Genomic DNA, 114,570 nt, shown 5'->3' with positions numbered 1-114,570 from the left:
CAATACACAGTGGCTCGTATGCTTGAGCGCGATGATTTTACAAAACGCTATAAGGCGGGCATTCCAATTGCGATTCACGAATTCTTGTATCCATTGACTCAGGGTTATGACTCTGTGGCTTTGCATGCAGACGTTGAGTTGGGTGGTACGGATCAAAAGTTTAACTTGCTCGTCGGTCGCGATATGCAAGCGGCTTACGGTCAAGAAGCTCAGTGCGTTTTGACGATGCCAATCCTTGAGGGCATTGATGGCGTGAACAAGATGTCCAAATCTTTGGATAACTATATTTCCGTTGTCGATACTCCAAAAGATATGTTCGGTAAAACGATGCGCATTTCAGATGATTTGATGTATCGCTGGTACGAACTTTTGACGGACGTTTCGGCTAGTGGCCTAGCGCAACTTAAAACTGACGTTCAAGAAAAACGCAAACATCCACGCCAAGTGAAAGTGGATCTTGCGAAATTCCTCATTAAGCGTTTCCATTCTGAGGCAGCGGCGATTGCTGCCGAAGATGAATTCAATCGTATCTTTGTCGACAAAGGTTTGCCGGATGAAGTTCCTGAATTCAAAACCGCTCCTGAATCGTTGTCTTTGGCAGCGTTGATGGTGAAAGCGGGACTTGTCGCTTCCAATGGAGAGGGCTCGCGCTTGATCCAAGGTGGTGGCGTACAAATCAACAGCGAAAAGGTTTCAGATCCAAAATTGAAATTGGATTTGAAAGCGGGTGAGAGTTTCATCCTGCGCGCTGGTAAGAAAAAGTTTGTGAAAATTGTTGTCGCGTAGTTTTAGTTTTTAAAACATGAGCGACGGGTAAAGGATCTCTCGTATGAAAATTAAATTTCTTCCTCAAGGTATTGAAGTTGAAGGAACTCCGAATAAGAGTCTCTTGCAAATCGCTACTGAGAATAAGTTGGAGATCCGCTCGATCTGTAAAGGTGTGCCGTCGTGTGCAGAATGCCGCGTGCGCATCACCGAAGGAGAGAGCAACACGCTTCCTCCAACAAAAGCAGAGTTAAACCTGATCGGTTCAAGCCACTTCATTGATGGCCGCCGCCTAAGCTGCCAAGTCCGCTGCTTCGGCGACATCACAGTCGACCTCACAGAACAAGTCGAGCGAGCGGAACACCAAACCAAAAAAATCCGCGGCTTCCGCTCTCAAAAACAAATCGAAAGCCACGCCGTCAACGACACCTTCTTGCTAACAGAAAAGCCAGAAGACCAAAAACAACAACACCCAAAAGACAAAAAGACCTAAGTCCAGGCACCCAAAAGGTGCCTGCTTCTTTTTGGGTCTACACCGCGTAACAAATAAGTAACAGGCACCTTTTTGGATTGGTCCAGTTTATTGCTTGTGGTTTATGTCCGATATGTACTTGAATGACGAAAATCGGATTCCGCGAACGCGGACAAGGCTCTATATTGATTCTGCTCCATGGTTATGGGGGCGGGGTTCAGCATTGGGAGCATGTTGCGCAGAATCTGATGACTGACTATCGTGTCGTCATTCCCAATCTCAGCCATCTTTATCTCAGCACAACCCATAAACTGACGTTCTCGGAACAAGTTCAGATCTTTGCTGAATTTATTCGCGAGCATTTTCCGGATCAAAAAGTTTCAATTGCGGGATTTAGTTTTGGTGGCGCGATTGCGTGGGGACTTGCGAGCACTCATCCGGAGCTTGTGAAGGATTTAGTACTCATCAATCCGATGATTGTTGAACCAATCAAACACTTTGAACCGCTGGAGTTAAGATTCTTCTTTAACGTTCCATTGAACTTAAAATCGATTTATTTGATGCTGACAACGCCAATGGGTCGCGCGTTTTTAAGAAGAGCAGCGCAAATTTTCCGTGATGAACGAACGGAAGGTGTGACGGCAATCGATAAGCTTCACGGCCGTAAATTGCAGTTCGTAGCTCACTTGATTCATCACTTTGCTTGGATTCTGCGAACAGAAAAATGGCAGGGGTGGAGTCAAAAACTCGTCAACTATCGCGGCGAAGTCCGACTTATCTTTGACACAGAGGATTTACTTTTCAGCCGCGAAACCTATCGTAAGTTCGCTCAACAAATTGGCTGTGAAGATATCGTTTCATTAACAGGTGGCGGACATTTGGTGATTAAAACACGCCCTGAACATATCGCAAAGTTCATCCGCGAATTCCTCGAAGGCAAAGTCGCAGCCTAGTTCCACTTTGGCATTCGGAATTCTTGTGACCTCGATAAAAAATTCTTTCTTGTAAGACCTAGGGTGCTCTTCTAACGTAAGAGCATGCTTTCAATCACAGCAAAACAACTCTCTAAAACGTATCCAAAACGCCAAAAAACTGGCGAAACCTTCTATGCCGTTCGCGATCTGAACTTTGAGATCCAAGAAGGCGAGGTCGTGGCGTTCCTAGGTTCCAACGGGGCTGGGAAAAGCACGACAATCAAAATGCTCTGCGGGATTTTGACTCCGACAGATGGGGCGGCTCATGTGATGGGGTTGTCAGCAGGGAGCCGTGACGCTAACAAACTTTTAGGATTGGTATTTGGAACTCGCAGTCAGCTCTTCATGCATATGACAGTTTACGAAAGCTTGGATCTGATCTCAGAGATCTATTTCGTCACGGGTGCGGAAAAGAAAAAACGCATTCAACACTTGGCTGACCTTTTCCAGATTGAACAACATCTGCGGTCGCGTGTGCGCACACTTTCGTTAGGCGAGCGTATGCGCTGTGAATTGGTTGCAGCCCTTATTCATCGCCCGAGAGTTCTTTTGGCCGATGAGCCGACAATTGGTTTAGATGTCGTCGCAAAAAATAAACTGCGTGAATTGATTCGTGTTTGGCAGCAAGAAGAAAAAACGACGTTGCTTCTGACGAGTCATGATTTATCAGACGTTGAAGCCCTTTGCCATCGTTGCATTTTGGTCGATCACGGGCAAAAGCAATACGATGGCCCTCTAGCAGGATTGAAAGGTGACTTAAGTGGCGTTCGTCGTTTGCAAATCACAGTGGCAGAAAGCAGCACGCGTGCTTTTGAAGGTGACGCACGCATTCGTTCTCTTTCAAGTGGAAAAGAATTTATTCATAAATACGAGATGCACACTTCGCAGATCCCAATGACAGAGACGATTTCTCGATTGTCACAACACTATGGAGAGGCGCTCCAAGATTTACAAATTCTCGAGGTAAGTCTTGAGGAAGTCTTAGGGGCAAGATTTGCACAAAGGGGAGCCCGATGAGTGCTCTCGGTTTTCACATTAGAAACGCGACTTTTGCGTTTCGAGAATCATGGACGAACTTGGCCAACGGACTTTTGGGATTTTTATTATTCCCAGTGTTCATGTTCATCCTGGCGCACATGTGGCAAAAATTTAACGGCCACTTAGGAAATTATACTTATAAAGAAATGCTCGCATACATCGGTGTGACGGAAGTCCTTTATATGACCTTCCTGAGAAGTGGCAATGTCATGCAGGCGAGCGGCGACTTTTCAATAAGTCTTGCGCGTCCGCGTTCGTGGCTTGTGACCCAAGGTTCTGCCTTGTACGGAAAAACTTTGGGATCGCGTCTGGTAATGACGACACTGCTTTTCATTCTGATGCTATTATTTGGAATAAGTCTTCAAGACACATTTCCGGTCATCATCCGCTTGTTATCGTTACTTATTCCCTTGGGCTTTCTGCAAGTTTTGTATTCGTTATTGTTTTCATCCGCGCAAGTACGTTGGGAAGTAACGAATTACTTAGTCTTGCCATTCGGGAAGTTGTTTTTAGTTTTCGGTGGAGTCTTCGCGCCGGTTTCAGATTTTTCAGAACCAGCAAAATCAATCTTGCTACAACTTCCTCCGTCGGATTTGTTTTTTCAACCGGCCTACTTTGCAATCAAAGGAGTCTTCTATCAGATGACGCCGACTGAATGGATCGTGCGCATTTTGCTGCAAGCAGGAGTTTTAGTTTTATTAAATCACTGGTTCTTCAAAAACTCCCGTCGTCATCACCAGAGTTTTGGAGGTTAAATGACAGTACTATTGTTAAAAGCCTTTAAACACAATTGGAGCGCACAAGCTTCCAACAAAGTAAACCTGTGGGCTGCAATGATCACGATGATCGTCAATAACGTCTTTTTCCTCTACGGAATGTGGCTGATGCTTTTTGACGGGAAAGCCCAAAACAAACCGCTTTTTCCATATTATCTAACGATGACGGCACTTGCGTATGTCGCTTGGGGAAGTCTGAACTTCTTCTTAGGCGGACTTCGCGAAATGGGCGAAATGATCGACTCTGGAAAACTAGAACCGATGATGGGCACACCCAGATCGCCGTTGTTGCTAGTTGCGATCAGCCAATCTAGCGCCACGGCCTTGGGAGATTTGCTTCAAGGGGTCGTCACCTTGATCGCACTTTTCTGGCTTTGTGATATCGAGTGGGTTTTGCGCGCCATTTTCGCAAGTGTCGTGGTTGTCATCGGTTTTGCCGCCATCTTTATTGCAGCAGGCACGCTTGCGTTCTTTGTGAATCGCGGGGCTCAGCTGAGTTTTTTTATCATTGAAAGCACGTTGTCCTTCACAATGTATCCAGTGACAAAGATCCTCGATGGACCATCACGCATGCTTTTGTATGTGATTCCGGCTGCGATCACCGCGACATTGCCAATGACGTGGATAGAAGAAACAGGCTGGATTCATTTTGCGGAAATGATGATCTGCACATCACTCGTGTTTCTTTTGAGTATAGTATTTTTTAACACAGGATTGAAAAGATACCGGGCTGCAAGTTTCGTTTCAACTCGCTAAAAAGAAAAAGGCCGTCGGGGGACGGCCTTTTGAGAAGTGCTTGTTAATTTTATTATGCGGTGTAGACCCAAAAAAGAAGCAGGCACCTTTTATTATCTGCAGTTTTGGCGGTAAGTCCAGAGAAGCTCATTTACGTAGTAGCGGATGGAGCCCATCTCGTCTTGTACGCGGTAAGCTTGAGAGTAACCACTCAAAGTTTGTTCTGCCAAATCAAGTTGTGATTCGAGGTAGAACAGGTCACTCAAAGAGTCATTCCAGTCATAGCGGCTGTTCACAGAGTCATTGAAGTTATCAGCAGCATCAATCAAACCAACCAATACTCGGCGCAAGCGCATACCGTATTCGTTGTAAAGAGCTACGCGATCCATTGTTTCATAAACATCACGGCTGATGTATTCAAGATTGTCAGCGATGTTTTCAAGTTGGTTGTATCTCCATGCGCCTGGTGCAGGCATTGGACGATTCCAACGGATACGAGCAGAAGGTGAGAAGTAAGAAGGGCGGCGAGAGTCGCGGTACCAACGGTCGTAACGAGGACGCCAGTTGTTCATATCGCGGTAGCCAGAATGACGTGAAGGACGTTCGATACGGAAACGATTGTTCCAAGCTTCACGCTCGCGACGGCGGCCATCTCTGTCCCAGTGACCAGGGCCACGACCACGGTCTTCATACCCCGGGCCTGGACGGCGATCGTCTCTACGGTCGTCACGCCAATCTCCACGGCGGTCATCGCGACCCCAGCGTTCATCACGACGGTCGTCTCTACGATCTCCACCACGACCCCAACGATCATCATCACGACGATCATGACGGCTGCCTGGGCCTGTTTTGATAACTTGAACTTCAGCCAACGCACTGGAAAGTGTGAAAGTGGCAAGAGTAAGAGCAAGAGCGATTTTTACTGACTTCACCGAAATCTCCGATCTCAAGGTTTAAGAATCGAAGACCCTTGATGCAAATCCATGGCCAACCCAATCGGTGTAAGATTGGCTCCATTTTCAGTGCCGAAACGAATTTAAACGGGGTTTGAGGAACATAACAGCTTGTTAAGGAGTCAGTATCAAGACAAGTAGAAAAAATTTTCATCGCCCGTAATTGCTACGGGCGGAAGTGGCAAAAATACTAAACGTTGAATGAGGAACCGCAGCCGCAGCTCTTCGTCGCATTTGGATTATTGAAGACGAAACCTTTGCCATTCAATCCACCAGAATATTCCAAGGTCATGCCTAAAATATAAAGCAAGCTGTTGTTGTCGATTGCGATTTTTTCGCCGTTTGATTCAAAAACTTTATCGCCAGCTTGGGGCTCGTTCACGAAATCCATCTTATAAGACAAACCTGAGCAGCCACCTTTTTTAACTTCTACACGCAAAAGTGCAGAGGCGTCTTTGCCGTCATCTTGTTTGAGGGAAGCAAGTTTTTTAACTGCTTCTGGAGAGATCGTGATCATAGGAAACTCCTTCAGAGAGAAAGGCCATCATAGCACAAACAGTGCAGAGAAGGGAACCTCCGGGGGAGGTTTCTCAACTCAGAGTTAAAATTATGAAAATACTACGTATTTAAGCCTGCTACAGCGGTTTTAAGGGCTTCGAGGGCTTGATGGAGCTCCTCTTCCGTCGTCCAGCGGCCAATACTAATGCGAAGCGTACAAGCCGCTTGTTCTGGTGTCAGACCAATTCCCTTAAGCACATGGCTCATGCTCATTGAACCCGAACTGCATGCGGATCCGGTGCTGATGCCGACCTTTTTTAAGCGCGGAATCAGTTCTTCGGAACGACAGCCTGGGAGAGTCACATTTAAATTGATCGGGGATCGTTCGCTCGGATGACCGTTCAAGCGAATATCCGAAAACGTAAACTGCAAACGATTCCAGAACGCCTCACGCATTTCTGTCAGGCGTGCGTTTTCAGTTTCAAGATGTTTCACTCCATATTCACAGCAAGCACCAAGGCCGACGATCGCTGGAACATTCAAAGTTCCAGAGCGAAGTCCTTTTTCTTGGCCGCCGCCGTAGATCAACGGATTGATTTCAACTTTCGGATTAGCAGAGCGAATGTAAAGTGCACCAACGCCTTTAGGTCCGTAAATTTTATGACCAGAGAAAGACATCAAATCAATTCCCATGTTCGTTGCATGCACAGGAATTTTGCCGACAGCTTGTGTGGCATCAGTATGGAAATAAATATTTTTTTCTTTCGCAAGTTTGGCAAGTTCAGGAATCGGGTTGATCGAACCGATCTCATTATTCACCCAAATAAAACTCATCAAGCGAGTGTGAGGCTTTATCGCGCGAGCGACATGCTCCACTTCGATTTGTCCCAAAGAATTCACGGGAAGAAAATCAACTTCAACACCCATTTTTTGCGCCGCCATCATGGCTTTCATAATCGAAGAGTGTTCAACGTTGCTCGTGATAAAATGCAATGGTTCTTGCGGATTGGTTTCGCGCAGTTTTGTGATCAAACCAAAAATCGCCCAGTTGTTCGCTTCAGTCGCGCCACTAGTAAAAGTGATTTCGCTGGCTTTGGAACCGATAAAGCCTGCGACCTGCATACGCGCTTTTTGAACTGCGTTCTCTGCATTCCAACCCCATTGATGGCTCGCGCTGGATGGATTGCCGAAGTATTCTTTGAAGTAAGGTTCCATCAAACGATAAACTTCCGGATCAAGCGGAGTTGTCGCGTTGTAGTCCAAATACACAGCAGCAGCAGCTTTGATGCTTTTTTCAGCAGAGAGTTGTAAATCCATGGGACCCAGCTAATCGTGAATGTGAAAAGGGGTCAAGAAGAAAGCTTTTGTATTACACAGCTTTTTTGGGAGGATTTTGCTGCTTTTCAAAGTCGTCGATGGTCTCGTTGAGATAGGTCTCTGCGCGGTAGATATTCAGATCTTTCATTTCCGCTTTGAGCACATGCAAATGCGATATTCCTTGACTCGAAAGGCGATCTTTTTGAATGCCATAAAAGATGCCGCCACGGGGAGTATAGAGAACGTATTTATTGTTCTTAGGCAGGTGCACATACAGATTAAAATTCACCGGTGTGTTGCCTGTAAATTCACTGATTTGAATCGCGGCCATTTCTTCATCAGGTGACACGCCGAACTTCGCGTGAATTTCATTGCGAGGAAAAAAGGCCATCGCCACTTCCTCGCCTAGATGCGTGGACTTGCGCATAAATTCAGCTTTTTCAATAGCCCAAGGCATGAACGGAACTTGTTTTAGTTTCAAATTAAGCGACTCACCATTGGCGACTTTTTCGCCGTGTTCTTTCAAAAAATTATATAAGCGCGTTTGGATTTTATTTATAAAGCCAGCATCGATGACTTTGTTTTTACCCATCGCTGTGATCAGGTAACCTGAAAAGCGGGGGGACTCGACGATGATGCATGCCATGTTTGTCGTCAGTTCAATTTCAGCGGGCTTCGTCGTTGCTAACTGAATGCAAGATTTGTCCAAAGCATTTGTGGTGCCTCGCTCTATCAAAGAATCTTTTTCGCGTGTGGTCTCGTCATCATGAGTTTCAGGGCCTGGTTTTTCTTTTTTCTTACTGGAGCGATCTTCGACCGGCGCCCAGGAAGGTCCGTCATTTTTTTTACTGCGATTAAAGTGATTTGAGAGGGCAGAGTCTCTTCCATTTTCTTCATACGCACTCAGAGAGTTGCCGGCACCATGGCCGTGAGCAGACATTGCTGATGTTCCTTGTGCGGGACCGGATTCTCTTTCGGGAGCAAGGACGTCGCCCGCACCGAGACCGTGAGGGTGAACTCCCGAGTTTTTACTGTCTGTAGAATGAGAGGGGACGTATCCCGGTGTCGTCGACGGAATTATTCCTGGAGCCTGTTCGTTGGGGCGATACGCAGGGCTGTGCTGTCCGGAAGACATATTTGCAGAATCTTTTTCCGACAAGCTGCCTGACGCAAATCCAGAGTTGGCACTAGAGTCTGCATTGGAGCCGACAGCAAGATCGGGTCCGTCTCCAGCCATCATTTGGGCTAAAATATTTTTCGCATTTTCCGCAGAAAATCCAGTGCTGCCTTTGATACTGATCATTCCTGATTCATCTTTTTCACCCTCAGCAAGCGTTCTTTGGGCACCAGCGGTGGCGCTCTTTGTTTGCTGGTCTTTGTAGTACTTATTCACAGTTCGTTCGATCGCGGGACCTGTGATGGGTGGATAAATCAAATATTCTGTCGCGGAGGCACTGAGATTTTTATAGGAGGCCGTCGAAGATTCTTCGGCGAAGGCAATCACACAAACCGGGAAGGCTTGAGTTAGAACTTTAGGAAGGTTGCGGACTTTCTTGTTTGGATGATCCACGCTGACCATCACAAAGGCAGGTTGTTCTTGAACAAGATAGACTAAGGCTTCTTTAAGATTGGATGTCGCTTTGACTTTCCAGTCACGGTTTCGCAAAAAGCCCTCAGCAGGGCCTAAGCCCGTCGGGCTGCCCTTGATGATGAGTAAGGACTTCTTTTGCTCTTGCTCCATCTGTTTTAACCTCAAACGCGAGTTCATTTGTTATTTCTTCGGGATAGGTAAAGAAACAAACAAGGGCTCGTAATGAATTGCAATGGAGCTTGCGGGGTTTTAACTTTACGCGAGACCAAGGACCTAGACTCTGTAGTTCATGTGTTCGATGGGCGTCGTGGACAAAGCTTGCCTCGAGAGAAAAGACCCCTACAATATGTCTATGACAAAAACAGCACTTCAAGCCACGTCCTTTTTTGTTCCTGCAGGAAAAGATCCCGAGAAAATGATCACTTGGAAAAAAGTCGATTGTGAAATTCGCAATCGCAAAGGCGATGTTATTTTCTCTATGAATAATGTCGAAGCGCCGGAAGCTTGGTCGCAACTTGCAATTGATATTGCGGCAAGCAAATACCTGCGTAAAAGTGGTGTGAATGGGAACAAAGGTGAAACTTCAATTCGTGCCTTGGTCAATCGTGTGGTGAATGCGATTGAGGCTTCGTCGTTGAAACAAAAAAATTATTTCGCATCGAAAAAAGATGCGGCGATTTTTGCTAAGGAATTAAAATATATTTTACTCACGCAGCGAGGTGCTTTTAACAGCCCTGTTTGGTTTAATGCAGGGTTGTGGGAAGCCTATGGAATCGTTTCTCCAAGTGAACACTTTGCTTGGGATGAGAAAAAGAAAGCTATTGTTCCAACTCAAAATGCCTATGAACGTCCGCAATGTTCGGCGTGTTTTATTCAAAGTGTGGATGATTCGATTGAAGGAATTTTTGAACTCGCAAAAACAGAAGCGAAGTTATTTAAATATGGCTCTGGTACGGGAAGTAATTTTTCAAAATTGCGCAGCAAATATGAAGCTCTGAATTCTGGCGGATATAGCTCGGGTTTGATTTCATTCTTGGAAGTTTTGGACCGAGGTGCGGGAGCTATTAAATCTGGCGGCACCACTCGCAGAGCGGCAAAAATGGTGGTCGTCGATATCGATCACCCAGAAGTTTTAGATTTTATCGAATGGAAAATGAAGGAAGAACAAAAAGCCCATATGCTGATTGCCGCAGGCTTAAGTTCAGACTTTGAAGGTGAAGCGTATCGCACTGTTGCGGGACAAAATGCCAATAACTCGGTTCGCGTGACGGATGCTTTTATGAAATCAGTCCTTGATCAAAAGGATTGGAACCTGCGTGCACGTGTGACAAAAAAATCTTTGCAAACTTTGCCTTCAGCGGCAGTCTGGAAAAAAATCACACATGCCGCTTGGATGTGCGCGGATCCGGGAATTCAATTCCACGACACGATTAACAAGTGGCACACGTGTCCTGAAACTGATTCGATTCATTCAAGTAATCCGTGCTCGGAGTATATGTTCTTGGATGATTCCGCATGTAACTTGGCTTCGATTAACTTGGTAAAGTTCCTTGAGGAAGACGGTCGATTCAATTTTGAAGCTTTCATCCACACTGCTCGGACATTGTTTGTTGCTCAAGAAATTTTAGTCGATTATGCAAGTTATCCGACGCTGGAAATTGCGCGAAACTCTCATGCGTTCCGACCGTTGGGATTGGGCTTTGCAAACTTGGGAAGTCTTTTGATGCGCAAGGGACTTGCCTACGATAGCGAAGAAGGACGTGCTTGGGCGGGGGCGATCACAGCGCTTATGACCGGAGTTGCCTATCTGACAAGTTCAGAAGCGGCTCGTGCAAAAGGCCCCTTCGATGGTTTTAGAAAAAATAAAACTGCTATGATGAAGGTCATGACAATGCATCAGAAAGCTGTGAGTAAAATCCAGTGGCATTTTCTTCCGGATGGATTGGATCAAGCGGTCGCAAACCTTTGGAAGGGTGTTGTTTACAACGGAAACAAGCACGGCCTTCGCAATGCTCAAGCCACTGTGATTGCGCCGACCGGAACAATCGGTTTGCTGATGGATTGTGATACGACGGGGATTGAACCCGATTTTTCTCTGATTAAATTTAAAAAATTAGTTGGCGGTGGTGAGATTCAAATCGTCAACCAATCGGTGGTTCCAGCACTTGAAACTTTGAAGTATTCTCCGGAAGATATCGAAGTCATCGTGAACTATATTCGCGAGCACAACACTGTTGAAGGTTGTGAAAAAGTTCGTCCTGAAGATGTCGCGACTTTTGATTGCGCGACGGCAGCCCCTGGACAGCGTGTTCTTTCGCCGGAAAGTCACGTGCACATGATGGCAGCCGTACAGCCCTTCATTAGCGGCGCCATTTCAAAAACGGTGAATCTCCCAGCCGATGCGAGTGAAAGAGATATCAGCGACATTTACTTCCTCGCATGGAGACTGGGAATTAAAGCTATTGCCGTCTACCGCGATGGCAGCAAACTCAGCCAACCGCTCAACGCCAAAAAGAAAGTCGGCGAAGACACCACCATCGAACGCCCCACTATGAAATGCCCCGAATGCGGCAACGACACAGTCCTCACCAGCGGCTGCTACCGCTGCCCAAACTGCGGCACCACAGTAGGCTGCGCCTAAAACGGCGCCCAAAAGGGTGCCCGGTGACATATTTGCAACTCGCTGCATAATATATCCCAATTTCGGCCAGAGGGGCGGATCCACGGATCTTAAAAACAAACAGTGAAGGGGAGAGGCAAACTCTCCCTTTCTTTTTGAATTGCTACCCAGGAGCGCCTTTGATTTTTCGAATTTGACGCTTGGCGGTTGTTGGAAAAATCACCGGGCACCTTTTGGGGTTTTCTAGTATGCTCGGTGTTCCTTTTTGTGGAGTGGATTTTATGTCGAAAAAAGATATTTTTGGTGATGATGTTCCTGAAGAAAAAAACATGCAAAGTTTTGAAGAGCTTTTTGCTGCGTCTGAAGGAAATTTGAACCGACGCCTTCGTGTGGGCGATGAAGTTAAGGGTGAGATCCTGACAATTGGTAAGGAAGAGTCTTTCGTTTCGACGGGCACTCCAACTGATGGTTTGATTCTGACTAAAGAACTTTTAGATGAAAACAAACAAGTAAAATACAAAGTTGGCGACGTTTTGGATCTTGTTGTCACAGCGATTCGCGACGGCGAAATTCGTTTGGCAAAACGTGGTTCAATGTCGGCTACGACAGACTCATTGGAAGATGCTTTTGATATGGAGCTTCCAGTGGAAGGTCGTGTGACTGAATTGGTCAACGGTGGCTTGCGCGTGAACGTGCAAGGCAAAACAGCTTTCTGCCCAATCAGCCAAATCGATTCTAAATTTGTTCAAGACGCCTCTGAGTACGTGGGTAAAAAATTTGAATTCATGATCACTCAGTTCGATAAAAAAGGTCGCAACATCGTGGTTTCTCGTCGCAAACTTTTGGAACTGCAAAAAGCAGAATTCGAAGGTGCCTTCATGCAAAAGCATGAACCAGGTGCGATCTTGAACGGAAAAATCACTCGTATCGAGCGCTTTGGTGCTTTCGTTGAACTTGAAGGTGGTATTGAGGGTTTGATCCACGTTTCTGAGCTTGGTTGGTCACGTATCAGTGATCCACACGAAGTTGTATCTACAGGCCAAAACGTGACTGTGAAGCTTCTTAAAACTGAAGAAGTTGAAGGTCGCCTGAAAATCTCTTTGTCTCTTAAACAAGCTGACGGCGAAGGCAATCCTTGGATGTCGGTTCCAACAAAATTCCCAGTGGGAACTGTTGTAAAAGGCAAAGTTGAGAAAAAAGAAGTTTACGGTCTTTTCGTAAATCTGACTCCAGGTGTGACGGGTCTTTTGCCAAAATCAAAATGGCGCGATTCTGTAGATGCTGCTTCTTATGAAAATAAGAAAAAAGGCGATGAGATCACTGTTCAAGTAGATCAAATTCTTTTCGAAGAAAAGAAAATCAGCCTTGGTATCCCAGGTGAAGCTGAAGACATGAGCTGGAAGTCCCACACGACAACTTCAAGCGGTCTGGGTGCACTCGCTGCGGCCTTCAAAGACATTCAAATTAAACCGAAAAAATAGTTTTAAAGGCAACAGAAGTGGAACTCAAAGATCTGTTTGCCTCAGCTACCTCGTCCCGCTTTAAGCGGGGCGACGTCATCTATCACGTAGGTGATGAACCCCAGAATATTTATTTTGTTGAGTCGGGTCTTGTCGGTCTCGCCCTGTGGGGAGAGTCGGGCAAAGATCATCTCGTGCGTCTTTTTCATCAAGGCGATATCTTTGGTCATCGCACTCTTTTTGCGCGTGAGAAATACCATGCGACAGCGACTGTCATTGATGCTTCAACAGTTCGAGTTTTATCGAAAGATCAAATGCGCTCACTGATGAAGGGTAACTGCGATTTGGCTGAAAAACTTCTGGAGCTGCTTGCGAAAGAGTTACGGCAAGCAGAACTCAGGCAGATGACTTTGAGTGAAAAAGAAGCTCCGCAAAGAATTGCGGAAGCCGTTGTTTATCTCAAAGAGCTTCACCCTTCCTACGACTGGACTCGCCAAGAGATAGCGGACTTCTGTGGAACGACCACGGCGACAGTGATCCGAACTCTAGCCCGATTTGTCGACGAGGGACTTATTCAACAAGAGGGACGAGAAATTCGGATTCTCAATCGCGAAGCTTTGTTATCGCAAGGGTAGTTTGAGATAGCGAATGCCGTTTTGCTCCGGCGGTGGCAAATGACCTGCTCGGATATTGACCTGCAAACTCGGCAGCAGCAATTTTGGTGCGGCTAATGTGGCGTCTCTCTTTTGTCGAAAACTAATGAAATCTTCTTTCGCAGTCGTTCCGCGCAACTGAATATTTTGCTCTTTCTCTTCTTGTACCGTTGACTGAAACCGCAATTCGCGGGAACTAGGTTGATAATCATGTCCCACAAAAACGCGTGTGGTCGGCGGTAATGAATAGATTTTTTGCGTGACCGACTCATAAAGGTCCTCGGCACTACCTTGAGGAAAGTCACAACGTCCAGTTCCTGAATCAGGCATAAAGAGCGCATCACCTGTAAAAATAGCATCTTCAATTAAATACGAAGAACAAGCGGGAGTATGCCCAGGCGTGAACAGGGTTTTGATCTTAAGAGACCCAGCAATAAGAACTTCGCCATCATTTAAAAGTTTATCAAAATCAGCACCACCAATCTTCACATCGTCGATATGGAAGAGCTTTTTAAATGTATCCTGAACTAAGGTGATGTTTTTGCCAATTGCTACCTTGATATTCGGAAAATAGTTTTTAAAGAGCTGTGAGCTAGAAAGGTGATCGGCATGTGCGTGGGTCTCCATCACGTAGTGGGGATTTAGGTGATTTTCTTGTATGTACCGAACAACAAGCTCCATCGAACCCGTACTCATTTTTCCTGAGGCAGCATCATAGTCCCACACGGGATCAATCACGATTGCATCCCGTGTGGCAGGATCGAATACGACGTATGTCAGAGTGGAAGTTTGTGGATCGAAGAAATGTTGAATTACGAGTTTCATAATTCCTCCTAAAGGTCATTCGCAACTTGAGATCATATTAACCGATTTATTTTTAGAAGCATTATGACCGCCAACATAACACCTAGACGTCGGTTCGAACTAACCTGAAGGCGAATACAGGAGGCGGTTATGCGCGAAATAACGTGTGAGGAACTCCGAAAGAGTCTGTCTCAATATGAATTGGTAGATGTCAGAACCCCAGAAGAATATGTCGGAGAATTGGGGCACATCGAGAAAGCTCGCTTGGTCACTTTGGGCCCTGACTTAGTTGATTACCTAAAAAACATTCCGAAGGACACAAGAATTGCATTCATCTGTCGAAGCGGTGCTCGTTCGGGACAAAGCACTTTGTTAAGTGAAGAAATGGGTTTTACTGAGAGCTTTAATTTAGTTGGTGGTATGATTCGGTGGAATGAGCTTCAATATGAAGTGCAACGAGGAGTTTCATTATGACGGAAAATTTTTTGATGTCACTTATAGGTGGGGCAATCATAGGGTTGGCGACTGCGGTCTTTCTCGTATTTAATGGCCGAGTCACCGGGATCAGCGGAATCATCAATGGATTTTTGGGATTTGTAAAAGAAGAGCGTTTGTGGAGGGGGGCTTTTCTATTGGGATTGGTGTTAGGTGGCTTCTTGTTGAGCACCTCCATGCCAGAGTTCTTTGTGAATACATCGGATAGGCCGCTTTGGCTCGTCGCAGTTGCAGGGCTCATCGTAGGTTATGGAACTTTGATGGGGAGTGGATGTACCAGTGGTCATGGAGTCTGCGGTATTGCTCGATTTTCAATTCGCAGTTTAATCGCGACAGTTGTTTTTATGACAATGGGAATGCTTATTGCCACAGCATTGGGGGCGCTATGAAACGTAATCAGATCTTACAAATCGTTGTCGCATTTGTCGTCGGTCTTCTATTTGCCGTGGGACTCGCGGTTTCGGGAATGACTCAGCCGCAGAAAGTTTTGGGATTCTTGCGATTGGGAGCAGGTTGGGATCCATCGTTGATGTTTGTGATGTTGGGAGCGATTCCTATTCATGCTTTGGCTTATCGTTTGTTCATCCGTCGTCCAAGTCCGTTATTGGACGTGCAATGGCATGTTCCGACGAGTAAAGAAATCACCAAACCATTGATTGTAGGAAGCTTGTTGTTTGGTTTGGGGTGGGGCTTAGGTGGCTATTGCCCGGGACCGGGATTGACTTCGATGGGAGCAGGGAGCGGATCCGCTGCTGTGTTCGTCGCCTTCATGTTAATCGGAATGTTTTTATATAGGAAGGTCCCATGGAAATTTTAGGCTATATTGGGGCCATGATCGTCGGTGTGAGCCTAGGCCTCTTAGGTGGTGGAGGCTCAATTTTAGCTGTGCCGTTATTTGTGTATTTGTTCCAGGTGCCTGCAACTGAAGCGACCACTTATTCACTGTTCGTCGTTGGCTTTGCAAGTCTGATTGGTTTTTTGCAAGCCTTTAGAGCCGATCGTGTGGATTTGAAAGCAGGCTTCGCATTCGCTGTTCCGTCGATTATAGGAATGACGGTGGTTCGACGATTTATTTTGCCTTTGATCCCTGGGGAGTGGATATGGGGAGAATTTCAGTTTTCTAAAGATGGATTGATTTTAGTTTCGTTCGCCGTCGTCATGGTTGCGGCTGCCACTGCGATGTTGCGATCCAAGACAGAAACTTTCCACGTTTTATCAAAAAATCGTCTGGCCTTAATCATCAAAGCATTTGGCGTTGGAAGCGTGACGGGATTCGTGGGTGCTGGGGGAGGATTTTTGATCGTCCCGACTCTAGTGAGTATTTTTGGATTGAACATGCGCCGTGCGACTGGGACTTCATTAGGCGTGATTGCAATCACATCTTTTTCAGGATTTTTCGGCGACGTCCTGGTCGGGCGTCCATTGGATTTCTTTTTATTGGGAAGTGTGACGGCATTATCCGTGATTGGAATTTTAATTGGAATTGTCTTGGGCAAGCAAGTAACGGATCAGAAACTGAAGCCCGCTTTTGGAGTTTTTGTTTTGATCGCAGGAGCGGCCATCATTTTTAAACAAGTGATGCTGTGACCGCTCCCTTGATAAGGGCAAGCGGTCACAAAGACTACCTCAGCATTCGCACCCAATTCACCATGGCCATCTCCGCGAAATATTGCAGTCGACGTTCTGCCATGTTGGCTGTTTTATATGGCGAAGGAATGATATCCCAGTGAATTTGCTGACCTTTGACTGTCTCAATTTTCACATGATGCTCATCAACGGGTAGGATGCGTAGGACAACCTCAGATTCGTCTTCATAGTCTGCAATATTTGAAAAACTCCAAGCTGTGTTATTCAAGATTTCTCGAAATGTCGGGAGCACTCGATTGATCAGGAAAGATCCTGTCACTTCATCTTGTATACTGATGGAAGAGGTTTCAGATAAAATCTCAGCTAACATTTCCGGAACGGTTTCAGCGTCGCGAGTGACTAGACAAAACTGCAAGGCCTCGGTGATTTTCTCTACATAGGGCTCGAAGTCGTCTTCTTCTGACGCAAGGAAACTCATTTTCACTTCAACGTAGGGAAGATGTACGCGATAGCCTTTTTCAACGTCCACATCTTTTAAAACATCTTCAACGATGGTGGCGATATCAGACTCGCCAACTCCCATCGTATCCCAACTGCGAGTGATACGCGGATCCAAATCGGCTGTGTTTTCAACCAACCAAGCCTCGATATCAGAATTCCAAACAGCCTCGATTTCGCGAGGAGGTCCGGGAAGAACAAAAACTTTTTTGCCCTTAGCTTCCAGATAAAACGCATTGGCTGTGCCTTGTGAATTAAATAAAACTCGCGAACCACGTGGGAAATAGCACTGCTGTCTTTGAATTTCTTTAACGGTATAGCCACGCGAAGTGAGGCGCGTGTTCACATGCTGCCAAGAAGCTTCATGCCACTCGAGCGGCAAATCCGCCCATTCCGAAATTAAGTCGCGAGTAAAATCATCAGATGTCGGCCCCAAACCGCCGGTAACAAATAAGACGTCACATTTCCCCGCGCAAAAGTCGAGGGCCTCGCGAATCAAGAGACGATCGTCGGGAACAACCAAGTGATGAGTCGTCAAAACGCCGTATTCTTTAAGGTGCGAAGAAAGCCATGCGGCGTTCTTATTAATGATCTGACCATCGGTGAGTTCGGTGCCAATACCAAGAATTGCTGTTTTCATAGCGCTCACGATAATCCTAGCTCTCGAAATTGCCAATAACGCATGGTATAAATTTACCTATTGCTTGCCCACATTGCAGTCTAAAAATAGAGTTGCCGCCCTAGGCAATGTCTTTAGTTCAAGGAGTTCCCATGTCTTTCAATTGGAAAGAATTTGATCTTTACAATCCGACACCTGAGCACGCGATGCTTCGTGAAACTGTTAAAGCTTTTACAGAAGCAGAAATCGAACCCCAAGCGCATGAGTTCGATCGCAAAGAACAATTCAATCTTCCGCTTTTCCGCAAAGTCGGAGAGTTAGGACTTCTTGGTATTACAGTTCCAGAGCAATTCGGGGGCGCGGGTATGGATGCAACAGCTGCAGCCATCGTGCATGAAGAAATGTCTGCTTCAGATCCGGGCTTTACATTGGCTTATCTTGCTCACTCGATGTTGTGTGTGAACAACATCGCAGTCAACGGCAACGACGAACAACGTATGCGTGTATTGCCAAAACTTTGTTCTGGCGAATGGATCGGTGCCATGGCGATGTCAGAGCCAGCAGTTGGAACTGACGTTTTGGGAATGCAAACAACGGCAGTTAAAAAAGGCGACGGTTGGGTGATCAACGGTCGCAAAATGTGGATTACAAACGGCACGATCGATGAAAACGGCACTGGCTGTGATGTTGTATTGGTTTACGCTCGCACCGGTGAAAAACATGGCCGTGCTTTGGTTTCAACTTTCTTAGTTGAAAAATCACACGGTGGTTTCACTGTTGGTCAAAAAATCAAAGACAAATTGGGAATGCGTGGATCGAACACAGCTGAACTTGTGTTCCAAGATTGCCACGTTCCTGCGTCAGCACTTGTAGGTCACGAAGGTGATTCTATGCTGCACATGATGCGTAACCTTGAGATCGAGCGCCTCACGTTGGCCGCGCAATCACTTGGTATCGCTCGTCGTTCTATTGAAATCATGAACCGCTACGCTGTTGATCGCGAAGCTTTCGGAAAATCTTTGAACCACTTCGGTCAAATTCAACGTTACATTGCTGACTCTTACGCTGAATACAAAGCAGCGCGCGCTTACGTTTACGAAACAGCTCGTCGCATGGATTTGAATAAAGAAGGCAATCGTCTTGATTCAGACGGTGTAAAACTTGTTGCGACAACAATGGGTAAAAACGTCGCCGATCGTGCGATCCAAGTTTTGGGTGGTTACGGTTACGTTGGTGAGTACGTCGTTGAGCGTTTGTGGAGAGATGCAAAACTGCTTGAAATCGGCGGTGGTACTCTTGAAGCACATCAAAAAAATATCACTCGCGATTTGGCGAAATCTCCAGAATCTCTTTACCGCTAATTGGAGTTATCATGTTTCCATACGGGCCCGAGCTTGAAATCAATACGCATCTGAAGGTGAACTACCAACTGGTGCTAGAAAAAATCGGGCCTCTGTTGACAGCCGACCGTCGTCAAAAAATTGAACGTGTGGTTGCAGATCGTAACTTCGATACGGCCGTTGTCTTGGAAGGCATCTATGACCGCGGAAATATTTCGGCGGTTATGAGGAGTGCAGAAGGCTTGGGCTTTGGAAATTTCCATGTGATTGAAACACAGGAAAAATTCAAAGAAGCCAATCGCGTCACTCAAGGTGCCGACAAATGGGTAGAAGTTAAAAAGTGGAAGCAAACTGCTGACTGCGTAAAAAACCTAAAAGCTCAAGGTTACAAAATTTGCGTCACTCATCTTGATGCCAAAGCTAAACCTCTGCATGAAATTGATTTCTCTGGAAAAGTGGCCCTTGTGCTTGGCAACGAGCGTGACGGCGTTTCGCAAGAAATGATCGCAGCAGCGGATGAAAGCATCATCATTCCTATGACCGGCTTCGTGCAGAGTTTTAACATCTCTGTAGCGGGTGCTTTGAGTCTTTACCATATTTCTCAAGATCGCAGACAGCGTCGTGGAACGAATGCTTCACTCACTGAAGAAGAGCAGGGGATTTTACGCGCGCATTACTACATGCGCACGCAGGATTCAGCAGTTCAGTACTTGCAAGAGCTTTTCTCTCGCGGGACTTTGCAGAGTTAGTTTTTATTGACCGCGATCGAGATCAACGACAAGAACTTGGCAGTTTAATTTCGAATACGACGGGAATTGTGTTCTCATTGGGAAGTTTTGTCCCACTTTCGCGGATAAAACGTCTTTGGAAATGCTAAAAGCTCTTTGGCCATCCTCAAGGAAGATCAAGTTCCGATCGTTCTCGATCCAACCGTCAGCAGAGCTCTCAAAACCTCTTTCCAATTTATACTGAATCCAATGTGTCGAACCGTCGCCGTAGTTGGCGCTGTGGGGATAAATGCTGGCATGCAAGTTTTTGCCTGATTTCGTGTCAACACAGTCGATGCTGATTTTAGCAGTCGCCGTGAGAGATGTTAAAAGTGCCGCAACGAAAAGAGACAATGCTTTCATATTATTCTCCAAATAAGTTTCGAGCCATTTTAATAAGTTCTTTGTTTGAATATTCGGTTTCACCAAGTGAAGCTGTTTTTTCCATCACTCGATAGTTTTGTTTTTTGATTTCAGCTAGGACGTAGTCGTGTGCGCATTCGATAGTGTCATTCAGAGATGCGATGGGGCGGCCTTTAAAAATTTCTGTGCTGTCAGGTCCTACTGAGAAACTGATAATATATCGACGTGCCTGAACCAACCAGCTAAGCGAAACGATGTCAGCGCAGTCTCCGCCTTGTGAAGCATCAAGAAGCAAACCAGCAAGGGCTGTGCTGCGAACGGGAACTGTGAGATGCTCGTATGGATTGGGGCCCGACATTTTCAATTTATGACGAATGTTTGCAAATGGATCCGTCGATTCAAAGGATCTTGCATAAAGATCAATGATGCGTTGTCGGTGAGAATCCGGGCTAAAAAAACCTGGCTTCGTTTCATTCACGATCACCGCGATGTCTAATAGAACTGAATTCATCAAAAGATGACGGAGCAGTTGATGCATAGGCGCGCCAAGAAGGCTCGTGACTTCACCGTTGTTGACGTTTGCGCGTAGTTGTTCAAAGTGAACTTGCGAGCTGATGAGGAACTGGCGAAGCTGTTGAGCAAGGGCGCGAACATTGGGAGATAATGTTTTTTCTGACTTTAAGGACTCAGCCGCAGCCTTCGTTCCTTTTTGTTGAACTAAGGCAGTCCATACCTGGGCCGACTGCTCGTTCAGCTCACGAAAGCTAACAGAATCAAAACTATTTGATTGCGCCAGGCCCAACGAATAAGACAGCAGAACGGCAAGAATGATTAAAGCCTTTTTCATGGTCGCTCTCCAAAAATTGAATGCGCTATATCCAGAAGTTGTTCAGCAGTATATCCGCGAGGACCATTGCATTGGTTTTTTGGATTCGGTGGAAAGATTCCCTTTTTTGCATTTACGTTAATAGCTGCAATTTCAGCGTCAAGGCAGCATTTTCCAATATCTGCGGTGGGAATGATAAAGCTATCCTGGAAAAGGCGAAGGTGAGAAGGACCCACTCCGACCTCCCAGGCCTTTTGCATCATATTTGCTGCCCATATAGAATCAAGGTGCTCTGTGCAGGCCTGTGAAGAGTCGTTGGTATTTAGTAAAAGTAAACCACCTAGCACCGACATGCGCACGCGAGCTTGGAGACTTTGCCAGCTGCTTGAGTTGTTCTTATTTGGTGAGTTTGAAACGGGCCAAATCGATTGGAAACTTTCAGTATAGAGGTCAATAAGAATGAAGCGGTGAGGAGTCGAAGTAAAGACTCCGGGTTTTGTTTCATTCACGATGTCGAGTGAGTCCATGAAAATTGATGTGATTAGCAAATGACGTAAAAGTGGATGCAAACTTTCTCCGAGAATATCATTCATGTGAATTCTTTGAGCTTGAGTTCGCAAGTCGACGTATTCCGCCTGAGATGTTGCAAGGTACTGACGCACGTTTTGGGCGAGTGCTCGAATCTGTGGAGGTAGAGTTTTTTTGTTCTGCATTGCAAGTACCGCAGTGCTTTTGTTATGACCGTAAGCTTGGAGGACTTGGTTCCAAGTTTGTTTGGACTGCTGATTCAACTCGCGAAGACTGACATCATCAAATTTCTTGGATCCTTCCGCATGTGACTCGAGAGAAGCTAGAACCAGAAGTGTCAAAAGAATAGACAAGAGCCCCGCCTTGCCAGTCACAATTGCGCGAAAGCTGCTTAAAACGAAGTTTAGGTTCAATTCTCTCATCGGCTCCTCCAAATTGCGAAAAAGATGCCATGGGTACAGCCTAAGTTAGCAAAGTCCTTCACAAAAAGTTCAAAGATAGTCTTACAGGCTTGAGCCTTTAGGGGTGCAGTTGAGAGGTCTCAAAGAGTGTAAATCTTACGATTTTCCCTCTGAAAATGACGAAAAATGCAGTCTTGTGGAAATTCCAGAATGGCGTAAAATGGTCCCGTTTTTAGGGGTGTTCAATGAAAGCCTTTTTATTATTAATTCTTAGTTCTCTCGTACTCAGTGCATGTGCCACTGTCGATGAAAGACCTTTGACTTTGGATAACGAACCCGGGGTGGCAAGTTACCCGGTCAAAAAATCGTCTTCTAGTTACCGAGTTAATAAAACAAATCTCAAAGCGACAGAAGTAGAACAAGTCAGCGCCAATAATTCAACGTCGGCAATTCAAGTCGGTGCGGAAGATTTGGCGATTGCCAATCGTATGATGACGGCAATGGACGCTTATGTTTTTAAGAATGATAAAATGGATTTTACGAAACTCTGCAAAGACAAACGTTTTGATTGCCAGGTCAACGATAGGAAATATCCGGCAGGCAAAAAAACTGTGAAGCGAAAAGTTCCACCGTACATGAGCGGTTCAAAAATGGGCTTGCAAGCGGAAGAACGCGTGCAAGTTCGTTACGATTTCTATCCTTAAAAGATTCGAAAGTTGTTTACGGTGGCCGGAGCCCGGATGAATTACGCGGCTGGTTGCGAAAAAGTCACCGGGCACCTTTTTGGGTTACTTCTGTAAGAGTTTGATGAGTTCTTCTTTGTTGGCCATTCCGTCTTTGTAGCCGATGTCGATCAAGTCAGAACAGAACTCTCCGTCGAACAACAAATAGCTGATAATTTCACTGGCATCTTGGAGCGAGCCTAGGCCCTTCATCATAAAGCGCACTATGCGTGGGAGTTTGTTGGCCTTCTGGACCGCCATTTCTCCGATATCAGCAGATGGTGCAATAAACAGATGATCCAGTGGGCGAAGAGCAATCTTGTGATGATGTTCAGCTGGCAGCATAGAAGCAACATCATTCAAACGGCGAAGACGTTCCACATCTTGTTCAACGGCGTCTAAGAGGGCGCCATTTAAAATGGTATTCACCACACGTGCGACACTCGGAGCAGTCGTATTTGAGGTGGCACGTTGTTCATATGCTGTTGACGACTGACGGCGAACACCAATAACCAACAATTTTTCTGCACCTAGATAAATCACCGGGCTGCACGGTGCATGGTTACGAACGGCACCGTCACCAAAATAACGGTCATCCACTTTCACCGGTGGGAACAGCAAGGGAATGGCAGATGACGCCATGATGTGATCCGTAGAGATCGTTGTGTGCTCGGAACGTTTGCGACCCTTGTCCCAAGAAGGAAGGTTTGCTTTACCTTGGATAAAGGTTGTCGTCGCTGATTTTGCGTAGTCGATCGAGGTGACAGCAAGTGCGGAAAGATGACCGTTCTCGATGTTCTGTTCGACCTTCGCGTAATCCATGTTGTCGTGGATCAGATTTCTCAGCGGAGAGGTATCCATCAAAGACCGGCCGGGAGTCGTTCCCGTCAACGCACCTAACGACAGTTCGCGCATCCACTGCAAACCGATTTTTCCCATCGTGAGCGAGTCTGTCGAGAAGACTTTCTCAAAGCTTACTTCAGTCCAAAGCTTAGCAAGTGATGAACAGGCGTGTTTCAGATTGTCAGCGTTAGAGGCAAGGGAACTGGCGTTGATGGCGCCGGCACTCACTCCAGAGAGGTAATCGTAGCGGAGGGGGACTCCGGAGCTCTCACTGATTTCTTGAATTGCAATCAACACACCTGCTTGATAAGCACCGCGTGCTCCACCACCGGAGAGAACCAGTCCTAGTTTTTTATTCATCTCACACCCGTATACCGGCCCATCATGGGCTCTTAGTTTTTACGTAGAATAATCGCTTTCATTAAAGGTTCCTCACCAGGCAGCTCAAAATCTAAACCTTGAGCGGGTGCTGGAAGGATTTTAAATGAAAATTCGCGTTTCAAAGCGTTGAGCTTCAGGTGCAAGTCACCTGTCGTCCATTTCTCGTAGTTCGTTGAAAAGAGCAAAAGACCGTTTTTCTCGAGGCAGTACATGCAATTGACCATCAATGCGTGAAAGTCTTTGCTGATAGAGAAAACAGAATTTTTAGAACGACCAAAAGAAGGAGGGTCACAAATAATCAAACCAAATTTGCGCTTCATGCGGATCGTGCCTTTAAGGAACAGCATCACATCTTGAACCCAGAATTCGTATTTATCGTCTTCAGGATCAAGGCCATTGATTTCAAAATTGCGTTTTGACCAATTGATAAAATTTGAAGACACATCGACGGTGCACACTTCAGAAGCACCGGCAAGAGCTGCCACGGCACTAAAGCCACTCGTGTAGGAGAAAAGGTTCATCACACGCTTGTCTTCGGCATGATTTTGCACCCACAGACGGTTTTCACGCTGATCTAAAAAAAGGCCCGGCGACAATCCTGTGTCGCTGCGAAGTTCATATTGAATCCCATTTTCTAAAGCGGTCCAACGCGGAGAGGTATTCCCGATATTCCATAAAATTTGCGCGTTCGGGTCTTCACCGCGATTGAGCATCTTACGAATAAAGATTTTCTTGTGTGTGCGTTTAGAGAGCTTTTCAAAGCGTAACAGATCTTGAACTGTCGGATCTGATTCTTTGTACCAATATACCCACAGATACTCACCGTATTGATCGATACGGTAGGTATCAAGTTCACGATGACTGACGCGTAAAGATTCATGAGTCAGTGTGCTTGCATGAAACAAACGCTCGCGGCGTTCGAAAGCTTCCGCTAGAATCAACTCTTGCTCGTCCGCATAATCCCGTGTCAGTGCCCAGCTTGGGAACTCAGTTTTGAAAGTGATAAGCTCTTCACCCATTAAAAAACTGAGTGAGAGGGAGTGTAGGCACAGACGGAAAAATTCGCTTCCGCCGTGTTCTTTATCGCCGAGGATGGCAATACCATTATCAGATGCGTGTAAACGAATTTGATGAGGCTTTCCGGAGTGGGGAGTTGCCTCCCAAAGAGAGTAGGGGCCGACATCTTGCAGATGCTTAAATGTCGTTTTGGAATTGGCGTCTTTATTTTGGGAGCTAACGAAGACGTTCTTTTCTTTTTCGATATGCGACTGATAAGTGAATTCTTTTTTATCTGTTTTCTTATCTGTAAGGAAAAGATACTTTTTTTCGACGAGGTGCTGCTCAAAAAGTCGACTGATTTCGGCTGCGCGTTCCGGGCTTGTTGCAAACATAAGGGCGCCAGAAGTCGCTTTGTCCAAACGATGAACCACGTAGAGCTTTCGATTAAGCTCCTCTTCATAAATTTCGACACAGCCACGTTGCCCATGCTCAGGGGAGTGGGTGTTCAGGCCTGCAATCTTGTCAATAAAGATGCAGCCCGCTATCTCGGTGTATCGAAGCTTAATTGTCCGTGTCATTCAACCACTATAGTCGGGTTTTCGTTGAGGGTCACTGAGAGTTTAGATACCTTGGACCTGCTTTTAAAAGGAGATTTCAAATGAATCGTATTGTAATGGCTTTGTTGATGGTGTTCGTTATGCCGGCACTAGTAGGTTGTGGGATTCAATCTCTGCCGCAAGGTAAGAATGCGACTGAAGCGGCTCTAGCAGAGGTAAATAACCAATACAAACGTCGTGCGGATTTGATTCCAAATCTTGTCAACGTAGTTAAAGGCTACGCAAAACATGAGCAAGAGACACTTACAGCTGTGACCGAAGCACGTGCGAAAGCAACGGCGACAACAATTGACCCGACGAAAGTCACACCCGAGCAGTTGGCGAAATTCCAACAAGCACAAACGGGCTTGTCGCAAGCTTTGGGTCGATTGATGGTTGTGACCGAAAAATATCCGGATTTGAAAGCGGATCAAAACTTCCGTGATCTTCAGGCGCAACTTGAAGGCACAGAAAACCGCATCACAATTGCACGTCAACGTTATATCGAAACGATCAAAGAATTTAACAATCTTGTGACGGTTCCGCCAACAAGCTGGACAAACTCTATGATGTACCATTTCGAAAAAATGCCTCAGTGGGATATGACTGCTGATGAAAAAGCAGCTGCTGAAAAAGCTCCAGAAGTGAAATTCTAATTTCATGACAGGAGTTTTGCGTATCTTCTTTTTTCTTACAGTCTTTCTTGGATTGACTGTGGCACAAGCGGAGTTTAAAACTCCGCCGCTCTCGGGTCCTGTGATCGACGAGGTGGGTTTTCTCACTCGTGGAGATCAACAGGAGCTGACTCAACTTCTTTATGATTTCAATCGCCGCGGTAAGGCTCAAGTTCAAGTTCTTATTGTCGAGAACCTACAGGGTCTACCAATTGAACAAGCGTCGATTGAAATCACTGACAAGTGGCAATTGGGTGATAAGAAAAAAGATAACGGTGTTCTGTTTCTGATTTCTGCTCAAGACCGCGCGATGCGCATTGAAGTGGGCCAGGGACTAGAAGGGGCCATTCCCGACATCACGGCAAAACGAATTATTTCAGATCAAGTCATTCCACTTTTCCGTGCGAAAAGATACTCAGCTGGGATTGTTGTCGGCGTTCATGAAATTTTAAGGCTCGCGGACAAAGAATTTGCCGATGAAAACAATCTACAAGAGCAAGACTCTCGGGGTGGTGCGGGCATTCCTATTTGGGTGATTATCATTCTCTTCATTATCATCTCGATCTTGGGTCGCTTCGGCGGCGGTCGTGGTCGTTACTATCGCGGAGGCGGTGGTTATGGCGGTTATGGTGGGGGAGGATTTGGTGGATTCGGCGGCTCTGGTGGCGGCGGCGGATGGTCAGGCGGAGGCGGCGGCTTTAGTGGCGGCGGCGCTTCGGGAAACTGGTAGGCAATATGGGTTGGATCAACAAATATTTATCCGATACAGAAATCAAGCAGATCGAAGCCAGCATTGATCGCATGGAAGAACTCACGCATGGTGAGATCTTACCTGTTATCGTCAGGCGTTCCTCGGCTGTTGGCCATGTTCCTTTGACACTCACTCTTCTTTTGACCTTGTTAATTGCTGTTGCGGAAATTCCGTATAGCGAATGGCTTTGGGTCACACCGTGGGTATGGGTATGGCCATTTTTGATCGTTGCGATCTACGCGTTATCGCATGTCTTGGCCAAAAGTGTATGGATTCAAAAAATCTTTGTTCCAGAACGTGATGAAGTGGATCAAGTTCATCAGCGTGCGCATTTGGAATTTTATTTGAATCGTGTTCACCGCACAGAAAAAGGCGCAGGAGTTTTGATCTTTGTTTCTGTGATGGAGAAGAAAGCTGTGATTCTGGCGGATGAAACCCTTGCTCAAAAAGTTCCGCGTGAGACCTGGGATGAAATGCTAAGTGCTTTAAGTCACAAACTTCACCAAGACAAGTGGGCGGAAGGTTTTGTGGATGCCATTCACACGTGTGGTCGTCATCTTCAGACTCACTTTCCGATTCAGGGCGCTCGTGTGAACGAGCTTAAAAATCACCTCGTCATTAAATAGTGTCAGCGAGTTTCTCAAAGTTTTTTTTGAGACGACGGCTGATCTTTATGAATCAATTGTATCAAGTAGTGGATGAATCCAATGAGGATATACCTTTGGTAAATATTCGGAACCGACGATTTTGTGGGGTTCATTCGCGCCTGTGAATTTTATTTCCGCTAGTCCCAGTTTGCTTGTCCATGTGGAGTAGTAATTTTCTTTGCTGGGATGAAAAGGAGTAACCGCATTGATGATCTGAGGCGGTTGCGCAAGCTCAGCAACGACGCAAATAATTTGAATCAGATCTTGCCTGTGAACAAGATTAATCGGCGAGTTCGCAGCGACAGGAAGATGCGATTGCGAGAGCTGAAAAACGGGGTGGCGATGTCCCCCGATCAGTCCTCCGGGGCGGATGATCGTGACTCGTTCCTTAAATTTCTGAACTAAGAGTTGTTCTACGGCGTAAAGCCAGCGGCCTCGCTCTGTATGAGGCGTGGGAAGAGTGCTTTCCTTGATGTCTCCTTCTTGATTTCCATAAACTGAGATCGAACTGACAAAAAGAATCCGTTGATCTGAGTTGGAGGGAATTTTGTCGACAAATGCTTGCGGCAACATCGTTAGCAGAGGTGGAGTATTGAGAAATAAAATATCGAATGCGGTTTGAGGAAATTCGTCGGTCTTCCAATCGAATTGATCACGATGAGTCCCCCAGCTTTTAACACCATGACTGTTCAGTGTTTCGGAAAGAGCCTGCCCCAGCCAACCCAATCCAATGATGCCCCAAATATTTTTCTGATCCATATCGGAAGACTCTACCTTAAATTCCATCAGAAAAAGTGAAGAAGTGGTGCAGTCGGCAGGACTCGAACCTGCAACCCCTTGGTTCGAAGCCAAGTGCTCTATCCATTGAACTACGACTGCTCTGGATTTCTTCTAAACTAACAAGCAAGAACACAAACTGGCAAGAGTCACGGTCGTATAGACAGTTATTCCGCCCTGATTAACGCCCGAAGTCACTTCAAAGACGGTATTCAAAGAAGATATTTTTCAATGCTGTAATAGCATTAATGTTGGCCTCAATCCCTTCGCATCATCATAAAGGCGTCGGTGTTTCGACTGCGGTACAGTTGAATGCGCTCCTGGAGGAAGGCCGGGCATTGATCTTCCGGGATAACCTTAAAGCCAATAAGTCCGTAGAACTTTCCCAAGTGATCATAGGGAATGCAGTAGGTGGGACGGAAATTATTCTCATCCAAATACTGGGCGAAGCTTTCTAGAATCTTCGCACCGATTCTCCGTGAACGAAGGGGAGCGTGAACGACCATACTTCGTAAAAGCGGTCAACGGAATGAATAAAAAACCCACGCTGTTTCTAGCGTGGGTCTTTCGATTACGGAATTTGAACGAAATTATTTCGGCATTTTAACCGTAGAAGTCGAGCGCTCAGAGGTCGCTTTATCGTTGAAGAAACGGCTGTTTCTTCTCGAGATCGTGTAAAGGATGTCTGATTTGTGTTTTTTAGGAACGGAAACGCGAATGACGGTGCGAGACTCTTTGATCGGTGCACTTGCCATCGCCTGTTTATTCCAACCTGGCCCACAGAATCCGGTCCAACCGTATTCGCAAGTGCGAACGAAATAGTCGACAACGAGTTGAGCATTTGGATCATCAGAACCGGGGATGTAAGCAGGATCCACATCTAATACAAACGTCGGTTCGTCACTTACTAATTGATAAGAGTCTTGGCGAAGAACGTTGTTTGAAAGATCGCGCAAGATACGAGAATCTGATTTGATTTGCAAATTGATATTTTTGCCGTCAGTGGATTGATTCACGAGTGAATAACGATTGTACCCTTGAGTGTCGATATCGATCAAACGTCCATTCTCATCGATTTTCAGCGTAATAGTGTCTGATTCAGTTGCCATCAAAACTGCATCTGTGAATGTTACGTTCACTTCAAAACGCTTTACGTTTTCAATGCGGCGACGTTCAACTTGACGTGAATTTGTGAAAGGAACTTGAACGAGTTGAGAGATGTAAGTGTCACATGAAGTTGTGATCTCACGGCAGGAGCCTGCGTTATAGCCAAGGTTTGCAATGTTTGCGTACTTGTATTGACCCAAAACATTTGTCGCAACACTTTTCTTAATAACATCTGCATTTGCTGCGCGATTGATTTCAGCAGAAAACTCAGACCAAGTTTTAGGTTTGCTTCTGAAATAGCCACGTTTCACTAAAGCTTCTGCTGAGGCATCGCCAATACCTTGAATGGCATTTGAAAGAGCTCGTGCTTTAATATTACCCGGAGCTGAGAAATAAGAATCCCACAGTGAACTTTGGGCTTTTCCACCTGATGTACATTGAAAATCAGAGCAATAGCCAGGAACTACAACTTCGCGATATTCATTGCGATAATCTTGAAAGTATTCTGTGTCCATCCATACCATTTCTTGATTTACATCGACAGTTGCTTTGCCACTGCCGCTTGCAGAACTCAACGTGAAGCTTGCTTTACCAGGGCGCCAAAGCAATTGCGGTGCAGATGCCGGCTCACGGTCTCCTTTTTTTAAGTAAGAGAAGCTGCTATAGGATGGCGTTAAAGCGGGAGCTTCATTCTTCGGTGAATGAGAGCAACCCAGAGCCAAAGTCACGACTAATACAGATCCAAAAAATCTCACAAACGTCTCCTTGTTGAATGACATAAACAATTAATTATAGGAGTCGAATTGTGAGGAAGAGAAGCTCGGCAGGGTCGAGGCCGTAAGTTGCAATCTTCTAGATAATAGTCGAGCATTGCCAATCTTTCAGACGAATCGAAAAGTACGCTGTCTCAGTACGAGGCAGAGTCTTGTTTTTCCCAAACAAACTCAACATCGAGCCTAGTTTCGCAATATCATAGAAATATGAGAACTCTTGTAGGACTTCTTTTTCTATTTATCGTGCTGCCGATGCCGTCCTTTGCGCAAAAAAGCGTAAAGAGCGCTGGTACTATGGTCGCGGATAAAGTCTGGGTAGGCCAAGAGCTCAAGCGTATGGGACTGTCGCGCGGCTTTATTGAGGAATCTCTGCAATACTACGAACCTGAAAGTTTTAAGCAGACGGTGACCCTGAACCTATTGGGATTTTTAACTCCACCAGGTCAGCACATGAATCACGTTACCGACAAAGCAACAAATGAAGCATCAAAGTTTATCAAAGCCAATCAAGCTGCTTTCGATCTCGCGGAAAAGAAGTACAAGGTTTCACAAGGAGTGATCTCATCGCTTCTTTGGATTGAAACCCGTCATGGCGATGACATGGGACGTTTTCATATTGTGAGTGTGTACTTGCACTTGTTACAAGCGGATCTCAAAGCCAACCGTAAAGCTTTGGAACTGTTAGCTGTGCAAAAGAATAACAACCAAAGAAGTTTTAATGGTCGAACAATTCGTACAATTATTGCGGAACGCACAAAGAGAAAATCAGATTGGGCGCGGGAGCAGATTTTAGCTTTGGCTCGGATTCGCAAACAACAGCATTTGGATATAAAAACTCTGCGCGGATCTTATGCCGGTGCCTTTGGTCTTCCCCAGTTTATTCCGTCGAGTTATCGCAGCTTTGCCAAGTCCTTTAAGGTCAAGGCCACTCCGAACTTACGCCAAGCCCAAGATGCAATTATGAGCGTGGCAAATTATCTTGCAAAGAGTGGTTGGGATCCTCATCAAGAGGACGCGCAAGTGGCAGCTCTTATGAAGTACAATAACAGTCGCGATTATGCTGATAGCATCTTGGCTATCGCGAAGAATTTAAAAATTCGTGAAAAGCCTGCAGATGATCAACGCGTTTCTTCCAGTGAGAAAGAGGGCGATATCTAAGTCGCCGACTATTCAGCTAACGCCATTAAAAACTGCTTCTGTTTTTTATAAGTCTTAAAGAGTTCCCAATACTGCTTCAGCTTTCTTTCCTTTAAACTTTCTACCGGCTCTTCGTGGGCTTCGTTCCAGAGAAATTTCAACTCACGGTCCATTTCATCAAATAACTGAGTTGTTTCTACATTTTTAATATTCGCATTTTGATTCGTGTTCATAAATCTCTCCTTGTGAGGTTTTGATACAAACTAAGAGAGCGAAAAGCAGGCCAAGTTGTAACCCCTCAAAATCACGCAAATTTCAAAATGAAACGACCACATCGGTTGGCAATTTTATTAAGCGAGTAGCCTACCGAAGTTGGCAGTAGGCACCGATACGTTTGATATGTCAAAAGCACACGATCTCTTAAAGTTTATTGGAAGCTCTTCACAGGTCTTTTTTGAACGTCACGAAGGCTCAACGCTTATCGAGCGTATCTTGGACCTTTGTATTCAAACCACGCATGCTGATCGCGGTACGATTTTTTTTGATCCGCAATTTAAGATCGATCAACATCTCAAATATCTCAATAGTTACATCGCCACGGGCGTTCGCAATCAAAAGATCGTGATCAATACGGATCAGGGGATTGCTGGTAAAGTTTTCCGCAGTCAAAAAAGTCATTACAGTAACAATGTCCAATCTGACAGTGACTTTCACGACGAGATTGACGCCCATACGGGTTATCGCACTGAAAAGGTATTAGCGGTACCGCTTCATTGGCAAGATGGAAAGGTTATTGGGGTTCTTGAGGTTTTGAATAAAACCAATGGCGATTTTGATGAAAACGATCAATATGCACTTGAAGCTCTTTCAATGATGACGACGATTGCTTTTGAAAATTATGAGATGCACCAGAAAAGCGAAGATTCAGAATCTGCAATTGAGCATCGTAAAAATATCTGGCGTAAGAGCATTTCGTCGGTCAGTCTTCGTTCGAAGTCTCCGGAGCTGCAAAAAATCTACGACCATATTGAGGACTTTGGTAAGTCCGATTCTAATATCTTGATCACAGGGGAGAGTGGTTGCGGTAAAGAGGTGATTGCACGTTTAGCGCATCACCACTCCGCTCGTAAAGAGGGTCCTTTCATCGCCATTAACTGTGCTGCAATCCCAGAGTCGCTTTTCGAAGCAGAACTTTTTGGTGTTGTAAAAGGGGCTGCGACCGGGACAATGCCAAGACAAGGGCAAATTGAGCTTGCTCACCGAGGAACTTTATTCCTAGATGAGTTAGGAGAGATGCCTATTGAAATGCAGGCAAAACTTCTGCGCGTCTTGCAAGAAAGAAAAGTACAAAGGCTGGGTTCTAATGAACCTCCAAAGTCCGTCGACTTCCGCTTGATTTGTGCGACAAATAAAAATATCGAACAACAAATTCAGAATGAAAAATTCCGCGAAGATTTGTTTTATCGTATCAATGTCGTCAATCTGGTTATTCCCCCTCTTCGCGAGCGAAAAGGGGATATTCCGGAGCTTGCCTACGTGATCATGGAACAGCTTTATCAAAAACGCGGATGGAAACTTCGCACGATCAGTGATGAGGCTATGAGTGCCTTGATCGAATATAATTGGCCAGGCAACATTCGTGAGCTGGAAAATAAAATCGAGAGTGCATGTTTGTCGGCCCGTGATCGTGCCGTTCTTGAACCTGATGATTTTCAATTCCGTTCGAAACCAGCTTTGTCTTTGGTTCCAAAAGAATCCGAAGATCCATTTAAGCGATTTGAGAACATGAGCCTCAAAGAAGCGCGAGAAGCTTTTGAGGCGGAGATGATTTCAAGAGTGCTGCAAGGCTCTCTTGGAAATAAATCCGAAGCGGCAAGACGCTTAGGCGTTTCACGCGAGGGTTTAAGAAAAATCTTAAGCAAGCGAGCTGCTTAAAATGCAAAAAAGGCGACAAAGTGTCGCCCTTCGAGATAGGCAAAGGGGCACTTGAAAGTGCCTCCGATTTTCCAAAACGAAAAAATTTTTATTTTAAATGAGCATCAAACCACGAAAAGATCTCGTGAAGAACGTGCGCAATACTTTCTATTGACGAATAACCATGGCTTTCTTCGGGCAGCATCACTAAACGAGCATTGGCTCCTTGGCCTTTTAAAGCGTCAAAATAACGCTCCGTCTGCATCGTCAAGGTGCCGGCATTATTATCTGCCATCCCGTGCATCAACAAAATGGGCTTCTTCATTTTATCCACATCCATGAACGGTGACATGCGCATGTAAGTGTCCTTGGCTTTCCAGAACGGACGACGTTCACCTTGGAAACCAAATGGGGTAAGAGAACGGTTGTAAGCACCCGATTTGGCAATTCCCGTCGCAAACAAATCACTGTGGGTGAGGAGGTGCGACACCATGAAAGCTCCATAGCTATGACCAATCACACCTACTTTATTGCGATCAATCAGCCCTCTGGCATCAAGTGTGTCGACAGCCGCTTTTGCTCCGGCAACCAATTGCTCAATAAATGTATCGTTTTTAGTTTCAGGATGACCAATGATCGGCATCTGAGCATTTGAAAGGACTACGTATCCGCGAAGCGCATTGTAAACGATGTCCTCCTTGTACGGAGTTGAGAAGTGATGTTGCGATCCACGCACCTGCCCAGCGGTGGAGGCATCTGTGTACTCCAGCGGATAAGCGTGCACAATAGCAGGGTACTTCTTTCCCTTTTTATAGTTCAGTGGATAGTATAAAACACCCGATAACAAAACACCGTCATCACGTTTATAAGTGATCACTTCTTTTTTGATCTTACCTAAAATTTCATAAGGGTTTGGATCCGCAAAAAGAAGTTTTTTATGACTTGGTTTTTTTAAATCACGAATGAAAAAGCGCGGGCTTTCTGTCTGTGATTCATACGCGGTAATAAAAGATTTAAACTCTTCGTCGGCTAAGCCCACACAGCGTTCATAGGAGTCGGCGCTGGATCTAAAGATTTCTTGGACTTCAAAAGTTCCAAGATTCATTTTTCTTAAAAATGGGCGATCCCCCTCGGGGCTGGCGCCAGAGCCGGAAAGATAAATAAATTTCTCGCTGCCGACACGTTCAATCGCAATCACGCGATCGCCATTTTTATTTCTTTTGCTAAGAGGTTCACCTGGATTGTTATAGTCGTCTTCGGTACTGAGACTGAACATTTCACGGGTTTTATAACCGTTGGCGCGATCCACCAGCAGTGTCGTCAACCATTGGCGATCTCTTTCATAGTCATGGATGAGCATCAAAGAATCGTCATCAAAGAAAGCAGTTCCGGCATAGCGGTTTTTTGTTTTCAAAATACTGTGCGGTTTGGGTTTACCCTTTGATGGAATAGGAAGTAAGAAAATCTCATCTCGGAAGTCGACCTTCACGGCCCAGTCACCTTTGTCAAGAGCTTCGACGTACATCAAAGTTTGCGGCTCGGTTTTAACCCATTGATAGCTACGTGGGCCCGTGACCACACCTTGGATTGGCAGGTGCTCGGCGGCTCCACGTTCAGAAAGTTTATGCGCGACTTTGCCGTCTAAAGTCCATAGTTCCATTTTGCGAGCGAACATTGAAAAAGGAACCACCGTTGAAAAGGGACGAACCAATGTTTCAACTAAAAGATATTTTCCATTTGGAGAAAGATCCACGCGGTGAAGTAAAGAGGGCTTGCCAACTTTTTCAGCCTTCTTCTTTTTTGTATTATAGATGTAAAGCTGGGTTTCAATAGCCGCTGCAAAAAGTTTCTCATCATGCGGTGTGCGAATGAGATCAGCAAAAGTTCTATTCTGAGAAACGACACCCAGGCTTTGTTGAATGATCGGTCCTTGCGGCGCGGAGCTATCGACCGATAGAGCTCCTTTTTGTTTTTCGGTCCGAGCCCCAATAAGAAGCTCATCTTCATTCATCCACTCCACAATTCGCTGCAAAACGCCATTCAAGGCAAGTTTGGGAATGCGCTCTTTTTTCAATGAAGGGATTTGCACCAACCAAAGTTCTTGTTCAGTTTGTTGTTCTAAAGAGATAAGGACCTGTTTTCCATTCGGGGCCCAAGAGACTTCACGGATGATACTGCCTTTAGGGAAAGGAATGTTTTTTTCTTTTCCAGTCTTGATATCAAAATAAACCAGGCGATTGATATAGAGATTGGAAATTGCGGTGTAGTTTTTAGGACTAAAGCGCACGCCACCGACTTTGATTTGCGGGCGCGCCACATATTCAATTGAAGGCATTTGTTGAATGTAGGCCTTAATGAGGGCGGTCTTTTGCCAGTTAAACACCGGCTGAGGAAAACCACCAGCTCTGATAAGGTCGTCGATCATTTTTTCGGGCTTTTGATATGTAGAATGAAGTGCTGTGCTCATACTTTATTACAACGAGCTTCTGCTGCTTCGGCAAGATGAATTCTATCAGAATAACTCACGGCACATGCGGAAGTGGCTTCGGTATTCCCAAAGGGCTTTCAACGGATCCTCTGTTGCCGAGAGTAGACTGGCCCTTAAGAAATGCTCGGAAAACGAAATAATTTTCCGGCGTTCTTGCAGCCATTCCTTGTAAGTAGGAGCGTCATATCCGTCATGTTCCTTAAGGCGACCGAACTGGGGTTGAAAATTATAGGTCTTCTCGATCCAATAGAGGTTGCGCTCCTGTCCGGGAACAGAAAACTTGGACGAATCATCGATTAAAACAACATATTGTAGGTTCGCATTGATTTTGCGAAGATCCTTCATCCATTTGTCGGTGAACGAAGCGTCGTCTTTTGCTCCCGGCCGCAAGGTCAGGTCATCAAAATTTAAAACTTTATAGAATTGAAACGAGGCTTCACCGCGAGCCGCTATTTGCTCTAAAAGATAACTCGCCAAAGCATGATTGCGAGATTTCGTTCCTCCGCTAAAAAGACTGATTCGATGACCCTTGCGGTGGATAGCAATAAGCGTATCCACCACTCCGTCGGCCATGCGGAAATAGCCTTCCGGCAGCGAAACTGTTTTGTCGTCCATCGGGTTCTGAACCGGGTAAAAAAGAGTCCAATCAATATCGAACACGACATCAAATACAGGGGCTGACTTCGCGGCAAACGAAGCCCAAGGAAGATAAAGGCAAAATAAGAGCGCGAGAAGTCTGTGCATCCGGCATGGAGCCAAGCAACTTTCGGTCCCAGTAAAGAATGATTTCATTGGAGGTGAGCGCACCGAGTTGTCAAATGATTAGACATCCTGACGGCGAGTGGTAGACTTGGTGCCGATGAAAGCCTTTGTCTTTTTACCTGGAACTTTATGCGATGAAAGGCTCTGGCAGTATCAGTTGCCCGAGTTTTCGAAATCCATTGTTGTAAATTTACGCACTCAAAATACGCTCGAAAAAATGCTCGATTCTGTGTATGAGGTCTCCTTCGACTCATTTGTCTTAGTTGGCTTTTCAATGGGCGGCTATGTCGCACAAGAGTTCGCTCTTCGATATTCAGAGCGAGTAGAGCATTTGGTAGTGATGGGTTCATCCACGCAGGGCTACCCACCGAAAGAACAGGAAGTCATCACACAAGCCTTGCCTGTGATTCGTGGCGGATTGTTTAAAGGTATTACAGACCGCAGACTTCGCGAGTTTTTACATCCCAAATCTTATGCAAAACCAGAACTGCGTGAGTTGATTCACTCTATGGCAGGCCCAGATGCAGCACAGGTCTATTTGCGCCAATTGGAAGCGACATTGGGCCGCCGGGATCTGAGTTCAGAAATTGGCAATATCGTCTGTCCGCTGACTGCAATCGGTGGGCACGATGATCACATTGTGTCTGCCGAGAGCATTTTGGCGTTTAATAAACTTGTTCCCAACGCACAGGTGCAGATTTTGGAAGAGTGCGGGCATTTCGTTCCTTTGGAACAGCCTGCAGTCGTAAATGAAATTCTTCACGGCATCTATCAGCTCCCATAGTCATTTCTGTCTTGTATCAAAATATATAGTTCCTATAAAATGCATATAGAAAAGGCATATATATGAACTTACTCCATCTCGAATATTTTTATACGGTCGCCAAAGAAGGCGGCTTTTTAAGGGCTTCCGAACGTTTGCGCATTCAACAACCGGCGATCAGTCGTATGGTGGCTCAGCTCGAAGATTATTTTGGTTTTCCTCTTTTTGAAAAAGTGGGTCGCAACGTGCGATTAACCGCTCAAGGGCAAGAAGTCTTTGAAAACTGTAAAAAAATTTTTGGCGAAGTGGAAGAACTCAAACTTTCTATCGGAAAAATCAGCGGGGAGTGCAAAGGTCCTCTTTTGCTGGCAGCGGCAGAACCCATTGCCAGTCATTTTCTGCCAGGGAAACTCACGTCGATGCTGAAAGCTCACCCCAAAGTTTATCCCAATATTTATTCGGGTCCGGCCTCAATGCTTCTTAAAAAAATCGAAAGCGGCGAGATTGAGCTGGGATTGTTCTTTCATATTCCAGATCTGTCAGAAAAGTTGCAGTTCGAAGTTCAGATCCCCACACCATTTAGATTGGTGGTTCATCGCAATCACAAAAAAGACGCTGACGTTCTGAGTACCTTTATCGGTTCCAGAGAAATCGACGACATTTCCACCCGCAGATTTCCGACTCTGGAAAAACTCAAAGCCAAATATCCAAAGGCGGCGATTAAGATTTCAAGTAACAACCTTAACGCCCATAAAGAGTTTGTTTTACAAGGTGCCGGTGTCGCCGTTTTGCCAGAGTTCTTAATTCAAAGAGAACTTAAAGAAAGAACTCTCGTTGATGTTTTGCCCAGCGAAGAATTCGTTTTCCAAATGAAGATCGTGAAAAGAAAAAACGCTATTTTGTCCCTTTCAGCAAGTAAGTTGATGGAGCATTTATGAAAAAGCACTCTTGGGTGAATATCTCTGTTATCGTTGTGGCGCTGGGCTATTTCGTGGACATTTTTGATCTGACTCTATTCAATATGGTGCGTGTTGCCTCACTGGAAAGTTTGGGAATTCCCAAGGATCAACTGGTCGACAAGGGTGTTTTGCTTTTAAACTCGCAAATGGCGGGGATGCTTTTGGGCGGGCTTTTTTGGGGTGTGCTCGGTGATCGCAAGGGGAGACTGGGCGTTCTTTTCGGCTCGATTATTCTATATTCCGTCGCCAATATTTTAAATGCGTTTGTTCAAGACATTCCTCAATACATGATACTCCGATTTATTTCAGGGATTGGTTTGGCTGGCGAACTTGGTGCCGGTATCACCCTCATTGCTGAGATTTTACCTAAAGAAGTGCGCGGAATGGGAACGGCTTTGGTGGCAACCATCGGTGTTTTCGGAGCAGTCTTTGGTGGACTTGTTGTCGAGTTGTTACCGTGGCGGGTGGCCTACGTTGTCGGCGGCGTTTTAGGCTTACTGCTTTTGCTTTTGCGTGTGAAAGTAATTGATTCCAGTCTTTTCCACGAGAAAAAGAAAGCACACGAGACCGCCCGATGGGGAAGTTTGCGATATTTATTCAGCGATGCGGATCGTGTAAAAAGATTTTTTTATTGCGTGGGTATTGGTGTGCCAATCTGGTTTGTCGCGGGACTTCTGATGGCTTTTTCGCCGGAACTTGCGGCGTCGATTGGTGTTACGGATCCCATTCTTGCGTCGAGAACTATTGCTATCAGTTATTTAGGTTTGGGGTTTGGCGATTTGTTCAGCGGCTTTATTTCTCAAATTCTAAAAAGCCGAAAAAAGGCGATTCTATATTTTAAACTCGCAAGTTTCTTAATCGCGGGCCTGATTCTCTTTACGACAGCCGCAAAAAGTTCGCTTTACTATTATACTCTTTGCTTCCTCATAGGCGTGGCAGCAGGATACTGGGCTATCTTTGTGACAACGGCCGCTGAACAATTTGGAACAAACTTGCGAGCTACAGTCGCCACCAGCGTTCCAAATTTTGTGCGTGGTTCTGTCATTCCTATGACATTGTTATTTAAATATCTCAAAGACGGGCAGGGAATATTAGGTGCCATGGTCATTGTGGGTGTGATTGCATTTGCGATTGGGACAATCTCGAGCATCCTGATACCAGAGAGTTTCCACAAGGATCTTGATTACGTTGAGTAAACATTAGATAGTAGAGCGAGAGATTTCTAGAGGAGAAAATATGCGCTTTGGTTTTGTTATGTCCACTTTGTTATTAGCAACACTTTCTCATGCTCAAACCACAGAGCCGGCTGCCGCTCCAAGTGAAACGCCGGCCGAAAGCATCGGCCGCATTCAAGAGCGCAATATGGTTGATTTAGGCTATTTGCTACCGCAAGGGAGACTGGCTTTAAATGCCTACGCAAACGTTTATACAGAAGCCTATGAAATCAAACAAAACTCGACACCAGATTCTAAAGTGGCATCAATCGGAAATCGAGTGGGGATTGAATTGAGCTATGGTATTTTTGATAGTTTAAATATCGCAGCCGGGGTCAGCTATGTGCCAATGAGAAAAACGGAAGAGCAAATCACGGACCTCTCCGCAGAATCACGTGGCTGGGAAGAACCAACGGTGGGATTGCAATACCGCGTGCTGACTCAGTCAGAGTCTGCTCCATTTGATATCGTGTTGGGGTTGAATTACTCACCTAAAACAGAAGACTTGAAGTATGCGACATTCACTTCTGATGGCACACCCGCACGCGGTGGAGATAAAACAAGCTTTGACCTTGGATTTTACCGCCGCACTAGCACTGGCGAACTTGCCCTGGTTCTCAATCATGTGTCCTTGGGCAAAACAGAAGGTAAATCTGCCTCTGGCCTGACGGAGATCACGGGTAAGGCAACGGGTACAACTTCAGTGATGGGAACTGGACAGTTTCCATTTAATGACAAAGTTTTTGTTCGCGGCGGATTGGGTGCAACACACAATCAAGAAACGGAGACGACATCTGCCACCGTCAGCTCAATTGAATCATATGGCACTCTTGATTTCCTAGCAGGTATGCGCATTGTGGTTATTCCAGATCGTGCAATGGTAGATTTGGCGATCAGTGCTCAAGCTCCTGTGAAAACGGATATCGAAGTTAACGAAGGCGGAACGATCAAAGAAATGACAAGTGCTGCCCGCGCCAACTTCTTGGCTGGAGTTAAGTTCCTTTATTAAGAAGTAAAGTTTTCATCTCCGATTCGGAACTGTCTAAAATCTATGCGCCAGTTTCGGCCTCTAAAGCACCACGAGAGAGTTCGAACTATGGCAAGGCATTTGCTGTAGGCCGAGACATTCAAGTTCTTAATAAAGGAAAATCGGGGATGAAAAAATTATTGGGTGCTACTTTGGGTGTGTTAGTTGCCGTCATGGCGGGTTGTTCAAAGTCTGAAGATGCAAAGGGACCTGGGGTTTGTGTTCCTGCAAGTCAGCTCAATGGAATTATCAGCGGCTATAAAGTGAGCTCACAAGATGAGTTGGCTAAAAAAGTCGTGATGCTCTTGATGGAGGGCGAAAAAAGTTCGATCTGTACGGGAACGCCGATCACTAAAGATGTGATTCTGACGGCAGCTCACTGTGTGAAGGGTGCGACAAGAGTTCGCGCTATTTTCCACACCGACATCACGTGTGAATCCGGTTTTAATATCAACGATCATGCTATTGAATCTTCAAGCTTTTTTTACCATGATAAATATTCTGGCAAGACGGATGCGACTAATGACGTCGCACTTGTTAAACTTAAATCTGCCATTCCTTCTGATTATGACATCAGCAAAGTATATGACGGTTATAGTTCCTTGAGTTCTGATACTGTGACATTTGCTGGTTACGGTGTGACTCGTGAAGCGACAGAAGAAGGCGTTCCTTCAGGTGAAGGCTTCTTGAGAATGACGACAAAGAGCTACAGATCAGAAGTTCGTAAAGACGGAATGAATTTGGTTATCGATCAACCGTACACGGGCGTCTGCTCGGGGGACTCCGGTGGTCCGATCTTTGTGGAAGTTCGCGGCGAAAAACAAATCATCGGTGTAAACTCTGTCGTGTCAGGTCCAACTCAGTCCCGTGTTTGCCATGGTAAAGCTGTCGCTATGTACGCACCTCACTTTACAGACTGGATCCGTACGGCTCTGTATTACTTGTATTAAAGCAAAGACCTCAAAGGCCTTTGGCTTCGCGCATTGAGCGCTTTAAGCTAAAGGCCATGAAAGCACCAAATTCAGATCTCACGCGAATTATCACGGCTTCATTTTTTATTATTGCTTTAGCCGCGGGGAGCGCGTGGATCTTGTCTCCCTTTCTCGCAGCCCTGATCTGGGCCACCACAGTCGTCGTCGCGACTTGGAATCTGATGACTCGATTGGAAAAGAAAATTGGCAATCGTCGCAAGACGGCGGCAACGATTATGTCGTTAGCAATTGCTGCGATTATTTTGATTCCGCTGGGTCTTGCTGTTGGTGCTATTTTTGATTCCGGTGCGGAGCTTGTCGAAAAATCAAAAAACCTTGAACAATACAAAGTTCCACCGCCACCAACGTGGGTTGCGAAACTGCCCGTGCGAGGAGCGGAACTCTCTGCCGATTGGCAGCGCGCTTCAAGCGAAGGTCTGCAAACACTGGCACCAAAAATTCAACCATTCATGAAAAAAGCGCGCGCCTGGGTGATCGCTGGTGTGGGTAGTGTCGGTATGTTTGTGGTGCATCTGATTTTGACTTTGGTACTAGCAGGTTTGCTGTATGCGCGAGGAGAAATGGTCGTGCGAGGAATCACCATGTTTGCGCGTAGACTAGCTGGTCAACGTGGTGAAGATGCCGTGCTTCTGGCCGGTAAAGCGATCAAGTCCGTAGCTCTTGGTATTATCGTGACAGCCCTGGTGCAGACGGTTCTAGCAGGTGCGGGATTGTGGCTGGCTGGCGTTCCTTTCCTTGGAATTTTGACGGCAGCGGTGTTGATACTTTGTGTGGCGCAACTGGGTCCTCTTATTCCGTTGCTCGCGGGTGTTGCTTGGCTTTACTACAAAGGTGAAAACACGACGGCGTCGATACTCTTGGTGTGGAGTTTATTCGTAGGAACTTTTGATAACGTTTTAAGGCCCATATTAATTAAGCGAGGTGCGAATTTACCTTTTATTTTAATTCTTGCCGGAGTCATCGGCGGACTTTTGGGTTTTGGAGTGATGGGACTCTTTATCGGTCCAGTTATATTGGCCGTGACCTACACGCTGCTAAAAGCATGGGTGACCGAACCATCAGAGGCGGAAGAAGCTGATTGGCCGGCACCCACTCCGTCGTATCGAACCGATCGTACAATGGAAGAACAATACCCAACTGAAATGGGATAAAAAAAAGGCCGCTGCCCAAAGGCAACGGCCTTTAAAATTCAATAAGAATTAAGCCACAGCGTTTTCAAGCAAGATCAAGATAATACCAACAATTGAACCGCCTGCGATCACGCCAGCAGCCATAGTTTCTTGATTCTCTACGAATGCGCGGTAACCGAAGCTTGATTTTTCTTTAAAGCCTTTACGAGCCAACCAGAAAATCAAAGTACCGAGTGCCATCGACCAAGCATCTGTGAAACGAAGAACAAAACCAAGGCCCAAACCAACACCTGATAGTGGGAAGCGGCCTTTAGTTTTCTTATTCAAGATTTCAATCACGATACCAAGGACAGCACCAACGCCAGCTGCGATTTGAGCTGTGACGTGAAGGTTGCTAAGACCTTTTGTCAAAACTTCAGCGACACCTTTCCAGATAGAAGCGCCAGGAAGTGGTAAAGCGTCTGAAGTGAAAAGGCTGATGTCATTATGGAACAAAGAATAGAACACCGGAACGGCAACCAAACCACCGGCAAAAATACCAAGGATGTGACCGACAGCTTGGTGACGAGGTTTACCACCGAGCATGTAAGCAGGTTTGATGTCCATCAAAAGATTTGAAGCATTCAATGAAACTTCAGATGTGATACCCGCTGTCATCAAGTTCGTCGTCACGTTACCTGGAGCAACCATACCGTAAGTGATTTGAGTCAATTTACCCAAAGCACCCCCCGGAGTGATACCTGTCAAACCTGTTGAAGTCACCGCGATCAATGTGAACACGAAAACCAACGGGATCGCCAAAAGACCCAACCAGTAGTGAATACCGAACCAAGCGTGGCCCAAGTAAACCGTCAATGCGCCAAAGATTGGAATGCCTACAGCGAAGATCCACATCGGAAGTTCGATTTTATCCAAAGCGTGAGATTTCTTTTCACGTTTTGCAAAGCTCTTCTTAAACGTCTCAAGGATCACCTGTGGTTTAGAGAAGAATGAGTAAAGCGAAGACGTCGTCATGATCGCAGCGCCACCCCAAAGAGCCCACATTGCGATAGCTTTGAATTTTGCTTCAGGAATAACGCCGGCATTAATCAAAATTGGTGCGCACAAGAAGTAGTTCAACGCGCCACCGATCAAAAGTGACATCGCTGTTTTCATGCTCATCAAACCACCAGTACCCATCATCACAATGGATGTATCCCATTGGATTGAAAGATCCTTAAGCGGGCTGCCGAGGATTTTTGGAGTTGCGAATTTGTAGATGAAATCATCCCAATAGTGGGGAAGTGCCAAGAACTTCAATTTCATCGCTTCAAGAATAGCATCTGCACGTAAGAACTCGATCAAAGCAGAAAGTCCTGCGCCACCCATTAAGAGTTTTGCCTTGAACATGCCATCTTTGCCGTCTTCGTCATGAAGACTGTCCAAAACCACACCGGCTGCGTAACCTTCAGGGAAGGGCATTTGCTCTTCGTTGATGAAACGACGCTTTAACGGGAACGCGAAAAGCACACCCAAGATCGCCAAGACAACGATCCACCAGAATGTTTGCCACATGGGAATCACTTCGTTTGTCACCATCATGTAGGCAGGAATTGATGCCATCATAGGAGCTGTCATGTAACCCGCGCTTGTCGCGATACTCTGCATGGCATTGTTTTCAAGAATCGTCATGTGACTGCCGAGCTTGATTTTGGCCATGAATTTAAAGAATGCATAAGAAAGGATCACAGAAGAGATACCGACACCCAGTGTCCAGCCTGTTTTAATCCCGATATAAAGGTTCGTGAGGCTCAAAATACCGCCCAAAATCATACCCGTAAGGGCCGAGCGGATCGTCAATTGCGGCATATCGCCTTTATAAACGTTCTTAAGCCACCAATCATCCTTCTCATCGAGAGTCATCGTGTGGACTTGTTCTTCTGTCAGTTCCTTAATCATAGTGGTTCCTTCATCGTGTAAAAAACAATTCCCTTATGCTACAAACTGAGGCTCATGAACAGAAGTGATTTCTATGCTAACGCAGAAAAATTCTTAAATTTCCTGTCACCGAAGTCCATTTTAGAGCCTCCAAAAAACGAAACCGTTTACGGCGCAAAATGCGCGGGACTGTCTAACCAGTAGCCAGTCAGAAACCCATAGATTTAATTTGGTTAGTAAATGGTTATGGAACCGTTTGTGCAAAGTCAGGACTCCATGAAGACACTCCTTATTTTAGCCTTATTAGCCGTATCGACAATAACTCATGCAATGCCAAGCAAGATCATCCTTGTTCGCCATGGTGAAGAGCCATTGGGTGATGAGGGAAGAGAGCTTTCCCAAGTGGGGTGGCAGCGTGCGGAAGGCTTGCCTCGTCTTTTTCAGAATGAAGGGATTACGAGATTGATTGCGCTAAAACCGCATAAGAAAAAAGGCTCGATCCGTTCAATTCAAACTTTGCAACCAATATCGCAAGCCTTGGGTTTAGAAGTTCAAACTCCGTACACGCGCACTGAAGTTTCAAGTTTAGTTGAACTTTTGGCGACTAGCGGTGAGTACGACAATCAAGTTGTTTTGATCGCTTGGCAGCACGAAACCCTCGCCGATATCGCCCATGAACTGGGTGCGAGAAATGCTCCTGAAGAGTGGGGTAAAGCCTTTGACCGCTATTGGGTTTTAGAATTTAAAAACGGAACAGTAGATTCGTTTAAAGATCTTCCGCAACGAATTCTTTCAGGCGATAGTTTAAAGTAAAATCGTCAAGAAATTGGCGCCTCTCACAGAGGCGCGTTCCATAGTTGAAAGTAAGTTTTCTTATTCGCAAGAAGCTCTTGGTGATTTCCTTTTTCCACCACTTTCCCTTGCGCCAAGACATAAATATTATCAGCTGAGGTGACAGTCGAAAGACGGTGAGCAATCACGATCGTCGTGCGACCTTTAGTAGCTTCAGCCAAAGACTCTTGAATGACGGCTTCAGTTTCGTTATCGACGGCAGAAGTTGCTTCATCCAAAATCAGCACTGGCGGATTTTTTAGAATCACGCGGGCAATTGAAATACGTTGTCTTTGGCCGCCAGAGAGTTTCTGACCGCGTTCACCAATAAGCGTATCAATTCCTTGTGGGAGCTTTTCGATAAATTCCCACGCATGGGCTTTTTTCGCGGCTTCGATGACTGATTCTCGAGTCGCACCTGGCATTCCGTAAGCAATATTGTCATAGATGCTTCCGTGAAAAAGGAAGACGTCTTGGCTGACGAGTCCGATTTGAGAACGCAAATCTTGTGGATCAGCATCACCAACAGACTGACCCCCAATACGGATTTCTCCGGCCTTGGCTTGATAGAACAACAGCAATAATTTCGTCAGTGTGCTTTTGCCGGAACCCGTTGGTCCCACAATCGCGACAGTTTTCCCAGCAGGGACTTCAACGCTGACATCGTTCAAGATCGGCAAACCATTGCTATAGCTGAAAGACACATTCTTAAACTCAATGCCTTTGCTGTGATCAAAGTTCAATTTCGCTTTTGATTTTTCCAAATTTACTGGAGCTTTGATCAAATCCAAAACGCGATCAGCGGAAGCCATCGCACGTTCAAACAAATCCACAGTTTCTGCCAAGCCAACAAGCGGCCACAACAAACGTTGAGTCAAGAAAACCAAAACGCCGTAGAAACCGACATTTAGTTCACCTGCCAAGGCCATCTTACCACCCATAATAAACGTCGCAAGGAAGCCCGACAAAACGCCCATACGAATCAAAGGATTAAAAGCAGAAGAAACGCGAATGGCATTTCCGTTGGCTTTTAAGTAATTCAAACTGTCTTGAGAGACCTTTTGTGATTCCGAGGCTTCAGAAGTAAAGCTGCGAATCGTCGTCATGCCTGCAATATTGTTAGCAAGGCGAGACCCAATCAAAGCAGCCTTTTCACGCACTTCTAAATACAAAGGAGCTGCACGCTTTTGGAAATAAAATGCACCGGCCAAGATCACAGGAATTGGCAAGAACGCATAAACCGCAATTGTTGGCGCAAGGTAAAAGAACACGCCGCCAATTAATAGCACCGCCGTGAAAACTTGAATCAAGCTGTTGATACCAACATTCAAGAATCTTTCCAGCTGATTGATGTCGTCATTTAATATCGAAACCAAGCCACCGGTGCTGCGATCTTCAAAGTAAGACATATCGAGTTTTTGCAAGTGACTGTAAGCTTCGGTGCGAAACTCATGTTGCAAAGACTGCGCAAGACCACGCCATTTAATAAGTAATAAATATTCAAACAAAGACTCAAAAGCCCAGATCGCCAAAGTCAAAACAGAAAGAATCACCAGCTGTTCCGTCGGAAACTCATAACCAAACTTCGCCAGGAAGGACTTCTCTTGATTGGCAACCACATCGATCGCTATACCGATCAAAATCTCCGGCGCGATATCAAAGGTCTTATTCAAGAATGAAAACAAGCTTCCAAGATAAAAATCCTTGCGATGCTTTTTGGTGTAAGAAAATAAACGGGAAAACGACTGAAAGGAGCTTTTAGACTGCGACATAAAGGGGTTCTACACCTGAAAACGCCCATGCGTCCATCTTTTACGCTGGGGTGCTCGACTGGTTTTCATCTAAGATGCCGTGGTTCAAAGGGTGAGGGCTTGACCCAGATAAAGAATCTTATATTTAATAAACCCTCAAGGAGTGAAACACACAAATGGCTGCTCTTCGTGAAATAGCTTTTGAATTTGCAAAGATCGGCCTGTTTGCGTTCGGCGGCCCCGCTGCGCATATTGCGATGATGGAACAACAGCTCGTCGTTCGCAAGGGTTGGATCTCGCGCGAAGAATTTCTCGATATGATGGGGGCGACGAACCTCATTCCGGGGCCTAATTCGACAGAGCTTGCAATTCACATCGGTTATCGCAAGCGTGGCATTGCCGGTTTGTTAGTCGCGGGTGTTAGCTTTATCCTGCCGGCGTTTTTGATGGTGTGGTGTCTTGCTTGGACCTATGTGACTTATGGGTCCTTACCCGAAGTTCAAAAACTATTTCTCGCAGTGACACCTGTGATTCTGGCAGTAATTGTGCAAGCCATCTGGGGTCTTGGTAAAAGTGCCGTCAAAGATCAACTGCTCTTGGTGCTTTCGATCGTGTCACTGCTTGCGTATTTCTTGTTGAAGCAGGAAATTTTGATTCTCTTCATCGTGGCGTTTTTAAATTATGTCATTCGCAAAAAATGGACACCATCAAAGCTGAAAGTGGGTTTGTTTTTTATGGCGGTGTTCACTTCTGCCAGAGCCTTCGCGCAACAAGTTTTAGAAAAAACACCAGCTCCTGAAGAAATTCTCTTATTTTTTTCGAAGATCGGCTCCATTCTTTTTGGCAGTGGATATGTACTAATCGCATTTTTGCAGAGCGACCTTGTAGAGAGATACCATTGGCTCACACAGCAACAGCTTATTGACGCAATCACCGTTGGACAGGTGACTCCTGGCCCCGTCTTCACGACGGCTACGTTTATTGGTTATGTTTTAGGCGGTCATTTAGGGGCGGTGAGTGCAACGGTAGGCATCTTTTTGCCAGCCTTTGTATTTGTGGCTTTAAGTGCACCGTTTATTCCGCGTATGCGCAAGTCTGTCGGGTTTGCTCAGTTCTTGGATGGTTTAAACGTCTCATCTCTCAGTTTGATGGTGGGTGCTGCAGTCATCTTAGGAGGAACGTCGTTGGCATCCATTTACGGCGTGTTGGTTTTTCTATTCAGTCTCTTGCTGTTATTAAGATTCAAAATGAATTCTGTGTGGCTGGTTTTATTCTTTGGCCTTTTAAGTTTTATTATCTAAAAAGGCAAAAAAAAAAGGGGCTTTAAAAGCCCCTTTTTTCATTAGAACATAGCATTGTTTGGAGTTCGAGGGAATGGAATCACATCACGGATATTTCCCATACCCGTTACGTACATCAACATACGCTCAAAGCCCAAACCATAACCCGCGTGCGGGAAGCTGCCGTATTTGCGCAAGTCTAAATAGAATTGATAATCTTCAGGAACAAGGCCGACTTCTTTCATGCGCGTTTCAAGCGTTGCAAGATCGTCTTCACGCTGAGAACCACCGATGATTTCACCGATACCAGGAGCTAGCAAGTCCATCGCGCGTACTGTCTTTCCGTCTGAATTCATCTTCATATAGAAAGCTTTGATCTCTTTTGGATAGTCCGTCACGAATACAGGTTTTTTGAAGTGTTCTTCAGCCAAATAGCGTTCATGTTCAGATTGAAGGTCGATACCCCACTTCACTGCGTATTCGAATTTCTTGCCAGATTTTTGCAAGATCTCAACAGCTTCTGTGTAAGTCACACGACCAAATTGGTTGTTCAAAACATTATTCAGCTTATCGAACAAACCTTTTTCGATAAAGCCGTTAAAGAACTCCATCTCCTCAGGGCAATGTTCCATCGTGTAACGGATGATGTACTTGATCATGTCTTCAGCGAGTTCCATGTTCGCACCCAAATCCGCAAATGCAATTTCAGGTTCGATCATCCAGAACTCAGCGGCGTGACGAGACGTATTTGAATTCTCCGCACGGAACGTAGGACCGAAAGTGTAGATATTACGGAAAGCCGCACAGAATGTCTCACCGTTCAACTGACCCGATACCGTCAAGTTTGTCTCTTTACCGAAGAAGTCTTTAGAGTTGTCGATAGAGCCGTCTTCTTTACGAGGTGGCTTGTCCAACTTCAAAGTTGTGACACGGAACATCTCACCCGCACCTTCCGCATCAGAACCTGTGATGATTGGCGTGTTCACATAAACGAAGCCGTTGTCTTGGAAAAACTTATGGATGGCATAAGCAAGAACTGAACGAACGCGGAAAACTGCTGAGAATGTGTTAGTACGAGGACGCAAGTGAGCGATCTCGCGCAAAAACTCAAAGCTGTGGCGTTTGTTTTGAAGTGGGTATTCCACGTCAGCGGCTTGATAGATTTCAATCTTATCAGCCATCACTTCAAAACTTTGACCCGCACCTTGGGATTTTACCAAGCGGCCGTGAACTTTGATTGAAGAGCTGATTGGCAATTTTGCCACTTGCTCAAAATTTCCCAGCTTGGTGTCAAAAACGACCTGAACGCCTTTAAAGAATGTTCCGTCATTCAATTCAATGAAGCCAAAATTCTTTTGATCACGGATTTTACGAACCCATCCGGTCAATTCAATCTCCTGATCCAGGAATTTTTCGGTTTCACGATATAACGACTTAACGACTGCTTTTTTCATTTGAAAAGGCCCCTTTTGACTAAAGGATAAAGTACCCCTTTTTCGGGCGCTTTATGAAGTCTTGCCGCTCCGCGCACGGGGAGGGTGACTGAAAAAAAATCCCGGCGCCACTTTGTCTCCAACCTGGGCTGGCATTTTGTTTGCTTTAGGGTCTTTCCGGAATATCCAAGGGGAGGATAAAATGAAAAAAACCATCATCGTTCTGTTTCTAAGTCTCTTTGCTCTTAATGCTCAAGCCGGCTTCTGGGATGTTATCGGTGCCATCGCCGACGCCGCGACAAGCTCTGGCAGTAGCTCGAGTCGCCCCGACCGTTATGATGATCGCCATGACCGTTACCGCCCGCGTGTATCCTGTACCGTCCGAGACCGTGGCCATGAAGAACACTATGGTGGACACCGCTCCTGTGGAGAATGTGAAAGAAAACACGGACACTGCGTAGAGACATGCAGTGCAGACTACTACTCTTGTAAAGCGGAAGGCCGCGACTACCGTGGTTACACGATGACTATCGAAGCAAAAGGCGAAACTCGTTACGAAGCTGAAAACGTAGCTATGAGACGTTGTGACCGCCAACTTTCTGACTGCCGCCCAGTCAGCTGCAGCCCCGAAAGCGAAACAGTTTCTCGCAGAAGCTGCCGTTAAAACTAAAAAAGCACCGTGGGCCTCCGCGGTGCTTTTCTTTTTTCTATTTTAAAGTTCTTATTTCCAACTTAGCAAAACACGATCAATCCAAGATCGGTAAGACGGAACATACATCGACATCGATCCGCCTTCGCATCTGCTATTTTCGTTCTTACCATAAACAACTGAATTCACGCCCGCAAGATGCAGCTGCCCCTCGACATCAAAATAAACGGGCCCACCTGAGTCACCGACACAGATACCTTGTTTGTCAGATTGATCTAAAGATAAGTTCAGGCCATCACGCTTAAACATCTTGTAGTTCTTCGTCACCTTACGCAGAAACATCGAATCGCGCTTCGTCGAGCCGGTTGTGCCGTAACCAAGCAAAGTCACTTTGTAATTGCTGAGTTTCGTAATGCCGTTATAAAGCGGCATTACGGGATAATTGCTCGGTGCATTTGCAGCAAGCTTATAAAGAGCCAAATCATAAGCTCCTTTGATGTTGGGACGATAACTTGGATTGATGTTTTTATGAGTGGCGCGAATGGATTGCGTGTCCAGGTTGAAGTCCGACTCACACGTCACATCAGTATGGAAAACCACGCGGACATTCGTGGCATCATAAGCGCAATGAGCCGCTGTTATAACGGCATTACGAGCAATCAACGTCCCGGTGCAGATCATCGGTTTTCCTTGGCTATCGTCGTAAGTGATCAAAACCGCATTTTTAGAAGAAGACTCCGAAGCGCGCACTGTGGAACCACCGACAATGCCATGAAAGTTTTTACGGGGAATACAATTGCCCTGGCTTAAGACCTCTTGTTCGCCTCGTGCGCACCCAACCACAAGTGCGGCTGCCAAAGTCATAGACAGAATAGAAAAAGCAGAGATTTTATTCATACAGAGCGGCCCCCAGATACAATCAGACAGATTTCATGCAACCTCTCTAACGATTGCAGAGCCCGTGCCAGAAGCATGTTGAAGGTGTTAGAAAAATTTTCGCGACTGTCAAAATACTAACAGTCTTTTGTTTTGCCGCACTGTTTCGATGCGGCGGGGTGTGTATCGCAATTTTTTGCGTGTTAGTTTTTGCTTCATGCTTACAGATAAAATTCTAAAAGATCCTCGTTGGGCGGGGATGAGGCACAAAATTTACCTCAATCTCCCATTCTGGATTGCCGCCAGTTTGGCTGCTCTGGTTTCCATATCTTATAATTTCATTTTCAAGATATGCGAAGATTGGGCGATCGAGCATGCCTCACAACCAATCATTCTTTTTACCGCACCAATTGCGTTGTTAGGTTCCTTTTTAATCGGATATTATTTTTCCAAAGAAGCCCTGGGCAGCGGGATTCCGCAAACTATTGCAGCGATGGAGTTGTCGGAATCGAAAAGTCCGCTCCTGCAAAAACTTTTTAGTTTTCCGATGCTAGTTGTGAAAATTATCGGTTCGTGTATTTGTGTGATCGGCGGTGGAGTCTCGGGACGCGAAGGTCCGACATTGCAAGTGTCAGCTGCGATTTTCTATCAGCTGTCAAGATTTTGGCCGAAGCGCCTGCCTCAACCGCCACTCCCTGCTGTGATTCTGGCGGGAGGAGCGGCGGGGATCGCCTCCGCATTTAATACGCCCCTGGGTGGGATTGTTTTTGCCATCGAAGAACTCTCAAAATCCCATATCAGTCTTGTGCGCACGGCGGTTTTTCAAGCTGTGATCATTGCCGGCATTTTGGCGCAGTTGTTTTTAGGAAATTATCTTTATCTAGGCGAAGTCAATTTCGGCACTTTTCCAATTGCAGCTCTTTTGCAGACGATATTGATCGCTGGAATTGTCGGCGTGTGTGGAAGTGCGTTTGCAGAGGCGCTGTATCGCTTTGGCAAATGGCGCGTGCAAAAAACTCTCCCGACTAAATTGGCCCTGACACTTTTGTGCGGAATTCTTTTAAGTGCGACAATTTATTTTTGTGGCCCCTCAACAGTTGGGGCGGGAAAAGCAGTGATGGTCAAGCTTCTGCAGGATCCAGGTCATGTTGATCCTCTTCTGCCCGTCGCGCGTATTTTTGGAAATCTCTTTACTTACACCGGCGGAGTCGTCGGAGGAATTTTTGCTCCCTCGCTTTCCAGTGGGGCAGCCCTGGGGCAAATGATCGCAAACGTTTTCGGTTTTGAGAGCGTGAAGTTATTAATTTTGGTGGGCATGGTTGCCTTTTTGACGGGGATTACTAGAACTCCGTTCACCTCGTTTGTGTTGGTACTTGAGATGAGTAGCTCCCATGATGTGATTTTATATCTGATGCTTTCCTCGGTGATCGCCAATGTCAGTGCTCGTATAGTGAGCCCGAAAGGATTTTATGAGCAGGCCGCTCACGATATTGTGAGCACAGTCCCTGCAACATAAGAATTTTCATTTTTTCTTCGATATCCGCCTCACTTTGAGACGTTTGAATTACAGTCCCACAGCCAAACGTCCGAAAAGTGTTATATGAAAAAGATGGGTGCCTCCGAAATTCTCGAAATGAACCTTGATGATTTCGTAGCTGTTTCTCGCAGTGAGTTTATTGCGGGAATGCAGGTGCCTGTCGACGTCTATCTGAAACTTTCAGATTCACGTGCGATCATCGTTCTCAAAGAAGGCGATAAGGTATCGTTTGAACAAAGTCACTTTGCTGAAAAAACAGAATGGCTCTATGTTCGTAAGACCGACTACCACAAATGCGTGGGGCGTGCGCTGACGATTGCGGGCATTCTGATAGAGAACGAAACTATCAGTTCCGAAAAAAAGACTTTGTTCCTCGGAAAAGCCATTGAAAACATCTTCAAAGAAATTTCGCACTTGGGATTTGACCATCAGTCGATGGAACACTCCAAGGTCGTCAGTAAATCTATCCAAACATTGGTTGATGCGAAGCCGGATTTAAATTCGGTCATCAACATGATGTCGGGGCTTAATAACCAACTCATTCGTCACTCGATGATGGTCTCGGCAATTTCCGTGATCATCGCGCGTGGAATGAAGTGGACGATGCAGGCGAATATCGAAAAGCTTGCCTTGGGTGCTCTTTTACACGATGTCGGCATGAAGGAACTTCCAGACGAGATTTTGGATCTTCCACGGCATGCAATGTCTCGCGAACAGCTCGCAATTTACGAGTCTCACGTCTATCGTGGCGTTGAAATTTTAAGAAGTATGCCTTCGGTTTCTGAAGACATCATTGCAATCTGTCTGGAGCATCATGAAAATGCCGCGGGCCAAGGATATCCTCGTCGCATCCGCGATTTCAAAATGAATCCGTTTGCGCGTATCGTGGCTTTGGCCGATTGTTTCTCAGACCTCGTGATGAAGTCGCCAAATAATCCTTATCCAAAAACAGCAGCGGGTGCTTTGATGTTTATTGAAAGCACAATGGGACAACCATTCCACAAGCCAGCCTTTACGGCGCTCAAGCAAGCTCTGCAGTCTTCTCCAGAAGTCGCGGTGCCTGGGCCAAATAAAAAGGTCGCTTAAGCGAAGCGACCTTTTTCAAATCTAAGTATTCTGAACGAGTGCTTGTACCCAGCACTCGTTTTTTATTTTGAACTTAGTTGCGGAGGTAATGATCCTTCACAATCTTCTCAGTTGCGTCTTTGCCAATTGGGGAGAAGCCGTTATCACTAGCGCCCGTTTTAGACGGGTCTACTGCGATATCCCAGAAGTTGATGCCTAGGAACCATGGCCATTGTGGTTGCCAGAAAGAAGCAAACACGGCTTGGAAAGCAGCTGCTTGGTGCGGAATATTGACTGTGCCGCTACCAGCATAAGCAAATGGATCGATAAACCCGCGATCAACCGAGCGGAAACCGATTTCTTTGATGATTGCTTTCTTATGGTGCTCAAGAGTGAATTCGATTTGCATGAAACCAGTATCAAGCTGAGTTGCATACGAATCAGAGCGCGCCTTCAAAGTATCCACCAGTGAACCAAAATCATTTGGCAAAACTTGGTTTTGCGAAGCCAATGAACGATAGATATCCAAACCTACGGCATCAAGCTCTTTCCAGAATGTCACAAGGTCACTCCAGATTTTTGCTTCTTCAGGATTTGATGGATTCGCAAGGTCTACCAAACGGTAACGCCATCTTTCGAATTCTCCACCAGAAGCCGTCAAACCACCTGCATTCACAGAGTCATCCGTAAAGTTGATATCGTACATCAAACGAGCTGTTGGCAGTTTAGAACGAGTATAGCGAAGAAGCTCAAGCCAGCGACCTGGGAAACCGTATGGATATTGCTTCCATTGGTCCTCAATACCCACAGTCATAGAGTACAACTCAGCACCAATCGTGAATTCGTCAACCTTCGCCATTTTTGCGACAGTGATATACACGTCAAGGAACACGCGGAAAGACTCAAACCAACGATTTGGATCATTTGGTTGAATATTTCCGTGCCACCAAACTTTCATTAAACCGTTTGGTTGTTTTTCCATGTAAGGGAATTCGCCATTTGGTCCGACGACAAAAAAGATGGGGCGAAGACCCACAGTCATGCCTTGCGACTGAATGTACTTAATCAAACGAGCCATGCGGATCGCTTCTTTTGAACGTTCCGCAGGAGGAGTTACAGGGATGATCTCTGTGGAGTACGGTCCCTTCATTGTGGCACGCACATTCAAAATGATGTGGTTCGCGCCCAAGTTTTTCGCTGAATCAACCGCTTGTTGCGCCAAAGTTTTGCTGTCGCCAGCGGGAGCTGCATCATACAAAAAACCATCTGTTTCAGTCAGGTTAAAGCCTGCCACGTATTTTGGACCGGCAAAAACCTGAGAAGCAAAAAGTGTGAGGAATAAAATCAGTGCTTTCATTTCCGTCATCCTTATTAGTTATCGTCAACGCGTTTTAGGTTTGTGCAAGCGATACCTTGGCCTTTACCGCCAATAATCAAATAAGCCTTTAAACCTTCCGTTGTCACATTTGCACGAAGTTGGATCCAAGAGTTGCCTTCTTTTCTTCCAGACGTCAAAATCACAACGCCATCTTTACCGCGAGAACCGATGTTGAAATCCACCGTCATAGTTTCTGCATCCAAACGTCCCAATGTGTAACCATTGAAAGTTGTGATCATAACACGGGCTTTGATTTCTTTACCATTTGGAAGGAACAAAGTGCCTTCGTAAACGCCGTCCGCAGATGTCGTGATTTTCGGAGCTGTCTTCCACATGTCAGTAAAGTTTTGAACTTTGTGACCTTTCAAAGTGCGGCTGCCCACGCGAACGAAGATATCAAGAATCGTGATTTCGCCTTTTGCATTCACGCTGAATTTTACAGGTGGATTTTGTTCGTGATCCAAATCTGGATCGCGTTGAGAAGCCACAAAACCTGAACCATTTGTGCTGTAAGTGATGTTGTAGAATGATTTATAAACCAATCCATCAGCAGAACCCAAAGCGGCAATCAAAGTTCTTTCTTTCGCTGCCGCGATTGTGAAGAACCATTTATCACCTTTTTCGCCCGTCACTTCGTAGTGACCTTCGATATCAAGTTTAGAAGCCATCACCGGAGCAGCAGAGCGGGACAGCCAAGTTTGGAATTCGTCTGCTTCTTTCGTAAGGCCCAAAGCTTCTGCACGCAAAGTCAGGATGTTCATGTAAGTGAGATAGTTGTTAACATAAGTCTCACTTGGAGTTTTATCAGAAGACATCAATTGCTGGATAAGACCCAAAGTTTGGCTCACACCCAATGTTTGAACAGCTTCTTCAAATTGAGCTGGGCTCATGCGCAACTCAAGACGGATCGCGCGAACCAAGAATTCAGCAACAGCACCGCGAACAGCGGCTGTTAACCAAACCGGAGTTGTATCCGTCAATTTGCCCAATTGTTGGTTTACCAACATCAAACGGCGCAAGTACTCATGACCCAATTCTTTCGTATCTGGCGTCATAACGTAAATACTTTGATTCAATACTTCAAGATAAGTCGACAATGCTGAAGCAACGTGGATTTTTCCGATCCAGAATTGAACGTCAGCGGCAGGTAAGTTTTTGTCTTCAAGAATACCGATGGCAGCATTTGTCATCACTTCGCGGAAACCCAGACGGATGTAAAGTTGGTTTTCAGCTTGTTTGTCGATCAAAGGCAAAAGAGTTTCAACGTTCTCAGCCATTTTTTGCAAGCGAGCGCGGTCGTGAATTTCGCCAAGTTGATAGTCAACCAAAGACAAGAAACGTCCCAAAGTCTCAACATTCATCCATTTGATGTAATATTGAAGCTTTGTTGGTGTGTCTTTTGTGACGTCCAACCAACGCATGCCATTTGAAGCCAAGGAAATACCAAGATTCTTTACGATACCTGGATAATAAGCATCTAAGTTGTGCTTAACTGCAAGTTGAGTCAAATCGTCCATCAAGAAGAAATACTTCTCGAAAGTCGGTTGATCACGAAGCTCAGGGATATTCATTTCGATATCCATCACAACTTCACGAAGTCCTACGCGATTTTGCTGGGCTTTCGCTAGCAAGTTTTGAGGCGACTCAAGATTGAGTTTTGCCCAAGTTAGTGCCGGGAGAACGGCAACTAGAATAGCAATGAATTTCAGTGTTTTCATTGTTGGTTTTCCTTATAAAGAGGTTCTGGTCGTTTCTCGACCGTATTTTTATTAATAAAATCTTCTAAGCTTATAAATTTATAACCAAGTTTCTTGATCTCGCGGATGATGAATTCCAATTCCGCTGGATCGCCTGGGTATGCACCACGGCCGCCTTCTTCAAATGAAGTCAGAAGGAACGGGTGGTAGAAAAGAGACGCCCAAGTATCGCGAAGCACGAGATTTCTTTTCGCATCGCGGACGATTTCTTCTTTTGAACGTGGGTTGATCACGTGAGCGTTCACAAACGGTTGCAAATTTCCCAAATTCTCAGGAATCAATCGTTGGCCGTAAACGTCTCCGTAAATTTCATACGGGAACATTTGACCGCTCCAACGTTCAGATTCGTACATGACTTCCAAATTGCGGAAGTAAGACTGGCGAAGGCTTGGTGCCAAGGAATTGCGATTTTCAAACCAAAGATCTTTATCAGATACATTTGCAACCAAACCGCGGTTCGACGTGTTGTAATAAATCACGCGCCCTACGTTCCACGAAAATACTTTACCGAAGATGATGTAATCAAGCGGACTTGCTTGATAGTGTGGTGTCAGCCACAATCTTGGTGTCACACCTGCTTTTTGAAGCGTGTAAAAACCTTCTTCCAATTTATCGAGGACAAATTCAGGACTGTCTTCAGCTAGGGGACGGTTGTTGACGGCATCAAAAAACTCAAAATCATTGCCTGACAATCCGTCATGCGGGTTCTTCATGCGTTTGTGTTGATGAGTGACTCCGTGCCAGATGAAAACGGCTTTGTCCTTTTTCATGTCATTCACCCACGTCATAAACGCAGGTTTGCGATCCATTGTCGTGATCTCTTCCCAGTCAACGCTGTCACCGCGGCGAAGCGGGTCGAACATAATAGGGATCAATGAGATGTGTGCCGGTACATTGTGCTTTTTAAGAACGTCGGTTGTCTTATAAAGCTGAGCAATCGGAATAATGGCATGGACGTCTTCGATACGAATCAAAGCGAGCTTATCTTGATGGCGCGGCTTTTCCCCTAAGATATCAAAAAGGATGTCAGCAAAGACAAAGTAACGATCCGCTTCGTGCAAGAAGCTAAATGGCACATCGGCTACAAAGAAATGATTCTGAGCCTGAACAACATAAGGAATCACTTCTTTTGTGACGTTTTGTTCAGCCCAAGCAAGAACCTGGGATTTACCAGGGGTTCTTTCCTTCAAAACAACTTGTTCGAATGGTGCAAGGAAGATTTGGTTGTTGTCTTTGCTCCAGTCGCCGTATTTAAAGAAAACTTCGCCCTTATAAAGGATGTTTTTAAAGAAGCTTGGACGATCTGTTTGATCGAGGTGTTCACGATCTAAAGTTGTGAGGTGGGAGTAAGAGTAACCAAAGATCTTTTCAAACCCGTCACCCAACTGCCAAATCGAATAACCCATCCACGCCACGCGCTTTTTCGTTGTGGCGTATTCTTTTAAGAATGCTGCGGGAATTTGGTTATTAAAGTACGAACCGATATAGAAAGTCGCATGACATTTTTCAATGTCACCAGCCTCGTACATTTCAATAGGGCTTACGATTTGTTGGTATTTTGGGAAATGTCCCAAAAGATTTTGCAACAAAGTCGCATAAGTTTTCCCCATCCAATATGTCTTATCAGTGGAGCGATCAAAGAACACATTTACGCAGGGCTTTGTTTGTTGTGCCCAGCTTTGCGTGCCGATCAAAAGTGAAAGAATAAGAATTAAACTTTTCATGGAGTGTTTACCTCGATATCGCGCCCGAAGTGCTCAGGCAGACGATGTTCTGTTTTAATCCAAGCTGGGCGTTCGCCCGTTTTTTGACTTTGTTGATATTGACGATAGGCTTTGATCGTCGCGCCAATATTGACGTAATTGGCAAGAAGCCAACGCACGGGCACAAGCGCAATGTGAATACGCGCGTTTGTGCGAGCCACTGCTCTCATACGTTGCACTAAGCGCAAACTCATATTGAAGAGATTTAAGAAGAGCAAAGCCTGGAAAGCAGGACCTTTTAGAATCTCTGGCAAATGGTCAGCAGCATTAAGACCGACGAACAGTGCAAGCAGGATCGTCGAAAGAACGATTAAAATACTATTCAAAGGACCGCGGCGATCGCGCCACATAAAGTAGCGATCGACAAAATTTCCACGCCAGCTCAAATTCTCAAGACCTTGGAAGGCAATTCCTAATGTCCAGCGAGATTTTTGGCGCATAGAGGCTTGGATTTCTGACGGGAAGTACTCGCGAGTGGCGATAAATTCCAATGATCCATTTTCTTTCTCATATTGAACGCAGGCAAATTTAGATTTAAATCCCAATTCCTTGGTCATCATGCCTAAGTGATAGTCTTCAGTCAGAGTGTCTTCTTTTAAAAAGTCACCTTCTTGATAAGCTTGCAGTTCCTTCATCAGCGTGCGACCAATCAAAGTCCCCACACCCGCAGAGGGAATCGCCGCTCCTAAAGACTCACGAACCAGAAGGTCTTTGGTGTGTGATTCCGAAAACTCATCAATATAAACACCGCCCACCAAAGATTTGGCAGGAACGTCAAAAGAGAACACCGGAATTTGCACGAAATCCGCTTGAGAACTGTAGTAATTCATCAAGCTTAAGGAATAGGGATGCAGAACATCTTCTGAATCTTGCATCAAGAAAAGATCAAAGGTTTTTCCCAATGCTTTTTCTGAAGCCAGAATTTGTCTGGCCATTTCGTTTAGCATTTGTCCTTTTGATGTGGGTCCGGGTTTGGAATTCACAATCACAGAGACCTTGTGAGGATAGATATCCTCTAGTTTGCGAGCGGCTTCCCAAGTCGGAATATCATTCGGGTAAACACCCAAAAAGAATGTGTAGTTTTGATACTGCAGCCCACGTAAGTTTCCGCGAATCATCGGTGCGATGACTTCAGCTTCTTTCCAGTTGGCGATAATGATGGCGATCTGTTTTTCAGGAACTGAGTTCATTTCCGCAACAAAGTCAGCATTCACAATACGTGGTTTTAAGCGACGGATAAACGCGATGAAATCGATGAATAGATCATCAACGGTGAAGGTCAATGCACCTACGACAACGACGAAGGCTAAAATAATGATAAGTGAATCAAAAATCTGCATTAGAAGCTGCCTCCCAAGAAGAACAGAGCTTCTTCGTGAGGGGCTTCATCTGTCGGCCAGCTTTCATAAATCAACAATCCCGCGGTCCATCTTTCCCAAGCATACAGTGCGCGTAAACCCACGCGAGCTTGATCAGTGTCACGGCCTAAATCAGGAGTGGGACTGCGGCGAAGATAGATTTCAAGATAAGGATCTAAGTAGAAGTGAGTCACAGGCTGGAAGCGAAGACCTTGTTTAAACCAGAATGTGGTCACCGGGTCGTTGTGGAAAGAAGGAAGGACAATGGCTTCTCCGTAGAATTCGGAGAAAAAGTTTTTCTCGAAGATCAAGTACTCCCAAATATTTCCCGCATAAACTCCGCCACGACTTCGTTCTTCTGTGCGGAGTTCAAAAAATGCGGTGAGGGATTTCCAAATTTTTACTCTCCCGCCAACCAGGGCCATGTTGAGGTTTTCAGAGTAAAGATCATCCTGAGAAGTTGTGGTTTTATCTTGGCGTTGAATTGCACCGCCTATGTACAACGTCACTGGATTTTTTTCGAGAAACAGAAGGCGCAATTGTGTGTCGGTTAATAAACCATATTGTGGAACATATGTTGTTTCAGAATAAAGTTCTCCACCGAATGCAGAAGCAGAAGAGGCTGCAAGTACAGACAGGCATATGGCAAAGCCGATAATACTAAAAGAACGTACAAGAGTTTTAATTAGACACCTAGAAACGCACAAAAATTGTTTTTAACCAAAAGCGGCTGGTTATATATGGCTGCTTCTCACAATATGCAACGCGATAATTTGATTGTTTGCGATGGGAGGTGTTCGACTGTCCTAACATTTGTACGCCATTGACCGCACTGGGAGCGGTTTTCAGGGCCAGTGCAAATTTACGAACCAATAAGATGTGAGTTTTGGAAGTATTTGATTTTATGATCTGTTCGCCGTCCTCTTATTGTGTGAGTAAATAATTTAGGAGAGAATGCAGCGAGAGATGAAGTACTTTGTTTGTCTATTTATTTTCAGCTTACTTACGGCGTGTGCTCATAGGGATCCTATGGAAAAAGTGGCTTTTTCAACACAGGAAAATCAGATGGTCCCACTCACTCCGACTTTTTGGAAAGTGGAGTACGACGGTGGTGGAAAAGTGCTTTTCAACTTTGATGGCAGCGGTGATTTACTGATTCAACCTCAAACCCCCAATCGTTCTGATGAAACTTTTGCGGCTTTGGTTTTACTAAAACCTTCAATGCAATTTCCTTTGAAAAACTATGTCGTCAGTATTGACGTTACGACGACACGACAATTGCGCGCGGATAAACCCAATGAATGGGAAGTCTTTTGGTTTTTTGGAAACTACCGTGCGAAAACCCCCCACGCCAAAGAAGCCAATTATTTCTTGTTAAAACCTCAAGCGGGTGCGGAGCTGGGAAGAGCTTTTGAACAGGTTGGCCAGCAGTTTTTAAAAACTGATAATACCAAGACTTTGATACTCAATAAGCGCCAGCGCTTCACCTATGTGAAAAACGGCGCGCACTTTCGAGTCTATCGTGGGAATCAATTAGTCTTAGATTATAATGAAAAGGAAACGGCCTCAGAGGGCCTTTATGATCATGCCGGTGCCTTGGGACTTTACGCTGAGGACGCGCAGGTACGAGTTCATTCCTTTTCCTATCGTGCCCTCTGACAAGTGTCTCTTATCTATAAAGCACGTCTTTTGCTTCTTATAGATCATGAACTAGTCTCCTAATTTTAAATTGGCAATTAAGGACATTCGTAGGTATTATAAAGATGTACCTTCAGTGTCCGTTCGTGACCGATGATAGTCGTTATTTTGATACGTTCCAGTGACTTAAAATGAATCAGCAAGACCTTTTAGATTATTAGAACTCGTGTTTTTGTACCTGGTTTTAAACATCAATTGTTCGCCAACAAAAGGAAATGCCATGATAAACGTGCAAGTAGTTTCCTTCCATTGTGTACTGAAAAACAAATTAGGTAAAGTGATCAGCTCAACCTTCAACAAGGATGTGCTGACATCGGCTCCTACGCCACAAGAACAACTCCAGGCTTTATCCAAAGGACTGCAGAACCTCACCAAGGGTGAGAAGCGAAAAATTGTTCTCAGTGCGGGTGAAGCCTATGGCTTTTATGACGTGAGTAAAGTCCTTGAGCTATCAGGACACGATCTCCGCGGGGCCGAAAAATTGAAAGTAGGAGAAAAGGTTTTCTATTCTGTACAGGGTGAAAAGGCTCAGCTCTATCGCGTGAGTCGCATCTATGGAGATCAAATCACACTTGATGGAAATCATCCCTTAGCAGGACAAGACTTGGTCTTTGAAATCGAAGCCACCGAAGTTCGCGACGCCACGGACGACGAGATTCGTGAGGCCCAAGAAGTGAGTTCAGGGGACTTGCTCCACTGACTTCGTTTGCCTATAGTTTTTCTGCCATGATGTCCAAAATTCGTTCGGCGGCTTTGCCGTCGCCGAATGGATTTTTGGCTTGAGACATTTGATTGTAGATCTCTTTTGTGTCGAGAACTTCTAATACTGTTTTTAAGAAGGCTTTTTCTTCTAACGGAATTAACTTGGAAGTACCTGCCGCAATGGCTTCAGGACGTTCTGTTTTTTCACGTGCGACCAGAATTGGTTTTGCTAATGAAGGAGCTTCTTCCTGCACGCCACCAGAATCAGTTACGATCAAGTGCGCACGGTCCATCAAATACACAAATGGTACGTAATCAACTGGTTCACAAAGCCAGATTTTATTTCCTGCCGGGGCATTGGCTGCGTTTTGCACCCAAGTTGCTTGGTTGCCAAAAATCTTTTCAGCGGATTTGCGAACCTGTGGATTCATATGAAGGGGAATAAGAATCTCAAGATCTTCACGCTCAGAAAGGGCCACAAGACCCTTCATGACTTCTTCCATTGGCCCACCGAAAGATTCGCGGCGGTGAACTGTAGAAAGAACTAATTTTTTATCGGGATTTAAGAATGAAAACTGCTTTTGGAAGGATCTTGCCAAATCAGGTGTTTCAGCCAGCTTCTTTTTCACTTCGAAAAGGGCGTCGATACCGGTATTGCCGGTCACGAATACAGAGTCGGCAGAGTAGTGTTCGCGTAACAAATTGTTTTTTGCTCCTTCCGTCGGAGCGAAGTGCAGTTTTGCGACAAGGCCTGTTGCCAAGCGGTTGAACTCTTCTGGAAACGGTGACTCGATGTCGCCAGAACGAAGCCCGGCCTCCACATGAATCACGGGAATGCGGTGATAGAACGAAACCATGCTCGCGATAAAGCAGCTTGTTGTATCGCCTTGTACGATCACACCGTCGACTTTGTGTTGTGCGAGGATTTCGTTAAGGCCCTTCATTACGCCCATAGAGATGTCGACAAGCGTTTGCCCGGGCTTCATAAGGTCCAAGTCAAAATCAGGCTTGATCCCAAAGAAATCGAACAAAGGTTTGATCATCTCGCGGTGCTGACCCGTTGAGCAAACTAGGAAATTGAAGCGTTTGTCAGCTTTTGCCTTTAAAATCAACGGAGCAATCTTAATAGTTTCAGGACGAGTACCGAAGACGACAAGTATGGTTTTCATAGTGGCGGGAATGTAGAGAGAGTTTACGGCAATTGCAAGCGTCTGCCTTGTTCGGATCCGAACTCAGGAAATTTTAACAGAGTGGTGAGTTTGAAATCGTTTTTAACCGGTGAGGGCTTTGTTCGCTCTTTTTAATCGTTGCGCTAACGTTTTCACCAATGCTTTGGCCCACGACGGACGTGAGAAGATCACGTTGTCTAAAGAAGCATGCGGAATTTCAATCAGGTCCACATCCGTCACAGCTTCTACTGTTGCCGAGCGCACTTCGTGATTGAAGTGACCCATTTCACCCACAAATTCTCCAGCCGAAATTTCACCCAGTGTCACGCGGCCACCTTCAAGACTTTCGGAGAAAGCTTGCAGTCGTCCGTTTTTAACAATGTAAGCATGTTCCGTACTTTCACCTTCACGGAAAAGCACATCGCCCGGGTTTAAATGGCGCAATTGAAATTGCGGTTGTTGTTCTGTTTGTTTTTTAGGTGCAATGATTTTCGAAATCACTTCGACGACAGCTTGTTCGCGATCCGGCTCCGTCAAATAATGAAGTCTACCGGAAGCCACTTCAGCGGCGAAGAGATCGTGATCCGCGACATAAGACATAACGACTATAAAGATGTCGTTGTTATTTCTTTCTTTGAGAATCTTTTGAACAATGTCAAAGCCTGAGCTCTTGGGTAAATATTCGTCAACTAAGATAACTTTCGGGTGAACGTTATCTATTTTGTATTTGGCATCAAACCAATCCGTGCCATGAAAAACAGAAGTATTTTTGAAATTTCTTGTAAGAGCATCCGTGCATCTCGCGATGCGCGTCTTATCACCACTGACGATTAGGAATATATTTTTGTCATCTAAGCGTGCCATCTTGAAAACCTTCCGTGTCCTACAGTTGTCTTAACTAGTGTCCTAACAAGAGATTGTCATAAAGATCTACAGTTCCATTATCCTCTAATCGAATACACGCAGCAAGCGCCTCAGCCCTTCTGCAAATAGCGCGAGTCATTCTGAGACCCTTCGGTAGCTGAGAAGTTTTTCCGTCTAAGAGTTCGCCGTTATTCTGGAAATTCCTCTAATTCCAAGGGCTTCCAGAGGGATAGAAATGAGCACGGATGATTGCGGATTTGTGATGCGGGTACCGTAAGAATGGATGCTTTTGATTCTGTTCGACAGTTTAGTGCTTTGAATTTCTCGATCCGTGTTCTTCGTTTGTGTGTGTGCTTGATTGGTGTGGGATGACTCAAACGAAACTTCCGAGAGAATGAATTCAAAACTTCTTAGATAGATTTCCAAAACTAATTTTTCATTCGATCGTCGGCGCCGAAGGTAATAGTGCGTTATTGATATTACAATTTTGCGGTCTAAGAAAATTCGTTTGACACTATTTTTGGTGAAATCTTTTCGGCGATTTTAGTCCATGATGAAACCATCCCAATGAGTCTTATTTGAATCTAAAACCTTCCGTATTCAATAAATTTAAGAAAAGCACGATCGACCTCGAATATTAAAATATAAATCAGCTGCGAGCTAAATAGATCCAAGATTTTGATTCTAAAAACTTATGATAGAACCTCTCTGGGAGGAATTGAGATGAAAATCAATTTGAATGTTAAAGGAATTGCTGATGCTTTGCTTTTGGAACAAACCGACTATTTGGTTAAGCGCGAGCGTGAAATCACGATCGTGATTCTTCGCCATCTTCGTGAGATAGAGGTTCGTCGGCTTTATATTTCTCGCGAGTATTCCTCAATGCATAAGTATTGTATTCAGCATCTTAAATACTCCGAGGGACAGGCGCAACGTCGCATAGCATCTGCGCGCCTTCTGACGGAACTGCCGGAGATTGAACAGCAGATCCAAGATGGTGATTTGAATTTGACCAATTTGTCTAAGATTCAAAGTTTTGTTCGTGCCGAGAAAGCCGCAAATTGTTCACTAGATAAGTCTGATAAGCTTGAGCTGATTGCAAGTCTTGAGAATAAGTCAACTCGTGAGGTTGAAAGAGAATTGGTCAAAAAGTCTCATCAACCTTTATTATTGGCTGAGAAGTTTAGAATGACTGAGCAAGAGCTTACTTTGGTGACTTCAGAGAACAATAGCCATACTGGCGAGTTGAGTGAAATTTCTTATCAGCGATTTGAAACATTACTTGGGGCTGAACAACAAGATCTTCTTCAAGAGTTTAAAAACTTCTACGCTCACGAACTTGCTGACATGTCGAACAACTCGGTTCTCATATTTCTATTGGAAAAGGCCGTTGCACATAAAAAGAAGAAATTGGGTTTGCAGATCAAAGCCAACAATAACGCACCACTACCTTTGGCGCCAAAGGTAGAAGGGGGCCAAGAAAAAAGCGGGAAGAGAAAACAAGGTGCCCCATTAAGGCATCCCATTCGATCTTCTATTAGAAAGCAATTGTGGCGAAGAGCGGAGGCTTGTTGTGAGCATGTCGATAGAAATACTCAAAAACGATGTGATTCTACGTTTGCTTTAGAAGAAGATCATATTCGTCCAGTTGCTCTCGGCGGAAGTAACGAACTTGTGAATTTGCAGTTACTTTGTCGAGCCCATAATTCGCGTCCAGCAATAGAGACTTTTGGAATTTTTAGAAAGTAGTGCGTAGCGCGAAGGCGACCGTCTATTGGGAGACGGTCGCTGTGTTTTTTAGTTCAATGAAGTTTATCGGCTGTAAGTTGTACCGGTTGTGCTTGGTGCGGGGATCACTCCAGTTGAGGAGTTGTAGTTATAATAACTTGAACTGGGAGCGACGAGAACTCCGTTGCTGTAGTATGAACTCGAGCTTGGGGCGGGGATCGCACCATAGGTGTTGTTGTAGTTGTTGTAATAGCTGGATCCGATTCCCATGCCGGAGTAGTTCGAGCTGTATTGAACTTGTTGGATTCGATTCATCAGACTGTAGAGTTCGGTTTGCAATGAACTCATTGTTTGGTACTTCGCCATTTGTTGTTGTGAATAGTTTTGATAGTACTGCATCTGCATTTGCAGCATTTGTTGTTGCAATTGCATCGATGAAGTATCCATTCCCGTCATCATTCCAAGGCCGCCATTCATCATCATGCCGTAGTTACTCATCATCCCATAATTGCTCATGAGTCCCATACCACCCATCATTCCAAGGCCACCGTTCATCATCATACCCGACATCATACCCATATTGCCCATCATTCCCGCCATGCCGTTCGTCCCGCCGTAACCATTCATTCCCCACGGAGTCATGCCTGATAAAAACATGCCGCCGCCCATAGGACTGCCCATCATGTTCATCGGATAGCCGAAAGCTCCGCCAGCCATCATGTTGTTACCGCCACCGCAACCGAAACTGCCTTGGCCTGTGGATCCACCGAGGGCACCGTAAATTCCCGCTTGCAAGTAAGGCAAACCGTAACCCCAAGCAGGGTAGTTTTGGGTCGGGTAGCCTAGATCTGCGTTTTGTTCCGCCACCATTTGATTGGATTTATAACCCATATAGGTTGCCAGCAAGCCAGTTCCAACGTTGGAAATAACACCACCCCAATCGGTTTGTGGCTTTTGATAAGAGTACCCAGAACCTCTCCGCTGACATTCCTCACAGTATTCGGCTTGCGTTCCGCCTTCGCGTTGGTCTTGGCGGATGTCGCGCTTGAGATCGGCAAGATCTTGCTTACGATCTTCCAACGATCTTTGCAGCGACTCGATTTCATTCTGCATTCTTTGAGCGTCTGTATACTGCTTGCGATAATCAGTCAGAGCTTTTTTACATTTCATGGAGTCTTTGCGATGATCACTACCTAAAAAAGCGGCGTTCGAACAAATCGAAGCATTCACAGAACCGGGCTTGCTGCGATCACAATATTTCGCCCAATCAGCGTTCGTAAAACCTTGCACGGGTAGCATGTTGTCTTGCGCACCATCAATAGACTCTTCACCTTGGCTACCTTGAATGGCAGGATTTGCAGTCATGCCTTGATATTCACTGCAACGAGTGTTGTTCTCGATATGTGTAAGAATAAAACTTGAATAGTCGGCTGATAGGCTTTCTTCAACATCCTGGCGGGAACGTTGAGATTTGCGATCCAAGTTTTTGACTTCTGATTTTTTGATTTTAATTTGCGATTTGATTTCGTTGATCTCAGCAAGCAACTCTTGCAGTTCATCATTCTCGCTGGTGGCGCCATCACCCATGCGCTGTTGATACGGGCAGGCTTGCATGCCACCCCATTGTCCGCTACCCCATTGCATCCCTTGCGCCCAAGCCCAGAGAGGGGACAATACGAAAAGAAGTGCCACATATTTTGTTTGAATCATATACCCGCCTTTGTGACTTTAAGCGTAGCGGGCAATTATTGAAGGATTGTGGATTTAGGAAATTGGGAGCGAAAACGAGACGCGACTTCCGAGGACGCTTTGACCTTGCAGACGGTTTTCCGCAGAGAGGTTTCCACCGTGCAGATTTAGAATTTCACGCATGATCACAGAACCAATGCCCACAGAGATACGCTGATGATCGTTAGTCCCCATAAGCATCCGACTGGCCTTTTTGTGACCAAACTCTTTAAGAGCTTTTTCAGAGAAGCCAGGGCCGTCATCGTCGATATCCAAATGAAGTGTATGACCCTCAATGCGCAGACGAACATCAATGCGCGCTTTTGCGAATGAAGACGAATTATCAAAAGCATTGCGCAAAGCTCGATCAATCAGTTGCGACGATCCTGTAACATAAGCATTTTCAGCGCCGTTGTTTTCAAACTGAAATTGAAGGTGGGGATTGCGTTGCTTAAAAATATTGATTTGATCCTGAACGTATTCAGTAAAGTTAAAGCGCTCCGTTCCTTTTGAATACTTAGGCTCGGTGATTTGAGCAAGGAACAATAAATCTTCAACCAAGTTTCCAAAATATTCGACTTCTGAAAAACAAAGCGACAACACTTCCTGACGTTTTTCAGGACTGATGCGGCTGTCTCCCTTTTTCAAAGCTTCAAGAAATGTACGGAGTGAAGTCAGGGGAGTGCGAAGGTCATGCGCCAAATCTTGCAAAAGATTGCGACGAGCCTGATCGGCCTTACGAAGATTATCGACAAGACCCTCAACGTCATCAGCCATCAAATTAAATGCCTGAATCAGTGAATTCAGCTCATTGTGTTTCTTAATCGGCATACGCGCTGACAGATCACCTTCACGCAATTTTGCGAGAACTGAAAATGCTTCTTCGGCCTGTGCGCGGTATTTAGAGAACTGATAGAACAGCGCAATTCCCAAAGAAATCAAAACACAGGCTGTGATTGAAACCAATGTGATAACTGGAAAACTCCAAAAACCTTTTGGCGGAGGAGGAGGACGCATTCCCATTGGAGGAGGTCCCATCATCTGATGGCCACCAGGACCGCCAGGTCCTCCGGGGCCGCCAGGATGCATAAACGGAGGAGGCGGCGGCATCATTCCGCGCATTCCGGGTTTGAAGTTCGGTTGATGCAAAAGATAGAGGCCTGGCTTTTGAGTTTTGGTAATAAATGACGGTGGTCCGCCTTCAAAAGAACCTTTCCGCAAAGCGACGGCACCTTCTTCGTCAAGAGCTTCTTGATTCTTTGAAATGAAATCAGCATCAATCAATTTCTTATGAGTTGTTGCACTCGTTCCATCCGGTAAAACCAGATCAAACGCAATTCCACCAGGCATATTCTGACGGATTTTATCTAAGGCGACATACGGATCAGAATCCATACTGACAAAAAGTTTATGCACAAATTGGGCAGGGCCCATTTCAAATTGGCGACGTTGCGCTGTCAGAATAATCCAAGCAGCCGTCGCACCAATGAAAATAAAAATCAGGACGATGCTCGCAAAAATAAAATAATTTTTTCGAAACAACGTTCGGGTGATCATGCAGACGCCTTTTCCATGCGATAACCTTGTCCATAGACAGAATTGATGCGTACGTTGGCGATTCCATTTTTCAAAAGCTTTGAACGAATATGGCTGATGTGAGAATCCACCGTACGGTCAAAGATTTCTTCACCTGAACTTAAGCGATTGATCAATTGATCACGACTGATAATAACTTCGGGATGTTCGAAAAAGGCTGACAAGATTTCTAACTCTCTGCGATTTAATGGTATCATTTGATCGCCATTTTTTAGAATCTGTTGATTGATAATAAGACTTAACCCGCCAAAACGTAAAATCTCAAGCGAAGCCTTTTTCTCTGTGAGCTGATTTTTTATTCGCATTATAAGTTCGCGGGGACTAAAGGGCTTCCTCATATAGTCATTCGCGCCGGACTCAAATCCGTTGACCACGCTGTCTTCGTCACTGCGAGCGGTAAGAAAAATGACGGGACTATTGACGTCATTGCCGCGCAACCACTCACAGAACTCAAAACCGCTGCCGTCGGGGAGATTAACATCTAATAAAAACAAATCCACTTGTTGAGGGAGACTCTCTGATTTTTCCGCGTCCGAGATGCATTGGAACCAGACGACCTTGTGACCTTCCAACTCCATCTGGAGTTGGACAGCTTTACCTATTATAGGATCGTCTTCGAGCAGGAATATATAAGCCATAATTGAGTCTACCATGGGTAAGAATTAAACATCTTGATCCATTGTTGTAGAGAATTATGGAGAGATTGTGGAGGAGTCGACTTTTGTCTCAGAGCGAGAAGAAAGGAACGGTTACTCAACCGTTCCCAAGCGAATTTCAGCATCTCTCACAATTGAAAGCTGACTGCTCTGACTCAAGCTTCTGCGCAAATCCTTAAGCTCCGATTGGCGAGGATACTGTTGAATCAAACTTTCAAGCAGACCTTGGGCTTGTGCGTGTGATTGTTTCAAAACGGCAAAATCACGACGCTCAGAAGGTAACAAATTCTCGGCGCGGAATTTCCACATCGCCAATTGGAAGCGCTCGTATTCATGTAGCGTAATTGTTGGTTGGGCTTCGATTTCGACGAACTTGTGACGAGCATCTTCCAAATCAACGAACGCCAGCTCTTTTTGTCCTTTCTCAAGCGCTAGTGCAGCACGGGCCACTTTTAAACGCGCCCACATAAAGTGGTAAGGATACTCGTATACATTATCAAGTTTTGCTGTCGCCATCCCTTGTTCAAGCAAAGCCAAAGTACGATCAAGGCCATTCAGTGTCGTGTGGTCCTCTTCGTTGGCTTTATACGCGAGCACATAGTACTTCATCGAATCATACCAGTTTTCAAGACCTGGTTGTTCTGCGGCTTTTGTTACACCAATGATTTCCACTGGTACGGGGCCATTGGTCAGACGATAACCAACAAAATGAGAACGATTGGTCGGGTAAATGTCACCCGTGCTCATCCACCATTCTTGGCGAGCCGGAATCATCACGTGAGTTGCTGATGTGTAGAGTTTCGTTGTTGTACGACCAAAACTTCTCATGCCAACAAGTTCATCCGTATGGCCGGTCAGACGATTGATCACCCATTGAGGATTGATATGACCGAAGTCTTCACCCAAAGTGCGTGTTACATGCGCTAAGCGAGCACGCGTCTCAAGAGTTTTGTTCAAACTGTATTCGTAACCTTCCGCCGAAGTTTTTGGATGAATAAAATGGTTGCTTTGAGCCAAGTACTTATGGGCGGCCTGGCGAGCCACGTGAACTTGATCGCCACTCAGCTCAACAGAAGCTGTTTCGTCGTGACGAGCATCTGAAATAAAGAATGTCCAAGCACCGAAACCTTTGCGGTGTTTTAAAATACGAATGGCTTCATCAATTGAAGTCGCTTGCATCAACACGGAATGCAAAAGGTAAGGGGCTATATCAGAACTACCTGGCTCATGGCGGATTTGCGTTCCTTCCGTCTGAAGCTCATGCAAGCTCACAGCAAGGCCATGGTTGTTAAATCCACTGATACCACCAGCATAGTGCAGACCTGCTGATGCCAGCCCAGTAGAAACCGTGCCATTTTTCTGACGATTGATAACAATAACTTGGTTGGGTTCATAAAAACCAATCAAACCACTGTCAAAGTTACGACCATGCACCAGTGCGCCTTCAGACGAAGAAGCCGCTGAAGCACTAATCCCGGTGCAACCCATTTTAATACTGCGTAAGCCCTCGGCTAATTTTTTAAACGGGCTTAGGAGTGCAGATCCGACAAAATAAGGAGCACACGAAGCAAAAACTTTCATTTTTGCTTTGCCCGGGTCTTCAGCCAATTGTCTTTGCATAGAATCAGCAAAGATCGAAAACTCAACCATGTAGTTGGCGTTTTCAAACTCTTCCCAAGCAATTTTACTGCCAGCATCGCGGAGACCGCGGTGCAAGTTTTTAAGACCTTTTTTGAAGTCATTTGAAACAGAGTATTTGTAATTGTCGAGAACACATTTTTTAATCAACTCAATACGTGAGCGTTCTTTTTTATCAAGTTGCGAAAAGGCGCGTTCTGCCCGAACCATCACTCCTTTTAGAACACCTGTTTCAATTTCAGGACGCAGGAAGTATCCGTGGTAATAAGCTGTGGAAGCAAAATCACCTTTTAAATCTAGAACGAACACCGACTTTTGCAGTCCGGGTGCTTGGCACTTAAAGAGTTTTTGTCCGTCTTTTTCTTTCTGCAAAATACAGTCAGCAGATGCGAAAGAAGCGGATAGCAAGATGGCGCCTAGAAGTAATAACTTTCTCATAAAGTTCCCCATGATAAATAAAATGAAAAGCAAATAAAACCAAAGCTCACGACGACTTCAAGCTGGCGCAGAATTTTTTGAAGTGCGCCTTGGAAGAATTTAAGAATGTTGAGCAAAAGGATAAAGCCCCCGCAGAAGGAAAGCGCATACAGACTGGCGCCGAAAACCAACTGCAAAGTATTACCTTTTAAAAGACTTGCGAAAAGCCCCGTGTAAATCAGAACCAAATGAAAATTTCCCAGCGTCAAAAAAAGGCTTCCCCAAAATCCTTTCGGGGAAGAGCCCTCGGGGTTTGCTCTTTTACGTTTCCAGAGCAAATGCAAAGAAAAAATCGTAAGAGTCGCACTGGTTAAGAGTGTGAGCGCGACTTTAAGTTTGGAATTCTGAATGAAGGGACTTTGTAAAAGGAGAAGAGACATAGCGATATAAATAATATCGCCCATCAAAAAACCGCTGATCTCTGCCCACGGCCATTTTTTATCCGCCAGAAGTTGGCGGATAATGCTAAAGCTTGCGGGGCCCAGGGCAAAAGATGACAGGAGTCCAATGACGATCAAGGAAAGAATCATTGCAAAGCTCCAGCAGGTTCTTCGATATTGGCAGCCATAAAGCGAATATATTCTTCAGCTGTTTCAAAAGTCGTTTTCATTTTGAACTGACCTTTGGTGCGATTTTGCTCAAAATATTTTTGCAAGTAATCAGCACTGATCACACGTACGCGCGCCGGACCTAAAACACCCACTTCGCGACAATCCCTGTAGTCAGCATTGATCGCTTGCATGTCTTCATCGAGAATAGTGGCCAGTGCGGCAGCGTCCGCTTGAGTGTGAGACGGAGAGAAGAGTGTCCAGTGGTAAGCGGCTTTCCCTCCCTCCATTGTTGGAGACAAGAAGAAGTGGCGCAAATCCAGGTTGGATGAATTTTTGGTTCTGAGATAGCAGTCAAGGATCTCGTCATCGCTGACTTTTTCGGCGGCCAGATTCATTCCTGTGCTTTTACGGCCCACGAACTCAAACACTAAATCACCGTTGATTTCAGTGAATTGAACAACGTCTTTCATGGAATAGTGGGCAAAACCGTTTGGAGTCCCGATATTCAAGAAGTAAGGACGGTTCATCTCGATTTCGTGTAAACCCAGATTTTTCTTTTTCCCGTCAACTTCTGTGAAAGAGTAAAGAAGATCTGGATTTAAGAAATACTGTTGGCGACCATTTTCGTATTTGGAATAAGGAAGGCCAATAGCCGCTTCCGTTGCAGCGTAAAGGCCATAATAATTTAATTCATGTCCAACCAAACGATCGATACGATCTTTGTATTGTTTAATCGGAGTTGCAGCGTAAACAAAGACGCTGAGGTTTGGCCAAATTTCACGGATCGATTTACGCCCTGTCTTCGCCAAAACCGCTTCAAAGATACTGATGATATAAGTAGGAATGCCACTTACAACTTGGATATCTTGATTCAAAGCTTCTTCGATCAACATTTCAATTTTTTTGTCCCAATTCGAAATCGCAAGGACTGCACTTGAAGGATAGGTGTTTTGCACAAGTGTTTTTGGAACGCGTGTACTTAAGATTCCCGAGATGTAACCGAACTTGTAACCATTGTGAGTGTAAAGATAAGGGTCCGAACCAAATGTTAAGCGGCCTGCTTTCAAAAGATTTAAATCAGGTTCAAGAACGCTCAAGCGACTTGCCACGCGTTTTTGAGATTTTAAGAACATTTTGATCATGCGTTCATTATAGGGAACGCGTTTGCTGTCTTTCCCTGAAGTTCCAGACGACAACCCAAAATCACTGGCTTTGTCTTTAAAGAGAATGTTTTTGTGGCCCGCAACCACCATATCTACATAAGGCGCGTAGTCATCGTAACCGAGTACAGGAACGTGTGCGACGAATTCCTCATATGTGTGAATGTGCGATAAACGGAGGTCTTTGTAGAGGCGTGTGCCCATGAGGCCGCGTTTAAGCGACTGAAAATTGGCCTCTTGCTTTTCAAGAAGATCCGTCCTCTTGATCGTCATAAAGCTTGAGTATGTTTGAAGGTATTTATTACCTAGCGAACGAATCACTGTATTTACGGCAAACATAGAAACTCCTTTTCATTGATGAAGGAAATTTATGCGAGCGGTCTCCAGATGTCTCTCATTCGAGTTGACAGGAAATTGGAGTTTTTGTCTAAAACGCGCCCTTCCGTTGACACTTTCGACGGATTGTTGTCAAACTGCCTGTATGGCGACACAATCGAAGGAAGAAATCTATTTTGCTGTGTGTAATGCGATTCTGAAAATGGAAGTGGCGCAGGGCCATTTGCAATGGACGATTTCTGATATCTCCAGAGAGTCAAATATCACGCGTTCTCTGATCTATTATTACTTCGGTAAAGAGAAAGAAAAGGTCCTAGAAGAGGCCTATAAGTTCATTATTGCGAACTTCTTTGATATCGAGCGCACAAAAACTATGGGGATTCGTGAGCGCCTTCGCCGCGTTTTAGAAGACCTCAAAAGCATGCCTTATTTGTTGGTTCTTTATTATCTCGAAAAACATCGTGATTCCGATTTCGGCAAGATGATTCGTCAAGCCGAGGGGATTTTGCTTAAAAATATGAAAAATGAGTTTCCAACGCTGAATGAGCAACAAATTTTGGAGATTTATCTGAAAGAACTTGGCGCTATTGCGTATCAATTGCCTCCAGAAAATGTAGATAAGATGTTTGATCAATATCTTTAGTGTGCCAGCAATCTTTTGATTTGCTTGGCCGCGCGTTCCCCTGATTTCATCGCACCACCAACCGTCCCTCGGTCTGCCCCATCAACAGTTGCTTCACCTGCAATAAAGATTCTTTTTGCAAAGGCTCTTTGCAACCTTTTCCAATCAGAAGTTTCATGAACTTTTACGTAACTATATGCCCCTAAACTAAAAGGATCCTGACACCAGTCATGGGAATACACTTTTTGCAGCTGTGATTCTAAAAAGGACGTGGATTTTTCGGTAAATCGGGACAAACTTTGTAAAGCGGTACACTTTCTTTTCTGAGCGGACCAAGATTTCATTTTCTGCGCTTTAGGTCCCCCTTGCCACGCGATAAGCAGAGGAAGATGAAGAGGAGTTTCTGCCCACCAAGTTGGAAAATAATCCTGAGGACCGCCATGCAGAAATGAAAAAGGTTTATCTGATAATTCTTCCCAGAAGCGTGACTTAAATAAAAAGGCCAATCGATAAACGGCTCCCATATCAATGGCTTCGAGAGCCTCATTTAAAGAAGAAATTTCGGGTGTGATGGTAAAGCTGGCGCGGCCCGCTCTCGACTTTAATATCGAAGGTGGAACTGTTAGAACTAATGCTTCGGCGTTCACACGAATCATGCGTCCCGATTTCTGCTGAAAATGACAGATCACGCTTTTTTCATCCCAGGAAATATTTTTGAGACAATGCGAAAGATGTATGTGGGGAAGATTGCGACTGAGTTCAGAAAATAGCGTCGAATAGCCTTTGCTAAGACGAAACTGCCGAACCCCAGTGAGTCGCGGTGCCTCAGATTTTTCAGAAACAGCCAGAGCTCGTTCACTCATTTTTTCGGGATCGGCTGCGTGAAATCCCTCGACGTAGGATTGAAACAGTTTGCGCTCATCGCCGGAAAAACGATTTCCCAATTTTTGAATAAACGCTGACACACTTTGATCGTGTTTGCGATTTTCGCGCAGGCGACGGCTGATTTTTTCAATGCGTTCAAAAAACGTATGCCGCCCTTCTAGTTTTTTGCCGTTGAAATAGAGATGATGGTCATCCACATCTACAAAAGGAAGGGAAGAGGCTGTGCAGATTTTTTCGACAAGTGGATGAGGTTTTCCGTGTATGAATTCCGCCCCAAGCTCAACATGAAGGCCAGAGCTGAGGGTTTTAGAATGCGCACGTCCACCAAGGTAATTTCTTGCCTCATACAGATGGTATTCGATTTCTGAGTTGTGAAGGGCTTGAGCACAGGCCAATCCCGCAGCTCCGCCTCCGACAATGATCACTTTTGTTTTCATCAAGGGAACGAAGGGGCAGACGGTGAGCTGCCCTTTCGAAGACACTATGGATTTTTAGGCTTTTTCATGCGGTCGCACGCACGTTGCAATTTCTTTTTTGCATCGTCCGTCATTTTCTTCATAAAGCACTTCATTGCAGGTTCTCTTTGCTCAGGTTTCAAAATGTCATAGAAAACTTTGAGCTCAAAATTCATTTTGATGTCGCCCAACGCATTGAAGGAAGCTTTCAACGCATCAGCAGAAGCCTGTCCTTGATCGCGAGTGGAAGTCATGCTCGCCAATGTATGAGTATAATCCAACATGGCATTTTTAAGATTGGCTTTAGCAATATTCATGTCTTTGTAGAATGCGTATTTTGCATCTTTCAAAGCGGTCTTTTGTGTCTCATCGAGTGTCAGGCCTTCACACTCTTCAGCGCGTGTGTGGTCACGACCGTACTGTTCAACAGTATCAGCCCATACAGCAACGAATCCTTTTTCTTCACTAGAAATTGGTTCCACAGCCGGAGCAGCTTTGGTCATCAACGGAGCTGCTAAAAACGCAGCCATAAGCATTGCACGATTCATTTTCATAATTCCTCCTCTGGAATTTTTTGGTGTGGGCTTATTTGATAAAAAGCCTTTCCAAAGTGGAAGAATTAAGTCGAAACACTGACAAAATTGGTTTTGAGATGGCGAGTTAATTTGTCAGATTTTACGAGATCATCCAGTTCATCAAGACAACTGACAAAACGCCTGCGACAAATTCTTTTTGTAGCAGGTACTTCATTTGCGTTTCTTTAAGTTTGGCAAAGACTTCTTCCAGAGTGACACTGATCATGGCGCCTCCGGCGAAGGCCAAGATGTAAGGCAATGATTGTTCAGTGACCGCGGTGAAGAGACCACCTAAAGAACCACCAATGATTTCCATAACTCCAGTTAAGCAAGCGCCTGCAAAGGCCATGCGTTTCGAAAGACCAATGGATAGAAAAGCCGCTGCTGTGGCAAGACCCTCTGGGAAGTTTTGGAAAACGATGGCACCAACGACTGCCCAACCACCTGACAAGTTCTGAGCACTCAGGGCCGCTCCCGATGCAAGCCCCTCAGGAAGATTATGCAGCATCATCGCCGTGACAAAAAGCCATGCACGACGATGAGCCTTCCATTCAGAAGGGGAGAACATATGAATCAAATGACTGAGACTGTAAATGGAGGCGACCCCAAGTGCGAGAGCGAGAGAAACTCCCATTGCGCCTTTGGCACCTGAGTAAGCCGGAGTGATTAGATTAAAGGCCGCCGCCGCCAACATCATCCCGATTGCGAAATCGAGATTGAGACTTTTCCAGGGGTTCCAGTTTTTTCTTTCTTTGGCGAGAATCGGCAAAGCTCCCAACATCGTTGAAAGACCTGTTACCAATCCAGCAAAGAGTCCCCAAAGTGCACTGCCCATAAATCCTTCCTTACGTAGGACGAGAATTTGTTCTTCGTCCTTGATATAAGAATCGGCTCTTCTTTGAGAATTGAACAATCTTCTTTTCCTATTATACATATAGAAACTTTCTATATGTATGGTTTTGGAATAGATGAAAGCTATTTGAAATGGCCTAAAGGATTATCGACCTTCAGCTGGTGCTTGCCCTTTTCCGTATGTAATTCAGAGGGTAGATGGGATTGAATCTGTTCGATAAGAGCCTGTACCAGTGTCTTACGTTGGAAATGAGGACCGTGAAGTAGACTCACTTCTCGGGTTGGGACAGGGTTGTTAAAAGACCGTAGTCGCTTGTTATCGAAAACGTTTTGAGAAGCTAGCCACGGTAAGAGAGTAAAACCGTCCCCTTGATCGATGAGCTTTTTCAAAGTTTCAAGGCTGCCACTCTGGAAAGAATACTGCTTTGAAAAGTCGTGGTCCTTTTTATTTTGGCAAAGCAGCAGGCTTTGTTCGCGGAAGCAGTGACCCTCGTTAAGAAGAAGGACGTCTTCTTTGGAAAGGTCTTTCTCATCAATGGTTTTTTTATTGAGTAAAGGATGCTTTTTAGAAAGATACGCCAGGAAGGGTTCATAAAATAAGACCTTGCGAGCGATATTAACATCCACAATCGGTGTCACCGCAATACCGAGATCGAGGTGATTGTTACGAATGCGATCAATCATGTGTTGGGTTTCAACTTCTTCAATTGAAAGATGCAAACGTGGGAATTTCTTTAAAAAGTCACTGAGGAACAGAGGCAAAAGATAAGGAGCTAGAGTTGGAATAACACCCAGTCGAACTTCACCGACCAACTCTCCTTGTTCTTCCGCAATAATTTCTGTAATTCGTTGAGAGTTCTGAACGACAACACGAGCTTGTTGCAGGATTTTCTCTCCCAAAGATGTGGCGCGAATGGGTTGCTTCGTCCGATCAAAAAGAGTCGCTCCCAATTCTTCTTCAAGCTTTTGAATCTGCATACTCAAAGTGGGTTGAGTGACATGGCACTTTTGGGCAGCTTGGCTGAAACTTCCAGTATCTTGAACGGCAAGGATGTATTCGAGTTGTGTCAGTGTCATGATACAAGTCCTATCTGAATTCCCGCAGAAGGTCAAATGTGGGAAAATGAAGTCTATGGATGCTCTTAAAAAACTTCAGAAAAAAATCATTCAAAAATCTCAACCGCTAAGCCCAGCTATAGAAGAAGCGTTCTATAAGTATCCAAGGCATCTCTTTGTGCCGGAATATAGTATGGTCGCGGCCTATTCGGATCATCCTCTATTAATTTATGAAAAGTATCCGTATGTCTCAACAATTTCTCAACCCAGTTTTGTTCTGCAGATTTTAAGGCTTCTCGAAATTCAACCCGGTCATCGGATTTTTGAATTGGGAACGGGCAGTGGATGGAATGCGGCATTGATGTCTCATCTGGTCGGTAAAGACGGATTGGTTGTCACAAGTGAAGTGATACCCGAGGTCGCAGAACGGGCGAAAAAAATTCTGGAAGAACTCAAAGTCCCGAATGTCCAGGTCTTATCTCAAGATGGATTTGAAGGCTATGAGGCAGCTTCCCCCTATGATCGAGCGATTTTTACGGCTGGATCACGAGAGTTTCCTGACAAGCTTTTTAGCCAGCTTAAAGACGGTGGATTGATGGTTTTTGTAAGACAGCGGGAGTTCGCTTCTGACGTCTTGGAACTTTTGCGTAAAGAAGGCAAGCAATGGAAGATTCTCAGCTCAACTCCTTGTGCATTTGTGTCTGTGACTCGCGCAAATAAAGAGACCCGCACTGATGGCGGGTCTTTGATGTGGTGAGCAGATTTTAAGATCACTGAAGACTTAACCGTGAAAACTATCTCGAGGTTTCGGATCGACATCAGCAGGTTTTTTAGGAGAAAGTTCCATAACTTTTTCCTTTTTTTCTGCTTTTTCTTCGTCGAACACTGATTTATCTTCGGGCTCATCGTAAAGGTGATAGTGAGAAGCGATCTCCGCATATTTTTCACTTGCGTCTTCAATGGCCATTCCCACTTTTCTTTCTATGAGCTCTACAATAGATTCAGTTTCTCCTCGGGTGCTATCGAGTTCGTGTTCAGTCAACTGATGCCAACGCTCCATAAGTTCTTTTTTAAGGTCCCTCCAGGAGGGACCGTTTGGAAATTGCGTTGCCATACGCACCTCCTTGGCCTATTCTTTCTTCGTATCGATCACGAGATCAACACGACGCTGCTGCCGCCCATTTTTCGCGTCGTCTTTATTGTACTCCACTCCGACGGCTTCGACTTGTGATCTAGACAAAGAACTGTTGGCAAGGATGTAGTTTTCTATCGCTTCAGCTCGTTTCTGTGAAAGAGCAAGATTTCGCTCAGCATTGCCGGTGGAATCTGGATGAGCTTCCACTCTCACTTTTGAGACATCAAGACCTTGCAGCGCAGATCCGACTTTTCTCAAAAGAGCTTGGTTCTTAGGGCCCAGGGTTGCTTGGTTCGTTGGGAATTGCAGACCTTTGAGGCGAACCATCAAACGATCACCTTCTGTGAAAACATCAGCTTCACCTGGTTTTAATTCAGCACGAACACGTTCTGCTTTTGACAAAAGCGTTTGGCGACGAGCCAGTTCCGCATTTGTTCTTTCAGTTTCGCGAAGCTCACGTGCCGTTGTTGCGGTCTCGCGGCGAAGGCCCGAGATTTGTTTTTGCTGGCGTTCTGCTAAGAGAACCAACTCTTCGGAGTTACCAGCATCCACGCGACGATTCACGTCAAGAAGATGCTGAGACTCCCGAGTCGCGTCCTCCGCGGCGCGACGAATGGCTGCCGTGTTGCGAGGGTCTGAGATAATGATTCTTTGGGCGTTATCGTATTTGCCCATAGCCATGGCATAAGTGCGGGGAGCTTGTTTGTCAGCTTTGTCTTTGACGGCGGCTTTGATGTTTTCATCAGCCCGACCCAAGAAAGTTTGCGAAACAGCTCGGCGTTCTAAGTCGCGATATGTTTGCGTGACTTCAGTTCCTTTTTTATCAGCCGCACGAATATTTCCTTTTTCAATATCAGCTGTGATATTTTCAAGTTTGTTGCCGGCTTTTTTCCAGTCTTTTGGGAAAATCTCATTCGCACCTGCGCGCATTGCACCCGCACGAGCATCGGTGACATCTTTCATCAGATTTTGTGAGAGTTGTCCGACCTCATTCGTTTTTGCGATCCAAGCCCGTGAGTACGCCACTTGCTCTAGCACTTTCTCATTGTCTTTGCCGCTACCGCGATATTTGATGGCTTTATTCAGCGATCTTTCGGCGTCAGCGAAGTTGTTAGGAGAGAGCACATCATATTGTTGCGCCCGGGCCTCCTTCAACATTTCTTGTGTTTTTTGAATTTCAACTGTTGGGTCTGACGTAGCAGCAATAGGTTGTACGTTAGGGGGTGTGCTGGCGCAACCGATGACGGTCGCCAGAGCAACAACGCCCAAAAGAAGACGTGAATGAGAAAACATAACTCCTCCTTACTGGAATCTCGTTATATGTCACTCTTTTCACGCTAATCCTCGGCCAATCTCTCTTACAAGAAAAGAAATGCTTATTGATTTATAACAGCGGGCCAGGGTCTGATTTCTTACGGTGATGTTAAGTTCGTGCTCGCTAAAATCTCTTCGTTGGCACTGGCTGCATCTTTGAACAGGATCTTGATTTTTCCAGAGGGAAGAGCCTTTATTTGCAATGGCATTTTGATGCTACGTTGCTCAATGTAACTTGAAATACCATTAATCGTCGCCAACGATTCGGTTGCTCCATTTTCTCCAGTTGAAACAATCTCAAGATTTCCATAGGCAAAGCCATTGCCTTCTTTTTTCATATCCACACTGAAGGAATAATTTCCATCGGGACCTTTATTGATTTTAAATTTATCTAAACTGACTTTGAAAGATGTCGATCCTTTTTTGATAATAACAGGGATGGCGATAGCCATGCGTGCTTTGAGCATCATTTGTGCTCCCGAGTTCGTTTTTCCTTCGACCAGCGAGTCTTCTGCATCACTCATGGCTTCAAAATGCAGATGGCAGCGATATTCTCCTTCAGGGAGATCGGCGGGGACTCGCGCCATCAGGCGCACGACTTGTTCGATTTGTGGTTCCAGCGTGACTTGACGGGGAGAGAAGCGAAAGTATTTGCTGCCGTCTCGGTCATCAGGAGTCGTCTTTTCTATAAGCTTCATAGCCCCATCAGCTTCCATTTTATAAAATACCGTCGTGATGCGATAGCGTTCCGCTTTGGGACCTTTGTGACGGAGGGAAATCTGTGTGCTTCGTTCTTTGTCTGAAAGAGTCACACGAAGAGGAAAAATTTGCAGTTCAGCTTGGGCCGTGTGTGTAAGAAGAAGGAGAAGTAATGAAAAAGTAAAAATACCGTATCTCATATCAAGTCCACCTTTAGGGTCATTTTATTTAAAACAAAGTTAATAGACAACTGTGATCGTAAAAGTTCCGCTGTAAGATCCCGCGGTTTGATTCACGCGAAGTGCGGCCCGCGTGGCCCCAATATAGAGATTTTGCTCGCCCAAATTATTCAGAAGACCGTTAGCATTTGGATAAGAGGTGAAAGACGAAAGAGTGATTGAATCAACCGTGCCTCTGCGAATCGTCGCAGTTGCGGGAAGCGAAATTGAATAGGCGCGATTGTTATCACCTTCTACCAAGAAACTGGCGTTGGTGGCATTTTCTGAAGTTCCGGACGGAACTATTTTAGCGGGATCACCAGCTCCGCCCGAGCCAAAATCCAAATCAGATAGGCGCGAAATCTTAATGGATCTCGCGTAGGTAAAATCGCAAAAGAAAACAAGGCAAAGCAAGGAGCAAATGCCCCTTGCTTTTAATTGGACAGACATACTTCTTAGTACACGACAGTCACAGTGTATGTTGCAGTGTATGTTCCTGCTACTTGTGCGGCTCCAAGAGCAGCGCGAGTTGCACCTACGAAAAGATTTTGCGTGCCGGAACCATTCAGGAGTCCTGTGCCCGAAGGTGATGACGTGAAGGAGCTCACGGCGATAGTTTCATTTGCACCGCCAGCACCAGTTGTCATCGTCACTGTACCGTCTGCTGGTAAAGTGATTGTGTATGCTGTATTGGCTTGGCCTGTTACTGCAAAGCTTCCGTTCTCCGCATTTTCTGAAGAACCTGGCGCTACAGTTTTTTGTGCATCAGATTGAGCTGCTGTACCGAAATCCAAATCAGACGTGTTGGTAATTGCGATTGCTGCAACTACAACTTGTCTTGCCGTACCTGTTGTGCTGGCAGCGAAAGCATGATTCGCCAAAAGCGCTGCTGCTGCGGTTACTGCGGCAGTAGTTGTGAGAAGCGTTTTTCTTGTCATGTTGTCTCCTTCTTTGTTGAAAAGATGTTTTCGAAGTTGAACAGTTTTCGGTTAACCTGCTCAAAGCTTAACTGTGCTTTGACAACTCCTGCAGAGTTTTAATGTGAAGTGCCAGTTTCTTGCCGACTATTAATGCCTTTGCAATCTTTCGTATGATGCCAAAAAGTCGAATGTGGACTCTTGTAATCCTGATTTGGCAACGTGGACGGGATAAATCAATTTTTGGAATTTTATTTTTTTGAACTCGGCTTGTTCCGTATCCACAGTCAAAAGGTAATCACCTGGAAAAATTCCTTCGATCAAATAAAAGCCATCGGATTCTGTTTTAGTGCTAGCGATGACTTTTCCGTCTGGGGTTTTTAATTGCACGGTGACGTTGCGAAGCCCGCGTAAGCCTTTTTCCCGCTGCAACTGAACCAGGCCCGAGATTTCACTCTGAATAATTATTGGAAACTCCAATTGGCAAACCTGACCGGGGCGTGGAATCAAACGAACTCCCGTTTTCACCGGGCGATAATAGGGATCGGGTAAACTTCTCAATGATAAACTGATATCGGTTTCTTGATGAACAGGAAGAGCCAATAAAACGGCCTCACCACGATCGTCGGTCTCGGTATCGACATCATTTTGATTCACACGAAACGCGATGTCTTTGAGTGGGAGATCTCCTTCGTTGAAAATCCCATCATAGTTTTGATCTAAAAATACCCGCGCCGAAACGGCTCCGTATGAAGTCTGGGAACGCGGAGACCACTCAAAGTTTTCGCGACGGGGATTGTAGGTGCCGCTATAAGAGATCAAACCAATGGCGCGGTAGTTACTTTGCGTGTCGGAAGTCACCTCGGCACTCAAGGTGATATAGCGGAAGAGGCGATTTAAACTTGCACGAAAGGAGGTGATGTCTTTGGGAATGTCTTGAGCCACCTCAAGACCGTAGGAATATTTGTCAGAAAGGCGAAAGTCGAGTGATGAGCTAAGCAGATCAACGCTCTCGGTGTATTCAGCAGTCGTTCGAAATTCATACCGATCAACGGGAATCAGCATAATGAGTTGTCCGTTGTAATCGACATTGCTGTCGGAATCCGACATAAACGTATTAAACCAATAGCTGCCGGCGATTTGCCATGAAGTCCGCTGCTTGACCTCGGTAGACTCACTTCCATTGGCATAAGTAAATTGTGAAACTTCAGCATCTAAACGGAGAGGAAGAAAAGGATACACGTTTAAGTTGCCGTTGACCTTGTTAAGCTGTTCCACCAGACGTGTTTCCGTGGCATTAAAAAGGCGACTGCGAAAATTAGAGAGGCTGGAATGAGAAACACCGAAAATAAATCTTTCAAATGGAGCTTGCAGGGTCACTTCGGTCGCGCTTCCCGAATCATCACTCGTGGCAAAGTTGAGAGTGCCAAAAAAACTTGAAAAGCTGCCGCCGATTTCAAGCAGCCCATAATTAGAGATCAACAACGTATCGCGATTGTTTTCTTGGTAATAGCTGAGCCCCGCATTGAGCTGGGACGAAAGCCCATGGCGAAACTGTAAAACTGTATTTAAGACATCGTTTTTATCTACGCGAGTTCCAGATCCGAACCGGTAATAAGACTCGGCTGGTTTAGCGGTTTGTTCCCCGACGTTAATCACTTGAACTTCTTCTTTGCGTTGTCCTTGCGGACCATAAAAGCGCAAGCGAAAGCGATTCACGCCGTAATACAGGGTCACTTCTTTAAATTCATACTCGGTGGCCGTGCTCGCGGATCTGCGACCAATCAGAATATCGTTTTGATAAAGTTCTACTTCCCAATTGGAGGGAAGCGGTCCACGAAAGTCCTTGGTGCTAAAACTCGTTGGTTGATTCAACGGAAAACTTGAAACCAGAAATCCTTTGGCTCGTGATGAGGATGTGATCAAGGGAAGAGAGGGTAAAGTCAGATCGACAAACTCCATACTTCGTGCGCGCATGGGACCCAGGAGATTTGCATACGGATCTTTTTTGCTAATGCTAAGCGCGGACTCTGTAATGTGATCATTTTCCCCACCTAAAAAGCCCCGGGTTTCAAAACCTAGAACTTCGATGGCGGCGATAGTGTCATGGCGAAAATAAGACTCTTGATCGTCCCCCATTTTTTGTTGGCCTAAGGTCAATTGTTGATCAAAGGAACCTTCGCCAAGTTTTTTGTCCTCGATAGGTTGTTCAGGATATTCGGGACGTGGGTTGTCTCGACTGGAAAGTGATTCCGCATTGCGATCCCGTTCACGGCGAAGTTGTTTTGGAAATTTACGTTCAGTGACAACAATGACTTCCGCCGCGAACTCATCGAAACGAAGCCGCACACCGAACCATTGTTCGATAAGGCGAGAATTCACATAAATTTCGTCGTCATAAGTCACGACCTGACCGCAATCAAATGACGTAGAAACTTTATTTAAAGCAGCCGTGCACGTCGCTTTATCCATTTTGAAGGTATTAGCTTCTTCGATAATAAAACCTTCAGCTTGACCGAGCGCCGGTGAAACTGTGATTGCAAGTCCCATGGCTTCTACAAATGAAGCGAGAGGCACATACCATGCTGTGCCGGCTCGATAGACGTCCATGCCATCAACCGCAAGCATGCCGTCTTCGAATGAAACGGCCATGATCAATTGATTGTTGTCTTGAAAATCCAAAGGCACATCAGCGGCGTAAAGAGAGCCACTCATTAGTAACGACAAGAATAGAAAATAAAAAAGTTGTCGAGACACAAATAACAGGATCGGAATTGCACTGTCATCGGTCAATTAAACTATGAAGCGTCTAAACAGGAGAGTAGTTATAATTTTCGCTTTGTAATCTTGCGGTCAGTGAAGAAAAAGAAAACTGCCAAGCGAGTAAAGGCTCGCAAAGATAAGGACCACACCTGCGACTCTTTTCTGCGTGGGGTTGGACTTACGCACAACGGATTGAATCAGTGAAGGCAGAGCACTGAGTGCCGGCAAAGAGCCAAGCCAAAAAACAGACATCATCAAAGCCCCCGCCCAAGCACTGCGAGTGGCGATTGCTGCAGCGACATAAGTATAGAGCCAGCCACACGGCAAAAGAATTGTTGTCAGGCCGACGAGGAATGCCGAGGGTCGCATGCGAAAGAGCGAATGCGAAAGCACCGAAGGTAATTTAATTTTGCTCAGTTGGGGGAAGAGCAAACGAAATCCCGCGAACGCTAAAAACCCTGCAAAGAGTCCTGCGGAAATCCAGCGCAGCCACACGATCTCAGTCGTAAGAAAAAAACTTCCAAGACCGCCAGCAAAGGCTCCTAACAGTGTGTAACTGATCAATCGCCCCAAGTGATACGGAACAAGTCCACGTCGTGTTGCCATCAGACTGGCAATCGGCCCACACATTCCAGCGCAGTGCCAACTTCCTAAAAAACTTGCTCCAAAAATACTGGCGATCAAAACAAGTGAGGTCATTGAATCACCTTGGGTCCTAACAAAATCAGTTCACGAGATGTTTTAAAGTTCTTAGAATCTTGAACCTGAATCTGTGTACGAATTTGATTCGACTTTTGAAAGTGAGATTCTGGAACGCGAACAAAGAAATACCATTCGCGCGATTCACCTTTTGCCAACTTGATTTTAGGTTCTGCCACAAGAAGTTGAACACCTTGCTGGGAAAGATCTTCCGCCAAAGTCATCTGGTATTCGGCCTCATCATCACTCTGATTTTGGATGTGCAAGCGGAATTGATTCAAAACAAGTTTCTGTCCCTGGTCTTCAATCAAAGAGTAAGGAAGACCTTGGCCACGTAAAACAGTGAAGTGGACGGGCTCACGAGTGCTCAGCGCGTAAGTTAAGCCAGCACCTAAAACGATAATGATCGCTAGATAGGCCAGCGTGCGGAAGCGTTTAAAGCGAAAAGGTTTTCCATCCAAAGTGTCATAGCGGATAAGACCTTTGGGTTTATTGACCTTTTCCATGATCTCATCACAAGCATCAATACAGGCTGTGCAAGTGATACACTCCATTTGCAAACCATTGCGAATATCAATTCCAGTCGGGCAGACTTGCACGCAGCGATTGCAGGAAACGCAGTCGCCTTTGCGAGTGCCGTAATCGGCAGAACCTTTGCGAGGTTCGCCTCGTTCTTGATCGTAGACAACGGCAATGGATTTGCGATCAAGCAGAACAGATTGAATACGTCCATAAGGACACATGATCACGCAAAACTGTTCACGGAACCAAGCAAAGTCGAAAAGAATGATCGCGGTAAAGAATGTCACTAACGTAAAATACGTGAGATTTTCTGACGGTGCGTTCTGAGTCATCTTCATGAGTTCTTGGGCACCAACAAAGTAGGCCATAAAACTGTGGGCGATTAAAGAGGACACCACAAAGAATAAAAACCACTTCAAGGAAACTTTGCGAAACTTTTCCGGTGTCATGGGTCCTTGTTGAAGCGCGCGACGTTTGATGTAAGTGCCTTCGACCCATCTTTCGATGCGACGGTAGACGGCATCGATAAAGACCGTCTGTGGGCATGCCCATCCACACCACACGCGGCCCCAAACTGAGGTCACAAAGGCCAGACCCAGTGTCAGAATAGCTAATACGAAAAATAATAACGGAGTGTCATGAGCGCGGAAAAGAATTCCAAACAGTGCAAATTCACGGTTTGGAATATCGATCAGAATAGTTTGATGGCCATTGATAGTTGTCCAGGGGAGTAACAGGAAGATAAGAAGCAAAACTCCTTGGCTCCAATCGCGGTGGCGTCGGTAAAACCCGCGCACCTCCGCCGGAATAATATTCAAGCGATCACCATGTTGATCAACTGAAGTTAATAAATTTGGATCCACAGAGCCCATAAGCTTTTCCTTACTCGTATTTTTCCCCTTGTGGTTCTTTTGCTCCCGGAGGATTGGAGCCCTTTTTCGAAAGGATGAATGCGGCTACTGCGTAGATTTCATCTTTCTTCATCACCGGTCCCCAAGGAGGCATGCCTTTTTCGGCAACACCATCACGGATGACTTTGACGATATCGAGGCGGGTGCCTTTGCCATGCAGCCAAGCATTGTCGGTCAAGTTCGGTCCAATCAAACCACCTAATTGAGGTCCATGGCAAGAAGCACATTTCGAATTGAACTGCGCTTCACCGGTTGCGAGCATGCCATCTTTAGCAAAAGCAGCAGCAAGGCTGTCTTCTGTTTCAAGCGGACTGGCGCTTGCAGCAGTGGCTTGAGTTCTTTCAAGCTCTTGCATTGCGACCTCAAGTTCTTTCGTCAATGTCGGTCCACCACCGAATTCGTAGTGGATGAAATAGATGAATCCGAAAATGATCGTGAGAAAGAACGTCCACAGCCACCACGTTGGCAGTGGATTGTCGTGTTCAATGATACCATCGTATTCATGAAATTTGTCGCTCATATTATTCACCGTCCTGCAGGGGAAGCTGTTCCATACGTTGATAGAGGTTCACGCTGGACTTACGATAAATCCAGACCATCACGCCGATAAAGAACAGAAAGAAAATCAAAAGTCCAAAAGAAGTCAGATAAGTGTCAGTAAAGAATTTTAGTCCTTCTTGTTTCATTGTGCTTTCCCTTTCTGCCCAAGTGCTTGGAGATAAGCAATTAAAGCCACAATTTGTTTTTTCTCAAGACCTTTTGGTGCGCCATTCGCCTCCAGATCCGCAGCAACAAGTTGCGCCTGTTTTTGTGCGTGGATGTCGGCGTTTGCAATCACGTCTTCGTCGTAAGGAACCCCCAGATTTTTCATCACAGAAAGTTTTTTACGAAGAACGACGTAGTCTGTATCTTTCTCTGCCAACCATGGATAGTTCGGCATGATACTTTTTGGAGTCACAGAGCGAGGATCCATCATATGGTTGTAATGCCATAGGTTTGGATACTTTTTGCCCAAGCGTGCCAAGTCCGGTCCTGTACGTTTTGAACCCCATTGGAAAGGGCGATCCCACATGGACTCTTCAACAGTCGACGCCTTTCCATATCGAAGAACTTCCGAAACGATCGGGCGAATTTGTTGCGAGTGGCAAGTGTAACAGCCTTCTTTGATATAGAGATCACGGCCCGCGAGCTCAAGCGGAGAATACGGATCTGTCACTTGGTTCGGGCTCACATATTTATGCAAAGAAAGAGTTGGGTAAATTTCAATCACGGATCCAACTGCAATCGCAAGGAAAGCCAGGACTGAGAAAGTGAAACCCATACCTTCAAGATTGCGGTGTGTTTCTTTTGAAACCTCATCGTAACCAGTTCTTTCGACATTCACCGATTGAGCAACTGCTTTTGGAGCTTTTTGAATTGTTTTATAGATATTGTACAACATGATCAAGAAGCCCACGATAAAGAGGAAGCCCCCAATCGCGCGAACCCAATAAAGCGGCACAATTCGGACAACAGTTTCGATAAAGTCTGGATAAAGAAGCTGACCTTCTTTATCAACAGCTCTCCACATCATACCTTGAGTGATACCAGCAACCACCATGGAGATGTAGTAAAGAAGAACACCTGTCAAACCAATCCAGAAATGTTGGTCGATGAGCTTTTTAGAGTAAAGCTCTGTCTTCCACAAGCGTGGGACGAGATAGTAAATCATACCGAAAGTCAGAAAACCATTCCAACCCAGAGCTCCGGAGTGAACGTGTCCCACGATCCAGTCTGTGTAGTGACCAAGCGCTGAAACGGATTTGATGGAAAGAAGAGGTCCTTCGAAAGTCGACATTCCGTAGAAAGTCAAAGCGGCAACGAAGAACTTAATAAGCGGCTCCGTGCGAAGAAGATGCCAAGAACCTTTTAAAGTCAAAAGACCATTGATCATTCCACCCCAAGATGGCGCCCACAACATGATTGAGAAAACCATGCCGAGAGTTTGTGCCCATTCAGGCAAAGACGTGTAGAGCAGGTGATGCGGACCGGCCCAGATATAGATGAACACCAAGGCCCAGAAGTGGATGATCGACAGGCGGTAAGAGTAAACCGGACGATTCGCCGCTTTCGGGATGTAGTAGTACATCAAACCTAAAAACGGAGTTGTTAGGAAGAATGCCACTGCATTGTGACCATACCACCATTGCACCATTGCATCTTGAATACCTGAGTAAACGGGATAGGAATGCAAGAAGCTCACTGGAATCTCAATAGAGTTCACAATGTGCAAAACGGCGACTGTGATGATTGTTGCAATATAGAACCAAAGTGCCACGTACAAATGTTTCTCGCGGCGTTTTTTGATTGTTCCAAAAAAGTTAACGGCAAACACAACCCAGATCAAAGTGATCGCAATGTCGATAGGCCATTCAAGCTCGGCGTATTCTTTCGACTGAGTGTAACCCAGCGGTAAAGTGATCGCGGCGGCAAGAATGATCAACTGCCATCCCCAGAAATGAATTTTTGAAAGCGTATCAGAGAACATGCGAGCTTTTAGGAGTCTTTGCGAAGAATGGTAAATGCCTGCAAAGATCGCATTTCCGGCAAATGCAAAGATCGCCGCATTTGTATGAAGCGGGCGCAGACGACCAAACGTGATCCATTCAAGGTTCGCATTCAGCGGCCAATAAGCCAACTGCAAAGCAGCGATAAGACCAAATAGGAAAGCGGCTGCCGCCCATCCCATTGTGGCGAGGGTGAATTTTTTGACTATGTCATCATCGTAGAATATCTGTTCGACTTGATTTCCTGTTGTATTCACGACTTTATCCTTTCGTTTTTTTCATCATGCAAAATTCGGTGTGCAGGAGTTTCGAGGTCATCAAATTGACCTTTCGACGTGGCCCAGAGGAAAGCTCCTACAAATCCTATTCCTAATAAGAGGGCCATCGGTATCATCAGTGAGAGAATGTTCATCGAAACCCCCAGATTGAAGAGAGAATGACTAATAAAGAACTGAGCGGCATCAGAACAGCAGCCATCAAGGGATTGATAAATCCAGCGAGGGCTAAAATTCCGCCGATCAAATTATAAATCAAAGACAATGTGAGATTGCGGTGCAGAGTTTTTTGAGTCACATCTGCAAGAGATAAGAAATCCAAGAAAGGTTTTAAACCACCGCGAGTCAGATATACATCCGCATGACGAAGGCTCAGATCGACGCTGCCTTTTACCGCAATACCGACGTCCGCTGTTTGCAGACTTAAAGAATCATTTGCGCCATCACCAATCATACAAGCCGGAGCAAAAGTTTGTACGAAGCTCTGTTTGTCCTCAGGGAATAAGCCACCGTAGGCGCGAGCCGGTGCGATGCCGACTTTGTTAGCAACTTCGAGCACGCGGCTTTTTTTGTCGCCAGAGAGAATGTAAGACGTCACATTTCTGGCAGCGAGATTTTGTACCGCAGCTGCGGAGTCATTGCGAAGAGCGTCTGTAAAGTAGATGCGTGCTAGTAATTTTCCGTTACAGCTGACTTCAACCGCGATATCGCTGTCGTGCATGCTTTCGCCAACGGATTTGATTTCGTAAAGGTCATGGCCGATAGTTCCGCGCAGGCCTGAACCTAACACTTCTTGGAAGTTTTCAACTTTTTGCAGTTTTTGTTCTGTTGCCCAAGCTTTACGAAGAGCAAAGGCAATTGGATGGTAAGAACTTGCCTCAAGACTTAAAATTTTATTTTTAAGATCCGCTGGAAGTTCTGAGGGTTCAGTGTATGAAAGAGAAAGATTTCCCTCTGTGAGAGTTCCTGTTTTATCAAAGAACACGTTTTGGACTTTTAAAATACGCTCAAGACTTGAAGAGTCTTTAATAAGAATTCCCAATTTTTGCGCTTTTTTAATTGCCAATCCAAAAGTCAGCGGTGAACCGAAAGCTAATGCACAAGGACAAGCGAGAACAAGAAGTGCAAGTGAGCGATTGAAGGCTTCGGAGAAGTCGATAAAAGAGTAAGCCGTGAAAAAGATCGCCGCTGTTGCAAATACAGTCACAATCAATTTTTGCGCCAAGCGATCAGTAACGCCAATGAACTCGCTTTTTTGCAACGAGCCCTTGTCCAACTCTAAAAGGAGCTGGCCCAGTTTGCTATCGGCAAACGAACTCTGCACTCGTACTAAAACGTTATTATTCAAAACTTTTGTTCCAGCAAAAACTTGCATACCTTGAGTAAAGTTCTTTGGTAAAGATTCACCATTGAACAAAGACATGTCAATCAAAGCGTTGTTTGATAATAATTCACTGTCACATGGAATATTTTGACCTTCATTGATCGATAAAAGATCGCCGACTTGAATGGATTTGAGTGGAACATTCTCATGTTTCTCTCCTTTTATGCGCACAAAGTGAGAGGAATCTAAAAAGGCCTGCAAACGTGAAGGGGAGAGATAACTTTGTTGCACACGTTTTAAAAGGTAACGGGCGCTCAGGATCAAGAACATAAAGCTTGCAGTGCTATCAAAGTAAATCGCGCCATCTCCGCGAATCAAATTGAAAGTAGAAAAGGAAAATCCCGAAAGCATCGCGATAGTGATAGGCAAATCGACATTCACGACACGGTATTTAAGCGCGTTTAAAGCACCACGATAAAATGGTTGTGCCGAATAAAATAAAATTGGCAGGAATAAAATAAAACTCATCCAATTAAAGATCTGCGCTAAACCACCTGCCAAACCAGCATAAACCGGCACTACGAATAGCATGGTATTCCCGGCACAGAATCCTGCGATTGCAATTTTGCGCATAAAAGAACGATTTTCTTGCAGGTATTTTTCCGCAGGATTTTCTTGGGCGCTAAGGGGAACAGGGCGATAACCAAGTTCTTGAATCACAAACGCAGTTTGCGCAAGCGACGCGCCCGGCTTCAATGCAACAGCAACAGTCGAAGCGGCGAAACTCACTCGCGCCGATTCAATGCCTTCGTAAAACTGTGGAAGTTTTTCTAAAAGATGAACGCAAGACGAGCAGTGTAATCCCTCTGCAAAAAACAGATATTGATTGTCATTCTGTAAATACAACTTTTTAAATTCGGGTTGATCTAAATAGAGATAAGGATGGTTGTTCTCCGGCAGAGGAATCGGACCGATCTCGCTATCAAGAATGCGACAAGCCTCACAGCAGTACGGCCCCAAGCTTGTGAGGGACTGGCAGTAGAGACAAGGTTTGATGATTGCGGCTTCCATTTGGATCACTCCATCTGCACCCAGTATGCAGATGAAGCTACTGGAAAAACATGATGCCCATCATGTCGCGAAAATTAATTTATTTAGATTTGAGCTCGTTCTTGGAGTTTTTCTTTTAATAGGATGCGGATGCTACGACCATCGCTCTGGTCGATCAGGCCATCTTTCTCAAATTGAGCCAAGGTGCGGATCACAGTCTCTGGCGTCGTACCAGCCCATTGCGCGATTTCGCGTCGAGTCCAGTTCTGATGCTTAAAGTGCTCTTGTAAAAATAGCAAAGCTTCGGCGATACGCTCAGAAGCTCCTTTGTCCATTTGCCCCAGCCACTTTTCTTCCGCCATTCTTAAGTCTTTAGAAATATGAGACAGAAGTTTCATCGCAAGATCGGGATGGCATTTGAAAATTTCCATCACGCTTGCTTTTGGTAGAAAGCAAAGTTCACAATCATCAACGGCGACAGCCGAAGCATGATAGGGCTCATTTGCAAAAAGAGAACGATAACCTAAAGTCCCACCGGCACCTACAAGACGAAGCGTGTGAGCGGATCCTGTTGGGGAGGTGACTTCCAATTTCACAAGACCTTTTTGAATCGTGAAAATTCCCAGAGAGTCATTGCCTGCGTAAAAAATTGTTTGTCCTGGTTTAAAGCGACACACGACACGAGCTTTTTCTACCAACTCTTGAACATCAGGAGTGGCACAAAGAAGGCTCTCACCACGAATGGTGCAGCTCGCGCAATGGGAGTGGGGATTTGTGTTCGGTGCTTTTACATCAGACATAAATTCATAATAACAGAGAACTGTCCCCGAGTCATGAAGTGGTCATCTCCTGATGCAAGATATAACTATCGTCTGGATGCTGAAAGTGAACTGTGTTGAGACGGTGTGCCGCGTGAACGGCAGAATCTGAGAAATTCCAAGGGGAAAGAGCTTGGTTGAAGAGCGCACGAAAATGAGCTTCCAGCTGTTCTGGGAGAGCTGAAGCAAGGCCGATGTTTGCCGACCTCTTGATATGACCTAAGAGCAGCGCTTTTAGCGTTTTCATCAGGTGCAAAGGCACCGAATTCATATCCGACATTAAATAATGAAACTCTCCCAAAAGCACCGCATCCTTTTGTAGCAGCTCCTGCATAAAGGGGCTTTCCCACAGGACCAAGAGCTTCTGAGAGAATTGAATTTGCGCCTGGGCCTTGGCGGGATCTAAAAAAAAGTGGTCGGCATGAATTAAATCATGCACCAAAAATCCAAATGCATCACGTCCATCGGAAACGAGCTCGGCCATCTCTTCAGTTTTGATAAACATCGTTACGCAGCGCTGACCTTGAGTTTGCAAAACCAGCACTTCTTCGGGGCTGGGAATTGTCGTCCATAGTTTGAGCGGGTATTGACCGGTATTCCAAGCTGCAAGGCTACGTAAAACGGAAATAGGAATGGAACGAAAGCTGTGAGCGCAGACAAAAGGTAAAAACGCGGTTTCAGATTCAAAGCGTCCTAAGGATTTGCTGTTTCGTAAATCCGATGGAAGCAACGGTTTCAAAATGTCGACAAAGATGCGACAGCTAAAATCGCTAGATGTTTCAAGCAGCGCGAATTCATTATGAGGACCGCCCAAAAAATCTTGGGGCCTACGAAGAAATGAAAACACCGTGAAGTACACGGCGGAAATTTCGGCATCACTCAACCGACCTTGTTGCCAGAGTACAAAGAACGGGGAAAGGCACTGATGAGCCGATGAGCTTTTCTGTTGGAGAAAATCATCATCAAGCAAGCGATGTCGGAAGCGGCCAGAGCGTAACATAAGGATTTAAATATGCCGAACTTTGACAAAAGTCTAACAAATATCTCGTTGCCAAAGCGGTTCGGCCCCGACTTTAATTAAGTCAGGCCCGATTCAAAGACAGGATGTCTAGAAACCTAAACGGACTTGGAGAGTAGATGAAAAAGCTTCTTCTCGTATTGGCCTCGATCTCGTCGTTCACCGTAACGGCGCACGCAGACTACTTCACGGTCAGTGAAGAGATCTCAAATAGAAAGCCCACCTCCGCCTTTGCTGAACCTCAGGAAATTATTGAAGAGAGTTGGCAAGTTCTAGAAAAAGAATTCAGCGAATTACGTGCCATAGATTTTTCTTTATTAAAATTCATTCAACACTCCGGAAATTACGGGGAAACTTCCGAACGCTACAATCGCGCTAAACATTTCGGAACTTGGATTCGCGGTCACGAAGGCACTTGCCTAAATACACGGGGCTTGGTTTTAGAAAGAGATTCCGACGGACCTGTCAGTTACACATCAAACGGATGTTCAGTGGCGACAGGAAATTGGCATGACCCTTACGCAGGCGACACATTCAAACAAGCTTCTGATATTCAGATCGATCATTTTGTTCCGCTCAAAAATGCTTTTATCAGCGGCGCCGCTGAGTGGAATGCAAAAAAACGCTGCCTCTATGCAAACTACTTAGGAAATAATTTTCATCTTTTGGCGGTTCTCGGAACAGAAAATAATCGCAAGAGTGATAAAACTCCGGAAGGCTATATGCCGCCGAATCCTCAGTATCGCTGTCAATACTTGGTCCAGTGGTTGAAAATAAAAATGATTTGGCACTTAAATCTTTCGGTCTCGGAAAAAGAAAGCATCGTCAAACTTGTGAAAGAGAATAATTGCAATTTGCGCCAATTTTCTTACCCTTCGGCTGAATTGGAGCAACAGAGAGATTTTATTGCTGACAATCAGAATCTCTGCCAATAACTTTGGTACATGACCTATACAAGAATTGAGTTACTCGGCACGATCTTTTTTGCTTTAGCTGTTATACACACTTTTTTGGTGGGAAAAATCTTAGCGTGGTCCCACCATTATCCAAAAAATTCATTTCGCAGTAATATCCTCCATCTTTTAGGTGAAATCGAAGCTGTCTTTGCAATTTGGGCCGCTCTTTTTATGTCGGTTTATATCGCTCTTGAAGGTTGGAGTTCGGCAATTGAGTATCAGAACTCTTTAAACTTCCTGGAGCCGTTCTTTATTTTTGCTATTATGGTGGTGTGCTCGACGCGTCCGATTCTGACATTCGCGCGCCAGGGAATTCTGGCAGTCAGCACGGGGATTCAAAAAATCTTGAGGACGCCAGCTGTTCTGACCGATCTCTTTGTTGTATTAACGTTAGGACCTCTCTCTGGAAGCTTCATCACAGAGCCTGCGGCAATGACGGTGACCGCCTTCATGTTGAATTCAATGCTGCAAAAGCAATCGAACAAGTTGATCTATGGATTGATTGCCGTTTTGTTCGTGAACGTTTCTATCGGGGGAGCGCTCACGCCATTCGCGGCACCGCCGATTTTGATGGTGGCTGCAAAATGGAACTGGGACTTTGCATTTGTTCTTTCGCATTTTGGTTGGAAGAGTGCTATTGCTGTTGTTGTCAATGCAATAGGTTTGGTTTTAATTTTCCGCCGTGAGTTCCAAGAAAGCTGCGTAGATTTAAAAGAAGTGGCGCAGCGTTTGGCTTCTTCACAAGCTGAAATTCCGTGGAAAGTTATCTTTGTTCATTTGCTTTTCCTTTTTGGAATTGTTGCGACGGCTCACCATCAAAATGCCTTCTTGGGTATCTTCTTACTTTTCTTGGGTGTCGCATCCGTCACGCATCGCTATCATGATTCGCTTCGTTTGAAAGAGTCGTTGCTAGTCTCGATGTTTCTAGGTGGTATCATTCAGTTCGGCGCTTTCCAAAAATGGTGGCTCGCACCTCTTTTGGGAAAAATGGAAGATATTGTTCTTTTTAAAGGTGCCGTGTTGCTCACAGCAATCACAGATAATGCTGCACTGACGTATCTGGGGTCACAAGTCGAAGGTTTGTCCGAGGCAAGTCAATATGCTTTGGTGGCCGGTGCAATTGCCGGTGGTGGTCTGACGATTATCGCCAATGCACCAAATGCGGCTGGTTATTCGATCTTAAGTCACAAGTTTCCGGGCGGACTTAAACCTTTGAACTTGTTAATTGCAGCAGTGGTTCCAACTGCGGTTGCGATATTTTGCTTATGGGTTCTATAAAAATCTTTTTAAAGAAAGATCTTTACAAACTAGAACCCTATTCGTTATTTTATTTCTAACCCAATAGGAGAGGAGGAAACATGATGATGCAAATAAAGCTACATAAGCTTGCGGTCGCCACTTTGTTCCTTCTCGGATCATTCTAAGTACGCAGACTGCGGTCTTATCCGAAATTTCCTGTTTTTATTTTAAAATTTAATATTCAGTTTGGAAAAACATATGAAGTTTTTGCGTCGTTTGTTGTTCTCCGATGTTGGGTCGCTCATAAAAATCGCTCGCACTCGGATCATAGAAGAGTCAGATATATTGCCAGTTCCGGTGGATCTGGATCCGCGTCGTATTCCTGTTGACGAATCTCGAGTCAATTGGAGTTCTGCCACGTCAGTGATGAAGTCTTTTGTTAAGACTCTTCGCCCTTATTTAGTGCCAGCCTATGTATGGTATTTTGCGAGTTCGCTATTCTCGTTGGCGTCACCGATTTTGGTAAATAAGTTTATCACGTTGATTTCAGACGGGGTCACCGAAGCAAATCTAGCGATCACAGTCACTTACGGTGTGCTGTTAGGTTTCTGCGGATTTATGACGGGGCTCAGTCTACAGCATTATTTCTACGGAACTTTGCGCTCTTATCAGATCATCACAAACATCATTAATAAGAAAATTTTTTCGCACAGTTTGCGTTTAAGTTTGCAAGCTCGTCAGAAAAATCAAATTGGCGATGTGGTCAATCATATGAGCAGTGACTCGGATTCTATTGCCGACATGCCATTGGTTTATGCCGATATGGTGAACTGTGTGTTTATGATTGTGGCGGTTGTTGGAATGCTCTTCTATTATATGGGTGTTTCCACGTTTGCCGCATTGGCGGTGTTGTTAAGTTTGGCTCCGCTAACCAAGTATATTGCAAAGAAATTTACTCACCTGGATGAAGAGATGATGCTTCACCGCGATCGACGTGTCACTTTGATGACGCAAGCTCTGAATGCCATTCGTGTGGTGAAGTTCTTTGCGTGGGAAAAAAGTGTCATTAAAGAAGTGACTGATGTCCGTGAAAAAGAATTGCAAAGCCGTCGTCGTTTGGCGCGCGCTGAAGTGATTTCTGGTGTCGCTTATTTGGCGGTCTCAACGATTGTGTTGTTCGTGGCTCTGGCGGTGCATGCATGGCGTGGCGAAGAGCTGACGGCGGCATTGATCTTTACGTGTATTTCTCTATTTGGCTTATTAGAAGGTCCATTTGGTGACTTGTCGCGATTGATTTCTCGTTATGCCACGGCTCGGGTCAGTGCAACTCGTATTGTTAATTACTTGAAGCAAGAAGAAATTCCTACTCAGAGCGAAGGGATTTTTTCAGGACCGATACGGGTGCGCTTGCAAAACGTCGAGGCTCAATATGAAGGACAGGAACACCTTGCTCTTCACAATATCAACGTCGATTTGCCAGCTGGAAAATCCTTGGCGGTTGTCGGGCCCGTGGGCTCTGGAAAAAGTACGATTTTGCAAGTCCTCTTAGGTGAAGTACCGCTGAGAAATGGTCAAATGCAATTTATTTCGGAGAAGGGTGAAACTGGTCAACCGCATCGCGCGTATGTTCCGCAGGAAGCATACATCATCAATTCAAGTTTGCTTGAGAATATGACTTTCGGAGTAAATGCGAATGAAGGGGAAATTCAAAAAGCGATTTATGCGAGTTGCTTAGAAAAGGACATCCGCGAACTGAAAGGCGGCCTTAGAACAGAAATCGGTGAAAAAGGTGTGAATCTGTCTGGAGGGCAAAAGCAGCGTGTGTCTTTAGCGCGTGCATATTTGGCAAATCCCGAACTGGTTTTGCTCGATGATCCACTTTCAGCGGTCGATATTGAAACTGAAGCTCTTTTGGCAGAGCGTTTGATTTTTGGCGCGTGGAAAAATAAAACACGTGTCGTCGTCACACATCGCTTGGAGTTTTTGTCGCGCTTTGATCAGATCTTGTATTTGGAAAAAGGTGAGTGCAAGGGCATTGGTTCTTTTGCGGAACTTTTGAAAACTTGTCCTGAGTTCGAATCTTTCTATGCGCAACATGCGGAAACACAAGGGGAGCAAAAGGAAACTGTGACAGCCGAAGCGGGGGCATCTGCGGCCGCGACGGTGGCGGCTCCGGTGCAGAGTGAAGTGCGTGTGACCGAAGATGAGGATCGTGAAGTCGGAGCAGTTAAAGGTTCTGTCTACTGGGATTATATTTCGTCATTGGGTGGTGACAACGCTAAGACACGTCCTTGGATCTTAGTTTCCCTCTTAGTTGCAGCTTTGGGGGTGACAACATTGCCGCTTGCCCAAAAGGCTTGGCTTTCTTATTACTCCAGTCATTCAGCGGAATGGATCGCTTTGATGGCTGTGGGAATTTACGGTCTTTTGGGACTCGCGGTTCTTTTAGGAAGCTTGCTCAATCATATGTTCTGGTTGGCCCGCGGAATTAAGGCTGGCAAGAACATGCACGATAAAATGCTTCACAGCGTTTTGCGGTCGCCAGTGAGATTCTTCGATTCCACTCCTGTGGGTCGTATCTTGCAAAGATTCTCGCGCGACGTGGAAAGTGTGGACGTATATTTACAGTGGAGTTTTGATTCTGCGATTCATTGCTTCTTGCAGGTTTTTGTGTCGCTGGTTTTGATCGTCGGCGTGATGCCGTGGATGATTCTGGTGGTGGCGCCAGTGATGTTTGTCTATTACGTTTTACAGCGGGACTATCGTCGTCCCGCGCGTGAAGTAAAGCGTTTTGACAGCGTGGCACGTTCACCGCGCTATGCGCATTTTAAAGAAAGTTTGCAAGGCTTGAGCGTCATTCGTGGTTTCCAAAAGAGTGATTGGTTCATGGAGAACTTTTACGACAAACTTGCGCACAGTCAGAGAATGTTTGCTTCGCACATCTTGTTGAATCGCTGGTTCTCGGTTCGTATTCCCATTTTGGGGGGATTGATTTCGGCGGCGACAGCATTGGGTGTGACGGCTGCTTCGTATGCGGGTGTGATGACTCCAGGAACGGCGGGATTGGTGATTTTATATTCCTTGTCGTTCTGGGGATTTTTAAATTGGGGCGTGCGTGTATTCGCGGATATTGAATCACGTATGACTTCGATTGAGCGCCTGAAGTTTTTTGCGAATTTGCCTGGCGAGATTGATATCAAAACCCCGGCGACGGAAGATTTGCGACCTACTTGGCCTGAGTTTGGTGAAATTACCGTTCATGACTTTAAAGTTCGTTATGCCGAACATTTGCCGTTGGTTTTAAAAGGTCTGAATTTTAAAATCGCAGCAGGCAGTCGGGTGGGACTGATTGGTCGCACGGGTTCTGGGAAAAGCACCTTCTTCCAGAGTTTGTTCCGGTTCATCGAAGCCGAGGGTGGTCGCATTGAAATTGATGGAGTGAATATTGCTTCTGTTCCTTTAGAGAGATTGCGCCGAAATCTTGCAATCATACCTCAGGATCCGACTTTATTCATGGGTACGATTCGCAACAATCTGGATCGCTATAACGAGTACCGTGAAGAGGAAATTATCGCGGCTCTAAAACAAGTCTTCTTGTGGGATTATGTAAACTCATTGCCACTGAAGCTTGAAGCGCCCATTGCGGAAGGCGGGCAGAACTTAAGCCAAGGTCAAAGACAGCTGCTATGTTTGGCGCGTGCGCTGTTAACGAAAGCACGTGTCATTGTGATGGATGAAGCGACCGCAAGTGTGGATGTAAAAACCGATGCTTTAGTTCAAAAGGTGATTCGCGAATCCTTGGTTGGTGTGACATTATTGATTATCGCTCATCGCTTGGGAACAGTTGCTGATTGTGATCAAATTGTGGAACTGTCGTTTGGCGAAGTGAAATCGATTCGCACACCTTCTGAGATCTCAGCTGAGGAGATTGAAGAGAGTTTAGTGTAATCGCGACGGAAGTTAAATTATGCATCAATAACACCGCTGTAATCCGTGAGTGACTTCTCACATAGTCACATAATATTGATGGCGGACTTTTACCTGAAAATTTAGGCTTCTATAAAGTTTTTGAAGAAGTTTTTTAATTTTTAAGGAGAAGATGATGAAAAAGTTTGTAGTGGTGCTTCTCGCTGTAGGACTGTGGGGTTTCAGTGCGCAGGCGACTGAGATGTTCCGTTCAACCGATGAATTGCCAGACAATGCAGGAATTGAGGCGATGTGGGATGTGCAATCTGCTGGATTGAGATGTCCAGATGGATACGTCATCGCGAAAAAATATTGCTGGAGTTATCCGAATAAGGCCTTTGTTCCTTGCGGAAACTTCTGCGCTAAACATCCAGCCCCTCCCCGTAGCAACCCTCACGATCAACCGTGATTTTTAGATGGGAAGCCCGATAAGGGCTTCCTTCTAAGGATTGATTTTAAAAACTAATTATAATCTTCAGAGGACTCGAGTCTTTTTAATTCGGCAGCTTCTCTATCAAGTACAGCTTGCTCAATATCTTCTTCATAACGAATCTCATACACCAGAGCATCGTTGAATTTTGGTCTGTTGAAGTAATAGTAAATGGCACCACACAAGAGCCCAATTAAAAACCCATACAAGTGCGCCTTGTAACTGATTGTCGGATCAAAAGCCGAAGCCGGGAAGAACACTCCCAAAGCAACACCCATACTGCGCAAAGCTCGCTGTGTGATCGTGCGGCGCTTGTCGATAAGAAAATACAAAACCAACCATGCTCCAGCCATCCAATAAACAACACCGGAAACACCGACAAGTTTCACTTCAGGCGGCATTCCTAAGATCACGAGATAATTGATCACGCCACCCATGAGCAGTGCACTTGTCGGGAAAAACCAAAAACTAAAATACCCCGACAGAAAATAGCCCATGATAAAAAATGTGATAGAGTTTGAAAGTAAGTGACCCACATCGGCGTGAGCCAAAAGAGCGGTCCACAATCTCCAGTACTCATGCTTCACTAACACCGCTTCTTGCCAGACAGGCATCCATGAGGCCGCATTGAAAATATCTTTCCAGTACATCACGCTTGCCACGAGTAAAAAGAAAATACTCCAAGCAGTCACAAGGCTTGCGTGCCAGCGAGGTTTTCGAGAGAGCCAAGTTTCTTTGACTCGAATATCGGGAGTGAGTTTCATCGGAAACCTCCGATGTTAAAGATGAGTTGCGTCAGACGATTGTCAAGGCAGGGAGTTAAACGCGCGATATCTCAAAATAAAAAAGGGAACCCGAAGGTTCCCTTTGTTCTAAAATCTTGGAGTCAATGACCCCGAGAAATTAGTGACCAGCAGGAGCTGGAGCTGCAGGAGCAGCTGGAGCAGCAGGAGCTGCAGCTTTTGGAGCTTCAGCGTGAGCAGCAGCTTTAGCTTTTTTAGCGTGGCCTTTTTTCTCAACTTTTGCTTCAGCAGCAGGAGCTGTAGCAGCAGCTGGAGCTGTAGTAGCAGCAGCTGGAGCAGTCTCAGTAGCTTGAGCGATAACACCTGCGAAAACGATAGACATCAAGATAGATGCGAATTTCATAGTAATCCTCCTAGGATTCTTTGTGGTTCGTTAATCGAACACCAAAAGGCTACCAAAGGAGGTTAAAGACGTGATTAAAAGCAGATTAAATATTTTTAATTTCGAATATAAATCGCGCACCGTTTCCTGAATGACTTTCGGCGGTTAGAGTGGCGTTATGAAGCAGAGCAATCTTGCGCGCGATAGCTAACCCTAGACCAAAGCCCTTCACCTTCGTCTCCATATTGGCCCCACGAGAAAATCTCTCAAAGATATACGGTAATTGGTCCTCTGGGATACCTGGACCATTGTCCGCGACTCGCAAAATCGAACGATCTTTTTTCCAGGTCAGCAAAATATCCACAGTCTCGTTAGGAGGGGAATATTTAATCGCATTTTCAATAATGTTAAACACAAGACCTTCTAAAAGATCCTTATCGCCTTGAACCATTTTGCGGTCTTCGCCACTTTCGTTTTCGATATCAAACTTCAATTTAATATCTTTCGAGCGAGCGATTTTTTCACAGCGAGAGAACGCATCGAATACCAATTCATCAAGTGAGAGTTCTTGTAGAGTGAGTGCGCCCATCCCCGCATCCACACGCGCAAGCAACAACATTTCTTGCACGATGCCTGACAAGTTGTCGACTTCTTGCAAGGAGCTTTTAATCAAAGCATCGCGGTCTTTATCGTCGACTTTACGAAGCAGTTCCAACTCGCCTTTCATAATCGAAAGCGGGGTCAGCAGCTGATGAGAAGCATCGGCAACGAAGCGCTCCTGACTCTGAAATGCTTGTTCAATACGCCCCAGCATTTCATTTAAGGTCAATGCGAGCTGCTTAATTTCATCATTCGCAACCGGTACTGGGACCCGCTTGGAAAGCTCACTGGCTTTGATGTCTTTTGCTGCATGAATCATTTGATCCACGGGTTTTAAGGCACGCCCCGAAAGGAATAAACCACCTAACATCGCCACCAACAATACAACAGGAATACCAAACTGCAAAACTCGCAAACGCTGCTTGATTTGCGTTTCCAGTAACGTCATTGGAACCGCAATCTGTAAGAGCAATTGTGGTTTTGCAGCATTATCCAAAGGAAACGAAATCAAGCGGTAAGAATCGGCTTCGGCAGAGGGAATATTGTGAATATTTTCAATCGTGCGATAGGTCGCCTCTTCTCCCTTCCAAATTTTTTCAAAATCTTTTTTGTAAGGCGGATCAAATTCACCAAAGTTTCCCACCCGCGCGAGGACTGTTCCTGAGCTGTGACGAACTTGAATGAGGGCTGTTCCCAGAGGGAATGGAAGAATTTTACCATGATCCAAACGCAGGGGAGGAAAGCTTAAGTCCCCTTTGATACCAATCTCGATACCTTCAGATACGTCGACGCTATAGTTAAACAAAGCATCGTCAAAGTCCTGCTGAAGGTTGTCGATCATTGCGGTGAACAAGAACATATTAAAAAGAATCGTCGTCACGCCGAAAAGCAAAACGAAGATGAGGGCCAAACGCCATCGAATACTGAAGCTTGAGAAAAAGCTACGGATTCTCTTTAAGAACATATCCTGTGCCTACCACCGTATGAATGAGCTTTTTAGAAAATGGCGCGTCCACTTTTTTGCGCAACAAATTGATATACACGTCGATCACGTTGCTCTCAGAATCAAAGTGAATGTCCCAGACGTGCTCGGCAATCGATACCCGACCCAAAGGACGCTCGGGATTTCGCATAAAGTATTCCAGCAAAGCGAACTCTTTCGTCGTCAGAGAAATTTCTTGGCCTTCGCGTTTGACTTTACGGTGAATCAAATCCAATTCCAAATTTGAATATTTCAAGATATTCGAAACCGAAGAGCCGTTGGGTGATTGACGACGGAGCAACGCGCGCACGCGTGCATGAAGTTCGTCAAAAGAATAAGGTTTCGTCAAATAATCGTCAGCGCCAGCGTCAAGACCGTGGACTTTATCTTTGGTGGTTGCAAGAGCTGTTAGCATCAAAATTGGACCGGTAAAGCCATCGCGGCGGAAGTGGCGAGCAGTATCGATGCCACTTTGATCCGGCAGCATCACATCTAAAATCACAAGATCATAGTCACCTTGAGCCATATAAGACTCAGCAGCCGTGCCGCTTTCCGCGAGGTCGACTGCATAGCCGACTTCGTTAAGGCCTTTTTTCAGGAAATTTGCCATTTTTGTCTGGTCTTCAACGACGAGAATCCGCATGTGGATGATTTTCCTTTTTCTCTTTCATGAAATAATAATCAAGAACGCCCATGAGAGATTTATATTTTACTGACAATTGCTTTTTGTCTTCGGAAGCTGTGCCAGGAATCAAACGTTGGCGGTCACCTTCCCAATCCAAGTAAGAATCCTGATTCGTATTCGAGCCAGTTAAGACCGCTCCCTGTGAATCGACGATGATATTATACGCATTCAAAGCAAACGACGGCGATTTTGAAAACAAATCGCGTCCCGTGCTGTAGTACTCTTGATCCGACAAGGTCAGATTATACAGAGTCGGAGCAATATCGGCATGGGAGCCGAATGTTTCAGCCGGTAATTTCTTGCGTATTGCTGCTGGCATATAAAGGTAAAAAGGCACAGAACCTTTTTGCAAGATCTCCTGTTCCGTAAAGTTCACAATCCAAAACGTGTGATCACCTGTGACCGCAATCACAACCTGATCCTTCAGAGGTGAATTTTTAATGCGCTCTAAAAACTCCGCTAACTTGTCCGTCGAATAGCGATACGTTTTAAAACGTTTTTCTGCAAGTGACGTATCGCCGGTCAAACGATCACGCAGTTCTTGAGGTGGTTGCAAAGCCGGGGAGTCATAATCCCTCGGCAACTGATACGGCGGATGATTTGTAGTTGTCATGGCCAGCAATAATTGCGGCTCTTTGGCGTCTTTAATGGTGTCTTCGATATAACGGAAGAAATCCTGATCGTAGATGCCCCAGTCGTGCTTTTCGATCTGGCCCCCAAAGTGTGCTGCCATGTCAGCTTCACCTTCAGTCGTATCAAAACCTTGAACGCTCGCAAACTTATTCACTTCACGCCAGCCCGGATTTCCACCGTACAAGAATCTCGTTTTATAGCCCGCCTCTTTGTAAGTGCGAGCAATGCTGGAGCGGAAAGGCACTTGCAAATAATCACTTTCCGTCAAAAATTCACTGATCGGACGTTGCGGAGAGCTGATCATCAGGCAGCTTAAGCTGCCAATGGTCGCATTGGTCGATGATAAGAAATTTGTCGTGTAGGTGTCGTCCACGAATTCTTTTTTTAATTTTCCCACTAAATCAAAAGGCTCTTGATTGTATTTCAACCAGTAAGCACCAAATGATTCCATCACAATTAAAATCACATGCGGTTTGGTTTTTTCAGCCCAGGGATTTTTTGGAGTGCGCGATTTTAAAAGCTCAAGTGGATCTGCCGGCAGTTGATCGACGGGCATTTGATAGTGGTCCGCAAAGGCTTTCTTATAATCTTCGCCATAACCAAAATTTTTGAGATTGCTATCCCAATGCGAAGTTTGCTGGGCCTTTAGTTCAATCGCGCGTCCCAAAGAGCGCACGCCATTGAAACATAATTGATTTACAAAAAGACTTTTTGAAATGCCCGTATCCATTTCGCTTAACGGGAACAAAGCCAATGTTCCGCGTGCGCCGACTCCATTCATAAAGAACAAAAAGAAGAAAAAGAAAACAAAAGCAAAATAAGAAACCTTTTTGGCCTGCAAAGAAATCCATTCCTTGCCCCAAGTAAAGTTCAACTTAATACCTTTCCACAAAAGATAAGTGAAAAGTGCAAAGCCCAAGAGAATCCAATGCGCATGATAGTTTCTAAAAAATAATTTTGTCAGTGCCACCGTATCGTCTTCAAAATAACCAAAGATCAAAACGTTGATGCGATCTTGATAGAAACTGTAAAAACCAAAATCCACCATGCTAATAAACGTGACCAGCAAGAGCATCACTGTGTAGTAGGGAATTAGGAAGCGGCTAAAACGAGAAAAAACGCGATCTAAAAACGATTCAAGAGGGCGAATAAAACTGAAAAGACTGAGTAGGAAAAGAATCAGCAGAGGAATGGCGTTGATATAAAACAACACTGTGCTGTCAAAGCGGGCACCGAGAACAAATGCGTGCAAGATATCGGCACCAAGGCCAGCAAGTTCTTTTGGATCACCAAAGGTTTTATAGAAAGCCCAGCGCCACAAAAACCCCGCAAAAATAAAAACCGCATTCAAAACCAGAATGCGCTTTAGATAAAGCCAAGATTGATTGAACCACTTTGCACGCGAATTTTCCATTCAGGAAAAATCTCACTTCCTGAATGGCAACGCAAGATGAATCGAGGCTACTTTTGCTGAACGCTCGCAGCGGCTTTTTCAATATCCCAAGCTTGTTTTGAATCTGTCGGTGGGACATAGCCTTCGGATTGTTGTTTCAACTCCACAGACTTGATGCGTTTATCAGCATCGGCAGTGACGGAGACCGCAGGACCATTGGCTTTCTTGGAAGCTTCCAATGCTTTAAGCATCGTGGCATGATTTCCACCGTGAGGAAGGGTGTAGGCACCTTTGGCTTTATCGCCCTCAAAAAAGACCTCGGTTTCGTCTGAAATTTCCCGAACAACGCGGACTTTCGCTGAAAAACTCTGAGTTTTTTCATCATCGGCGGCCTGTTCATAAATATTGACGTTAGGCGACTTAGCTTGAGCCTGAGGTGGCGTTAAAAGCAGTATCAAGACGAGACTGTACATAGACTTCCCCTTTCTTTTATTTTGCATGGGCTTTTGTTGCCGCGCAATAGGGCTTATGATAGTTGTAGTCCAGAATAAGGAGAAATCATGAATCTAGGTTGGACAGAAATTCTATTGATCGGCGGCATCGCACTTCTTCTATTTGGCCCAAGCAAACTTCCCAATTTGGGACGCTCATTGGGTGAGGCTATCCGTGGATTTAAAAAAGGAATCAGCGAAGACCCTCAACAAGATGCTCGCGAAGTGAACAGCCAAATCGCTCAGAATCAGGAAAAGCCTTTGAATCAAGAGCAAGAAGAGAAGGAAAAAACGAGCAAGCCTTCTTAAGAATCACGCATTCTTATTAAAGTATTTTAATATGAAAGTCTCCGTACCCGCGGGGACTTTTTTTTATCCCACGAGTCCATCTTTTCTTAGATTGTCGACCCGCATTATCTATTTGAAAAACCAACAAAACGGCGCAAGATAATTTGGTCAACAATATATAAACAACCTTTAGAGGGAGACATCAATGAACAGAATTATTATCGGAGGCCTTGTTATCACTGCCTTCGCATTCACAGCTTGTACTAAGAAAAAGCTTGATACAGACATCAAGAAAGCAAGCTACGCTATCGGTCAACAAATCGGTGGTAACTTGAAACAACAAAACATCGACTTCGATGCTGATGCTTTGGCTCAAGCGTTGAAAGATGCTTCTCAAGGCAAAAACGAAATGTCTAAAGAAGACATGCAAGCTGCGATGATGAAACTTCAAGAAATGGCGATGAAAAAACAACAAGAAGCTGCTGACGCCAACGCGAAAAAAGGCAAAGAGTTTCTTGAGAAAAACAAATCTGAAGCAAACGTAAAAACGACAGCTTCTGGTTTGCAATACATCGTTGAAAAAGAAGGCACAGGCGCAAGCCCTTCTAAAGACGACACAGTTAAAGTTCACTACAAAGGTACTTTGACTAACGGCGAACAGTTCGACTCTTCATACGACCGTGGTCAACCAGCTGAATTCCCAGTTGGTGGCGTTATCCCAGGTTGGACAGAAGCTCTTCAATTGATGAAAGTTGGCGGCAAAGCTAAGCTTTTCATCCCGCCTGAGCTTGCTTACGGTCCTTCTGGTCGTCCAGGCATTCCACCAAATTCAGTTCTTGTATTTGAAGTGGAATTGATCGACATCGTTAAAGCTGCAAAAGCTAAAAAATAATGATCGATCTAAAACAAAGCCCTTTTGATCATTTCCACCGCTTGATGAAAGAAGCGGTGGAAAAACAAGTCCCAGAGGCAAACGCGATGTCGCTTGCAACTGTTGGAGCAGAAGGTATGCCCTCTGTGAGAATCGTCTATCTAAAAGAGATCTCGCAAGAAGGTTTTGTTTTTTTTGGAAACTATAAAAGTCACAAGGGTCTCGACATCGAAGACAACCCGAATGTTTGTTTGAATTTCCATTGGCCGGTTTTGTGGCAACAAATCCGTATCACTGGGACTGCAAAGAAAATATCTTCGGCAGAAAGCGATGCCTACTTCAAGACACGCGCGCGCCTGAGCCAAATTGGTGCTTGGGCTTCTAATCAAAGCGAAGAAATTCCAAATCACGACTATCTCACTCGTCGTGTGCAAGAATTTGAAAAACAATTCGATGGACAAGAAGTTCCACGTCCTCCTCATTGGGGAGGGTGGCGAGTGGAACCTTTTGAAATCGAATTCTGGTTCGGTCTAACCGGTCGTCTCCATGAACGCTATATCTACCAGCGTGATGGAAAAGGCTGGAAGACCTTTATGCGAAGCCCCTAGGTGGCTCATCCTCAGGCGGAGTTTTTCTTTTCTCCGTATGAGAAGCTTTGGCGTAAGCATTCGCTCGGGCTTCTCTCGCCATTGCGCGATCAGCTCTGCGCTCTTCCACGACATCCATAATGAAAGTTGAAATCGCTTGATCCAATCCCACGGTGTCTTTCTTGGCTTGGGCTCTGACTTCTTGAACTTTGTGAGCATGTTTTCGTGCTCCAGGCCAGGCAACTAAAAAGGCCCACACGTAAGCCACTGCAAAAACCATGGCGATACCCGCACCGGTCCACAGAGTGGCGGTTCCTGCGACAGTTCCTGTCGTATCATATTGGCGAGTGGCATCGAAGATAGCAACGAACGCTCCTCCGCAGAAAAAAAGAATGGAGCAAATTCCTAAAAGCATCATGGCCGCTGGTTTTCTTGCCATGAAGATCGCATCATCGATGACTTCAGAGGCGATGCCTTTGATGTCAATGGTTCTAATTTTGTATCCAAAAACGAGCGACAGAGCGCTAAGAATCCATTTCAACATAGAGGTGTCCTTTTAAAATATATATTTTGAAAGTTAAGCAGAGGTCCCCAGCAACAAGGTCCTCTGCTCAGGATGGTGGTTAGTGACGGCGGCGAAGCAAAGCGCCGGCGATAAAGCCAACTGCGCAAGCGCCAAGAACTGTACTGATTGGATGTTCTTTTACGAACTCCTCAGATGTACTTAGAGCTTCGCCTGCTTGGCGACGAACGGATTCATAACGATCGTTGAAAGCTTCTTTCAACGAACTGCGGGCCTCTTGCATTGAGCCCTTAAGATCGTGAGCAGCTTTGCGAGTAGTGGTATTAACATCATTCATGATATCTCTAGAAGCCTCCATGGCATCCTCCTTATAAGGTTGATCTTGAGTTCTATTCTGATCACCTCATGAGGCATGTTCTAGAAAACTTTGATGTTGTTGTCAGGGTTCATAAAACCCGCAGGGGAAACGGGTCTAGATTGTTTCACTTCTGCGAGAATCTATACTTAATACCAAAATCTTCGGAGGTTGCGGCGTACAACACAAGATCGACCCACTTGCCGTTTGAAAAAATCCGGCGGGCGCTGAGTCCCTCTTTGCGCATACCAATGGCTTTTGCCACGCGAATCGAACGACGATTTTTAGGAGCAATTCCAGCTTCTACACGATGAAGATTGAGATCTTTAAAGGCAATCGCCAGAGCAGCTTTGCAAGCCTCTGTTGCATATCCCTGACCCCAGTGAGTGTTGTAGATGCGATAACCTAAATAAGCATTTTGAAATATTCCGCGCGAAAGATCCATCAAGTGAGCGGAGCCCACAAGCAAACCATCGTCTTTGCGAAAAATACCAAATTCATAGAATTTATCTTGGGCACGGAGGTGGGTTTGTTTTTTTAGAAACTCTTTATATTTTTTTAAAGTGAGCTCTGATTCATCCCAATTGGTTTCATCCCATTCGTTTTGTGGTTCACGCATACTGGAGTGCGCTTGCATCCAGTTGTCATAATCATGCAACTCGAAGTAACGAATAATAAGTCGATCGGTTTTTCTATAAAGAGATAGCGCGTGCGTCTTCATCGACGACAAGTCTAAGAGGGATGCGCGTAAGTTGGCAATAGTAATAGGTCAGATTGCTCCCACTGCGAATCCATGCTTGATGCGTCTCATGCCCAATCAGTTTGAACTCTACGTTCACATCACGATTTTTCGGAATACGACAGAGGTGAGGGCTTACATACGGTGTTTTCACACCATCAATCCAGATTTCAGCACCTTCTTGTTCAGAAAGCATCATGCACAAAACTGTCTCTTCTTTTTTGCCGAAGCTAAGAAATTGCAGCAGGCTTTTAAAGGCATTCATTTGTGCGACCCTCCCTGAAAATCGGGCAAGGTTTAACATGGCCTTTTGGGATTTAGCCAGCAGGAGATCATTAAACTAGACGTTTTAGCTTAATTAATGCAGCGCAAGCGGCGCAACAAGGTAAAATTCCGGGATATCCACGGAAAAACTCTCGCCGCTTTCGGCTACGAAGAAATAACGACCCGACATGCTGCCCGTGCTCGTTGTTAGGGGACATGCGCTGTCGTATTCAAAAGTTTGGCCGGGTTGAATTTTTGGTTGCAGTCCGACCACGCCAGGTCCGCGAACTTCTTCTTTAGACCCAAGGGCGTTGGTAATAACCCAGTGACGACTCATCAACTGTGCCGGTGAGTTGCCGACATTCGTGATTGAAATTTTGTAAGCAAAGAAGTGATAGCCCTGTTCCGGTTTTGACTCCGAAGGGACGTAGACCACTTTGGATGTAATTTGGAAATTTGCTTGAGCTGTCTTTTGCATTGCCATATTGAAATCTAGGATAATGGCGACTTTGTGATCGGTCAATGGGGCGCGCTTAAAGTAATTTTATATTCTCAAGTTCGAACACTAATGGGTAGTGGTCCGAGGGCAAACGTTGCTTAGAATCCATGTTGGTTGGCACACCATGCTCCATACCAAATTCATCCTTATAGCGGTAAACGTAAGCTGAGCCGGGTTTGAGATATTGTCTTATGTTAGGTGGCAAAAATGCGAAATCAATTTGTCGTCCGTCAGTTCGAGCGCCACTGCGCACATGATAAAAAGTGGCGCGCTGCTCCTGCGGTAATCCACTGATTTCTAACACATCTAATAAGCTTGTTCCGGAATAGATCTCTAAGAATTCTTGATCGGTATTAACTTTGGTAGCGTTCCCATTGAAATCGCCCGCCACCATAATTGGGATTTGGGGATGGGCCGTTTCGATCTCGCGATAAATTTCCAGCAAAGTTTTAAGTTCAGCTTGGCGGCGTTCAAAACCGTTTGGATCGATACCTTCCGGATCCAGGCGTGACTTCAAATGCGTGAGCAGGATCACCATGAATGGTTTATCTTTATCGTGCGTGAAAAGTTTCAGTTCGGCGACGTCACGTGAGAATCGGTGACTCGTAGTAACTTTGCCACCTTTTACCGGATAGCCGTGATTGAGGCTGAGTCGTTCATGCGGATAAAGATAATTAATCAGGCGATGCTTATTTGAGGAAAGGTCGAAATAAAACGGCAAGCCTTTGCGAATCAAAAATCCCACGTCGATATTGCGATCGGAGTTTCCTTCAATCAAACAAACTGAATAAGCGTCATTCATAAAGTGACGGTTGAAGTTATTCAGAGACTCCATGCCGCCCACTTCGCAGAGCATAATGATGTCAGCGTTGATATCTTGAAGGGCACGGGCGGTGTCGCGAATCTTTTGCAGGGGTTTGTTTTCGTAAATAGACGTCGACATGCGCTGCCACTGATGATCGGTCATCTTGTGCAGATCCATCTCTTGAGCTTCATCAATCATCAAAAAGAGGTTCTCTGCATTGAGTAAGCAAAATTTAAGGTTTGTGGTCGCGGTCCACGTCATATTAAGATTTTACGGAATTTTCGTCTCATATCACAAAGGAAAAGTGAGGAAAAAGTGGCTAAAAAAAGAGCAGCGTCTGCTCGTGTATCAAATAAAGTTCAATTTCAATCATGGGTCGAGTCTTTCACCTGGGGTAAGGACCTCAAATCGAAGGAATCAACAGGATACGTTTATTTCCTCGGGGTCGATGATGCGAACAAAATGGATTCATTGCTAGAGTCCCAGGCTTTAAGCTGGCAATTGGCCTCGCTAAAAAAATCCGAAAGAGAATTCGTATATTTTATCGGGAATCAGGGGCCGGTTTGGATTCTTCGCCCTCGTCAGAAAAATTCCACTGGCCATCAAGGTCTTTTGGATGAAAGTGCTTACACGTGGGCTCGCGATCAATTCGGTTCGTTGGCGGCTCAATTCAAAGCTCATCATCTTAAAAACGTGGTGATCGAATTCCATGGCACTGAAGAAATCCAAGATTTAGGTGCGTTGGTTGGTTTGGATGTGGCGTCTTATAACTTCCGTCAATTTATGGACGGCAAACAGTTGCTCGATCTTCCAGCGGTCTCATTAAAGAAAAATTTGGGCGGACTTGATAAGTCTTTGATCGCAGAAGCGATCAGTCGTGCAAAATCTGTAAATATAGCCCGCCATTTGGTGAACCTGCCTCCGAATGCTTTGAATCCACAAACATTCGCAGAATGGGCGACAAAAACTTTGCAGTTCCCGAAAACAATGAAAGTCACTGTTTGGGATGCTAAAAAATTGCAAGCAGAGGGCATGGGTCTTCATGCGGCAGTTGGGCAGGGTGCGACTCATGGTCCATGCATGGTTCACATGAAATACCGCCCAGCTAAAAAATCAAAACTTAAACCCGTTGCGTTTGTGGGTAAAGGCATCACTTTCGATACGGGTGGCCTTGATATCAAACCTTCATCAGCGATGCGCTTGATGAAAAAAGACATGGGGGGCGCAGCTTCCGTGATTGCTTTGGCAAATTGGGCTGCAGAGAGCAACTATCCAGGTCCATTGGATTTCTATTTGGCATTGGCTGAAAATGCAGTTGATGGAAACTCATTCCGCCCAAGCGATATCATCACAGCACGCAATGGTTTAAAAGTTGAAATCGACAACACAGATGCAGAAGGCCGTTTGGTTTTGGCAGATGTTTTGGACGTCGCTGTTACACAAACAGGCGCCGATGAACCAGAAGTTGTGATCAACGTGGCAACTCTTACGGGTGCTATCAAAGTTGGTTTGGGAACTGATATCGCAGGTCTTTTCTGTAACGACGATGCGTTGGCTTCGCAATTGACTCTTGCTGGTCAAAAAACCGGTGATTTGAACTGGCGCATGCCTTTGTATGAGAAGTACTTCGGAGATTTGTCTTCGCCATTTGCTGATTTCAAAAACTCAGGAGCTTCATTCGGTGGCGCGATCACAGCGGCACTGTTCTTACAAAAATTCGTCAGAAACAAAAAATGGGCACACTTGGACGTCTATGCATGGACAGACAAAGCTCAAGGCGCATTAACAGCAAGCGGAGGCAACGGCCAACCCGTTCAGTGTCTCGTAGAATATCTCACAGAACGCGCACTC

109 protein-coding genes and 1 tRNA gene (2 of these 110 only partly in view) are annotated in these 114,570 nt (G+C 45.3%); 45 read left to right on the top strand and 65 right to left on the bottom strand.

Annotated elements, in window-relative coordinates; translation table 11 throughout:
• The 6 genes from tyrS to ACLWOR_RS01325 all read left to right on the top strand — a co-directional run.
• Nucleotides 1–786, top strand: the 3' portion of a protein-coding gene (gene tyrS / locus ACLWOR_RS01350) for a tyrosine--tRNA ligase (RefSeq protein WP_413940743.1). The gene continues 435 nt to the left of window position 1, outside the view; the window shows 786 of its 1,221 coding nt (coding positions 436–1,221); its start codon lies beyond the left edge, outside the window; the stop codon is at nt 784–786.
• A gap of 43 nt (nt 787–829) precedes the next feature.
• Entirely contained in the window at nt 830–1,258 is a 429-nt protein-coding gene (locus ACLWOR_RS01345) for a 2Fe-2S iron-sulfur cluster-binding protein (protein WP_413938864.1), read from the top strand.
• Nucleotides 1,259–1,380: 122 nt separating this feature from the next.
• On the top strand, nt 1,381–2,190 hold the full coding sequence (locus tag ACLWOR_RS01340; RefSeq protein ID WP_413938863.1) for an alpha/beta fold hydrolase: 810 nt from the start codon (nt 1,381–1,383) through the stop codon (nt 2,188–2,190).
• Nucleotides 2,191–2,274: 84 nt separating this feature from the next.
• The gene (locus ACLWOR_RS01335) at nt 2,275–3,228 is read left to right on the top strand and encodes an ABC transporter ATP-binding protein (protein WP_413938862.1); all 954 of its coding nucleotides are present in this window, start codon (nt 2,275–2,277) and stop codon (nt 3,226–3,228) included.
• Nucleotides 3,225–4,004 (top strand): hypothetical protein, encoded by a 780-nt coding sequence (locus tag ACLWOR_RS01330; protein WP_413938861.1) that lies wholly within the window; start codon nt 3,225–3,227, stop codon nt 4,002–4,004. The genes ACLWOR_RS01335 and ACLWOR_RS01330 overlap by 4 nt, the downstream gene beginning before the upstream one ends.
• The gene (locus ACLWOR_RS01325; protein ID WP_413938860.1) at nt 4,005–4,781 is read left to right on the top strand and encodes an ABC-2 family transporter protein; all 777 of its coding nucleotides are present in this window, start codon (nt 4,005–4,007) and stop codon (nt 4,779–4,781) included.
• A 92-nt stretch (nt 4,782–4,873) separates the two neighbouring features.
• On the opposite strand, the gene ACLWOR_RS01320 is transcribed toward ACLWOR_RS01325, so the two are convergent.
• From ACLWOR_RS01320 to ACLWOR_RS01305, 4 genes are all read right to left on the bottom strand, one after another.
• Nucleotides 4,874–5,692, bottom strand: coding sequence for a hypothetical protein (locus tag ACLWOR_RS01320; RefSeq protein WP_413938859.1), 819 nt, complete (start codon nt 5,690–5,692; stop codon nt 4,874–4,876).
• A 211-nt stretch (nt 5,693–5,903) separates the two neighbouring features.
• A complete protein-coding gene (locus ACLWOR_RS01315; RefSeq protein WP_413938858.1) occupies nt 5,904–6,230 on the bottom strand; it encodes a HesB/IscA family protein in 327 nt (108 codons plus the stop codon).
• A 101-nt stretch (nt 6,231–6,331) separates the two neighbouring features.
• Complete coding sequence (locus ACLWOR_RS01310; protein ID WP_413938857.1) at nt 6,332–7,528, bottom strand: cysteine desulfurase family protein; 1,197 nt, start codon at nt 7,526–7,528, stop codon at nt 6,332–6,334.
• Between the two features lie 52 nt (nt 7,529–7,580).
• A complete protein-coding gene (locus tag ACLWOR_RS01305) occupies nt 7,581–9,296 on the bottom strand; it encodes a hypothetical protein (RefSeq protein ID WP_413938856.1) in 1,716 nt (571 codons plus the stop codon).
• Nucleotides 9,297–9,471: 175 nt separating this feature from the next.
• Between ACLWOR_RS01305 and ACLWOR_RS01300 the strand changes: the two genes are divergently transcribed.
• From ACLWOR_RS01300 to ACLWOR_RS01290, 3 genes are all read left to right on the top strand, one after another.
• On the top strand, nt 9,472–11,760 hold the full coding sequence (locus ACLWOR_RS01300; protein ID WP_413938855.1) for a vitamin B12-dependent ribonucleotide reductase: 2,289 nt from the start codon (nt 9,472–9,474) through the stop codon (nt 11,758–11,760).
• A 260-nt stretch (nt 11,761–12,020) separates the two neighbouring features.
• The gene (locus tag ACLWOR_RS01295; protein WP_413938854.1) at nt 12,021–13,220 is read left to right on the top strand and encodes a S1 RNA-binding domain-containing protein; all 1,200 of its coding nucleotides are present in this window, start codon (nt 12,021–12,023) and stop codon (nt 13,218–13,220) included.
• 17 nt (nt 13,221–13,237) lie between these two features.
• The gene (locus ACLWOR_RS01290; protein WP_413938853.1) at nt 13,238–13,834 is read left to right on the top strand and encodes a Crp/Fnr family transcriptional regulator; all 597 of its coding nucleotides are present in this window, start codon (nt 13,238–13,240) and stop codon (nt 13,832–13,834) included.
• Here the strand turns inward: ACLWOR_RS01290 and ACLWOR_RS01285 are convergent.
• Nucleotides 13,820–14,677 carry an MBL fold metallo-hydrolase gene (locus ACLWOR_RS01285; RefSeq protein WP_413938852.1) on the bottom strand — a complete coding sequence of 286 codons (858 nt, stop codon included), beginning with the start codon at nt 14,675–14,677 and terminating at the stop codon, nt 13,820–13,822. The genes ACLWOR_RS01290 and ACLWOR_RS01285 overlap by 15 nt on opposite strands.
• Nucleotides 14,678–14,806: 129 nt before the next feature.
• On the opposite strand from ACLWOR_RS01285, the gene ACLWOR_RS01280 reads away from it, so the two are divergent.
• The 4 genes from ACLWOR_RS01280 to ACLWOR_RS01265 are packed head-to-tail and all read left to right on the top strand — an operon-like array spanning nt 14,807 to nt 16,738.
• Nucleotides 14,807–15,130: a rhodanese-like domain-containing protein gene (locus ACLWOR_RS01280; protein WP_413938851.1), complete on the top strand. Its 324-nt coding sequence runs from the start codon at nt 14,807–14,809 to the stop codon at nt 15,128–15,130.
• Nucleotides 15,127–15,540, top strand: a complete 414-nt coding sequence (locus ACLWOR_RS01275) for a YeeE/YedE family protein (RefSeq protein ID WP_413938850.1) — start codon at nt 15,127–15,129, stop codon at nt 15,538–15,540. The genes ACLWOR_RS01280 and ACLWOR_RS01275 overlap by 4 nt, the downstream gene beginning before the upstream one ends.
• The gene (locus ACLWOR_RS01270; RefSeq protein ID WP_413938849.1) at nt 15,537–15,968 is read left to right on the top strand and encodes a DUF6691 family protein; all 432 of its coding nucleotides are present in this window, start codon (nt 15,537–15,539) and stop codon (nt 15,966–15,968) included. The genes ACLWOR_RS01275 and ACLWOR_RS01270 overlap by 4 nt, the downstream gene beginning before the upstream one ends.
• Nucleotides 15,956–16,738, top strand: coding sequence for a sulfite exporter TauE/SafE family protein (locus tag ACLWOR_RS01265; protein ID WP_413938848.1), 783 nt, complete (start codon nt 15,956–15,958; stop codon nt 16,736–16,738). The genes ACLWOR_RS01270 and ACLWOR_RS01265 overlap by 13 nt, the downstream gene beginning before the upstream one ends.
• Nucleotides 16,739–16,772: 34 nt before the next feature.
• Here ACLWOR_RS01265 and ACLWOR_RS01260 read toward each other — a convergent pair whose 3' ends face one another.
• Nucleotides 16,773–17,876 (bottom strand): competence/damage-inducible protein A, encoded by a 1,104-nt coding sequence (locus ACLWOR_RS01260; RefSeq protein ID WP_413938847.1) that lies wholly within the window; start codon nt 17,874–17,876, stop codon nt 16,773–16,775.
• A 131-nt stretch (nt 17,877–18,007) separates the two neighbouring features.
• On the opposite strand from ACLWOR_RS01260, the gene ACLWOR_RS01255 reads away from it, so the two are divergent.
• Together ACLWOR_RS01255 and ACLWOR_RS01250 are read left to right on the top strand one after the other, a co-directional pair.
• On the top strand, nt 18,008–19,216 hold the full coding sequence (locus ACLWOR_RS01255) for an acyl-CoA dehydrogenase family protein (RefSeq protein ID WP_413938846.1): 1,209 nt from the start codon (nt 18,008–18,010) through the stop codon (nt 19,214–19,216).
• 11 nt (nt 19,217–19,227) lie between these two features.
• Nucleotides 19,228–19,944 (top strand): TrmH family RNA methyltransferase, encoded by a 717-nt coding sequence (locus ACLWOR_RS01250; protein WP_413938845.1) that lies wholly within the window; start codon nt 19,228–19,230, stop codon nt 19,942–19,944.
• Nucleotides 19,945–19,947: 3 nt separating this feature from the next.
• On the opposite strand, the gene ACLWOR_RS01245 is transcribed toward ACLWOR_RS01250, so the two are convergent.
• The 3 genes from ACLWOR_RS01245 to ACLWOR_RS01235 are packed head-to-tail and all read right to left on the bottom strand — an operon-like array spanning nt 19,948 to nt 22,101.
• Complete coding sequence (locus ACLWOR_RS01245) at nt 19,948–20,325, bottom strand: hypothetical protein (RefSeq protein WP_413938844.1); 378 nt, start codon at nt 20,323–20,325, stop codon at nt 19,948–19,950.
• Between the two features lies 1 nt (nt 20,326).
• Nucleotides 20,327–21,172, bottom strand: coding sequence for a hypothetical protein (locus ACLWOR_RS01240; RefSeq protein ID WP_413938843.1), 846 nt, complete (start codon nt 21,170–21,172; stop codon nt 20,327–20,329).
• The gene (locus ACLWOR_RS01235; RefSeq protein ID WP_413938842.1) at nt 21,169–22,101 is read right to left on the bottom strand and encodes a hypothetical protein; all 933 of its coding nucleotides are present in this window, start codon (nt 22,099–22,101) and stop codon (nt 21,169–21,171) included. Before ACLWOR_RS01235 ends, ACLWOR_RS01240 begins: the two co-directional genes overlap by 4 nt.
• 224 nt (nt 22,102–22,325) lie before the next feature.
• On the opposite strand from ACLWOR_RS01235, the gene ACLWOR_RS01230 reads away from it, so the two are divergent.
• On the top strand, nt 22,326–22,784 hold the full coding sequence (locus tag ACLWOR_RS01230) for a hypothetical protein (protein ID WP_413938841.1): 459 nt from the start codon (nt 22,326–22,328) through the stop codon (nt 22,782–22,784).
• Nucleotides 22,785–22,868: 84 nt separating this feature from the next.
• Here the strand turns inward: ACLWOR_RS01230 and ACLWOR_RS01225 are convergent, their stop codons facing one another.
• Nucleotides 22,869–24,005 carry a patatin-like phospholipase family protein gene (locus ACLWOR_RS01225; protein ID WP_413938840.1) on the bottom strand — a complete coding sequence of 379 codons (1,137 nt, stop codon included), beginning with the start codon at nt 24,003–24,005 and terminating at the stop codon, nt 22,869–22,871.
• A gap of 32 nt (nt 24,006–24,037) precedes the next feature.
• Nucleotides 24,038–25,603, bottom strand: coding sequence for a pseudouridine synthase (locus ACLWOR_RS01220; RefSeq protein ID WP_413938839.1), 1,566 nt, complete (start codon nt 25,601–25,603; stop codon nt 24,038–24,040).
• Nucleotides 25,604–25,683: 80 nt separating this feature from the next.
• Here ACLWOR_RS01220 and ACLWOR_RS01215 point away from each other — a divergent pair, with 80 nt between their 5' ends.
• The 3 genes from ACLWOR_RS01215 to ACLWOR_RS01205 are packed head-to-tail and all read left to right on the top strand — an operon-like array spanning nt 25,684 to nt 27,672.
• Complete coding sequence (locus tag ACLWOR_RS01215; protein ID WP_413938838.1) at nt 25,684–26,277, top strand: LemA family protein; 594 nt, start codon at nt 25,684–25,686, stop codon at nt 26,275–26,277.
• A 4-nt stretch (nt 26,278–26,281) separates the two neighbouring features.
• Nucleotides 26,282–27,025 carry a TPM domain-containing protein gene (locus ACLWOR_RS01210; RefSeq protein WP_413938837.1) on the top strand — a complete coding sequence of 248 codons (744 nt, stop codon included), beginning with the start codon at nt 26,282–26,284 and terminating at the stop codon, nt 27,023–27,025.
• Between the two features lie 5 nt (nt 27,026–27,030).
• A complete protein-coding gene (locus ACLWOR_RS01205; protein ID WP_413938836.1) occupies nt 27,031–27,672 on the top strand; it encodes a TPM domain-containing protein in 642 nt (213 codons plus the stop codon).
• A 45-nt stretch (nt 27,673–27,717) separates the two neighbouring features.
• Here the strand turns inward: ACLWOR_RS01205 and ACLWOR_RS01200 are convergent, their stop codons facing one another.
• The 3 genes from ACLWOR_RS01200 to ACLWOR_RS01190 form a co-directional block, all read right to left on the bottom strand.
• A complete protein-coding gene (locus ACLWOR_RS01200) occupies nt 27,718–28,479 on the bottom strand; it encodes an SDR family NAD(P)-dependent oxidoreductase (protein WP_413938835.1) in 762 nt (253 codons plus the stop codon).
• Between the two features lie 17 nt (nt 28,480–28,496).
• Nucleotides 28,497–28,572 (bottom strand) — tRNA-Arg (locus tag ACLWOR_RS01195).
• Between the two features lie 488 nt (nt 28,573–29,060).
• Nucleotides 29,061–30,332 carry a hypothetical protein gene (locus ACLWOR_RS01190; RefSeq protein WP_413938834.1) on the bottom strand — a complete coding sequence of 424 codons (1,272 nt, stop codon included), beginning with the start codon at nt 30,330–30,332 and terminating at the stop codon, nt 29,061–29,063.
• A gap of 225 nt (nt 30,333–30,557) precedes the next feature.
• Here ACLWOR_RS01190 and ACLWOR_RS01185 point away from each other — a divergent pair, with 225 nt between their 5' ends.
• Nucleotides 30,558–31,508, top strand: coding sequence for a lytic murein transglycosylase (locus ACLWOR_RS01185; RefSeq protein WP_413938833.1), 951 nt, complete (start codon nt 30,558–30,560; stop codon nt 31,506–31,508).
• Nucleotides 31,509–31,516: 8 nt separating this feature from the next.
• Here ACLWOR_RS01185 and ACLWOR_RS01180 read toward each other — a convergent pair whose 3' ends face one another.
• Nucleotides 31,517–31,720, bottom strand: coding sequence for a hypothetical protein (locus ACLWOR_RS01180; protein ID WP_413938832.1), 204 nt, complete (start codon nt 31,718–31,720; stop codon nt 31,517–31,519).
• Nucleotides 31,721–31,886: 166 nt separating this feature from the next.
• On the opposite strand from ACLWOR_RS01180, the gene ACLWOR_RS01175 reads away from it, so the two are divergent.
• A complete protein-coding gene (locus ACLWOR_RS01175) occupies nt 31,887–33,422 on the top strand; it encodes a sigma 54-interacting transcriptional regulator (protein ID WP_413938831.1) in 1,536 nt (511 codons plus the stop codon).
• Between the two features lie 88 nt (nt 33,423–33,510).
• Here ACLWOR_RS01175 and ACLWOR_RS01170 read toward each other — a convergent pair whose 3' ends face one another.
• Nucleotides 33,511–35,868: an alpha/beta hydrolase family protein gene (locus tag ACLWOR_RS01170; protein ID WP_413938830.1), complete on the bottom strand. Its 2,358-nt coding sequence runs from the start codon at nt 35,866–35,868 to the stop codon at nt 33,511–33,513.
• 45 nt (nt 35,869–35,913) lie between these two features.
• The gene (locus ACLWOR_RS01165; RefSeq protein WP_413938829.1) at nt 35,914–36,633 is read right to left on the bottom strand and encodes a hypothetical protein; all 720 of its coding nucleotides are present in this window, start codon (nt 36,631–36,633) and stop codon (nt 35,914–35,916) included.
• Between the two features lie 115 nt (nt 36,634–36,748).
• On the opposite strand from ACLWOR_RS01165, the gene ACLWOR_RS01160 reads away from it, so the two are divergent.
• The 6 genes from ACLWOR_RS01160 to ydiK all read left to right on the top strand — a co-directional run bounded on the left by ACLWOR_RS01160 (nt 36,749) and on the right by ydiK (nt 42,757).
• Entirely contained in the window at nt 36,749–37,435 is a 687-nt protein-coding gene (locus ACLWOR_RS01160; protein ID WP_413938828.1) for an alpha/beta fold hydrolase, read from the top strand.
• Between the two features lie 62 nt (nt 37,436–37,497).
• A complete protein-coding gene (locus ACLWOR_RS01155; RefSeq protein ID WP_413938827.1) occupies nt 37,498–38,352 on the top strand; it encodes a LysR family transcriptional regulator in 855 nt (284 codons plus the stop codon).
• Nucleotides 38,349–39,569, top strand: coding sequence for an MFS transporter (locus ACLWOR_RS01150; protein ID WP_413938826.1), 1,221 nt, complete (start codon nt 38,349–38,351; stop codon nt 39,567–39,569). Before ACLWOR_RS01155 ends, ACLWOR_RS01150 begins: the two co-directional genes overlap by 4 nt.
• A gap of 40 nt (nt 39,570–39,609) precedes the next feature.
• The gene (locus ACLWOR_RS01145) at nt 39,610–40,596 is read left to right on the top strand and encodes a hypothetical protein (protein WP_413938825.1); all 987 of its coding nucleotides are present in this window, start codon (nt 39,610–39,612) and stop codon (nt 40,594–40,596) included.
• A 146-nt stretch (nt 40,597–40,742) separates the two neighbouring features.
• Entirely contained in the window at nt 40,743–41,564 is an 822-nt protein-coding gene (locus tag ACLWOR_RS01140) for a S1 family peptidase (protein WP_413938824.1), read from the top strand.
• Nucleotides 41,565–41,620: 56 nt separating this feature from the next.
• The gene (gene ydiK, locus ACLWOR_RS01135) at nt 41,621–42,757 is read left to right on the top strand and encodes an AI-2E family transporter YdiK (RefSeq protein ID WP_413938823.1); all 1,137 of its coding nucleotides are present in this window, start codon (nt 41,621–41,623) and stop codon (nt 42,755–42,757) included.
• A gap of 48 nt (nt 42,758–42,805) precedes the next feature.
• Here ydiK and ACLWOR_RS01130 read toward each other — a convergent pair whose 3' ends face one another.
• The gene (locus tag ACLWOR_RS01130) at nt 42,806–44,674 is read right to left on the bottom strand and encodes an OPT family oligopeptide transporter (protein WP_413938822.1); all 1,869 of its coding nucleotides are present in this window, start codon (nt 44,672–44,674) and stop codon (nt 42,806–42,808) included.
• A gap of 255 nt (nt 44,675–44,929) precedes the next feature.
• Between ACLWOR_RS01130 and ACLWOR_RS01125 the strand changes: the two genes are divergently transcribed.
• On the top strand, nt 44,930–45,466 hold the full coding sequence (locus tag ACLWOR_RS01125; RefSeq protein WP_413938821.1) for a histidine phosphatase family protein: 537 nt from the start codon (nt 44,930–44,932) through the stop codon (nt 45,464–45,466).
• Between the two features lie 23 nt (nt 45,467–45,489).
• Here ACLWOR_RS01125 and ACLWOR_RS01120 read toward each other — a convergent pair whose 3' ends face one another.
• Nucleotides 45,490–47,256 carry an ABC transporter ATP-binding protein gene (locus ACLWOR_RS01120; protein WP_413938820.1) on the bottom strand — a complete coding sequence of 589 codons (1,767 nt, stop codon included), beginning with the start codon at nt 47,254–47,256 and terminating at the stop codon, nt 45,490–45,492.
• 155 nt (nt 47,257–47,411) lie between these two features.
• On the opposite strand from ACLWOR_RS01120, the gene chrA reads away from it, so the two are divergent.
• Nucleotides 47,412–48,536, top strand: a complete 1,125-nt coding sequence (gene chrA / locus ACLWOR_RS01115) for a chromate efflux transporter (protein WP_413938819.1) — start codon at nt 47,412–47,414, stop codon at nt 48,534–48,536.
• Between the two features lie 41 nt (nt 48,537–48,577).
• On the opposite strand, the gene asnS is transcribed toward chrA, so the two are convergent.
• Nucleotides 48,578–49,969: an asparagine--tRNA ligase gene (gene asnS, locus ACLWOR_RS01110; protein WP_413938818.1), complete on the bottom strand. Its 1,392-nt coding sequence runs from the start codon at nt 49,967–49,969 to the stop codon at nt 48,578–48,580.
• Nucleotides 49,970–50,150: 181 nt separating this feature from the next.
• Here asnS and ACLWOR_RS01105 point away from each other — a divergent pair, with 181 nt between their 5' ends.
• Entirely contained in the window at nt 50,151–50,612 is a 462-nt protein-coding gene (locus tag ACLWOR_RS01105) for a hypothetical protein (protein WP_413938817.1), read from the top strand.
• A 57-nt stretch (nt 50,613–50,669) separates the two neighbouring features.
• Here the strand turns inward: ACLWOR_RS01105 and ACLWOR_RS01100 are convergent, their stop codons facing one another.
• Entirely contained in the window at nt 50,670–51,494 is an 825-nt protein-coding gene (locus ACLWOR_RS01100) for a S1 family peptidase (RefSeq protein WP_413938816.1), read from the bottom strand.
• Nucleotides 51,495–51,690: 196 nt separating this feature from the next.
• Here ACLWOR_RS01100 and ACLWOR_RS01095 point away from each other — a divergent pair, with 196 nt between their 5' ends.
• Nucleotides 51,691–52,989, top strand: coding sequence for a chloride channel protein (locus tag ACLWOR_RS01095; protein WP_413938815.1), 1,299 nt, complete (start codon nt 51,691–51,693; stop codon nt 52,987–52,989).
• 84 nt (nt 52,990–53,073) lie between these two features.
• The gene (locus tag ACLWOR_RS01090; RefSeq protein WP_413938814.1) at nt 53,074–54,096 is read left to right on the top strand and encodes an HD-GYP domain-containing protein; all 1,023 of its coding nucleotides are present in this window, start codon (nt 53,074–53,076) and stop codon (nt 54,094–54,096) included.
• A gap of 73 nt (nt 54,097–54,169) precedes the next feature.
• On the opposite strand, the gene ACLWOR_RS01085 is transcribed toward ACLWOR_RS01090, so the two are convergent.
• From ACLWOR_RS01085 to ACLWOR_RS01065, 5 genes are read right to left on the bottom strand one after another with little or no spacing between them, the layout of a single operon-like run.
• Complete coding sequence (locus ACLWOR_RS01085) at nt 54,170–55,432, bottom strand: glycoside hydrolase family 113 (RefSeq protein WP_413938813.1); 1,263 nt, start codon at nt 55,430–55,432, stop codon at nt 54,170–54,172.
• Nucleotides 55,433–55,446: 14 nt separating this feature from the next.
• Complete coding sequence (locus ACLWOR_RS01080) at nt 55,447–57,171, bottom strand: hypothetical protein (RefSeq protein WP_413938812.1); 1,725 nt, start codon at nt 57,169–57,171, stop codon at nt 55,447–55,449.
• Entirely contained in the window at nt 57,168–58,934 is a 1,767-nt protein-coding gene (locus ACLWOR_RS01075) for a DUF2334 domain-containing protein (RefSeq protein WP_413938811.1), read from the bottom strand. Before ACLWOR_RS01075 ends, ACLWOR_RS01080 begins: the two co-directional genes overlap by 4 nt.
• Complete coding sequence (locus tag ACLWOR_RS01070; protein ID WP_413938810.1) at nt 58,931–60,313, bottom strand: glycosyltransferase; 1,383 nt, start codon at nt 60,311–60,313, stop codon at nt 58,931–58,933. Before ACLWOR_RS01070 ends, ACLWOR_RS01075 begins: the two co-directional genes overlap by 4 nt.
• Entirely contained in the window at nt 60,313–60,840 is a 528-nt protein-coding gene (locus ACLWOR_RS01065) for a hypothetical protein (protein WP_413938809.1), read from the bottom strand. The genes ACLWOR_RS01070 and ACLWOR_RS01065 overlap by 1 nt, the downstream gene beginning before the upstream one ends.
• A gap of 556 nt (nt 60,841–61,396) precedes the next feature.
• Between ACLWOR_RS01065 and ACLWOR_RS01060 the strand changes: the two genes are divergently transcribed.
• Together ACLWOR_RS01060 and ACLWOR_RS01055 are read left to right on the top strand one after the other, a co-directional pair.
• On the top strand, nt 61,397–61,990 hold the full coding sequence (locus ACLWOR_RS01060; RefSeq protein ID WP_413938808.1) for a hypothetical protein: 594 nt from the start codon (nt 61,397–61,399) through the stop codon (nt 61,988–61,990).
• 259 nt (nt 61,991–62,249) lie between these two features.
• Nucleotides 62,250–62,729 (top strand): FKBP-type peptidyl-prolyl cis-trans isomerase, encoded by a 480-nt coding sequence (locus ACLWOR_RS01055; RefSeq protein ID WP_413938807.1) that lies wholly within the window; start codon nt 62,250–62,252, stop codon nt 62,727–62,729.
• A gap of 10 nt (nt 62,730–62,739) precedes the next feature.
• Here ACLWOR_RS01055 and wecB read toward each other — a convergent pair whose 3' ends face one another.
• Both wecB and ACLWOR_RS01045 read right to left on the bottom strand, forming a co-directional pair.
• A complete protein-coding gene (gene wecB / locus ACLWOR_RS01050; RefSeq protein ID WP_413938806.1) occupies nt 62,740–63,900 on the bottom strand; it encodes a non-hydrolyzing UDP-N-acetylglucosamine 2-epimerase in 1,161 nt (386 codons plus the stop codon).
• A gap of 102 nt (nt 63,901–64,002) precedes the next feature.
• Nucleotides 64,003–64,764, bottom strand: coding sequence for a cyclic nucleotide-binding domain-containing protein (locus ACLWOR_RS01045; RefSeq protein ID WP_413938805.1), 762 nt, complete (start codon nt 64,762–64,764; stop codon nt 64,003–64,005).
• A 723-nt stretch (nt 64,765–65,487) separates the two neighbouring features.
• On the opposite strand from ACLWOR_RS01045, the gene ACLWOR_RS01040 reads away from it, so the two are divergent.
• Nucleotides 65,488–66,513, top strand: coding sequence for an HNH endonuclease (locus ACLWOR_RS01040; protein WP_413938804.1), 1,026 nt, complete (start codon nt 65,488–65,490; stop codon nt 66,511–66,513).
• A gap of 63 nt (nt 66,514–66,576) precedes the next feature.
• Here the strand turns inward: ACLWOR_RS01040 and ACLWOR_RS01035 are convergent, their stop codons facing one another.
• The 6 genes from ACLWOR_RS01035 to ACLWOR_RS01010 all read right to left on the bottom strand — a co-directional run bounded on the left by ACLWOR_RS01035 (nt 66,577) and on the right by ACLWOR_RS01010 (nt 74,637).
• Nucleotides 66,577–68,202 carry a hypothetical protein gene (locus ACLWOR_RS01035; protein WP_413938803.1) on the bottom strand — a complete coding sequence of 542 codons (1,626 nt, stop codon included), beginning with the start codon at nt 68,200–68,202 and terminating at the stop codon, nt 66,577–66,579.
• 54 nt (nt 68,203–68,256) lie between these two features.
• A complete protein-coding gene (locus ACLWOR_RS01030) occupies nt 68,257–69,777 on the bottom strand; it encodes a histidine kinase dimerization/phospho-acceptor domain-containing protein (protein WP_413938802.1) in 1,521 nt (506 codons plus the stop codon).
• Nucleotides 69,774–70,454 (bottom strand): response regulator transcription factor, encoded by a 681-nt coding sequence (locus tag ACLWOR_RS01025; RefSeq protein WP_413938801.1) that lies wholly within the window; start codon nt 70,452–70,454, stop codon nt 69,774–69,776. The genes ACLWOR_RS01030 and ACLWOR_RS01025 overlap by 4 nt, the downstream gene beginning before the upstream one ends.
• 111 nt (nt 70,455–70,565) lie before the next feature.
• Nucleotides 70,566–72,548, bottom strand: coding sequence for a C45 family autoproteolytic acyltransferase/hydolase (locus ACLWOR_RS01020; protein ID WP_413938800.1), 1,983 nt, complete (start codon nt 72,546–72,548; stop codon nt 70,566–70,568).
• Nucleotides 72,545–73,117 (bottom strand): hypothetical protein, encoded by a 573-nt coding sequence (locus tag ACLWOR_RS01015; protein WP_413938799.1) that lies wholly within the window; start codon nt 73,115–73,117, stop codon nt 72,545–72,547. The genes ACLWOR_RS01020 and ACLWOR_RS01015 overlap by 4 nt, the downstream gene beginning before the upstream one ends.
• A complete protein-coding gene (locus ACLWOR_RS01010) occupies nt 73,114–74,637 on the bottom strand; it encodes a GH3 auxin-responsive promoter family protein (protein ID WP_413938798.1) in 1,524 nt (507 codons plus the stop codon). The genes ACLWOR_RS01015 and ACLWOR_RS01010 overlap by 4 nt, the downstream gene beginning before the upstream one ends.
• Nucleotides 74,638–74,779: 142 nt before the next feature.
• On the opposite strand from ACLWOR_RS01010, the gene ACLWOR_RS01005 reads away from it, so the two are divergent.
• Entirely contained in the window at nt 74,780–75,277 is a 498-nt protein-coding gene (locus ACLWOR_RS01005) for a TetR/AcrR family transcriptional regulator (RefSeq protein ID WP_413938797.1), read from the top strand.
• Here the strand turns inward: ACLWOR_RS01005 and ACLWOR_RS01000 are convergent.
• The 4 genes from ACLWOR_RS01000 to ACLWOR_RS00985 all read right to left on the bottom strand — a co-directional run bounded on the left by ACLWOR_RS01000 (nt 75,274) and on the right by ACLWOR_RS00985 (nt 79,100).
• A complete protein-coding gene (locus tag ACLWOR_RS01000) occupies nt 75,274–76,578 on the bottom strand; it encodes a flavin monoamine oxidase family protein (protein ID WP_413938796.1) in 1,305 nt (434 codons plus the stop codon). The two genes, ACLWOR_RS01005 and ACLWOR_RS01000, sit on opposite strands and share 4 nt — an antisense overlap.
• A 44-nt stretch (nt 76,579–76,622) precedes the next feature.
• Nucleotides 76,623–77,150, bottom strand: a complete 528-nt coding sequence (locus ACLWOR_RS00995) for a hypothetical protein (protein WP_413938795.1) — start codon at nt 77,148–77,150, stop codon at nt 76,623–76,625.
• Nucleotides 77,151–77,271: 121 nt separating this feature from the next.
• On the bottom strand, nt 77,272–78,006 hold the full coding sequence (locus ACLWOR_RS00990; RefSeq protein ID WP_413938794.1) for a ZIP family metal transporter: 735 nt from the start codon (nt 78,004–78,006) through the stop codon (nt 77,272–77,274).
• A 140-nt stretch (nt 78,007–78,146) separates the two neighbouring features.
• Nucleotides 78,147–79,100, bottom strand: a complete 954-nt coding sequence (locus tag ACLWOR_RS00985; protein ID WP_413938793.1) for a hydrogen peroxide-inducible genes activator — start codon at nt 79,098–79,100, stop codon at nt 78,147–78,149.
• Between the two features lie 46 nt (nt 79,101–79,146).
• On the opposite strand from ACLWOR_RS00985, the gene ACLWOR_RS00980 reads away from it, so the two are divergent.
• Nucleotides 79,147–79,836 carry a protein-L-isoaspartate O-methyltransferase family protein gene (locus ACLWOR_RS00980; protein WP_413938792.1) on the top strand — a complete coding sequence of 230 codons (690 nt, stop codon included), beginning with the start codon at nt 79,147–79,149 and terminating at the stop codon, nt 79,834–79,836.
• A 24-nt stretch (nt 79,837–79,860) separates the two neighbouring features.
• Here the strand turns inward: ACLWOR_RS00980 and ACLWOR_RS00975 are convergent, their stop codons facing one another.
• From ACLWOR_RS00975 to ACLWOR_RS00905, 15 genes are all read right to left on the bottom strand, one after another.
• Complete coding sequence (locus ACLWOR_RS00975; RefSeq protein ID WP_413938791.1) at nt 79,861–80,193, bottom strand: transcriptional regulator; 333 nt, start codon at nt 80,191–80,193, stop codon at nt 79,861–79,863.
• 15 nt (nt 80,194–80,208) lie between these two features.
• Nucleotides 80,209–81,507: an OmpA family protein gene (locus tag ACLWOR_RS00970; protein WP_413938790.1), complete on the bottom strand. Its 1,299-nt coding sequence runs from the start codon at nt 81,505–81,507 to the stop codon at nt 80,209–80,211.
• Between the two features lie 119 nt (nt 81,508–81,626).
• Entirely contained in the window at nt 81,627–82,427 is an 801-nt protein-coding gene (locus ACLWOR_RS00965) for a hypothetical protein (RefSeq protein ID WP_413938789.1), read from the bottom strand.
• 39 nt (nt 82,428–82,466) lie between these two features.
• Nucleotides 82,467–82,859 (bottom strand): DUF4402 domain-containing protein, encoded by a 393-nt coding sequence (locus ACLWOR_RS00960; RefSeq protein ID WP_413938788.1) that lies wholly within the window; start codon nt 82,857–82,859, stop codon nt 82,467–82,469.
• 41 nt (nt 82,860–82,900) lie between these two features.
• Nucleotides 82,901–83,383 (bottom strand): DUF4402 domain-containing protein, encoded by a 483-nt coding sequence (locus ACLWOR_RS00955; RefSeq protein WP_413938787.1) that lies wholly within the window; start codon nt 83,381–83,383, stop codon nt 82,901–82,903.
• A 129-nt stretch (nt 83,384–83,512) separates the two neighbouring features.
• Nucleotides 83,513–86,089, bottom strand: coding sequence for a hypothetical protein (locus ACLWOR_RS00950; RefSeq protein WP_413938786.1), 2,577 nt, complete (start codon nt 86,087–86,089; stop codon nt 83,513–83,515).
• 126 nt (nt 86,090–86,215) lie between these two features.
• Nucleotides 86,216–86,824 carry a sulfite exporter TauE/SafE family protein gene (locus ACLWOR_RS00945; protein WP_413938785.1) on the bottom strand — a complete coding sequence of 203 codons (609 nt, stop codon included), beginning with the start codon at nt 86,822–86,824 and terminating at the stop codon, nt 86,216–86,218.
• A complete protein-coding gene (gene ccoG / locus ACLWOR_RS00940) occupies nt 86,821–88,218 on the bottom strand; it encodes a cytochrome c oxidase accessory protein CcoG (RefSeq protein ID WP_413938784.1) in 1,398 nt (465 codons plus the stop codon). Before ccoG ends, ACLWOR_RS00945 begins: the two co-directional genes overlap by 4 nt.
• 10 nt (nt 88,219–88,228) lie before the next feature.
• Nucleotides 88,229–88,777: a cbb3-type cytochrome c oxidase N-terminal domain-containing protein gene (locus tag ACLWOR_RS00935; protein ID WP_413938783.1), complete on the bottom strand. Its 549-nt coding sequence runs from the start codon at nt 88,775–88,777 to the stop codon at nt 88,229–88,231.
• Nucleotide 88,778: 1 nt separating this feature from the next.
• Nucleotides 88,779–88,943: a CcoQ/FixQ family Cbb3-type cytochrome c oxidase assembly chaperone gene (locus ACLWOR_RS00930; protein ID WP_413938782.1), complete on the bottom strand. Its 165-nt coding sequence runs from the start codon at nt 88,941–88,943 to the stop codon at nt 88,779–88,781.
• Entirely contained in the window at nt 88,940–91,060 is a 2,121-nt protein-coding gene (ccoN, locus tag ACLWOR_RS00925) for a cytochrome-c oxidase, cbb3-type subunit I (protein ID WP_413938781.1), read from the bottom strand. The genes ACLWOR_RS00930 and ccoN overlap by 4 nt, the downstream gene beginning before the upstream one ends.
• Nucleotides 91,057–91,215, bottom strand: coding sequence for a cbb3-type cytochrome oxidase assembly protein CcoS (gene ccoS, locus ACLWOR_RS00920; protein ID WP_413938780.1), 159 nt, complete (start codon nt 91,213–91,215; stop codon nt 91,057–91,059). The genes ccoN and ccoS overlap by 4 nt, the downstream gene beginning before the upstream one ends.
• Nucleotides 91,212–93,473 carry a heavy metal translocating P-type ATPase gene (locus ACLWOR_RS00915; RefSeq protein ID WP_413938779.1) on the bottom strand — a complete coding sequence of 754 codons (2,262 nt, stop codon included), beginning with the start codon at nt 93,471–93,473 and terminating at the stop codon, nt 91,212–91,214. Before ACLWOR_RS00915 ends, ccoS begins: the two co-directional genes overlap by 4 nt.
• An 83-nt stretch (nt 93,474–93,556) precedes the next feature.
• Nucleotides 93,557–94,252: a Crp/Fnr family transcriptional regulator gene (locus ACLWOR_RS00910; protein WP_413938778.1), complete on the bottom strand. Its 696-nt coding sequence runs from the start codon at nt 94,250–94,252 to the stop codon at nt 93,557–93,559.
• A gap of 31 nt (nt 94,253–94,283) precedes the next feature.
• Nucleotides 94,284–95,270, bottom strand: coding sequence for a hypothetical protein (locus tag ACLWOR_RS00905; protein ID WP_413938777.1), 987 nt, complete (start codon nt 95,268–95,270; stop codon nt 94,284–94,286).
• A 137-nt stretch (nt 95,271–95,407) separates the two neighbouring features.
• Between ACLWOR_RS00905 and ACLWOR_RS00900 the strand changes: the two genes are divergently transcribed.
• From ACLWOR_RS00900 to ACLWOR_RS00885, 4 genes are all read left to right on the top strand, one after another.
• Nucleotides 95,408–96,223, top strand: a complete 816-nt coding sequence (locus ACLWOR_RS00900) for an HNH endonuclease family protein (RefSeq protein ID WP_413938776.1) — start codon at nt 95,408–95,410, stop codon at nt 96,221–96,223.
• Between the two features lie 9 nt (nt 96,224–96,232).
• Nucleotides 96,233–97,522, top strand: coding sequence for a putative Na+/H+ antiporter (locus ACLWOR_RS00895; RefSeq protein WP_413938775.1), 1,290 nt, complete (start codon nt 96,233–96,235; stop codon nt 97,520–97,522).
• Between the two features lie 219 nt (nt 97,523–97,741).
• Nucleotides 97,742–101,431, top strand: a complete 3,690-nt coding sequence (locus tag ACLWOR_RS00890) for an ABC transporter transmembrane domain-containing protein (protein ID WP_413938774.1) — start codon at nt 97,742–97,744, stop codon at nt 101,429–101,431.
• Between the two features lie 154 nt (nt 101,432–101,585).
• Nucleotides 101,586–101,858, top strand: a complete 273-nt coding sequence (locus ACLWOR_RS00885; protein ID WP_413938773.1) for a hypothetical protein — start codon at nt 101,586–101,588, stop codon at nt 101,856–101,858.
• 53 nt (nt 101,859–101,911) lie between these two features.
• Here ACLWOR_RS00885 and ACLWOR_RS00880 read toward each other — a convergent pair whose 3' ends face one another.
• The 6 genes from ACLWOR_RS00880 to ACLWOR_RS00855 all read right to left on the bottom strand — a co-directional run bounded on the left by ACLWOR_RS00880 (nt 101,912) and on the right by ACLWOR_RS00855 (nt 107,770).
• Nucleotides 101,912–102,643, bottom strand: coding sequence for a rhomboid family intramembrane serine protease (locus ACLWOR_RS00880; RefSeq protein WP_413938772.1), 732 nt, complete (start codon nt 102,641–102,643; stop codon nt 101,912–101,914).
• 139 nt (nt 102,644–102,782) lie between these two features.
• Nucleotides 102,783–103,025, bottom strand: coding sequence for a hypothetical protein (locus ACLWOR_RS00875; protein ID WP_413938771.1), 243 nt, complete (start codon nt 103,023–103,025; stop codon nt 102,783–102,785).
• Between the two features lie 85 nt (nt 103,026–103,110).
• Nucleotides 103,111–104,568 (bottom strand): ATP-binding protein, encoded by a 1,458-nt coding sequence (locus ACLWOR_RS00870; RefSeq protein WP_413938770.1) that lies wholly within the window; start codon nt 104,566–104,568, stop codon nt 103,111–103,113.
• Nucleotides 104,546–105,229, bottom strand: coding sequence for a response regulator transcription factor (locus ACLWOR_RS00865; RefSeq protein ID WP_413938769.1), 684 nt, complete (start codon nt 105,227–105,229; stop codon nt 104,546–104,548). The genes ACLWOR_RS00870 and ACLWOR_RS00865 overlap by 23 nt, the downstream gene beginning before the upstream one ends.
• Entirely contained in the window at nt 105,210–107,318 is a 2,109-nt protein-coding gene (locus ACLWOR_RS00860; protein ID WP_413938768.1) for an LTA synthase family protein, read from the bottom strand. The genes ACLWOR_RS00865 and ACLWOR_RS00860 overlap by 20 nt, the downstream gene beginning before the upstream one ends.
• Before the next feature lie 47 nt (nt 107,319–107,365).
• Nucleotides 107,366–107,770: a hypothetical protein gene (locus tag ACLWOR_RS00855; RefSeq protein WP_413938767.1), complete on the bottom strand. Its 405-nt coding sequence runs from the start codon at nt 107,768–107,770 to the stop codon at nt 107,366–107,368.
• Nucleotides 107,771–107,857: 87 nt separating this feature from the next.
• On the opposite strand from ACLWOR_RS00855, the gene ACLWOR_RS00850 reads away from it, so the two are divergent.
• From ACLWOR_RS00850 to pdxH, 3 genes are all read left to right on the top strand, one after another.
• Entirely contained in the window at nt 107,858–108,097 is a 240-nt protein-coding gene (locus ACLWOR_RS00850) for a twin-arginine translocase TatA/TatE family subunit (protein WP_413938766.1), read from the top strand.
• A 184-nt stretch (nt 108,098–108,281) separates the two neighbouring features.
• A complete protein-coding gene (locus ACLWOR_RS00845) occupies nt 108,282–108,968 on the top strand; it encodes an FKBP-type peptidyl-prolyl cis-trans isomerase (protein WP_413938765.1) in 687 nt (228 codons plus the stop codon).
• Nucleotides 108,968–109,555: a pyridoxamine 5'-phosphate oxidase gene (pdxH, locus tag ACLWOR_RS00840; RefSeq protein WP_413938764.1), complete on the top strand. Its 588-nt coding sequence runs from the start codon at nt 108,968–108,970 to the stop codon at nt 109,553–109,555. Before ACLWOR_RS00845 ends, pdxH begins: the two co-directional genes overlap by 1 nt.
• Here pdxH and ACLWOR_RS00835 read toward each other — a convergent pair.
• The 6 genes from ACLWOR_RS00835 to ACLWOR_RS00810 all read right to left on the bottom strand — a co-directional run bounded on the left by ACLWOR_RS00835 (nt 109,539) and on the right by ACLWOR_RS00810 (nt 112,980).
• A complete protein-coding gene (locus tag ACLWOR_RS00835) occupies nt 109,539–110,078 on the bottom strand; it encodes a hypothetical protein (protein ID WP_413938763.1) in 540 nt (179 codons plus the stop codon). The genes pdxH and ACLWOR_RS00835 overlap by 17 nt on opposite strands.
• Nucleotides 110,079–110,157: 79 nt before the next feature.
• On the bottom strand, nt 110,158–110,415 hold the full coding sequence (locus ACLWOR_RS00830; RefSeq protein ID WP_413938762.1) for a DUF883 family protein: 258 nt from the start codon (nt 110,413–110,415) through the stop codon (nt 110,158–110,160).
• A 124-nt stretch (nt 110,416–110,539) separates the two neighbouring features.
• Complete coding sequence (locus tag ACLWOR_RS00825) at nt 110,540–111,133, bottom strand: GNAT family N-acetyltransferase (RefSeq protein ID WP_413938761.1); 594 nt, start codon at nt 111,131–111,133, stop codon at nt 110,540–110,542.
• Nucleotides 111,105–111,416 carry a hypothetical protein gene (locus ACLWOR_RS00820; RefSeq protein WP_413938760.1) on the bottom strand — a complete coding sequence of 104 codons (312 nt, stop codon included), beginning with the start codon at nt 111,414–111,416 and terminating at the stop codon, nt 111,105–111,107. Before ACLWOR_RS00820 ends, ACLWOR_RS00825 begins: the two co-directional genes overlap by 29 nt.
• Nucleotides 111,417–111,509: 93 nt before the next feature.
• Complete coding sequence (gene apaG / locus ACLWOR_RS00815) at nt 111,510–111,899, bottom strand: Co2+/Mg2+ efflux protein ApaG (RefSeq protein WP_413938759.1); 390 nt, start codon at nt 111,897–111,899, stop codon at nt 111,510–111,512.
• Between the two features lie 49 nt (nt 111,900–111,948).
• Nucleotides 111,949–112,980: an endonuclease/exonuclease/phosphatase family protein gene (locus tag ACLWOR_RS00810; protein ID WP_413938758.1), complete on the bottom strand. Its 1,032-nt coding sequence runs from the start codon at nt 112,978–112,980 to the stop codon at nt 111,949–111,951.
• Nucleotides 112,981–113,034: 54 nt separating this feature from the next.
• Between ACLWOR_RS00810 and ACLWOR_RS00805 the strand changes: the two genes are divergently transcribed.
• A protein-coding gene (locus ACLWOR_RS00805) for a leucyl aminopeptidase family protein (protein ID WP_413938757.1) crosses the window boundary here: on the top strand, nt 113,035–114,570 show its 5' portion. Its footprint extends 6 nt past the window's final position; only the first 1,536 of its 1,542 coding nucleotides appear in the window; the start codon lies at nt 113,035–113,037; the stop codon falls past the right edge of the window.

The organism is Bdellovibrio sp. HCB2-146, from assembly GCF_047345725.1.
In the GTDB taxonomy this organism is placed as follows: Bacteria; Bdellovibrionota; Bdellovibrionia; order Bdellovibrionales; family Bdellovibrionaceae; genus Bdellovibrio.
The sequence above is the reverse complement of the archived record's forward strand: the minus strand, read 5'-3'. Positions and strand labels throughout refer to the sequence as shown.

Coding starts and splice junctions, on each gene's coding strand:
- ACLWOR_RS01345 (WP_413938864.1), top strand. CDS start 830: ATGAAAATTAAATTTCTTCCTCAAGGTATTGAAGTTGAAGGAACTCCG.
- ACLWOR_RS01340 (WP_413938863.1), top strand. CDS start 1,381: ATGACGAAAATCGGATTCCGCGAACGCGGACAAGGCTCTATATTGATT.
- ACLWOR_RS01335 (WP_413938862.1), top strand. CDS start 2,275: ATGCTTTCAATCACAGCAAAACAACTCTCTAAAACGTATCCAAAACGC.
- ACLWOR_RS01330 (WP_413938861.1), top strand. CDS start 3,225: ATGAGTGCTCTCGGTTTTCACATTAGAAACGCGACTTTTGCGTTTCGA.
- ACLWOR_RS01325 (WP_413938860.1), top strand. CDS start 4,005: ATGACAGTACTATTGTTAAAAGCCTTTAAACACAATTGGAGCGCACAA.
- ACLWOR_RS01315 (WP_413938858.1), bottom strand. CDS start 6,230: ATGATCACGATCTCTCCAGAAGCAGTTAAAAAACTTGCTTCCCTCAAA.
- ACLWOR_RS01310 (WP_413938857.1), bottom strand. CDS start 7,528: ATGGATTTACAACTCTCTGCTGAAAAAAGCATCAAAGCTGCTGCTGCT.
- ACLWOR_RS01305 (WP_413938856.1), bottom strand. CDS start 9,296: ATGAACTCGCGTTTGAGGTTAAAACAGATGGAGCAAGAGCAAAAGAAG.
- ACLWOR_RS01300 (WP_413938855.1), top strand. CDS start 9,472: ATGACAAAAACAGCACTTCAAGCCACGTCCTTTTTTGTTCCTGCAGGA.
- ACLWOR_RS01295 (WP_413938854.1), top strand. CDS start 12,021: ATGTCGAAAAAAGATATTTTTGGTGATGATGTTCCTGAAGAAAAAAAC.
- ACLWOR_RS01285 (WP_413938852.1), bottom strand. CDS start 14,677: ATGAAACTCGTAATTCAACATTTCTTCGATCCACAAACTTCCACTCTG.
- ACLWOR_RS01280 (WP_413938851.1), top strand. CDS start 14,807: ATGCGCGAAATAACGTGTGAGGAACTCCGAAAGAGTCTGTCTCAATAT.
- ACLWOR_RS01275 (WP_413938850.1), top strand. CDS start 15,127: ATGACGGAAAATTTTTTGATGTCACTTATAGGTGGGGCAATCATAGGG.
- ACLWOR_RS01270 (WP_413938849.1), top strand. CDS start 15,537: ATGAAACGTAATCAGATCTTACAAATCGTTGTCGCATTTGTCGTCGGT.
- ACLWOR_RS01265 (WP_413938848.1), top strand. CDS start 15,956: ATGGAAATTTTAGGCTATATTGGGGCCATGATCGTCGGTGTGAGCCTA.
- ACLWOR_RS01260 (WP_413938847.1), bottom strand. CDS start 17,876: ATGAAAACAGCAATTCTTGGTATTGGCACCGAACTCACCGATGGTCAG.
- ACLWOR_RS01255 (WP_413938846.1), top strand. CDS start 18,008: ATGTCTTTCAATTGGAAAGAATTTGATCTTTACAATCCGACACCTGAG.
- ACLWOR_RS01250 (WP_413938845.1), top strand. CDS start 19,228: ATGTTTCCATACGGGCCCGAGCTTGAAATCAATACGCATCTGAAGGTG.
- ACLWOR_RS01245 (WP_413938844.1), bottom strand. CDS start 20,325: ATGAAAGCATTGTCTCTTTTCGTTGCGGCACTTTTAACATCTCTCACG.
- ACLWOR_RS01240 (WP_413938843.1), bottom strand. CDS start 21,172: ATGAAAAAGGCTTTAATCATTCTTGCCGTTCTGCTGTCTTATTCGTTG.
- ACLWOR_RS01235 (WP_413938842.1), bottom strand. CDS start 22,101: ATGAGAGAATTGAACCTAAACTTCGTTTTAAGCAGCTTTCGCGCAATT.
- ACLWOR_RS01230 (WP_413938841.1), top strand. CDS start 22,326: ATGAAAGCCTTTTTATTATTAATTCTTAGTTCTCTCGTACTCAGTGCA.
- ACLWOR_RS01225 (WP_413938840.1), bottom strand. CDS start 24,005: ATGAATAAAAAACTAGGACTGGTTCTCTCCGGTGGTGGAGCACGCGGT.
- ACLWOR_RS01220 (WP_413938839.1), bottom strand. CDS start 25,603: ATGACACGGACAATTAAGCTTCGATACACCGAGATAGCGGGCTGCATC.
- ACLWOR_RS01215 (WP_413938838.1), top strand. CDS start 25,684: ATGAATCGTATTGTAATGGCTTTGTTGATGGTGTTCGTTATGCCGGCA.
- ACLWOR_RS01210 (WP_413938837.1), top strand. CDS start 26,282: ATGACAGGAGTTTTGCGTATCTTCTTTTTTCTTACAGTCTTTCTTGGA.
- ACLWOR_RS01205 (WP_413938836.1), top strand. CDS start 27,031: ATGGGTTGGATCAACAAATATTTATCCGATACAGAAATCAAGCAGATC.
- ACLWOR_RS01200 (WP_413938835.1), bottom strand. CDS start 28,479: ATGGAATTTAAGGTAGAGTCTTCCGATATGGATCAGAAAAATATTTGG.
- ACLWOR_RS01185 (WP_413938833.1), top strand. CDS start 30,558: ATGAGAACTCTTGTAGGACTTCTTTTTCTATTTATCGTGCTGCCGATG.
- ACLWOR_RS01180 (WP_413938832.1), bottom strand. CDS start 31,720: ATGAACACGAATCAAAATGCGAATATTAAAAATGTAGAAACAACTCAG.
- ACLWOR_RS01175 (WP_413938831.1), top strand. CDS start 31,887: ATGTCAAAAGCACACGATCTCTTAAAGTTTATTGGAAGCTCTTCACAG.
- ACLWOR_RS01170 (WP_413938830.1), bottom strand. CDS start 35,868: ATGAGCACAGCACTTCATTCTACATATCAAAAGCCCGAAAAAATGATC.
- ACLWOR_RS01165 (WP_413938829.1), bottom strand. CDS start 36,633: ATGCACAGACTTCTCGCGCTCTTATTTTGCCTTTATCTTCCTTGGGCT.
- ACLWOR_RS01160 (WP_413938828.1), top strand. CDS start 36,749: ATGAAAGCCTTTGTCTTTTTACCTGGAACTTTATGCGATGAAAGGCTC.
- ACLWOR_RS01155 (WP_413938827.1), top strand. CDS start 37,498: ATGAACTTACTCCATCTCGAATATTTTTATACGGTCGCCAAAGAAGGC.
- ACLWOR_RS01150 (WP_413938826.1), top strand. CDS start 38,349: ATGAAAAAGCACTCTTGGGTGAATATCTCTGTTATCGTTGTGGCGCTG.
- ACLWOR_RS01145 (WP_413938825.1), top strand. CDS start 39,610: ATGCGCTTTGGTTTTGTTATGTCCACTTTGTTATTAGCAACACTTTCT.
- ACLWOR_RS01140 (WP_413938824.1), top strand. CDS start 40,743: ATGAAAAAATTATTGGGTGCTACTTTGGGTGTGTTAGTTGCCGTCATG.
- ydiK (WP_413938823.1), top strand. CDS start 41,621: ATGAAAGCACCAAATTCAGATCTCACGCGAATTATCACGGCTTCATTT.
- ACLWOR_RS01130 (WP_413938822.1), bottom strand. CDS start 44,674: ATGATTAAGGAACTGACAGAAGAACAAGTCCACACGATGACTCTCGAT.
- ACLWOR_RS01125 (WP_413938821.1), top strand. CDS start 44,930: ATGAAGACACTCCTTATTTTAGCCTTATTAGCCGTATCGACAATAACT.
- ACLWOR_RS01120 (WP_413938820.1), bottom strand. CDS start 47,256: ATGTCGCAGTCTAAAAGCTCCTTTCAGTCGTTTTCCCGTTTATTTTCT.
- chrA (WP_413938819.1), top strand. CDS start 47,412: ATGGCTGCTCTTCGTGAAATAGCTTTTGAATTTGCAAAGATCGGCCTG.
- asnS (WP_413938818.1), bottom strand. CDS start 49,969: ATGAAAAAAGCAGTCGTTAAGTCGTTATATCGTGAAACCGAAAAATTC.
- ACLWOR_RS01105 (WP_413938817.1), top strand. CDS start 50,151: ATGAAAAAAACCATCATCGTTCTGTTTCTAAGTCTCTTTGCTCTTAAT.
- ACLWOR_RS01100 (WP_413938816.1), bottom strand. CDS start 51,494: ATGAATAAAATCTCTGCTTTTTCTATTCTGTCTATGACTTTGGCAGCC.
- ACLWOR_RS01095 (WP_413938815.1), top strand. CDS start 51,691: ATGCTTACAGATAAAATTCTAAAAGATCCTCGTTGGGCGGGGATGAGG.
- ACLWOR_RS01090 (WP_413938814.1), top strand. CDS start 53,074: ATGAAAAAGATGGGTGCCTCCGAAATTCTCGAAATGAACCTTGATGAT.
- ACLWOR_RS01085 (WP_413938813.1), bottom strand. CDS start 55,432: ATGAAAGCACTGATTTTATTCCTCACACTTTTTGCTTCTCAGGTTTTT.
- ACLWOR_RS01080 (WP_413938812.1), bottom strand. CDS start 57,171: ATGAAAACACTGAAATTCATTGCTATTCTAGTTGCCGTTCTCCCGGCA.
- ACLWOR_RS01075 (WP_413938811.1), bottom strand. CDS start 58,934: ATGAAAAGTTTAATTCTTATTCTTTCACTTTTGATCGGCACGCAAAGC.
- ACLWOR_RS01070 (WP_413938810.1), bottom strand. CDS start 60,313: ATGCAGATTTTTGATTCACTTATCATTATTTTAGCCTTCGTCGTTGTC.
- ACLWOR_RS01060 (WP_413938808.1), top strand. CDS start 61,397: ATGGTCCCACTCACTCCGACTTTTTGGAAAGTGGAGTACGACGGTGGT.
- ACLWOR_RS01055 (WP_413938807.1), top strand. CDS start 62,250: ATGATAAACGTGCAAGTAGTTTCCTTCCATTGTGTACTGAAAAACAAA.
- wecB (WP_413938806.1), bottom strand. CDS start 63,900: ATGAAAACCATACTTGTCGTCTTCGGTACTCGTCCTGAAACTATTAAG.
- ACLWOR_RS01045 (WP_413938805.1), bottom strand. CDS start 64,764: ATGGCACGCTTAGATGACAAAAATATATTCCTAATCGTCAGTGGTGAT.
- ACLWOR_RS01040 (WP_413938804.1), top strand. CDS start 65,488: ATGAAAATCAATTTGAATGTTAAAGGAATTGCTGATGCTTTGCTTTTG.
- ACLWOR_RS01035 (WP_413938803.1), bottom strand. CDS start 68,202: ATGATTCAAACAAAATATGTGGCACTTCTTTTCGTATTGTCCCCTCTC.
- ACLWOR_RS01030 (WP_413938802.1), bottom strand. CDS start 69,777: ATGATCACCCGAACGTTGTTTCGAAAAAATTATTTTATTTTTGCGAGC.
- ACLWOR_RS01025 (WP_413938801.1), bottom strand. CDS start 70,454: ATGGCTTATATATTCCTGCTCGAAGACGATCCTATAATAGGTAAAGCT.
- ACLWOR_RS01020 (WP_413938800.1), bottom strand. CDS start 72,548: ATGAGAAAGTTATTACTTCTAGGCGCCATCTTGCTATCCGCTTCTTTC.
- ACLWOR_RS01015 (WP_413938799.1), bottom strand. CDS start 73,117: ATGATTCTTTCCTTGATCGTCATTGGACTCCTGTCATCTTTTGCCCTG.
- ACLWOR_RS01010 (WP_413938798.1), bottom strand. CDS start 74,637: ATGTTTGCCGTAAATACAGTGATTCGTTCGCTAGGTAATAAATACCTT.
- ACLWOR_RS01005 (WP_413938797.1), top strand. CDS start 74,780: ATGGCGACACAATCGAAGGAAGAAATCTATTTTGCTGTGTGTAATGCG.
- ACLWOR_RS01000 (WP_413938796.1), bottom strand. CDS start 76,578: ATGAAAACAAAAGTGATCATTGTCGGAGGCGGAGCTGCGGGATTGGCC.
- ACLWOR_RS00995 (WP_413938795.1), bottom strand. CDS start 77,150: ATGAAAATGAATCGTGCAATGCTTATGGCTGCGTTTTTAGCAGCTCCG.
- ACLWOR_RS00990 (WP_413938794.1), bottom strand. CDS start 78,006: ATGGGCAGTGCACTTTGGGGACTCTTTGCTGGATTGGTAACAGGTCTT.
- ACLWOR_RS00985 (WP_413938793.1), bottom strand. CDS start 79,100: ATGACACTGACACAACTCGAATACATCCTTGCCGTTCAAGATACTGGA.
- ACLWOR_RS00980 (WP_413938792.1), top strand. CDS start 79,147: ATGAAGTCTATGGATGCTCTTAAAAAACTTCAGAAAAAAATCATTCAA.
- ACLWOR_RS00975 (WP_413938791.1), bottom strand. CDS start 80,193: ATGGCAACGCAATTTCCAAACGGTCCCTCCTGGAGGGACCTTAAAAAA.
- ACLWOR_RS00970 (WP_413938790.1), bottom strand. CDS start 81,507: ATGTTTTCTCATTCACGTCTTCTTTTGGGCGTTGTTGCTCTGGCGACC.
- ACLWOR_RS00965 (WP_413938789.1), bottom strand. CDS start 82,427: ATGAGATACGGTATTTTTACTTTTTCATTACTTCTCCTTCTTCTTACA.
- ACLWOR_RS00955 (WP_413938787.1), bottom strand. CDS start 83,383: ATGACAAGAAAAACGCTTCTCACAACTACTGCCGCAGTAACCGCAGCA.
- ACLWOR_RS00945 (WP_413938785.1), bottom strand. CDS start 86,824: ATGACCTCACTTGTTTTGATCGCCAGTATTTTTGGAGCAAGTTTTTTA.
- ccoG (WP_413938784.1), bottom strand. CDS start 88,218: ATGGGCTCTGTGGATCCAAATTTATTAACTTCAGTTGATCAACATGGT.
- ACLWOR_RS00935 (WP_413938783.1), bottom strand. CDS start 88,777: ATGAGCGACAAATTTCATGAATACGATGGTATCATTGAACACGACAAT.
- ACLWOR_RS00930 (WP_413938782.1), bottom strand. CDS start 88,943: ATGAAACAAGAAGGACTAAAATTCTTTACTGACACTTATCTGACTTCT.
- ccoS (WP_413938780.1), bottom strand. CDS start 91,215: ATGAACATTCTCTCACTGATGATACCGATGGCCCTCTTATTAGGAATA.
- ACLWOR_RS00915 (WP_413938779.1), bottom strand. CDS start 93,473: ATGGAAGCCGCAATCATCAAACCTTGTCTCTACTGCCAGTCCCTCACA.
- ACLWOR_RS00910 (WP_413938778.1), bottom strand. CDS start 94,252: ATGTCTGATGTAAAAGCACCGAACACAAATCCCCACTCCCATTGCGCG.
- ACLWOR_RS00905 (WP_413938777.1), bottom strand. CDS start 95,270: ATGTTACGCTCTGGCCGCTTCCGACATCGCTTGCTTGATGATGATTTT.
- ACLWOR_RS00900 (WP_413938776.1), top strand. CDS start 95,408: ATGAAAAAGCTTCTTCTCGTATTGGCCTCGATCTCGTCGTTCACCGTA.
- ACLWOR_RS00895 (WP_413938775.1), top strand. CDS start 96,233: ATGACCTATACAAGAATTGAGTTACTCGGCACGATCTTTTTTGCTTTA.
- ACLWOR_RS00890 (WP_413938774.1), top strand. CDS start 97,742: ATGAAGTTTTTGCGTCGTTTGTTGTTCTCCGATGTTGGGTCGCTCATA.
- ACLWOR_RS00885 (WP_413938773.1), top strand. CDS start 101,586: ATGAAAAAGTTTGTAGTGGTGCTTCTCGCTGTAGGACTGTGGGGTTTC.
- ACLWOR_RS00880 (WP_413938772.1), bottom strand. CDS start 102,643: ATGAAACTCACTCCCGATATTCGAGTCAAAGAAACTTGGCTCTCTCGA.
- ACLWOR_RS00875 (WP_413938771.1), bottom strand. CDS start 103,025: ATGAAATTCGCATCTATCTTGATGTCTATCGTTTTCGCAGGTGTTATC.
- ACLWOR_RS00870 (WP_413938770.1), bottom strand. CDS start 104,568: ATGTTCTTAAAGAGAATCCGTAGCTTTTTCTCAAGCTTCAGTATTCGA.
- ACLWOR_RS00865 (WP_413938769.1), bottom strand. CDS start 105,229: ATGCGGATTCTCGTCGTTGAAGACCAGACAAAAATGGCAAATTTCCTG.
- ACLWOR_RS00860 (WP_413938768.1), bottom strand. CDS start 107,318: ATGGAAAATTCGCGTGCAAAGTGGTTCAATCAATCTTGGCTTTATCTA.
- ACLWOR_RS00855 (WP_413938767.1), bottom strand. CDS start 107,770: ATGTACAGTCTCGTCTTGATACTGCTTTTAACGCCACCTCAGGCTCAA.
- ACLWOR_RS00850 (WP_413938766.1), top strand. CDS start 107,858: ATGAATCTAGGTTGGACAGAAATTCTATTGATCGGCGGCATCGCACTT.
- ACLWOR_RS00845 (WP_413938765.1), top strand. CDS start 108,282: ATGAACAGAATTATTATCGGAGGCCTTGTTATCACTGCCTTCGCATTC.
- pdxH (WP_413938764.1), top strand. CDS start 108,968: ATGATCGATCTAAAACAAAGCCCTTTTGATCATTTCCACCGCTTGATG.
- ACLWOR_RS00835 (WP_413938763.1), bottom strand. CDS start 110,078: ATGTTGAAATGGATTCTTAGCGCTCTGTCGCTCGTTTTTGGATACAAA.
- ACLWOR_RS00830 (WP_413938762.1), bottom strand. CDS start 110,415: ATGGAGGCTTCTAGAGATATCATGAATGATGTTAATACCACTACTCGC.
- ACLWOR_RS00825 (WP_413938761.1), bottom strand. CDS start 111,133: ATGAAGACGCACGCGCTATCTCTTTATAGAAAAACCGATCGACTTATT.
- ACLWOR_RS00820 (WP_413938760.1), bottom strand. CDS start 111,416: ATGAATGCCTTTAAAAGCCTGCTGCAATTTCTTAGCTTCGGCAAAAAA.
- apaG (WP_413938759.1), bottom strand. CDS start 111,899: ATGGCAATGCAAAAGACAGCTCAAGCAAATTTCCAAATTACATCCAAA.
- ACLWOR_RS00810 (WP_413938758.1), bottom strand. CDS start 112,980: ATGACGTGGACCGCGACCACAAACCTTAAATTTTGCTTACTCAATGCA.